We start from the raw sequence: 115,343 nt of genomic DNA, 5'->3' as shown, positions 1-115,343 counted from the left end.
CCGCTTGGCATGACACATACTTATTGGGCGGTGAATGAGTCAGAGACATCAACACCGAGGTACGTATTCGATGACGATTCACAGTCGGTATACGTTCCAGAATATCGCAATATCACCTATGCCGATGGTATGGCTGTATCAAGCAGCCATGATTTAGCTCGTTACCTCATTGCGCTCGGTAATTCGGGGAAAATTAATGGAGGCTCAAGCACTCAACCCTACCGTTGTCACCGCTTTGTTAACTCCGCAAACAATACTCCCCACACCGGAAGGTGACATTGGTTATTTCTGGCAACTCGATGGCGATATTGTTAGTCATGATGGTTCTGACCCTGGCGTTGCGACAAATGTGCTGCTAAATCGTCGTGAAAAATTCGGCTATGTCTTATTGAGCAACGCCGATGCCGACAATGAACAAGTTGCAGCCGCTTTTCAAGCCATCAACGGACTTGTACGTCAGTTTGCGGAACAGCAATAAAGTAAGAGCCTCAATGTCAGGTGAGTTTGTACCTGACATCCGATTGCCTAAGGTTGAACTCCAAATTTGATGTAATGGGAAAAATATAAGTAGGAAAGGTAAAAACGCAGCCGAACAACGCGTCGCGTTTTTACTTAATACGACACATTTTACGACCGATATGTGGGTACTACACCTGCCACTGAATTGCTGTTTTCCCCATGCTTGCAAGTAATTCATTGGTTTGAGCAAAATGCTGGCAACCTAAAAAACCACGATGAGCAGACAATGGCGAAGGATGGGGTGCTTGCAACACATGATGACGATTTCTATCAATCACTTTACCTTTCTTTTGCGCGTGTGAACCCCACAACAAGAAAATAATACCGTCTCGATGGGCGTTGAGTTTTTCAATCACCACATCCGTAAAGCGCTCCCAACCAAGATGCTTGTGTGAGTGCGCTTGCCCTTGCTCTACCGTCAATACAGTATTGAGCAGTAACACGCCCTGCTCTGCCCAAGGTAGCAAATAGCCATGAGGTGGCACTTGGAATCCCTCAATGCTTGCAGCGAGTTCCTTGTACATGTTTACCAATGATGGCGGTGGCTTGATACCGGGCAAAACAGAAAAACATAAACCATGGGCTTGATCAGGACCGTGATAAGGGTCTTGACCCAATATCACTACTTTTACGTCTTCAAAGGGCGTAACCTTGAATGCTTCAAATACTTTCTCTTGTGGCGGGTAAACAACCACACCTTCAGCACGACGCTTTGTCACATAATCTAACGTTTCTTGAAAGTAAGGCTGCTGCTTTTCATGCCCAAGTACATCGCTCCAAGTGGTCATGTTATTTCCTTTGTTGGTAAAACTCGCGAGAAGCATTCAGTTTATCACACATCTCTTCAACACCATCAAGTACTCGAGTGGTATAGCGATGCAATAAATCCGCGTCGACGTCGACCACTTGATCAAATTTACCTGCAGGTATTTCCGGCCAGCGAGACCAATCAATGAATTCGACCTGCTTTTTGGTTTTTTCATGCGGTACAATGATGACATCCGGTTTTGCATGTAACACGTTTTCAAGACTAATTTGCGGGTACTCGTTGCTCGCCTCCGCGAAGACGTTCTCAACATGGCACAAAGTCATCAGCTCATGGATCCAAGTTTTGCGATTGACGCTCATCATTGGATCTGGCCACAATTGATAAAACGCACGTAGGGATGAACTACTTTGGTAATGTGCTCTGAGCATCTTTAGTTTGGCATCAAATCTCATGGCCACACGGTTGGCGTTCTCCGTGAGTCCGGTAAGTTGCCCAAAGCGGCGAATTTCCTCTGATACCGCCTCGAGACTCGTCGCATTGCTATACATCACAGGAATGCCTAAAGACTCTATTTTTGCCAAATCGTCTTTTTTATTGCCCGTTTGCCACGCAATCACCAGATCCGGTTCTAACGCCAACAGTTTTTCAAGCTGAATACCGTGATAGCCTCCGATTCTGGGAATACCGAGCGCAGCCTCTGGATAATCGGCATAGTCGACTGTTCCAACGATGCGATCGCCTGCACCGATTACAAATAAGTTTTCAACAATGTGTGGGGCTAACGCCACTATTCGAGCCGCAGGTTTCTCTTCAACTTCTTTTTCAAAGGCATTCGCTGTGGTGAACACATTTATGCACCAAACCAACCCCAGCGTAATTATAAATCGATTTTTCATTGCCGCTCCTAAGGCTTAAAAATCAAAACCTTTACGCGCTTTTACTCCGGCTTCAAACGCATGTTTGATGTTTTGTACTTCACTTACGGTATCTGCTAAGTCTTTTAAACGACGATGCGCACCACGCCCGGTAATGATCACGGACTGCATTGCTGGACGACGTTCAAGTGCTTCTATCACCTCATCCAAATCAAGATAATCGTACGACACCATGTAAGTAAGCTCGTCTAACAACACGAGATCAATAGACTCATCTTTAAGCCACTCCTTAGCCACGGCCCATGTTTCTTGTGCCGCTAACGTGTCGGTTTCACGGTTTTGCGTTTCCCACGTAAATCCCGTTTTCATCACCGCGAATGGAACCCCTGCCTTTTCGAGTAAATTGCGTTCGCCGCATTCCCACATGCCTTTGATGAATTGCACGACCGCCGCATTCATACCATGTCCAACACAACGTGCAACCGTACCAAACCCAGAAGTTGATTTGCCTTTCCCATTACCCGTGATGACTTGCAAAATGCCTTTCTCTATTTGCGCAGCAGCAACTTTGGCATCGACTTGCTCTTTGACTTTTTGTTGACGCTCTTGATGCTTATCACTCATGTTTGTCCTCTTTGCTCGCCGCTTGCGAGAATAATGTCTCTAAATCCAAATACTGTTCACAAATGTCTGCTAAGCGATCCAATTGCGTTTCTCGATGCTCTGCTAAATCAAATGATTTACCATGCCAATTTCCCCCACTCGCCCAACGAAGGATCTCATCACACGCCTTTGGATTATCAAATAGGCCATGTAAGTAAGTCCCCGCTAACTGATTATCTTCAGAAATAAAGCCATCTGTTTGAAAGCCATCAGGATGATTGTCAAAACGTAAAAATGGCTTTCTTAAAGCGCGTCCATGAGAGCGACCACAGTGAATTTCATAGCCTTCAATCACCACTTCGTTATCGTTAAGCAAGCATCGCCCTGTCGCCTGAGTCAGCACCTTTTGAGGCAGAAGCTGCGTAACGAAATCAGCTAATTTCAAACCTTCGGTACTCGCAACTGGTGATTCTACGCCGTCCGGATCATTGACCTCATGCCCTAACATCTGTAAGCCACCGCAAATTCCTAGCACTTTGCCTCCGTAGCGTAAGTGCCGTCGAATTTCGGCTGGCCAGCGTTCATTTTTCATAAACGCCAAATCACCAGGCACATTCTTACTGCCAGGCAAAATAATTAAGTCTACTTCACCAATGGATTCGGTGTGGCGCACGTAACGTAAATCCACATCAGGGTTTAACCTTAAACTATCAAAGTCGGTATGGTTACTAATATGGGGGAATACAAGTACCGCAACGATGAGCTTTGCTGCATTTACGCGATTGTCGATATTGAGTGCATCTTCTGCATCCAAAGCTAAATCATGGAGATAAGGCAACACACCGAGTACAGGCTTGTTCGTATAAGCCTCTAACCAATCCAGCCCTCCCTGGAGTAATCCAATATCACCACGAAAACGATTGATCACAAAACCTTTAACAAGCGCTTGTTCTTGTTCAGACAATAGCGCTAATGTACCAACTAAATGCGCGAAGACCCCACCTTTGTCGATGTCTGCAATGATGATCACAGGAGCATCCACTTCGCATGCAAACCCCATGTTGGCAATGTCATTTTCACGTAAATTGATTTCCGCCGGACTTCCCGCCCCCTCAACAAGACACCATTGATATTGTTGTCCAAGCCTGTCATAGGAATCCAGTACGGCTCGCATGGCGACTTTTTTATAATCGTGGTACCTCGTAGCTTCCATATTGGATAACGCTTTGCCATGAACGATAACTTGCGCCCCTGTATCACTGTTAGGCTTCAGCAAGATGGGATTGAAATCTTTCGACATTGGCTGTTTTGCAGCAATGGCTTGTAACGCTTGTGCTCTGCCTATTTCACCACCGTCAGGCGTTACCGCGCTATTCAATGCCATATTTTGTGGTTTAAATGGCGCCACTTTTGCGCCTCGCCGAGCAAGAACACGGCAAAGACCTGCGACTAACGTGGATTTACCTGCGTCTGAAGTAGTCCCTTGTATCATTAACGTTTTCAATGCGTTATTCCTTACTCGATTTCATCGTGAGCGGTAAACCCGCAATAATAAAGTCAACGCGTGATGCCAACTGGGCAAGCAGTTGGTGCAATCGACCCGACTCGTCGACAAACTGACGACTTAATGCCCCCATGGGTACAATGCCATGACCTACTTCGTTGCTTACCAATAAAATGTGCGCGCGGCTTTGTGCCAATATGGCGAGTAATTTTGAACGTTCAACTAAATAAGCTTCTAGTCCTTTTTCGCACAGCCAATTTGTTAACCAAAGAGTGAGGCAATCCACCAAAACCACATCATATTCAGTAAAACGGCTCAGCGTTTGAGTTAACTCAAACGGTTCTTCCACAACCTCCCAACGACCATCCCGTTGGGCTTGATGCTGATTAATTCGCGCTTGCATCTCCTCATCGTTTGCCGTTGCGGTAGCGATATAGGTCAACCTGCGTTCCTGATTTTCCTCAAGTAATTGCAACGCGCGCTGTTCCGCTAATCGGCTTTTGCCGGAGCGAGCACCACCTAAAAGAAATTCGATACTCATGCCAATAAAGCCACCAAGTAAAAGTAGACGGTGAGTTCCAAACATTGCTGAGCTGCGCCCAAACAATCTCCTGTATAGCCTTGAAGCTGTGCTTTAAACCACTGTTTACATAGGCATTGCACACCCCAAAGGACCAAACATAGACCGCAAAGCCCATAGAAACTCAAAGGGGTCAACATCCAAGTTAACAGCAACACGACTGCACTCGTAAGCCACAATAATTGCGCACTCTCAGGATTTAAGTGTTTAGCAACCGGCTTTACTTTCGATTCGGCATCCGCCTGTACATAGGGCAATTGCCCAATCAGGGCTGTTGCAAATGCTCGACTCAACACATGGCCAAGAACAAGGGCGCTCACGACTTGCCAGAAACCAAATGCTAATAAATACAGGCTGATGTATTTTGACAACAATAGAATTACCAAAGCAGATGCGCCATAGGTACCAAGCCTACTGTCTTTCATAATCTCAAGCTTTTGACGTTGCGTCCAACCACCGCCAAACCCATCCCAGACATCGGCAAAGCCATCTTCATGGAATGCACCAGTGAGCATAAGCGATAGGGCTAAGAGCAGTAAGATTGTGAGTTCGGCAGGAAAGATAAACCCAATAACAAGATACGCCGCACTGAGCATCAACGCGATAACCAAACCAACCAACGCGAAATAACCCGAGGCTAGATTAATGGACTCTTCTTCCACCTCAGAGTGGATTTTTACTGGTAAGCGCGTTAAAAACACTAAGGCTAATTTAAATTGCAACCCATTCAGGTTCATCCATTCACCTCTGTGACATTCGCATCGGTAAAACTGGCCATATCGTTGTAAAAGGCTGCTGCACTTTGCAGCAAAGGCAGTGCAAGTGCGGCTCCAGTGCCTTCACCTAACCGCAGTCCTAAATTCAACAGCGGCGTTACCTCTAAGTATTCCAGCATTTTTTGATGGCCTTGTTCGCCAGAACAATGTGCAAAAACCATGTAATCCTTTGCGTTCGGTGCAAGTTGAGTTGCTATCAATGCTGCTGCCGTTGCAATAAAGCCGTCCACCACAATCACCTTTTGTGCTTTTGCAACGGTCAACATGCTTGCGACCATTTGCACAATTTCATATCCTCCGAGATGTTGTAGTACACCTATCGGTGTATCTAATTGCTTGTGATGAAGCGATAAGGCATCGGCAATGAGCGCCTGCTTTTTCATTACAATCTCGTCACTTACACCAGTTCCTTTACCGACCGTTTCTTTGGGAGAAAGCAAGGATATCGCGGAAAATATCGCTGACGCGGACGTCGTGTTACCAATCCCCATTTCACCAAAAGCGAAGATATTCGTCCCTTTCTCAAGCATGTTGTTGATGAGTGCATTGGCTAGGTCGAAACCACGCTCAAGCGTCGCACGCTCCATTGCAGGTTTACGATGAAATGCATTTGTTGACGTGCCTAAACGTTGAGAAATTACGTTTAGGTCAAGCTCGGGCTTCACCAAAATACCACAATCCACGACGCTGAGTTGCCAACCTAAGGTTTGGCACAACGCATTGATTGCGGCGCCACCGTTGGAAAAATTAGCAACCATTTGACCCGTTACTTCACTTGGTGCGATAGAGACCCCTTCTGCCGCGATGCCATGATCTCCCGCGAAAATAACCAGTTGCGGTATACCAAGTTCGATTTTATGGTTCTCTGAGCGCGTTAAAATAAGTGCTAACTGCAAAGCTAACGGTTCGAGCAATCCAAGCGCGCCTAACGGTTTGGTTTTGTTGTCGATCAGAGCCTGACACGCCGATTTAAGTTTTGTATTGAGTGGCGGGATATCAAAAAGTGTATTCAATGTCATAAAGCACGAGTCCGGCTGCGAAGCAGCAAAAGAATGAGGAAAAATAAACTGCCAATGGACGCGGTGATGACACCAACTGGAAGCTCCTGATTGTCCAGAAGTGAACGCGCGACGATGTCGACCCAAAGCATAAACAAACCACCGGTTAAGAACGTCGCGAGTAACCCCGACACTTTGGCTTGCGAAATAAAAAATCGCACGATGTGTGGGATCATCAAACCGACAAAACCAACACCTCCGCAACTTGCTACAAGTACCGCAGTAATCAATGAGCTGATCAATAACATCGCCACCCGCAGTCGACCCGCATTCACGCCAACCGTTGTGGCTGACTCATCGCCGAGTAACAATGCATTCAATGAACGGCGATAAAGCAACAAAATGGCGCACGCACTCAACACAACCGCAACGGGCAACCATAACCACTGCCAATCCGCTCGACTAAAGCTACCTAAATTCCAAAAGAGAATCGCGCTGATGGCTTCTGGATCAGTCCAATACAGCAATAGGCTGGTCAGCGCGCTGAATAAAAAGGACAATGCGACCCCCGCGAGCAGCAACACTTCTACTTGGGAGCTTCTCACGCTTAATGCCAGTGCTATCAACAAAGTGACCGCCAGCGTACTGCCTAAAAAGGCCGCTCCCGCAATTACCAATCCAGCTTGAATGCCCGTGAGTGAAAATAGCAAGACCACACCAAACGATGCGCCAGATGAAATACCAAACAAATACGGGTCAGCTAGTGGATTTCGAGTAACGGTTTGCAGTATTACTCCCGCCAGTGAAAGCCCTGCCCCCGCGGTAAACGCCAAAATGGCCCGAGGAAGTCTGAGACTCAATCACAATTTTTTGCATCAAATTGCTTGGCTCAGCGTTTATCAACGCGTGCAATACATCAGCCAACGATACCGTTACCGCACCTAACATCATCGATGCCATAAAACTGCCCAGCACCGCCAAGAACAAGATGCTCACGACCAAACTTTGCTTCACCACATTATTTGGCATCTCAAATATATCCATAGTGATAGCGAATATGAGGAATGGCTTTAGAACCGGAATGAAGCATATCGACCTCTGCACAGACGCCAAAAACAGCGCTTAGAAGTTCACTTGTCAGCACATCAATTGGACAACCATTAGCGACTAACTCACCTGATTTAAGCACCAAAATACGCTCACAGAGCGCTCCGGCGAGGTTTAAATCATGGAATGAGGCTATCACGGTGACGTTCATCGCCTTCGCAAGCTCCATAATTTGAATCTGATATTTAACGTCCAAGTGACTTGTTGGCTCGTCCATTATCAGTAGCTCAGGCTGCTGGACCATCGCCTTTGCAATCATCACTCGTTGCCGCTCACCTCCTGATAAACTGGAAAAGGACTGGGAGGCTTTGAGTGCCAAACCAACCGCGTTCAGTGATTGCATGACCTTCACTCGATCATCAGAGGTGTAGTTTGAAAAAAGCGGTTTATGCGGTGTTAGACCCATTAAAATGACATCAACAACGGGGAGATTAAAGTCATTTCCGACTTCTTGTAGAACGACAGCAACTTGCTTCGCATACTGCTTGAGAGACACCACTTCAATCGGTTTCCCTTGGAACAGCAAATTACCTGACGATGGTTGAAAATAACGATATAAACAACGCAATAGCGTCGACTTCCCAGCACCATTAGGGCCAATCAATCCAACAAACTCACCGCGAGAAATAGAAAACGAGACGTCGTTGATAAGGGATTTATTTCCTTTCTCGACGCAAAGATGATCAATCTGAATGAGCGTGTCTGAACAAGCTAAATTTGCCATAGTGCCTCTAAATTTTGGGCACCGCAAAGCCGCTCAATTGAGCGCTTTGACCTGAGTGCGCCCGCTCAAGTACTCGTATTAGCCTTGGTATCTGACTTTTTCGCAGTAATGTTTAGCGTCCTTTGCTACCTCCTTGCAATATCGACAAGGAAAGTTTGATTAAACGCAAAAACGTTTACCGCGTGAAGGCATGCCTTCAATTACAGTTGCGGGGACAGTGAAGGATTCGCACCTTCTTCCCAATATCTGCTAATACGCAATAATTTCGCTATTATGAAGTCTAGACGTCTAAAATACAACTTTTGGCCAGCGTACACCTTGCTCGTCAATATACACGTCTAGACTAAATCCTGTTAAATAATTAAATTCGATCGACGCCAACTGCGTCCCTGATGGCTTTTCAATTCCAAGCACATAAAAATAAACGAACTTCAATACGCCTGCATGACTAATTACCAGCACGTTTTCGTCGGCCTTGCACGTATTCAAAAGTCGTTTTAAAAATCCATGACAGCGTGTCGCAAAGCTTACCATCGTTTCGCCAGCTGGAGGGGTTACAGACCAAGGATCAGACCAAAATTGTCCAATCTGAGGCTGGTGCTTCCAAAGCCATTCGTATGTTATCCCATCCCAATGACCAAAATCACATTCAACAATAGTGCTATCGAACACCACATCACCAGAAACATTGAGCGCGTCCATCGTTTGCTGAGTGCGCTCTAAAGGTGAAACATAAATTGTGTCGAATCGACTCCCTATCAGGGATTTGGCATAGCGGCTAAATTCCACAGGGTACTGCAGGTGAGCGTTAGTCCGCCCTAATAGCACACCTTTTGTTGCAGGTTGCGCATGGCGAATAAAGTGCAATTTCATACTCGGTTCCTTTTGCCTGCATCGTCACAACGGCACTTAGATTGAAAAATTACGCGCATAAAAAATGCGAGCCTAGCCCGCATTTTTTATTCAATATTCGTATTACAAAATTTGGTTGTCTTTCCAAATTTGCTCTTTCGCTAAGCGCTTTTTGCGTTTATCACATGGGTCATCACAATCGCACACTTTATCAATACCCATTGAACCTAAACCACCGCAGCTGCTTGCCATCGACTTTTTCTGAACCAGAACACCGACTGCCATAGCGAGTACAATGAGAATTAATAAACCAAAAGTAAGAAGAATCAACGACATTGCTTTAACCCTTAAAATCGAAGCCTGACTACAAAGTCAGGCTGGCAACGGACCGCGCTATTATAGCGCGCTTAAACCTTGCTCACAAATATGGTTTAAAGGCAGTACTAGACCAAGTTTGAATACCACTTGATGTTTTACTCATAAGATAAACTGGCAAATGATGTTCTTCCGCGTAAGCTTGCGCTTTATCCATCCCCATTACCGTCAACGCTGTTGCGAGGCCGTCAGCGGTCATCGCTGAAGGGTGCAGCACCGTCACAGAAACGAGATCATGCTTGATAGGCATACCGGTTGCAGGGTCGATTAAATGTGTATAAATCTCGCCATCCATTTCGTAGAAAATACGGTAATCACCTGATGTTGCTATACCGCTGGTTCCCGGCTCTAACACACGATGCACTTGACGCTGTCCCATAGGTGCGTCAGGTTGTTCGATTGCTATTCGCCAAGGCTCACCTTCCGCCTTTGTCCCTGCGACGCGAAGTTCACCACCAATTTCAATCATGTAATTATGAATATTGTGCTTTTCAACAAGCTCAGCTACTTTATCGATGCCATAGCCCTTGGCCGTTGCAGAGAACGATAAGCGTAGGCCATTGATTGTTTTTTCCAAACCTTGGTCAGTCAGGACCAATTTATCAACGCCAATACGCGAAACCATCTCATCCAATTGAGTTTGACTTGGACGATTGGTCGGACGCTTATCAGGTCCAAATCCCCACAAGTCGATTAACGAGTCCATCGTTACATCGAGTGTTTTTGTAGATTCGCCCAAACGGATAGATTCAGCCACAACGCGACGAAAATCCTCGCTGATTGGCATTACTACGCCAGCATCAAGGGCATTGAACGTATTTATCTCTGAATCAGGGATGTAGGTCGACATTGATTGATTCACGGCAACAAGTTCAGCATCAATCTCAGCCTGCAGTGTATTTTGTTCGATGTCTATATTTCCGGGAAACACTTTAATGCTGTACGTAGTACCCATCGTTTTGCCATGCATTTCCAACATCCGTTCTTCGTTTGCAGGGCTACAAGCCGACAAAAAACCGGATACTAATAGGCCGAAAGCGAGGTTTTTTACCAAGCGGTATTCAGTCATTCCAATTCCTCTAAAAAAAGAACCCCTGTGTGTTTCACACAGGGGTTCAGATTATGCAAATTAACTTATATGCATCACGATGGTTTAGCCACCGAAGTCATCCAATAGGATGTTTTCGTCTTCAACACCTAATTCTTTAAGCATGTTGATTACCGCAGCGTTCATCATCGGAGGTCCACACATGTAGAACTCACAATCTTCTGGCGCTTCATGATCTCTCAAGTAGTTCTCAAACAGAACGTTGTGAATGAAGCCTGTGTAACCTTCCCAGTTGTCCTCAGGTTGAGGATCTGAAAGTGCTACGTGCCATTCGAAGTTATCGTTCTCAGCCGCTAAGCCATCGAAATCTTCTACATAGAACATTTCACGTTTAGAACGAGCACCGTACCAGAATGACATCTTACGCTTAGAGTTAAGACGCTTCAGTTGGTCGAAAATGTGCGAGCGCATTGGCGCCATACCAGCACCACCACCAACGAATACCATTTCTGCATCCGTGTCTTTCGCGAAGAACTCACCGAATGGACCAGAAATTGTGACCTTATCGCCTGGCTTAAGTGACCAGATGTAAGATGACATTTTACCGCATGGTAATGTTAGATTGTTCGGTGGCGGAGTCGCAATACGAACGTTAAGCATGATGATGCCAAACTCTTCTGGGTAGTTAGCCATTGAGTAAGCACGGATCGTTGGCTCGTCAACTTTCGATTCAAGTTTGAAGAAACCAAAACGTTCCCAGTCACCACGGTACTGTTCTGGAATATCGTAATCCGCGTATTTAACATGGTGCGCTGGCGCTTCAATCTGGATGTAGCCACCTGCACGGAACGGAACGATTTCACCATCAGGAATGCCAAGCTTAAGTTCTTTAATGAACGTTGCTTTGTTATCGTTAGAGATAACTGTACATTCCCACTTCTTAACACCGAAAATTGACTCTTCGAGTTCGATTTCCATGTCAGATTTAACGTTAACCTGACACGCTAGACGACAGCCTTCACGTGCTTCACCTTTAGAAATGTGGTCAAGCTCAGTTGGAAGAATGTCACCACCACCTGAATGAACGTGTACACGACATTGACCACATGAGCCACCGCCACCACACGCCGATGATACGAAGATACCTGAGTTAGCAAGTGCACCAAGCAACTTGCCACCAGCTGGGATCTTGATTGCTTTTTCAGCATCACCATTGATACCGATAGTCACATCACCTTCAGCAACAAGTTTAGACTTCGCTGCAATGATGATAAGCACTAGCATTACTACGATAGCAATGAAAATACCTACGCCTAAATAAACCTCTAGCATGATTTCTCCTAGCTACCTTACAGTGAAATACCAGAGAAAGACATGAAGCCAAGACCCATTAGACCTACAGTGATAAAGGTAATACCTAAACCACGAAGACCATCAGGTACGTCTGCGTACTTCATCTTCTCACGGATACCTGCTAGTAATACAATAGCAAGCGCCCAACCTACACCAGCACCAATACCGTAAACAACCGACTCACCGAAGTTATAGTTACGTTCAACCATGAACGAAACCGCACCGAAAATCGCACAGTTTACTGTGATTAGCGGAAGGAAAATACCTAACGCGTTATAAAGCGCTGGGAAGTATTTATCTAAAGCCATCTCTAGAATTTGTACTAGAGCAGCGATAACACCGATAAAGGTTAGGAATTTCAAGAAGCTCAGGTCAGCCTCTGGGAAACCTAGCCACTCAAGTGAGCCTGGCGCTAAGATAGCGTGGTAAACTAAGTTGTTTACAGGTACTGAAATACCGAGTACTGCAACTACCGCAATACCAAGACCAAGAGCTGTTGTTACTTTCTTAGACACAGCTAAGAATGTACACATACCTAGGAAGAATGATAATGCTAAGTTTTCAATGAAAACCGCTTTTACGAATAAGCTAATGTAATGTTCCATCTCGCTCCCCTTACGCCTTCGCTTCTACTTGATCTTTCTTATAAGTGCGTAGCGCCCAAATAATAAGACCAATGATGAAGAACGAGGCTCGGAGGTAGGATCAATAGACCCATTGGTTGATACCAACCGCCCTCAGAGATAAGTGGCATAATTTGTACACCAAATAATGAACCTGAGCCGCCTAATTCACGAACGAAAGCAACTGTCATTAGCATCGCTGAGTAGCCTAAACCATTACCGATACCATCAAGGAATGACATCATTGGAGGCGACTTCATTGCATAAGCTTCTGCACGACCCATTACGATACAGTTGGTAATGATTAGACCAACGAATACCGAAAGTTCTTTTGCTGTTGAGTAAACAAACGCTTGAAGCGCTTGGTCAACAACGATTACCAACGAAGCGATAATCGTCATCTGAACGATGATACGAACGCTCGATGGGATGTGATTGCGTAGCATTGAGATAAACAAGCTTGAAAACGCCGTAACCAATGTCAATGCGATTGACATGATTAACGCCTTTTCCATTTTTGATGTTACCGCCAGCGCAGAACAAATACCCAGTACTTGAAGTGCAATCGGGTTATTTGCTAGTACAGGGCCAAATAGAACCTGTTTTACGTCTTTTGCATTAGCCATTAGTTCAGCTCTCCTTTACGTACTTTCGCAAGGAACGGACCAAATGCTTTGTCGCTAGTCCAGAAATCAACTGTGTTATCAACACCGTGAGATGTCAATGTCGCACCTGATAGACCGTCAACTTTATGCTGGTTACCTTCAGCACCACTCTTAACAACGTCAAGTGGTAGAGCTTTTCCAGCCCAAAGCGCTGTCCATTTCGGGTTTTGAATCTCACCACCAAGACCTGGTGTCTCAGAGTGTTTGAAGAAGTTGATTGACTTAACCGTCACACCATCAGCTTCAAGCGCTAAGAAACCGTACATGATACCCCAAAGGCCGTAACCTTGGATTGGTAGCACGATAGTCTCGATTTTGCCTGCTTCGTTGCGAGCAAAGTAAACCGGTGAATTCGTCGTCATACGTTGAATGCCCGCTTTGTCATCCGCTTTTGCAAGCTTAACGCTACGCTTAGCATCGTACTTAGTGGCTTCAAAATCAAACGTCGACGGGTCTTCATCAACAAACTCACCTGAATCCATGTTGATGACGCGTGACTCGATGTTGTTCGCAAATGTGTTCGCAACATCAGTAACGTCTTTATAACCAGATACAAGTAGAATGTTACGCTGAATATCAGCAGATTTACTTGCTTTCTGTAGTGGACGTAGTTGCACAGATGCTGTTGCTACAACAATTGCACACACTAAACATAAGCTAACAACAACGCCTAACGTTCTGCCAACTGTTTCTTTCTTAGCCACGAGCTAATCTCCTCTTCACGTTAGCCTGCACTACGAAGTGGTCAAATAGCGGCGCAAATAAGTTAGCGAATAGAATTGCTAACATCATGCCTTCTGGGTATGCCGGGTTTACAACGCGGATCATCACAACCATGAAGCCAATAAGTGCACCGTATGCCCATTTACCTTTGTCCGTGAATGAAGCTGATACAGGGTCAGTAGCCATGAAGAACATACCAAATGCAAAACCACCTAATACTAGGTGCCAATGCCAAGGCATTGCGAATGCAGCGTTTGTTTCTGAACCTACCATGTTAAGAATCGTCGCAGTCACAACCATACCAAGGAAAGTACCTAGTACGATGCGCCATGAAGCAATACGCGTGTAGATCAAGAACAAGCCACCGATTAGGATAGCTAGTGTTGACGTTTCACCTACAGAACCTTGGATAAAGCCGTAGAATGAATTCCACCAAAGCGCCATGTTGCTGTAGTCAAGGCTACCTGCAACAGCTTGGCTTAAGTATGTTGCGCCCGAGAATGAATCAACGGCTGTCCATACTGTGTCACCAGAAATTTGCGCTGGGTATGCGAAGAACAGGAATGCACGGCCAGCAAGTGCTGGGTTTAAGAAGTTACGGCCTGTACCACCAAATACTTCTTTCGCAATAACCACACCGAATGTGATACCGAGTGCTACTTGCCACAATGGAATTGTTGCAGGCAGGATAAGTGCAAATAGTACAGATGTTACGAAGAAGCCTTCGTTCACTTCGTGCTTACGGATAGACGCGAATAACACTTCCCAAAAACCACCAACGATAAAGGTCGTTGCGTAGATAGGTAGGAAGAAACACGCGCCATAGAACATCTTAGCGCCCCAACCGGAAGTCGCTGAGAGGTCACCACCAAACATATGGAAAAGGGCTACTTGCCAGCTATTTGCAAGCTCGAAACCATTACCAAGAGCGATAGTCGCTTGATGACCGATATTAAACATACCAAAGAACATAGCTGGGAATGTCGCCAACCATACAAAAATCATGATACGTTTTAGGTCGATGTTGTCACGAACGTGTGTTGCGCCTTTGTTTACATAACCTGGCGTGTACAGAATCGTTGCAACTGCTTCATACAATGCATACCACTTTTCGTGCTTACCGCCCGGTTCAAAGTGGTGTTCAATGTCTTCTAAATATTTCTTTAAGGCCATTTCTTAACCTTCCTTCTCGATAGTCGTCAAGCAATCACGAAGGATTGAACCGTACTCGTATTTGCCTGGGCATACGAAAGTACAAAGTGCCAAATCTTCTTCATCTAGCTCTAATGCACCTAACGCAATTGCGCCATCTAAGTCACGTGAAATAAGGTCACGCAATAAGAGTGTTGGCAGAATATCAAGAGGCATTACGCGCTCGTAGCTACCGATTGGAACCATCGCACGGTCAGAACCACCTGTTGACGTAGTCATCTTGAATAGACGACTTGGCGCTAGGTGAGACAGGAACGAACGAGTAACAGAGAACTTGTCGCTGCCTGGTACAATCCAACCAAATAGTTCTTTTTCACGACCTTCAAGTAGTACAGACACTTGAACGTGGTAACGACCTAAGTAAGCATGAGGGCCTGTTGCTGTTTTACCAGCCAACACCGAACCAGAAATGATACGGTTGTCACCTTCTTCTAGCTCACCTGATACTAAATCAGTTAACGACGCACCGAGAGTAGTACGAACTAAACGAGGATTCTTAACTCGAGGACCAGCGAGTGAAATCACACGCTCTGCTGAAACTTCGCCAGTTAGGAAAAGCTTACCAAACGCTACTACGTCTTGGTAACCTAAGTGCCAAACTTGCTTGCTTGCAGAAACTGCATCGAGGAAATGGATGTGAGTGCCAACGTTACCAGCTGGGTGAACGCCCGCAAATTCATGTACTTCAACTTGTGAAATAGCAGAACTTGGGATTTTCGCGCCCGCTTTTTTACAAACGAACACTTTACCATCAGTTAAGCGAGACACGACAGCGAGACCCGCTTCAAACGCTTCCACGTTTTCAGCGATGATCACCGCAGGATCTGCAGCTAATGGGTTAGTGTCGATTGCCGTAACGAAGATTGAGCTTGGCGTTGCATCTAACGCTGCAACACGGCTAAACGGACGAGCACGTAATGCTGGCCACTGACCTGCATCAACTAGTACACGTTTAACAACTTCGCGATCTAAACCAGCTAGTTCAGAAGCAGCAAATTTATCAAACGCGATATGCTCATTGCCGCTCACTTCAATCACAACTGACTGAAGTACGCGCTTCGCACCACGGTTAATTTCTTTAACTACACCAGAAGCTGGCGCAGTGAACTTGACGCCTGGGTTCTTTTTATCTTCAAAAAGAACTTGGCCTTTTTTGACTTGGTCATCCACGCGGATATGCATGGTAGGACGCATACCAATAAACTCTTCACCTAACACAGCTACTCGTTTGACAGCAGGGCCGTCATGAATAACTTGTTGAGGTGCGCCCTCTATCGGTAAATCCAGACCTTTTTTTATGTTGATCATACGCACTTGCATTACATTAATGGAAAGAAACTGAATAATCTTTGTTCACCGCATGACGCTTTATTCAAGTTATTGGTTAGGATTTAAAGAGCAACCCCATCTCAACACTCTTTGAGCGATGCGATAATGTTCTTACATATTTCCCAGATTTTAACATCAATCATACCGACTATGCGAGTGGAAATATGAAATTAATACGCGAAACAAAGCCTTTTATGTGGCTCTGTTTAAGCGACAATTTTGCAACCTAGACTATTGTGGTATTGCATTTAGGTATTCGAGAAAATCAACAAAGCCCTCTCGATTCGTCCCTAAAAACGCAAAAAAGCCGCTTTGAAGCGGCTTTCCGATTTAAACCATGTGGTTTATCTCTACGACAGGGTCAACATCTGCGTCATAGTCTACAGACTCAAACCCAAATCCAAATAGACGAAGGAATTCATTGTTGTAACCAAAATAATCCGTTAATTCGTCGATTGTTTCTGTCGTCGTCGCGTCCCAAATCGTTTGAATACGCGCTTGAATATCGTCTTGAAGCTCTTTGTAGTTTTGGAATAAATGACCGCCATCGTCAAAACGAGGTGTCTCACCAAACAGGTTTTCCGTGAACAAACCATGGATCTGTTCAATCGTACCTTCGTAAATATCTTCTTCTTTGGTCACTTTGAAAAGCGCTGAAATATACAGAGGCATGATTGGAATCGCTGAACTCGCTTGAGTTACCACCGCATTTAACGATGCTACGTAAGCTTCACCTTTCAGCGCAGCTGTTTTCTCATTAAGCGCTTTTGCTGCTCTATCTAGATCTTCTTTCGCTTTACCAATCGTCGCGTGACCGTAGATTGGCCACGTTAACTCTTTACCAATGTAAGTGTACGCTGCGGTTTTAAATCCTTCAGCTAAAACGCCAGCGTCATGCATCGCGTCAATCCAAAGTTCCCAATCTTCGCCACCCATTACTTTAATGGTATTTGCAATTTCGTCTTCATTTGCTGCTTCAACAGTCACTTCATCGATAGCACGCTTAGACGTGTTTAGATTTTTAGTCGTAACTGTTTTACCAATTGGCTTTAATACAGAAGAATACGTTTCACCCGTTTTTGGATCAGTACGACGTGGTGAAGCCAACGAGTAAACCACTAAATCGATTTGACCCATCTCAGCTTTAATTGTTTCGATTGCTTTCGCTTTTATCTCGTCAGAAAACGCATCACCATTGATGTTTTTTGACCATAGGCCTTCTGCTTCTGCCGCACGTTGAAATGCAGCAGTGTTATACCAACCCGCAGTTCCCGTCTTTTTCTCAACGCCTTCTTTTTCAAAGAACACGCCAAGTGTCTTAGCACCGTAACCGAATGCTGCGGTAATACGAGATGCTAGACCGTAACCAGTTGATGCACCGATTACGAGTACATTTTTAGGGCCATTAGTTAATTTGCCTTGCGACTTCACGTATGCAATTTGTTCATTTACGTGCGCAGCACAGCCTACTGGGTGTGCATTAGTACAAATAAAACCACGAATTTTCGGCTGAATAACCATGTTGAGTCCTATTTTCGTCTTTTTGCTTTTAGAAAAACTGTCCTAGTTTACTGGTAGTTCGTGCAAGATCAGGTCTGATCAGCTACTAATCGAACTTTGAACCACCTAAACAAGAAGGTGAAGCTGGTGCTTCATTCTGACGCTCTGCGAATTCCTCTGGCGTATACGCGTGTATGGCCAACGCATGAATATGATTCGCCAGTTCATCGGCAAGGATAGCATTAATTGTACGATGGCGTTGCAATAAACGTTGACCCGAAAAGCTTTCACTGACTGCAACGACTTTAAAATGAGAGTCTTCACCTCGACTGTGCATGTGGCTTTCATTTACGACGTCTAAAAAAGAGCAAGAAATCGCCGCATTGATTTTGTCGAATAAAGTTTGTTGCATAGACATGTGAAATTCCTCTAGTTCTTTGCCCGCTACTATACTTGGGCGACTCGTGAATTGCTATTTATTCACTATGTTTCTAAACGTGAGATTAATCCGACCTTCACCCACTTTGCGCTGCTTTGGTAGGCTGTGCACGTAGAGCTGCTGACTCATTCCGGTCATTACTAACGCGCTACCGTGCTCTAGATATAATTGCCATTGTGAAGCCGTTTCACGGTCTTTAATGGCGAATTTGCGAGCCGCACCAAGTGACACTGACACTATCGTCGGATGGTCGCCTAATTCCGGCTCATCATCACTGTGCCATCCCATACAATCTAAGCCATTACGATAATAATTTAATAATACTGCGTTGAAGGGTTGTTTAAACGCTGTTTGTAAACGCTGCCGCATCGCGAATAAAGGTTCATTCCAAGCGTCTGGAAGTAAATTCAGTGCCGAGTATTGATAATTCAGCCCTGAGTCAGCGATGTAACACTGTAATCGAGGAATGGGATGAAATTTCCCGTACACTTGAATCGATGGTTGTTGCCAATTAATGTTCAACCGTAAAAAGTCAAAGAGTGACCACGCCTTTTGCGTGCTAATCACGGGCATTAAGTATTGAAAACCATTTGGCAAGTCTGGTTTTTGCGACAACTCAAACATGGTATGATTCAACTTCTCTTTAACGCGACAACGAACACTATGCTAACAGACGCTTTATTAGGTGGAGTAACTTATACTCTACACCGCTTTCCTCTGGACCAAAAGAACCGTAGCCTTCAAGCTTGGGATTCTGCCGATGAGCTATTGGTTGAGCATGTAGAGACGTTAGCGGACGCGCCAAAACATCTGTTAATAATTAATGATGGCTTTGGTGCGCTAGCGTGTGCGTTGAATGCACCTAAAATTACGTCCCTCTCAGATTCCTTCGTAAGCCATGAAGCAACAAAATACAATCTAGCAGCAAACAACTTAGTAGACAAAACGGTCGAGTTCGTTGGTAGCCTTGCACATTTTGCCGATACAATCGATCTCGTCGTTATTAAACTGCCGAAAAATAATGGATTTCTGGCCGCATTACTTTCACAACTCAGCACCCACCTCAAACCGGGTGTCCCTGTTGTGCTTGCAGGTAAAGCGAAGGACATTCACACGTCAACATTGAAACTGATTGGCAAATCGCTGAGTGAACCTACCACAAGCCTTGCTTGTAAAAAATCTCGACTTATCTTTGCTGCAACCAAAACACTCAGCGAAGGTAAAGCCATACGCGAACATTTGGTCTCGTGGCCATTGGAAAATACAGAGTTCACAGTGTTTAACCATGCGAACGTGTTTTCACGAGATTCTCTGGACATTGGTGCTCGGTTTTTTATGAACTACTTACCGCAGGGCAAGAAATCACTTCGTATCGTAGATTTAGGGTGTGGTAATGGCGTAATTGGTTTAACCGTGCTGTCAAAAATGCCCAACGCACAGGTGTCCTTCGTCGATGAGTCCGCCATGGCTGTTGCCTCTGCCAAACTGAACGTTCAGGAAAATTTGCCAGAACAAATGGCGCAGTGTGAGTTTATTCAAACTGACTGTTTGTCTGGCTTTTTGCCAGCAACTGCGGATTTAATTCTATGCAATCCTCCTTTTCATCAAGCTCAAGCCATCACGGATCATATTGCGTGGCAGATGTTTTTAGAAGCGAAACGGACGCTTCGTGTTGGTGGAGAACTGCGTATTATTGGTAATCGTCATTTAGGTTACGAAGAAAAACTTAATCGCCTATTTGATAACTGCAAGTTACTCGGAAGTAACAAGAAATTTGTCGTATTAAGCGCTCAAAAACGAGGTCAATCATGAAGATAGTTGCCAGTTTATTTTTCCTAATTTTTTGCTTGAGTGGATGCTCTTCCGCATTGCGTCCAGTTGTCCTATCACCTCAATATCAAGGTGGGTTTTACCATGCAATTCCAAAAACACTTCAACTGAGTGTCATTGACCACCGAGTGAGTAAATTTTCGATTAAAGTGGTTGATCAAGAGCCTCAAATCTACCTGCCACACGCTGAATTACCCACGTTGGTAGAACGGGCATTAACTGATGCGCTAGAAGCACAAAAGGCTCGAGTCGTTGTAAGTGCCAATACCCGAATGACACTGCTGATTAAATCACTTAACGCCAGAGTAAGTGAATCTTTAACGCAGCACACCAGTAATGCCGTTGCAGAATTCGAGTTGCAAATTAGCGATGGCCGCCGTCAATTCAATAAGACCTTCTCAGGAAAAGCGGAACTAACGGGACCACTATTACATGAACAATCAAAAGTCGAAAATCAACTCAATAACTTAATAATTCAGATCATTACCCGTATGATTAGTGACAAAGAAGTGATTGCATTCCTAGAGGAGTAGAAAATGAAAGCGTGGTTCGCCGCTTTACTGATTGGCTTATTCAGCCTCAATTGTTTTGCTGCTATTGACGGTAAATTCGTCCAAAAAGATAACTTGTTCCCCCATGTAAAAATCAACACAAGCAAAGGGGCCGTTGTAGTCGAACTTGATCGAATGCGCGCACCGATCACGGTGAACAATTTCCTTACTTACGTTGCAAATGGCGATTACAAGGGGTCCGTTTTCCACCGTGTCGAACGAGACGATGCCAACGAGAAAGACTTCGTCATTCAAGGTGGTGGGTATGACAAAGATTACGACGGGATGTTTGAACGAGCGCCAATTTTTAACGAAAGCGGAAACGGCTTACGAAACGATATGTACACAATAGCTATGGCGTATCAGGACAGCAAACCACATTCGGCTACGCGTCAGTTCTTTTTTAACATGAATGACAACGACCATTTAAACCCCGGTAAAGGTTGGGGATTTGCTGTTTTTGGTTATGCTGTGGAAGGCACCGACACGTTAGATGCCATTATGCGCGTTGAAACGGATTACAATAAAAAACTGGGTTACTCATTTATTCCGAAAGAACCTGTGATTATTTTCAACATGGAAGTGTTGGAAGAACAACAATAACAACGAAGAGTTCACTATGACACCGTCATTAATGCTAAATTATTTTAAAATGCTTTTTTCAGACAAACGGTTAGCGACGGTGTTTGGGTTTGGTATCGCAAGCGGATTTCCTTGGGTGTTGATTGGCTCAGTCATGTCAGCATGGCTCAAAGACGAAGGATTAAGCCGCAGTACCATTGGTTTATTTGGCCTCGTATTTGGGGCTTACACAGTAAATTTTTTATGGTCACCACTTCTCGACCGTATCAAGCTCCCCTACCTACATGCAGCTCTAGGCCAACGCCGAAGCTGGATCCTTGTATGTCAGCTTATCGCTGTGTGCGCAACCTTAAAAATGGCGACATTGGATATCCAAAACGAACTGTTTTTAGCCGCGTTATGTTGTTTCATCATCGCCCTTTCTTGTGCAACACAAGACATTGCGATTGATGGCTTCCGCATTGATTGCTTTGAAGAGCATGAAGGCGAGAAGATCACCGCAGCCGCGGCCATGGCAACCTCAGGTTGGTGGACAGGTTATGCGTTGCTTGGCGCAATTCCTTTCTTCTTAGCCGATTTACCGAGCATCGAATGGCCCCAAGTCTATTTCGTGTTGGCTGGCATCTTTGTTGTCTTAATCGTCATTACGCTTTTTGCCAATGAACCCAAAACGCATCGCGAACAAACACAAGCCGATCTCGAAGCTCGCTATCAAGCGCGTATTGGCAGTACTAGCGGCCTTGCTTCAAAGGTAGGAGCTTGGCTCGCGGTAACGGTTATTGAACCCTTTGCGAGCTTTTTTAAACGAAATGGATTTAAAACCGCGTTGTCACTCATCTTGTTCATCTTCTTATTCAAGATTGGCGAATCTTTCTTGGCTCGTATGTCGATTGTTTTTTATAAAGAAATAGGCTTTAGCAACTCGCAAATTGCGCAATACTCCAAATTAGGTAGCGGCCTCATTACCATCATATTTGCGTTACTAGGAAGTCTATTCAATCAACGATATGGGATTGTTAAAGGACTCTTTATCAGTGGTATCGCTATGGCAGCCTCGAACTTAATGTTTTCATGGATAGCGATAAGTGGTCCGAAGGAATACCTGTACCTAGCTGCAATTATCATTGATGGCTTTACTCAAGCGTGGTCATTGGTGGCACTTGTTGCCTTTATTAGTATGCTTTGTGATAGGGCGTTTAGTGCTACGCACTATGCGTTACTGGCCTCAATTGGCAGCTTAGGCAGAACCGTGTTATCAAGCTACAGCGGTGTGGTGATTGATGATTGGTTACATGGAAATTGGGCATTGTTCTTTGTGATAACAGCCTTGATGGTGTTGCCTTCATTGTTATTCTTGTACTTAATCAGAGACAAACTTTACGCTGTTGAAGCGAAATCTAAAGCGGCTTCGGCGCTGTCTTAAAGGTGGGTATCAGTGCCTCCTTGCACCTACGTCACTACCCTGAAACTAAAAGACGATTAAGCTTCGTCTTTTAATAGGTTTAGACCTTCATATGGGTCTACTTCTAGTGCTTCACAGTAACGTAGAAACTCAATGACGTCTAAACGACGTTCTTGGTTTTCGATTTTACCAATGAATGAGTGTGGTGTACCAAGTACTTGAGCTAGGCTACGCATTGTATGGCCTTTCTCTTGACGTTTAGTCTTCAACCACTTGGTCAATTTACCGTTTTCTTCTGAAGAAACCGTTTTACCCATCATAAAATACATCTCCTACTAGATGATTGGTTAGTAAAGTCTGAATGAAATATGCCCGTTTCATTCATCCCGTAATGTATACTAGAGCCACATTGACAGCAAATGAATACTTCAATGCTTAGACCCAATTTAGGTATAGACTATTATGTGGATGTTGCACAAAGATTTTTAATTTCTCTATTTTATCCGCATTATTTCTGTTCTAAATGTAAATAGTTCGATAACCAACTTAACTTTCGTTCTGATTTACATTGAATCGACTCAATACTTTAACAAATATTCTATGTAATGTACCAGTATTTGAAATAATTTATTTTCTCTTTATAAATCACAATATTATGCCATAGTAAGGACTAGCTTTTGCGAGGTAGGATAAAAAATGTTCAGACTTTTATTCTTGATGCCAATCATACTTTGTGTGATTTGGTATCTATTTTTGAGACATTACGGAGTGCCAATCCAAAAAGGAAGAAAGGGCTTTGTTTACATCCTTATCTTTTCTACTTTCGTACTCGGGTTCTTAATTTTGATGATGCATGTAACCAATGCGTCGGTATAACAACTGAGGCAGATTATCGCGCGTAAAAATAAAAAGGCTCATCGAGAGCCTTTTTAATAGAAGAACGAATTTATCTACTCTTTGTGAACTTTGCGTTTAACAGGTTCTGCGTACATCGCCAAAACTTGCTCTTTAAGCTCTTCAGGCACTTTAGCAAGACGAGCCAGAAAGTCTGCTTTCTCATTAGAGACTCACACGCTGTTCATCACCTGCGGCCAAATAATTCGTTGAATGTAAGTGATATTGAGACAAAATCTGCGCGTCGATTTCGTCCGCAAGAGCGTCTGGATTATCCACGGCTGTTTCGATAGGTTTCCCAAAAGCGACGTGGACATTTCCTTTGTCGGCGCTAAACCCTTCAAAAATACTCGCTATATCTTCCCCTTTCGCTTTGACATAACTGCCAAATTGTTTTTTATGAACAAGCTCTCTTGCTTTGGCAATTGCGCAAGGTTCGTATTGGTAGGAGATGGATACCGGTACGATATTTAATTGATTGATGTATTCAGAAAAGGAAAGCTTGAGCTTGCGACCTTGCAATTGCAGCATTTTTATAAGTGCAGGATCGGTGAAATCCACCCCGTCTTTCGCTCGACCTTCTTTTTGCGCAATCCAAATTGAATGACCACTTTGCAGCGAATCAAAAATGTATTCTGAAAGCTGACTCAATGCTCGGAGCATTTCTTTCGGTGCTTTTGCCGAGCGTTTAACGATAAAGCTTTTATTTAAACGCATTAATTCCGTGATGTACGGCACTTGCAGTAAATTGTCGCCAATCGCGATACGAACTGTGTCCATTCCATGGCGATGTAACCCCCAATTAAGCAATGCAGGGTCAAGCACAATGTCACGGTGATTTGAAATGAACAAATAGTGTTTGTTTGAGTCCAGATTTTCAAAACCAGAAAAAGACACTTTCTGAGTCGTTTTATCAATCAGTAAACTCAAATACTTGGCCACTTCAGCTTGCACTTGTGCAACTGTTGTATAATTTCCCCATTTATTTTTTAGCTTCCACCTGACTAAAAAACGAGAAACAGGACGCCAAGCCACTAAAAACGCGGGTAAAGTATATTTCGCAATGACATCTAAAAAATCATTGTCTGCCAACAAGCGCGCAAGCGCTGGAGCAACTTCTTCATCATTGTACGGTCTGATGTCTGCGTATTTATCCACTAAATTACTCTTTTTTTATTCTATTAAATGAAAAGCGGCGCTTATTTTATCGCGCCGCTTTCAATCTGGCTAAGATTATCTAGTCTGACCACTTTAGTTCAAAATCAAAAACTAAGCCGTCTTTTTTTGCCACCGTACCATTAATCTGACCATCAAACCAGCCAATAGCATTGCAGAACCGACACTTAACCACATCGGCAGCACCTCATGTTCCATTGCATTCACAGGGACGACTGAGAATCCAAACTCTGCAATGAGGTAATCGGTTAGAAAACCAAAACCAATGGCAACACCAATTACGCCAATTAAATACGCAAACACCGCTCGTTTACCGAGTTCATTGGCAACAACTCCGATAGTTGCCACATTGGTAGCCGGTCCGGCAAGCATAAATACTAGGACAGCACCTGGTGATACCCCTGCTAACAACAACCCTGCAGCTATCGGTGTAGAAGCTGTTGCACAGATGTACATCGGGATGCTGATTAAAATCACCACGACCATGGCTAAGATGCCATTGCCCCACTGTCCGAGAAACTCCGGTGGAATGAAAGTCTGAATTAAGGCCGCGAAAAATAGACCTACTAGCAACCAAGTCATCGTGTCGCTTAAGAGCTTACCTGAGCTATATTGTATGGCTTGCTTTAGCTTAGCACTAAGCGAAGCGTTAGGTTCAGCTTGGTCGTTCGTTCCACAGCAGCTACCTTCGCTGCTCTTTGCTGGACTCACTTTTTCTTTACCACTTGCGCAACAACTACTTTGGGACACGTCCTCTATTACCTTGCTGGCACTGCAACAACTCGATTTAGACTTCGCCATAACGTGTGGTTGTAACGCTTCAGACGAACAACACACCTTTGACTCTTCACTCATAGCTTCTGGCTTCATCTCACAACAAGCGGTATGTGCAGGGGTTTTAGCAGACGAAGTACCACTTTCGCTCTCGCTTACTTTATCAACATTTGATGTAGCACAAGTATTTTTTTTAGTGCTACAGCATGATGTATCTTTATTACTAGCATCGGCAGTGTCACTCATCGACGCTTTATCTGCAGTAGGCGTTAATTGCGACTCTTTTCCAACCAAGATCCCTGCCACAATTGCACTTGTAATTGCCGCTATTGGACGAATTACAGCCATAAATGGTCCCAATAGTGCATATGAAACAGAAATTGAGTCAACACCCGTTTCAGGTGTCGAAACTAAAAATGCCGTCGTCGCACTTTTTGATCCACCAGCGCGACGAAGTCCAATCGCCGCAGGGATGACACCGCATGAACAAAGCGGCATGGGCGCACCAATGAAAGCTGCTTTCACGGTTGTCCAAAAACCCTCTTTACCTAGATGCTTTGCCAAAAAATCTTTTGGAATAAAAACGTGAATAACACCGGCTATAAACAGACCGAGCAACAACCAAGGTGCCGAAAGGACAAATAAATGCCAAAAATTAAGAATGATGTCCATCTAACTCCTCCAACGTCGTTAAAATTGAGCAATGCTCGGCAGGTTCAGCACCTCCACAGCACCGTTCGGCAAGCACCGTTAAGCTACGTTCAAAACATTGCAGCTCGCGGATACGCTCTTGAACCAGCGTTAACTTAGCTAATGTAATCGTTTTCACTTCATCACATTGATATTGCTGTTTATCAATTCGAATTTTTAGTAATTCTTTTATTTCAGACAAGCTAAATCCAACTGCTTTTGCCCGCAGCACAAAACGTAATTGTTGTTCTTGAACTTCAGCGTAATCACGGTATCCTGAATCAGTTCTAGCGCTTGCTGAAATCAACCCATTGTTTTCATAATAACGTAACGTGTCCGTTGAAATATTCAAACGTTTTGCCAGTTCGCCTATTTTCATGTCCACTCCAGATTGTTTACCATATTGCTTAGTATAAACCTTGGAGTACACCCCAAGGTCAAGCCTCTAAGTCAACTTTGTTGGAAAACAGATGAAAATTGCAATTTTGGATACTCAAACGCTCGGGAATACTTCGCTTGAGGTGTTAACTCAACTTGGAGAACTCATGTGTTATCCAATGACGTTACCAGAGCAAACCTCTGAACGTATAAGGGATGTAGATGTAGTAATAACAAACAAAGTTATACTAGATAAAGAAATCCTTGAGGCTGCGAACAACCTTAAACTGGTTTGTATTGCCGCAACAGGAACCAACAATGTCGACTTAGCCGCGGCAAAATCGCTTGGCATCGCTGTGTGTAACGTCGCAGGCTATTCAACACCATCCGTCGTTCAACACACATTTACATTACTTGGCAATTTAATGACAAACATGCATCGCTACATCGCTGATTGCCAGCTTGGCCGTTGGCAACAAAGTGATATGTTTTGTCGATTGGACTATCCGATTTCGGAACTACAAGATAAAACTTTCGTGGTTGTCGGGTATGGTAGCTTAGGGCAAGCGGTTGCAAGTGTTGCTCAAGCATTTGGTGCAAACGTAATTATTGCAGAGCAAAAATCAGCAACGTCAGTTCGCGAAGGTCGAGTCGCGTTTAACGACGCGCTTGTTATGGCTGATGTAGTTTCGATTCATTGCCCACTCAATAGTCAAACTCAGAATTTAATATCAACGCCCGAATTCAACTTGATGAAACACTCTGCATTTATTGTAAACACTGCCCGCGGAGGAATTGTTGATGAAGCCGCATTGGTGTCAGCATTAGAAGCGGGACAAATCGCAGGCGCCGCACTGGACGTCTTGAGTAAGGAGCCTGCTCAGCAGGACAACCCTCTTTGCCACTATCAAGGTTCTAATTTATTGCTGACTCCTCACACCGCTTGGGCAAGCCAAGAGTCGATAACTCGGTTAGTGAATGAAATAGCTAAAAACATCATGGCGTATAATTATAATGAACCACGTAATAGAGTGGTTTAATTTCCAAAAAATTAAGATATTTCGCTAACTTTTCTGTTGATTTGGCTAATAGAAAAACGATAAAAACTATATCTCATTGATAAATAAAAACATAAAATATTGGCAAACAATTTGCGTTAGAACAACAAAGCAAAATGAATTCTAAAAAGGGATAAAAAATGAAAAAAGTACTTTTGAGCGCCTTGGTCGCATTACCATTATTGTCTGGTTGTGTTGTCGCGGTATCTGATGGCGAAGTAGAACACAGTTGGAGCAATCAAAAATCAGATTGGCAAGATACACAACGAAGCAATCGCGATAAAATCGCAAAGTTAGCGCTCGGAACAGAATACAACTCAGTCATTTCACAGTTCAGTACACCCGATTTTTCTGAGTCGCTTGAGAAAAATGAGGTTGTCTATCAAATTCTGTACTTTGCAACGCAAAGTAAACATTCAGATGGAAAAGTAACCAAAGACGAGTGTACTCCATTACTGTTCAAAAATGGAAAGTTAGCCGGTTTTGGTGAAACCGCGCTTAAACAATTGTTATAGAACACATAAAGCGAGAGGCTCAATGCTTTGAGCCTCTCGCTTTATTCAGGTGATACTTAAAACGGTTCGATATTCACTCTTCAAACAGTCATCTTTTACCGTACGACCAACTCAAATTTGCTTTGCACTTGCCCTGCCTTCAACAAAGCCGAATCTGCAAGTTCATAAACATCACTTGGCTTGTCACCAAAATGATCTTTCAAAAGCACGCCACCGATACTCAGACTAATAAATGCACTGATTGGCGATGCTTGATGCGGGATTTCAAGCTGTTCTACAGCCAAATGAAGAGCCGAAGTACATTGCATTAGTTGAGGTTCACTCTGTTTAGTTAACACAACGGCAAAGCGCACACCATCAAATCGGGCAACAAAGCCTCCAAACTCATTTACCGTATGTTCTAATTGATTCGCGACTTTGACTAAACACCCATCACCTTGAGCGTAGCCATGTTTGTCATTGTACGATTTAAAGTAATCGATACTGATTAATAGAAATGCCAATGCTTGCTGCGATTGCACAGCTTGCTGCCAAAGCACACTTAGGTTTTCTTCAAGCGCTCGACGATTTGGGATTTCAGTCAACCCATCAATATTGGCTAAACGACCGAGTAAGTCATTTTTCTTTTTAATCGTAAGATGGATTTTTACCCGCGCTTTGATAATTGCAGGGCTGTATGGTTTTGTAACGTAATCCACGGCGCCAAGCTCGAGCGCTTTTGCCTCATCTTGAAAGCTATGACTTTGCGATACAATGATGATTGGGATATTGTAAGAGTGAATACAGGTTTTGCATTTTTCTAAAAGTTCAAACCCGCTACCATTGCCCATTAAGATATCAAGTAGAATCAAATCCACGTTCTTTTTGCTTAGTACGGACTGCGCCTCTTCACAACTGCCACACACAACAATGTCGTAGTCATCATTTAGGGTGTTTTCCAACACCAAACGATTGAGAGGATCGTCATCAACGACTAATATCTGGGCGCTCTTGTTCATCACTTTCCTCGCGATGTTTTGAGATAAATTCACGGACTTGAACGAGTGCATTAACCAAATTCGTTATGTTTTCGTGTTCAAGAGTCTCTGACTTTCCCTGTTGCTCCACAATTCTAGCGGTCGCTGCCAAGCGCTTGAAACCAAGCCCCGCAGCCGTCCCTTTAATACTATGAGCAATCTGCCCTAACTGATTTATGTCTTGTGTTTCACATAAACTTTGTTTCTGTTCTTCTACAAGCTTAGCAAACTTTTTAAGCATTACACCGAGTAAATTACGATTCCCCATCATTTGAGATAACGCAAAAGCTTCATCATAAAAAGGCTCATGGGTTAACAACAATTTATCGATGGCTCTGAGTAGTCCCACTTTGTCGATAGGCTTCGTTACAACGCCATTCATCCCAGCTTGCTCAGCTTGATTCGTCTGCTGAATTTCGATGTCTGCGGTTAACGCTAGAATTGGCATTTGATTTTTTGGAATGACTTCTCTTATTTGTTTTGTCAATGTGAAGCCATCAATATGTGGCATATGTATATCCATCAAAACGGCATCCGGCTTGAGTCGTGTGATTAGCTCAAACGCATCTAGCGGTTCTTGGCATGTCACCACGGATGCGCCTAGAATTGACAGCATGTTCTGTGCAATTTTTAGGTTCAGCGGGTTATCATCAACCACGACGAGTAATGCACCGACGATTGACGAATTAACACTCAGTTCATTTTCCCGAGTTTCACCTTTGCAAATTCGTTCACACGCCGTTTGCCAAAATCCTTGTTCAGGTAGTTCAATAACTTGCACATCCAACCCAAGAGTACTTATTTCCTCAGCAATGGCGGACGTGGCATATACATGAGCAAGTCCATGTTCCTGCAAATTTTGGATCCAAGCTAACTCTGCGGTCGATGGTGAATGCTCAAGCAATAGCCAAAGACGCTCCAGCGTATGGTGCTGAGATAAAAATGTTTCTATTGAGGACATATCCATTAACCAAGGCGCTATGTAGTTTGGTCCTTGTTGTTCAAGCGCACTCAATAGTGGGATCTCTTGTTGGGGTGCTTTAAGCGGTGCTTCTAGATTCAACGAAAAAAAGAAACGACTCCCTTTCTTATAACTGCTCTCGAGTTCAATTTCTCCACCCATCAACATGACTTCATGCTTCACAATCGCGAGTCCCAAGTCCAATACCATCATACTGCCTTGCACTCGAATCATCGCCTTGAGTAAACGCGTCAAAAAGCTTTTCTTGCTCTTCAGCTTTTATGCCGATTCCAGTGTCTTCAACTGAAAACTCAATACGTTGATGTTCTTGTGATTGCCCAACAAGCTTAAGCTTAAGGGCGACATTCCCAGATTCAGTGAACTTCACTGCGTTACTCAGCAAATTCAAAAGCACTTGCTTTAACTTGCTAGGGTCGCCTTTCAAGGTCGGGTTGATTTCTCTGTCCACAACGTAGTCAAATTGTAAGCCCTTTCGCTGACATTGAACCTCAGTCAGCGTTTTGCAGGTGTCGACCAAATCCATCAACAAGAACGGTTCTTCGATTAGTCGTCCTTTTTGACTCTCTACTTTTGCAAAATCTAGAATACTATTTAGCATGCCTAGGAGTTGTTTAGCTGCATGGTCAATTTTGCTTGCGCTGTCACTGGTTTGCGCATCTTGAGTACGTGCACGAATAAGCTCAGAAAGTCCTAAAATTGCATTCAGCGGAGTGCGTATTTCATGGCTAATGTTGGCAATAAAACGACTTTTTGCCAGTGTTGCCCGTTCGGCGGCTAAGCGCGCATTCGTCAAAGCCGTAATATTTTGGACGTTAAGAACGAAATATTGTGGTTGATGTGCAGCATCCCAAACAAGCGAACCACTCAGTTGCAAATGACTGTAAGGCGCGGATTGCTCGACTGTAACGTGCAACACTTTCTTATGTTCTTGTAGCAATTCACTGAACATATCCGCAATTCGGGGATAATCTTTTTCCATAAATAATTGCGAGAGCGGCTTACCGAGTTCAGGATTCTGATTTGAGAAAAATCGTTTTGCAGCTTTGTTCAACTCGATAATCGTGCCATCAATCGCAATAAGTAAGACAGCATTGGCGGCAAATTCAATGGCTGCTCGGAACTTAGACTCCGATTGCTTGAGCGCATTCAGCATGTTGTCTATTTCTGTGATGTCGCGTAACACCGTCATTGAACCGAGAATTTTTTGTTCGTGATAAAATGGCGACAGGCGCACTTCGAAGACTTTTTCGGCGAACGTCAATTTGAGGCTCTTTTACTTCATTATGTACTAAGAAGTCTTTCTCCAAATCCAGTAACTCAAGATATTTATCCGTGACTTCGTCATGCGTTCGCCCGACCAAATCATTACGACTGAAACCAATAAACGATTCAAAGGCGCGATTACAACCAAGAAAAGAACTGTCGATGTTCTTAAAATAGATTAAATCGGGCACACTATCGAGCATAGTATTCAGCAGCGATGTTTGTCTGTCTTTCGCCTCTAAGCTACGTTCTAGTGCTCGTGTTTGCATACGAAGCATTTGATCAAGTTCAACGTTACTTTCTGAGATTCGAGTCAATAACGACTGCTTTTGTGCAACCACTCGTTTAATACGACGAAACCAAGGCAACCACGCGCGTGGGATACTGTAATTTGGATCGGTTGCAGCCACATCTTGACTCACCAAGTAGCTCACAAATTGCTCAACGGGCTTTATAAATAATCGTAAACTCAACCAAAAAAGCCCAAGCGCAGTTAATAATAAAAAGAGACTCAAAAAACCAAACTCAAGCAATTGTTCATAGCGAATAACTGACTTAAACATCGATTCTGGCTCAAAGTAAGCGACGTTGATAGGACGAGCTTTTGTGCGCGTTAAGAATATCCCGCCAAACCAAGAACCAGAATTGGCCTCTGTACTTGGCCAAACTAAAGGCTGTTCACTTGAAGGCCATGAACTTGCTAGTTGCTCGTTATATTGATTGTATAAACGAAGTTCACCTTCAACGACTGAGCGCTGCTCCATCCAATGACTTAGTTGGGTTAAATCATAGATAAGTAATAAATAACCTGATTCGTCGCTCAATCGCAGCTTGCCCAATGCAAAATAGGCATGTTTATTGATGTTAACGACGTGGCTTCCTGCGATAAGTCCCTGTGAAAAATCAGGACGTAACTCGTGATTGATCAGGCGAGTTAACAATTCACTGCTGCTTTTATCACGCCGTTTCACAAACGCCATGCCCTGTTCATTCACATAGGCAATCGCTTCTAAATTAGGACTTAATGACAATGCGCTGGTGAACACCGGTCCAAGTGTATAGAGTGAAAACCAATATTGACGAGACATAGGCGCAGCATTAAATGCCCCTGTGCCAACGACTTCACCAAGGTCATTATTTAATGATTGATAGTAATAGTTTTCAAATTGCGATACTGCTTCAAAATGGCTGTCTTTAAATGCATAACTCAGCGGTTTTGAAACGGTCGATTCGATACTGTCGAAAACATTCTTTGCTCGGTCTAGCTGAGCCTCAATAAGATTATCGACCACTAACATGGCATCAACGCGAGATTGATAAGCCCGTTCAAGTTTAAGCTGGTAAAGGTGTAAACAAAGGATGGCCGCCACAACGACAGGTAAAAGCACCGCCACGATGATTGCCCGCTTGTAATGTTTAAGAGGCGTGAAGTGCATCAACAGTCCTTAGTTGGCCAGAAGTTATTGATAAATAGACTATCTGGCCAACTAAATGAACGCAAGTTATAAGTTTTCTTCGGCAAACGATGCCAACCGGCTGCGTACCACGCCATTGAGATTGATCGTTGCGCTGCCTTCGAAATCTTTAAATCGTTCGACGATGTAGGTTAGACCGGAGGTAAGTGGTGTAAGGTAGTTACTGTCAATTTGCGCCAAGTTTCCTGTACAAATCAGTTTCGTTCCTTCACCGCATCGCGTAATGATGGTCTTCAACTGAGACGCGGTTAGATTTTGACTTTCATCCAAAATGACAACCGCATTTTGTATGCTTCGACCACGCATAAAATTCACGGATTTGAATTGAATGTTTGCCTTTTCCATAATGTAATTTCGGCTGGTTGCCGGACTTTCATCGTTTTTATGAAGTACTTCTAGCGTATCTGTTATTGCAGCAAGCCACGGTGCCATTTTCTCTTCTTCAGTACCTGGAAGAAAACCGATACTTTCGGCAATTTCAGGCGTATTACGCGTCACAATCACTTTGTCGTATATCCGTTTTTCAATGATCATTTCAAGTGCGCTTGCAAGTGCAAGTAAGGTTTTACCACAACCCGCAGGACCCGTTAAAACCACCAGCTCAATGTTTGGGTCAAGCAATGCATCCAACGCCATCCCCTGATATACGTTTTTGGGTTTTACACCCCATGCCATTTGATGTAGTAAACGCTCAACACCCAAATCTTTAATGGTGATGTGTTCTTCATCGTAACCAGTCACTCGCGCCGCAAAATGTTCTGTGTCATCCACTAAGTATTCATTACAAAATACATCCGGTAATAGTGACTTAGGAACGTGGTGATAGGTATCGCGGCCATTTTGTTCTGTTTGGCAATCGCCAACGCTTGCCCAAAAGTCTCCTTGAAAGCGTTTAAAGCCCGTGCTCAATAATTTGATGTCATCAATAAGTTGGTCGGTACGGTAATCTTCTACATAGCTAAGACCGGCACCTTTCGCCTTTAGGCGCATATTAATGTCTTTCGTTACTAAGACTACTTTGGTTGAGGTGTGCTGTTTTTGCATTCTCACCGCACAATTGATGATGCGATGATCATTTTCATTGCCCGGCAGACCGGAGATGCTGTCAGGATATAAATGGTCGTTTACTACAATAAGCTGGCCTACTTTCGACGGTTTCCCATCAACCCGTTTATGAGACGGTAGCCTTACCCCTTCTAACATTTGCTCGGGTGACGCGTCTTTTAACACTTCATCAAGCGCCCGTATTGCCACTCTCGCATCACGACTTACATCTCGCTTTCCATCTTTAATATGATCAAGCTCCTCAAGTACAGTCATCGGTATAACAACATCGTGTTCTTGGAAGGAGAGAAAGGCGAGAGGGTCGTGGAGTAGTACGTTGGTGTCGAGCACGTACATTTTATTGTCGTTATCGTTGGCTTTTCCCATAGCGCGCTCCTGTCGTTTATGAAAAAGTATGCTATACCCATTCACACTGCGTACGTCGTTAGTGAATAACCTTACACCAACCTCACAACGTAAGTGGCTATAGTTCAAGTTTAGTCTATTTGTCATAAAAGTCTGTTTGATGACAAAAAAATTTACGTACTTGAGTTTCAAACTTAGTCAAAATATCACTTAAGATTTAAAGAGTTACAGAGGCCCTGTTTTAGAAACCATTAAGAAATTAGGATTAGTTGGCCGAACGCACATTTCAAGTTAATTAGCAATATTGAACATGTAGAGCCTAATGGGTAACATAGCCGCCTTTTTTCTGCGAAGACATCTGCATAAGACGAGATAACGATGAATTTTTCTTTAGGTCAGCGCTGGATCAGCGATACAGAATCGGATTTAGGTCTAGGAACCGTAGTTGCTATTGAGGGCCGCCAAGTCACACTATTGTTCCCTGCTTGCGGTGAAAACCGCGTATATTCGATGCAAGAAGCACCCGTTACGCGTGTTATTTTTAATCCGGGCGATGTGATCCGCAGTGCAGATGAATGGGAATTAGTGGTTGAAAAAGTAGAACTTGAAGGTGCGTTATTGTGCTACCACGGTAAACGCGTCGACAATGAAGAAAACGCCACACTCAAAGAAGTTTTTTTAGACCACTTTATTAAATTCAATAAACCTCAAGACCGTTTGTTTGCGGGTCAGGTTGATCGATTCGAACACTACACATTGCGTTACCAAAGTTGGCAACATCGCTACAATGCCGAACGTTCGCCATTAAAAGGCTTGGTTGGTCAACGAGCAAGCTTGATCCCACACCAGCTTTATATTGCGGAAGAGGTTGGTAAACGTTTCGCACCTCGCGTCCTTTTGTCAGATGAAGTAGGTCTTGGTAAGACGATTGAAGCGGGTATGATCCTGCACCAACAAATTTTATCCGGTCGTGCAAACCGTGTCCTGATTGTTGTACCAGAAAACTTACAACATCAATGGTTGGTTGAAATGCTACGTCGCTTTAACCTTCGCTTCTCTATTTTCGATGAAGAGCGTTGTGATGAGGCGTTCGCGGACTCATCAAACGTGTTCGATACCGAACAACTTGTCTTAGTCAGCCTTGAATTTATTACTAAAAAACGTCGTTGGTTTGAACAAGCAACTCTGGCTGATTGGGACTTACTTATCGTCGATGAAGCACATCATCTTACGGTAGAAAAAGACAAGCCATCTGTTGAATACCAGCGCATTACAGAACTTAGTCAAGACATCGAAGGCCTGATCTTGTTGACTGCAACGCCTGACCAACTTGGCCATCAAAGCCACTTTGCTCGTCTACAACTTCTCGATCCAGATCGTTTTTATGATTACGAGCAGTTTGTTGAAGAAGAAAAGCATTACAAGGACGTCGCAGATGCTGCAAATCAATTGCTCCAAGGCGGGCAACTTGATGCTGCAGGTGAAGCAACGTTGACGACTTTGCTTAAAGAAAGTGACATTAAACCGCTACTCAGTGCAGTGAACGAGGGCGACGAAGAAGCAAAACAAGAATTGCTGAATATGTTGCTCGACCGTCATGGTACTGGCCGTATTTTGTTTAGAAACAGCCGTAGCGCTATCACGGGTTACCCAAGCCGCGCACTCAATAGCTACCCATTGGCGATGCCAAAACAATACCTAACTGCAATCAACGTGTTGGGTAACATGGGTGGTTTACAAAATGTGCAAGGCCGCGCTCGTCGCGCTCTATTCCCTGAGAAGATTTTTCAGGAATTTGAAGGCGAAAGCAGCAGCTGGGCCATGTTTGATCCACGCGTCGAATGGCTGATTGATACCCTAAAAGCGCTTAAGCATGAAAAAGTGCTCTTAATTTGTGCAGAAGCACAAACTGCGATAAGCCTAGAGCAAGTCCTTCGAGAGAAAGCAGGCATCAAAGCCGCGGTGTTCCATGAAGGTATGTCGATTATCGAACGTGACCGCGCTGCCGCATACTTTGCCGACGAATATGATAGCGCGCAGGTTCTACTGTGTTCTGAGATTGGTTCTGAAGGTCGTAACTTCCAGTTCTCACACCATTTGGTGTTGTTTGATTTACCACTCAACCCTGATTTACTTGAACAACGCATTGGGCGCTTGGACCGTATAGGCCAAAAGCACGATGTGCAAATTCACGTTCCTTACTTCGAAAGTACGGCACAGGAAGTGTTGCTTCGCTGGTACAACGAAGGTCTGGATGCGTTTGAAAAGACATCGACCACCGGACAACTGCTGTATGGTGAGTTCTCTGAGGAATTACTAGAGCTAATCGCGACACATAGCTGTGATGAAGACACGCTCGATCCATTACTTGAACAAGCTGCGAAGAAAAACGCAACGCTACGTAAACAAATGGAACAAGGCCGAGATCGCTTATTAGAGACTCCATTCATCGGGCCAAGGTCGTTCAGAAAAACTGGCTGAAGAGATTGCTGAGCTGGATGACCAAACCATTTTACCTGTTTACATGATCAAGGTTTTTGATTTATTTGGGGTCGCACAAGAAGATAAAGGCGAAAATACCATTATTTTAAAACCGACTGAGCACATGATTAATCCGTCTTTCCCATGCTTAAAGGACGACGGCATTACCGTAACATTTGATAGAGCCACGGCGTTGTCTCAAGAAGATGCTCACTTCATTAGCTGGGATCACCCAATGGTTAGCGGTACATTTGAGATGATCTGCAACGATGATTTCGGTACCGCCTCGGTTGCGCTTTTACGAAATAAAAAGCTACCAGCTGGAACATTCTTTGTTGAGTTGATTTATATTGCTGAAGCTTCAGCACCTAAGTCTTTGCAGATTGGTCGCTTTTTGCCGCCAACTCCCGTCAGACTCTTGATGGATAAGTCCGGCAATGACCTTGCGCAAAATGTGCCTTTTGATGGTTTTAACCAACAATTGTCAGCCGTAGGTCGTCAAACGGCCAGTAAACTTGTAAATGCATTGCAAACGGTTATCCATCCATTGTTGGTTAAGGGTAATGAAGTTGCACACGCACAGATGGCAGACATTCAAGCGAATGCTCGTGAACATATGGAAACCGAATTAAGCGAAGAACAAGCTCGTTTGGTCGCGTTAAAAGCCATCAATCCGAACATTCGTGATGAAGAGATACAATTCTACGATAGACAAAGAACGCAATTACTTGCGCACATTGAAAAAGCACAAATGAAACTCGATGCTATCCGTGTCATTGTCGTGACACACGAATAATTTCACACATTGAAAGGGAACTTAGGTTCCCTTTTTGTTTTCGCAGCTAAATCCCGACGTCGGTAATTTCGTCGTACCAAATACCATATTTGTCTCCTTGCCATTTTAACAACGAGTACAAATATCCCGATGCCAATAGTAACAATCCGCCAACGAGCGCGGCTTCACTAAAAAGGCCAAGAATGCAAAAAACAAAACCAAATAGATGGCAAACCACCTCGACTCTTACCGCGGTAACACGACGTGGCCGAAACTGGAGATAATTCCAAGCAAACCAGAGCTTAAGTAGCAGCGGTAATGCTTTCCACGTATCTGATTTTCTGTCCAGTAAAAGCGACTCCTGAGTCAGGGTGTCAACACTTACATCCAGCGCCGCTGCGAGGCATTTTAATGATTCAACACTGGCATTGGCGCCATTTTCAATACGTTGGAAGGTTCTTACGTTCAACCCTGATATTTCTGCCAACTGTTCTTGTGACAAATGACGACTGATCCTCAATTGTTTTAAGATCATATCCATAACTCCTTGCTAGTTATCAAATCGCTCATGGCTAACACGTTATCTGATTTTAATCTAAATAACCCCGACATTTACCCGACATCAATCGAAAAGGGATAAACATCTTGGGCAGTCTGAGTAAATTGCGATCAATGATCGCCAAGAGCGTCTTAACGGTAATCTTTTAAATTTAACAACGTAAATTCCTCATCCGTATTCAGCTCACCAACACGTTTCACCATAAGATACCATTACTATTACATTGAATATTACTACTAATCATAGAGTTACAAACAATTGACATTGAGTTCATATTCGGTACTAATACGCATCTAGAAGTGCTTTAGGCTTCTCAACTAAGGAATTATTGTTTTTTCCACTTCATTTTTTAAAAGGATATAAAATGAAACTACGTTCATGGTTAGCTGCTACAGCTTTTTCGATAACCTCATTTACCATTTCAGCATATGATCACTCAACAATTGATCCCGTCGCCGCTGAAAGGGCTGGATTCAATCTACAAGGCCTACAGTGGCTAAATGGCTATAGTGCTCAAAATGAGTTCTCTTTTAACGACCAGAATCAATGGGCTGGAGTTCGTTGGGCCACAGCAATTGAAGTTGAAGCACTTTTAGCAAACGCCAATTTAGATGATTTAGATAGCGTATTTTTCAATACTGACAATAATGAAGTCGTTGAGATACATTACGGTGGAATTGGTTGGGTGAACGCAAGTGGGTATAATTGCCTTTCAAATGAAGTACTCAGAACGTTTGAGACAGTATGTAAGACAACTAAAGAATTCAACTTTTCACTTACACATGCAGACGAATATCGTTTTGGCTACGCCGATTGGAGTAAAAAAACATTAAATCTATTAGTAAAAATTCCAAACTATACGCCGCCAAAATCAGCGAATGAATGGGATGGATTATTAAGCGTATCAGCCTCTGATGGACCTCAACTCGATTTAAGTGGTTTAACCTGGATGCGTTACCCGATGCTCCAAGGCATGTCATCCCTTGATATTCGCCAAGCACTGCAACCCGGTGGAAGTTTAAGTGACTGGCGCTTTGCGACAACAGAAGAAATGATAGCATTATTTCGCTCGGACAAAACAGGTGAAGTCAATCGAGTTTTCTTAGGCAGTAAAGGCGATCACATGTACATGGCCTACCATGGATTCAACGTCAGTAAGTCAGATTGCTCTCCGCTATCTATGGAAAAGACTCCTTTGGGAGAAGATCAGGTATGTACGGTGCTAGTTCCTAGTAGCGGCGCACCTGCTTACGATCAAGACCTTAGTCGAGACATATACTATTCATTTACTAAATCTTTTATATTTTTACCTGAAGACAAACAAATAGCGTTAATGGCTGGACTCCTTCCTATGCTAGTGAAAGAATAACACATTGGAGTAAAGAGAGACCTGTCTTTCTTTACTCCTCCCTCGCTCGAAATGTCAGACGCTCTTGCTCTTATGTAACAATCAAGATAAATCATTCGCCCCTTTCCCTGTTTTTTGCCTCTCGGTCCGTGCTTTTATTCCAATCAACTTGCCATTACAATAACGCTCGCTGAATTTCAGGAGAAGCACTGTGTTACTGCACTATCACCCACCATTGGATCCTTACTTATCTTTCTTATACCAAGATGACGACATCTTGATCATTGATAAGCCCAATGGACTTCTGACGGTGCCGGGGAAAGATCCTGCACACTCGGATAGTGCGATTACTCGCGTAAACCGCGTTTTTCCATCCGCAAGAATTGTTCACCGCTTAGATATGGCAACCTCTGGGATTTTATGTATTGCAATGAACAAGGCCGCACATCGTGATTTAAGCATACAATTCCAAGACCGAAAAACCGCCAAGCGATACGTTGCTCGAGTGCTTGGTCACATCAAAGATGAGCAAGGTTCTGTTGAAGAACCTTTGATTTGCGATTGGCCAAATCGACCGAAGCAAAAAATTTGTTATGAAACGGGAAAACCTTCACTGACTCATTGGCAAGTAATTGAGCGCGAAGAAAATGCTACCCGAGTCGCTTTGACTCCGATTACTGGTCGGTCACACCAACTTCGCGTGCACATGCAATCGATTGGGCACCCTATTTTGGGCGATAAATTTTATGCAACGCCCGAAGGATTAGCTCAGGCTCCAAGGCTGCAACTTCATGCTGAAATGTTGCAAATCGCTCACCCAGTTACTAAGGAACTTTTGACCTTTACTTGTTGTGCTCCATTCTAGCTCTTAGTGACCATGTCTTGATGTTGCGTGTACTACGCTCTATTTATCGTTAAATACGTCATCCAAGTACGTTCACCACAACCGAATAAAATTTAAACATATGACAGTTGTCATCTTCAATTGGTGACAACTGACACTCATTTTTTCTCTTATTTTCGACGACACTTTGCTCACTTACTCTTTTGGTACATAAGGAAGCATGTGATGAGCAACCCCATAATTCAGGTTCAAGACCTCTGTTTTAGCCGAGGAAATAAGCCAATTTTGAGCTATTTAAATCTATCGGTCTCACGTGGTGAATGTATCGCCATACTCGGACCTAATGGTGCAGGGAAATCAACGTTTATCGACTTGTTACTCGGGCGTCTCGCTCCAAGCTCTGGTAATATTCAGGTACTTGGTGCAGCTCCCTCTCATCGGAAAAACAAAGACAAGCTGGGTGTTATGCTGCAAACCGCGACCTTACCAGGGAACACTCTGGTGAAGGAGTTCATCCAACTTTTCCGATCCTATTACCAGAATCCAATTAGTCACGCTCAAGCATTGCAATACAGCGGATTGCAAGAGGCCCAACACCAACGCTTTAGTGAGCTTTCCGGAGGCCAAAAACAACGCTTACTGTTTACCTTAGCTGTACTTGGCAATCCTGAACTCATTTTTCTCGACGAGCCTAGTCTCGCTATGGATGCATTGATGCGACGAGAAATGTGGTCACTGATACACGCGCTAAAACAAGCCGGTAAAACCATTATTCTCACCACGCATTATTTGGAGGAAGCCGATGCACTCGCCGATAAACTCGTGATCTTGAAACAAGGACAATTTATCGCAACAGGAAGCCCTCAAGAGCTTAAACACCAAAACCATAGCGTAGCGGTGCAATTCACAACCACGACGCCAGCTAACATAGTTGCCAGTATTCTCGACAATGTCGATTTCAATATCCACGAACATCAGGTGCAATTCCAACACGAATCACCTGAAGCTCATTCTGAAAAAGCTGTTTTTAGCGGGTATCGACATCCAGTCATTGCAAGTCACCCAAAAATCACTCGAAGAAACCTTTTTGCAATTAACCGAGGAGCGCGCAGCATGAACATTACTCAATTCAACACATTGATGCCTTTTTGGCTCGAAGCAAAATTCGACTTTTTGAGCGTATTACGTGCGCCTGGGTTTGTGCTCCCCTCGTTGTTGTTTCCCTGCGTCTTTTATATTTTTTTTGGGATTATTTTTAATCATGGAAGTGCCAGCAGTTACCTAATGGTGAACTACTGTGTATTTGGCATTATGGAGTCCTGCGCTATTTAACTTTGGGGTCAACGTAGCTCAAGATAAAGAAAACGGCTGTCTTGCTCTTAAAAAACTTTCGCCTATGCCATCGATTGCTTACGTACTGGCAAAAAGCTCAACGGCACTTTGCTTTTCCGCCGTCATAACACTTTTGCTATTTTCATTAGGTTTGTTATTTGCCGAGGTATCTTTATCACTTTCGCAATGGTTGCAGTTATTCTGTATCGCACTTTTAGGAACTTTACCCTTCTGTTTGCTTGGCTTGTTTCTTGGTTTGTCCGTCCCCTCCAAAGGTGCTCCGGCAACGGTAAACCTTGTCTACCTGCCGATGAGCTTGTGCTCTGGACTATGGATGCCAATAAATCTATTTCCAGAGTTTCTGCAACATTTTGCGTGGATCTTTCCAAGCTTTCATTTATCTCAATTAGGACTTGAGGTTATCGACGCAAGTCAAGGGTATCCCGCTCCTTGGCACATTGGCTATCTCGTTGTTTTTAGCTTGCTCTTTGTTTTTCTGACGTCCAAACAAATGCAAAAACAGTAGTAAACTTTTACCAAATTCGGCCGATACCTAATCAAGTTTGAATATCGGCCGAGGTAAACATGCACCGCAAAGTCTCCAAAATAGTCGCTCCCAAATATCAACCCAGTTTTGGTGTGATTCTAGGATTGATGATGACTTTGTTACTCGCGGCAAGTTTACCGAGTTGGGCAGAAGTTCCTGCACACATTATGCCTGTGCCTTGGACTGAACAGCTCGAGCAGGATATTGCAACAAAGCTACCTGCGGAAGAGCGAAAATCCTATACCACAGAGGAAGATGAAACCTTTTCGGTACTTTATCTTCCCTACATGGCTGCGGTTAAACGGGGCATTGTTATTTTACTTCCTGACTGGCGACAAAGTCCTACATCGATGAGTGGTTTTAGTTATTTGCGTAATGCCTTAACTGATGATGGCTTTGATACCTATGCGGTTGTGGTACCTGAAATCAATTGGCAAGCTGACTTAGCAAAACTCGATGAGGCCGAAGCTGATAAGTCCAAACAGGATAAGCCTGTCGAATTGATTTCAGAAGCCGTCATTGATGACTACAAAAAACGTCTCTTTGCACGCTTTAGTAAAGTATATGAAAACTTAGCAATGCGCTCAGATGAACAACTCATTGTCATCGCCCAAGGCACGAGCGCGGGTGTGTTGGCGGAATATTTTGCTAAAATGCCCTCTCTACGCGTCAATGCGTTCGTTTCTGTCAGCGCAATGATCCCAAATTCAGGTCGCAACAAACATCTTCCCGCAACATTGTCTTTGGTCGGCCCTGCGTTGCTTGATGTGTTTTATTCTACGGACACACCACTTGTGACACAGACCGTTCAAGACCGGAATCGTTGGGACTCGTCGCAATGCTAAATACGATTATCGACAACGCGAGCTATTTGGTCTGTCGCATGAACCAAGCCAACATGAGCGACTAAGAAAAGAGCTTGATGGCTTTTTAAGACAGCTCTAACCGCCTTTTTTTAGGTATTCGTAGGCAGCTTGGATCTCTTGACTCTTCTTTTTCGCTAATTCCATCATGTGTGGCGGCAAACCTTGTGAGACCAGTTTGTCTGGGTGGTGTTGCGACATCAATTTTCGGTACGCTTTTTTGATTTCTTTTTCGTTCGCCGTGCTTTCAAGGCCTAAAACCGCTAATGCACTGGTTCGAGAAACGGCTTGGGTATGCTCAGACGAATTGGCGCGAGAATGTGACTGCTGATGACGATGTTGGCTTGATTGTTGTTGTCTTCTCGAGTGTTCCGATTGGCGTTGCTGACGGAACTGAAATTCGGCCTGATAGCGTTTAATGATAAACAAATAATGCGTTTGTGAGATACCTAAGTGCTTACTTACTTGTTGTAATAACACTTGTTCATGTTCGGCCAAATGCCCATCGCTGTAGGCCATCTGAATTTGAATTTCAAGAAAAAGCTGCAATAAATCAAACCGACGACCAAAGGCTTCGCGAACATCACGAACCGATTCTTTAAGTGAAAAATCAGACTCTTTTCCCGCAGTGAAGGCGCGCTGCGCTTCTTTGCGGTCTTCGCCAAATAACTGCATTTCGTCCATAAACGCTGTTGCCGCTTGAATATGCACTTCACTGACGCGGCCATTAGATTTAGCAATATGCCCCATTACAGCAAAACAACTGGAGAAAAAAAGTGCCTGACGTTCATGCAACTCTTCGCCTTTTGAAAACCCCTGAAAACCACCAACTTTATCAAAGTCTTGTTTGAGGCTTTTGTCGAACATATGGCCGAGATAAAATCCAAGTGCAGCGCCAATAAAGCGGCCAAACATAAAACCAAAACACGTGCCTAATAGTTTTCCCCACATGCTACTGCCCTATTTCCTCATTAATTTTTGCCAAGCGCTCTGGCGTACCTACATCTTCCCAACACCCTAAATACAATTCGGTCGAAATCGACCCCTGTGTGAACTGCGCTCGTAAAATAGGACCTAAAGGAACAAAGCCTGGTTCCACGTTTTTAAAAAAATCAACGTGATAACGGGCTATCCCTGAAAAAGTGTATTTACTTTCATTGAATGGTTGATTGGCAAGCCGAAAATCGCCTTCAGGATGATGTAATGGATTCTCGACTAAAACAAGGTGCGCTTCGCCTGCCATCAACTCCAACTGAGTCATGGCGTGTAAATCATAGTCAGTAAAAATATCGCCATTCAACACGATAAAGCTATTAGAAGCGTTCGCAAGTAGTGGTAAAGCATGCACAATACCGCCAGCGGTTTCCAATCCTTGCTCAGGCTCTTGACTGTAAATGATAGACACGCCGAACGCTGAACCATCACCAAAATACGTCTGAATTTTATCACCTTGCCACGCAAGATTAATCACGATGTCTGTCACACCCGCTTTTTTACATCGCTCAATGTGATACTGTAAAAGTGGGATCCCTGCTACCTGCAACATCGGTTTTGGCATGGTTTCAGTTAACGGCATCATCCGTTTTCCGCGCCCTGCGGCCAAGATCATTGCCTTCATCGAATTTCACCCAACTTGTTTACCATTGCCGGAATTATGTCATGCTCAAGCCAAGATTCAAGCCACTGGCTGTGCTGGAATTTTTTGGAAATATCGAGAATGTATTGGAGTGTAGGAATGATATTCGCGAGATAGCCTGCTTTGCCGTCGCGTAAATAAAGACGACAGAAAATTCCTGCTGCTTTCAGATGCCGTTGCATTCCAGTGATGTCGAACGCACGTGAAAACGCATCAAAGGTTAACGTGCCTGCCACGTTTGCTTTTTGCAGTGTCTCGAACCCGTAATTGAGTAAGGTACCGAGACTCGTTGTCAGGCAGTTTCACGTAACAATCTCTAAGGAGCGAGACTAAGTCATAGCAAAGAGGGCCTTGTACAGCATCCTGATAGTCGATGATTGCCCATTCATTATTAATGCTCATGACGTTACGACTGTGGAAATCACGATGCATCGTCACTTTAGGTTGTGCATTAAACTCCTGAACTATCCAGTTAACTAGTTGATTCCAAGCCGTTTGTTGACTTGCAGACATCTCAACTCCCAACATTTTTTCTACAAGCCACTCTTTGAAAATCCCCATTTCCATTGCAACAAATTCGTCGTTGTATGGTCTCATAGCAGGGTGATTTGGGGTTTTCGCAACCAATGGCAATAAATCAATCAGTGCTTTGTAGTGTTCAATACGATTCGGCTCATTCAATCTGTTCGCCAGGTGAACATTGCCCAAATCTTCTAAAAGTACATACCCGAGTGACAGGTCTTTCGCTACAATGTTTGGAACACGTAAACCTGATAATTGAAATGCCTGATTCAATTCAATAAAAGGGGTTGGATCGACTAGCGCAGGATTGCTAACCATTAAAACGTATTGACTCGATGGCGTTGAGACTCGCCAATATTGTCGAAAACTAGCGTCACCAGTAATAGGCTCACAATCAAAATCGTTAAGCGCGGCGCGATGTAATAAAAAATGTTGTATTGTGCAATCTAAGTCTGTCATGGTTATTCGCGTTTTTGATTGTGGTTGTTACTGTATTTAACCCCAAATTCATTTATTATGTGGGGCTTTAGTTAATACGCATGGATATAGAAGGTTCGCGATGCAAAAAGTTTGGAGTATGTTGATTTTAAGTTCTGCCTCGATTGTGGCAAGCACAACCGCTTATGCCCAAACTCAGAATCAAACAACAACACCAATCACATCTTCCCTTCCTGCAATAAAACTATGCCAAGCTGCAACCCACTCAGTGTGGCAACCTTTACCTAATTTATTGCCTAATGCCATCGACATTCAAGCTGATGACGTTGAATTACAAGGCACTCAGAGCGCTGAGTTTAATGGTAATGTTGACATAAACACCAGTAAAATGACATTGCAAGCCTATTCAGCATTGATTGATAAGCAGCAAGGTTTGCTTCATGCGTCTGGTCCATTGGAATATCAAGATAAATTTACCCAAGTGTACAGTGCTGGACTTTTCGCTAACCTGAACGAAAACGCCATCCAGCTACTTGGCGCAGATTATCAGTTAAGCAACCAAATGGGTCACGGTGGTGCTGAAAAGCTGTCAATCAATGAAAATGGCCTGTCTCTCGAAAATTCAACGTTTACAACATGTCCAGGCGAAACCCCCTTTTGGCAAATAGAAGCGGACAGCATCGAACTATCGGCGGACAATGGCTGGGGAGAAACCAAAAACACGGTGTTGAAAATCATGGATGTACCTGTGGTGTACATTCCATACTTCACTTTTCCTATTGATGACCGCAGAAAATCAGGGCTATTACCGCCCACAATTTCCCCTTCAAGCAAATACGGTCTTGAGCTTGTTGCCCCATTTTACTGGAACATCGCGCCAAATTACGATGCGACCATCACGCCGCGATACATGTCTAACAAAGGGCTGCAGTTAATTAGCGAATTTCGCTACCTTACTGAGCAACATCAGGGTCTACTTGCGTTTGAATATTTGGGCAATGATAAGTCTGAAGATAATTTAGACGAACGTTACTTGGTGCACTTCCGTCAATCAAGCGACCTCGACCCGAAATGGCGCGCCAGTTTCGATATGACAAACATCAGTGATGATAACTATCTCACGGATCTTGAAAGTAACTACGCCAACACAACCGATACCCAGTTACAACGTACCGCGCTATTGAGCTATTTAGGCGATGATTGGCGAGTTAACCTCAAGCTACAAAACTTTGAAGTACTCGGCGATCATAAAGAAGCGTATGCCGCGATTCCTCAGCTGAGCTTTACCCGTAAGGTCAATGTAGCACAAGGACTACAGTGGGATTTGAGTGGCGAATTTGCGCATTTCCAAAACGATACTCTGGTGATTGATTCAGCTTCTCGTGTCCACCTTGAACCGAAACTAGCCTATCGTATAGACGACTATGCTTGGACTTTCCTTGCAGAGACGAGCTTATTACACACCTACTACGAACAAAATGGCGACCTCACGGGCACACAATTCGACGAAGAAGTTACGCGTACTGTGCCCAAGGTACGTCTTTATTCAAAGCTCAATTTCGAACGTGATACGAATCTGTTTGTTGAAAATGGCACTCAAACGTTAGAACCGCAACTGCAGTACCTTTACACGCCAAAGCGTGACCAATCAAACATTGGAACTCTACGATACCACGCGTCTGCAAGATGACTTTTTTGGTTTGTTTCGCGATAAACGTTTCTCAAGCGTAGACCGTATTGCTGAGGCGAATCAGTTTACACTTGGTGCGACAACTCGTGTATTCAACACAAAAAATGATGAAGTGTTTAATTTCAGCTTTGGCCAGATTTTTTATCTCAATGAATCGGTGAAACCAAGTCAATTAAGCTACTCCGATACACTCGATGAAACAAACTATAACGCCCTGCTTGCCGCAGAAACCATGTGGCACTGGCATCGCCGCTGGTATTTAGGTGCTGGAGTGCAATACGATACTGACGGGCAAAGTGTAGTGCAATCTCACGTTACGCTCGATTATAAAGGTGACAGTAATCAGCTTGTTCAATTGAACCATCGTTATGTAAATGATGTCTCAGGCTATACCATCGACCAAGTTGGCGTCTTCGCGAGTATGCCGATTAGTGATTCATGGCAAGTTGTCGCGAGTTATCATCGTGACTTAGAAGCGCGTCGAAGCATCGAAAGTTTCTTTGGATTGCAATATGAATCATGTTGTTTTGCGATACAAATTACTGGTCGACGTCAAATTGAAACTGACTTAAACAGTTCAATTGGCCAAGAGGATGCCATATTTAATTCAAGCATCGGCTTTAATTTTGTCTTGAAAGGACTTGGCAGTAACACGCGAAGTGATGTACAAAACCTCTTAAAACGCGGTATCTTTGCTTATAGAAGACCCTATTTCTTAAATAATTAGAATCAGAAGTTTATGAATTTAAAAAAGATAATTTTAGGTGTTTGCCTAAGTTTAAGCGTAAGCCAAGCGGCCATCGCACAACGAGTTGAACTCGATAGAGTCGTGGCAACCGTAAACAACGGCGTGATATTGAAAAGCGAAGTAGATGTTCTTGTTGCTCGAGTTAAGAAAAACGCGGAAGAACAAGGCACAGAGCTGCCTTCAGAAGAAACATTACGCGTTCAGGCTATCGACCGGTTAGTTGATAAAGAAATAATGATGCAGTTGGCAGGCCGCATGGGTCTTGAGATTTCTGATGCTCAGCTTGATCAAACGCTCACCAACATTGCTCAAGAGCAAGGTGGTACGCTTGCTGACCTGCGTAAGACTATTGAATCGTCTGGTGAAAGCTATGCGTCTTACCGCGAAGACATCCGTCGCGAAATTACCACAGGCCAAGTTATGCGTGCAAACGTAGATCGTCGTATTTACGTGAAGTCCACAAGAAATTGATAACCTTATCAAAATCATGGAAACGCAAGGTGGTAACAACGAAGAATATGACATCGGCCACATTTTGATTAAAGTACCAGCAAAAGCAACTGCTGACGAAATTCAAGCTGAACGAGACCGAGCTGATAACGTATTAAAATTACTAAACAAAGGTGAAGATTTCCGCCGTATTGCTATCGCATCTTCGAGTGGTGCTAAAGCACTTGACGGTGGTCAATTGGGTTGGATGGGCATCAACGACATGCCAACACTGTTTGCTGAAGCGGTGAAAGGCAAAAAGAAAGGTGAAGTGATTGGCCCGCTTCGCTCTGGAGCTGGTTTCCACATCATCAAAATTCAAGACATTCGTGGTCAACAACTCGTAGAAACAACTGAAGTACGCTCGCGACATATCTTAATCAAGCCATCGATTATTTTGAGCGAAGAAAAAGCCAAGACGATGTTGGAAGGTTTTTTGAAAGATTTGCGTGAAGGTAAAGCTGATTTTGCCGAGCTTGCGAAGAAACATTCTGAAGACCCAGGTTCTGCACTTAAAGGTGGCGAATACGATTGGACGGACCCAAATACTTACGTTCCAGCTTTCCGAGACACATTGGCGTCACTTGAAAAAGGGCAAATTTCAGAGCCATTCAGAACAACTTATGGCTGGCACATTGTTCAACTTCTAGATAAACGTACGGCAGACAAAACAGAAATCGCTAAACGCAACCGCGCACACGGTATTCTGTTTAACCGTAAGTTTAAAGAAGAGAGCTTTAAGTGGCAGAATGAAATGCGTGAACAAGCGCACGTTGAAGTTTTACCGGCAGATAAATAATGACGTTACGGATTGCGATTACACCCGGTGAACCTGCTGGTATCGGACCTGATTTAGTAGTTAAATTAGCGCAAAAAGCGTGGCCAGCTCAGCTGGTCACGGTGGCTGACAGTCAACTGCTCATCGACCGTGCTAAGATGCTTGGGCTTGCGCTTAACGTCATTCCCTTTGACCCAACAAAACCTGCAGAACCTACGCCTGCAGGGTCAGTATATTGCCTTCAAGTTGATTTAGGTGCTGAAGTAGAACCTGGAAAACTCAATGAAAGTAATGGTCAGTATGTTTTAGACACACTTCGCATTGCCTCTGAGAAAAACATGGACGATACCTTTGCTGCAGTCGTTACCGGTCCTGTACACAAAGGCATAATCAATCGAGCTGGTATCTCGTTTAGCGGGCACACTGAATACTTTGCCCAACAATCGAATACATCCCATGTCGTGATGATGCTGGCAACTGAAGGTCTGCGTGTAGCATTGGTAACCACGCACATTCCTCTCGAATATGTTTCTCGTGCGATTACCGCTGAGCGCCTCAGTAAAGTTGCTCGTATTCTTCATGGCGACTTGAAAACAAAATTTGGCATTGAAAACCCACGTATTCTTGTTTGTGAGATCAATCCACACGCAGGTGAAGATGGCCATTTAGGCCGTGAAGAAATCGACACAATCCGTCCTGCACTTGAGTTGCTCAATCAGGAAGGTATGAATTTCATCGGTCCATTGCCTGCAGACACGCTTTTCCAAGCGAAATATTTAGATAATGCGGACGCGGTACTCGCAATGTATCACGATCAGGGATTACCTGTGTTAAAATATAAGGGATTTGGAAATTCCGTAAATATTACGCTCGGGCTACCTTTTATCCGCACCTCTGTTGATCACGGCACTGCATTGGATTTAGCAGGAACAGGTGACGTTGAAGTCGGTAGTTTTGATTTAGCTATCCGTGAAGCAATTAAACTTGCTACAGAGAAAACACAAAATTCATGAACGATAATGTACACTTAGGTCACCGCGCTCGTAAGCGTTTTGGCCAAAACTTTCTAAACGATGACATGATCATCGACAAAATTGTGACTGCCATAGATCCAAAGCCTGGCGATAATCTCGTTGAGATCGGTCCTGGTCTTGGTGCCATCACAGAGCCTGTTGCAGAGTTATCGGGTCATCTGACTGTTGTTGAATTGGATAAAGATCTTGCTGAGCGTTTGATCCATCATCCTTTTTTAGGCCCTAAATTGACCGTCAATCAAGGCGACGCGATGAAGTTTGATTTTTCATCGCTTATTAAAGACGACAAGAAACTAAAAATATTTGGTAACCTACCCTACAACGTGTCGACTCCTCTGCTGTTCCATTTGTTTGAATTCGTGGACAATGTCGAACATATGCACTTCATGCTACAAAAAGAAGTGGTTAACCGTATGGTGGCAAGTCCAGGTAGCAAAGCATTTGGTCGTTTAAGCGTGATGACGCAATACTATTGCCACGCAATGCCTGTTATTGAAGTACCACCAACGTGTTTTAAACCAGCACCTAAAGTGGACTCAGCCGTCGTGCGTTTGATCCCGAAAGATCCAAGTGCAAGAACGGCGAAAAGTACAAAAATGCTCAACACGGTGTGTTTGGAAGCGTTCAATCAACGCCGCAAAACACTACGAAACAGCTTGTCTAATCTACTCACTGAAGCAGAACTGGCAGAACTTGGTGTTGATGCAACACTCCGTGCAGAAAACATATCTTTAACTCAGTTCATCGCGATTGCTAACTATCTCCATGACAGACAACCGTAATTTAAATTCACCGATAAAGGTTTCTGTCGAAACCTTTTACGTTGAAGCTCAATCCGAGCTCGAACAAGACAAATATGTCTTTGCGTACACCATTACCATCAAAAACCACAGTTTGTGTAACGCAACACTAGAAAGTCGTTATTGGCTTATCACTGATGCAAATGGTAAAGAATCGGAAGTAGAAGGCGAAGGTGTGGTTGGTGAAACGCCCACGATTCGTCCGGGTGAAAGCTACAAGTATACGAGTGGTGCCGTACTCGAAACGCCGGTCGGTACAATGCAAGGCTACTATGTGATGCGTAATGAATTTGGTCATGAATTCCAAGCCCCTATCACGGTCTTTCGTTTAAGCACGCCAAACATTTTGCACTAATCCATGGCAAATTACGTTGTAGGTGACTTACAGGGTTGTTTTGAACCTTTACAGACGTTGTTGGATATCGTCGACTTCAATCCAAGCCAAGACCACTTATATTGTGTCGGCGACATTGTAGCTAGAGGGCCAGATTCACTGGCGTGTCTTACTTTTTTAGAAAAACACGCAGCCAGTGTTTCTATCACCCTTGGCAACCATGATTTGCATTTACTTGCTTGCCAAGCACTCGGAAAAGCACCAAACCCGAAAGATAAGTTAGCAACTCTGTTTGCATATCCCGATAAAGAAAAGCTGCTGTGCTTTTTATCCTCACAGCCACTTGCTCTTTTTCATCATGCATCAAACACGTTGATAAGCCATGCTGGCATTTACCCAACTTGGACAAAAGCACAAGCACTCGCCTTTTCGCAAGAAGCAGCGAGGTGTTACCAAGGCAATAACGCTAAAAATTTTTTTAAAACGATGTATGGTGAAGCTTCAGTAAAGGACGTAGTTTCAAGTGACGAATTTATTCGATTTAGAGCAATCGTTAACATCTTCACTCGCATGCGCTTTTTAGAACCAAATGGAGAACTAAACCTTTCAAATAAAGAAGGTATAGACAGTGATGGATCATTGATCCCTTGGTTTAAACACCCCGCCCTTAAAACGCCACCATGCAACCTCGTCTTTGGCCATTGGGCTGCTTTAGAAGGAAAAACGGAACGTTCTAATATTATAGCATTAGATACCGGTTACGTTTGGGGAGGTGCCATGACATTACTGAATTTAGACACACAAGAATTTATAAAAGTAGATGCAAACATTTAACCTATTTAACTGAAATTATTGCTGACATCTGCTATAAAAGACTTAACTTATCCTACATAATTCCGATAAGTATTCAATTCGATTAGTAAATTTGGAATATTCTATGAATCTAACCGTCAGCCAGCGTATTTGGGGTGGGTTTATCTTCATCACGTTGCTATTACTTATGATCGGGGGTAACTCCTTGATGAGAATAGCAAATATTGACAGCTCCACTCAGTTAGTTAATACCCTGTCTCTACCCGCTTTGGATAAAAGTTCCGAGTTGCAGGTAGAATTCTCATTGATGAGTAAAGTGGCGCAAGGTAGCTTTTACGCCAAATCAGAAGATAAACTTTCAACGTTAAAGGGTGCATTTGCAAAACGTAAAGAAACGTTTGATAGCACTTATCAAGAGTTGAAGACGGTTGTAAGCCATAACAATAATGCGAAGTTAACAAAAAGCGCGAATGAAGTTGGTGAAACCTATCAGGCATTTTTAAAGTCTGTTGACAATCTAATGAAAGACAAAGCGCTTGAATTGTCGCTTAAAAAGTCTACTCGTACACAACTTGAAGCTCTTGAAACGGCTGCTGAAGATGCAAACACGGTCGTGCTCGATATTATCGATTTAGATGGCTTTGCCGATACGGACAAGCGTGCGGTTCAAGCTGCGAATAACATGGAAACGAATTTCACTTCGTTGGTTTCTAAAAGCACGGATATTTTAACGGTTGATAATTTAAACACGCTTGAAATCGTAAAGCGCGAGCAAGCTTATTTCATCACTGAGCTTGAAAAAAGCATGGCGTTACTCACGCCTATCGTTCAAAAACTTGATGCGGATATGTTGAATGACCTCAACAACTATTTCGACGCTGTACAAAAAAATGTGTCGGGATCAAACGGCTTAGTTGAAAATCAACGTCGCCTAATCAATGCGATTGAGATGACGCAAAAAGAATTAGAAGACGCAGAAAAAGCGACAAATGCGGCCTTAACGCAACTTGATGAACTGTTACTTGAAGCCAGTGAAGTTGCTTTCAAATTGCAAAAAGGAGTTCGTGAAGACGTCGACTCTGCGAATTTATGGACGTGGATGGGTATGATCATCGCGACGTTGATCGCAATTGGTGTGGCCTATGCGACGATCAGCAAAATTACAACTCCACTTGCAGAAGTTAACCGCATTCTCGACATTGTTGCTCGTGGTGATATGACCCAACGACTGGATGACAAAGCAAAAGATGAGTTTGGTGAACTTGCTCGCTCATGTAATAGCCTAATCGATAATCTACGTGAGCTTATCACGGGTATCGTATCACGCTCTACACAGCTTGCTGCAGCTTCTGAAGAAACATCTGCGATTACAACAGAATCAAGCCAAGCGATTCGCAACCAGCAGGCACAAGTTGAGCAAGCTGCAACTGCGACGACAGAAATGAGCAGTACATCGCACGGGGTGAGCAACAGTGCACACCAAGCGTTATTAGAAATTAAAAACGCTGATAAAGAAGCTGAGCGTGTTAAAGGTATTTCTAACGAGAACAAACACACTATCGAGCAACTTGCTCGCGAAGTCGATGAAGCTTCTCGCGTTATTAATAAACTTCACCAAGACAGCGCATCTATTGGCAGCATTTTGGATGTTATTCGCGGTATTGCGGAACAAACTAACCTTCTTGCACTTAATGCTGCGATTGAAGCTGCTCGCGCGGGTGAACAAGGTCGAGGCTTTGCGGTTGTAGCGGATGAAGTTCGTTCGCTTGCGAGTAAAACGCAAGAGTCAACGCAAGAAATTCAAACGATGATTGAGTCGCTGCAAAGTGGAGCTCAGGAAGCTGTACATGCAATGTCGAAAGGCAAACATCAAGCAGAGTCGTGTGTTGAGCAAAGTGATTTAGCTGCACAAGCACTTAATTCAATTACTCAAGCCGTTTCTCAAGCTCACGATGTAAGTGAAGAAATTGCGACCGCGGCGCAAGAGCAACAACAAGTGGCACAAGAAATCAGTGAACGTTTAGAGTCAATTGTTGCCATTGCTGAACAAACGGCTGAAGGTGCAAACCAAACTTCCATCTCGAGTTCTGAAGTAGCAAAACTCGCTGAAGAACTTCGTTTGTCGGTTTCACAATTTAAAGTATAAGAGGCGCAGTCCTCTTCACTTTCATCACAATTGGTGATGTTATTGTACTAATCGAAAAAAACCCGCTCATTGAGCGGGTTTTTTATATCTTGACTAATGAGATTAGAATAATGCTTCCGCTTTTTCTACCACATTGTCAACCGTAAATCCGAACAGCTTGAATAGCTCACCAGCAGGTGCAGACTCACCAAAAGTCGTCATCCCTACAATCGCGCCATTTAAGCCGACGTACTTGTACCAGAAGTCGCTAATACCCGCTTCAATTGCTACTCGACGGGTAACTGAACGCGGCAATACACTTTCTTGGTATTCAGCCGACTGTGCGTCAAATGCATCTGTAGAAGGCATTGAAACAACACGAACGCTCTTACCTTTGCCACGCAACACGTCAGCTGCATCAACCGCTAGCTGTACTTCAGAACCTGTTGCAATAAGGATGATTTCAGGTGAGCCATCACAGCTTAGCACGTAACCACCACGCTTAATAGCAGCAACTTGTTCGTCAGTACGAACCTGTTGCTCAAGGTTTTGACGAGAGAAAATGAGCGATGTAGGACCATCTTTACGTTCAATTGCCTGTTGCCATGCAACTGCTGACTCAACTTGGTCACATGGACGCCAGTTAATTAAATTTGGCGTCATACGCATGCTTGCGATTTGCTCAACAGGTTGGTGCGTTGGACCATCTTCACCTAAACCGATTGAATCGTGCGTATAAACGAAGATGCTCGGTTGTTTCATTAACGCAGCCATACGAACGGCATTACGCGCATACTCCATGAACATTAGGAACGTAGCGCCGTATGGGATAAAACCTTTGTGCAGTGCAATACCATTCATGATGGCTGACATACCAAATTCACGTACGCCGTAGAATACGTAGTTGCCTGAGGCATCATCAGCTGTAAGGCCTTTAGAGCCATCCCATAAGGTAAGGTTTGAGCCAGCCAAGTCTGCAGAACCACCCATAAACTCTGGCAATAATGGACCAAACGCATTTAGTGCATTTTGTGACGCTTTACGCGTTGCAGGGTTTGCAGGGTTTGCTTGTAATGACGCAATGTATGCATCCGACTTTTCTTTCCAGTCCGCAGGAAGTTCATTCTTCATACGGCGTTCAAATTCAGCGGCAAGTTCAGGGTACTCAAGTTGATATTGAGTAAATTTAATTAACCAGTGACTTTGCGCTTGCTGTCCGCGAGACGTTGCATCCCATTTCGCATACACGTCTTCTGGAATTTCAAATGCAGGATGCTTCCAACCTAAGAACTCACGCGCAGCTGCAATTTCTTCATCGCCAAGCGGTGCACCATGACAATCGTGGCTGCCTGACTTATTTGGCGAGCCGTAGCCAATTACCGTTTTACAACAGATTAGTGTAGGTCTCTCAGTTTCTGCGCGAGCTGCTTCAATAGCTGCTTTAATAGCATCACTGTCATGCCCATCAACACCACCGATAACATGCCAACCGTAAGACTCAAAACGCTTTACTGTGTCATCAGTAAACCAACCTTCCACGTGACCATCTATTGAAATGCCATTGTCATCCCAAAACGCGATAAGTTTACCAAGACCTAATGTTCCCGCGAGTGAACACGCTTCGTGAGAGATGCCTTCCATCAAACAGCCATCACCTAAGAATGCATAAGTGTGGTGATCAACAATGTTATATTCGCCGCGGTTGAATTGGGCTGCAAGCGCTTTTTCAGCGATAGCCATACCAACAGCATTGGTGATGCCTTGACCTAGAGGACCAGTCGTTGTTTCAATCCCTGGCGCGTAACCATACTCTGGGTGACCTGGTGTTTTTGAGTGAAGTTGACGAAAATTCTTCAAGTCATCAATCGATAAATCGTAACCTGCAAGGTGTAGCAAAGAATAAATCAGCATTGAGCCATGGCCATTTGACAGCACAAAGCGGTCACGGTCATACCAATCAGGGTTATTTGGATTGTGCTTTAGATAATCGCGCCAAAGGACTTCGGCGATATCCGCCATGCCCATAGGGGCGCCTGGGTGACCTGATTTAGCTTTTTGTACTGCGTCCATCGACAAAACGCGGATCGCATTCGCGAGTTCTTTGCGAGATGGCATGAATTCTCCTAGATTAATAGTTCTGCGCGGGTAAATTGAACCCCCATTTTTACTTATTGGGGCCAGTCCTGCAACGCTTAATAATAAGAAAAAATCGGTACAACCTGTAAATTTGTAACCGATTTTAGTTACTTGAAAAAAATTAATGCAGCGCGGACGTCTAGGCGTAAAAAAACTAGGCAACCGCTATCCTTTTCGATAAAATGATGCCCTTAATTTTCGTTGGTGCGCTGTTAACGTAGTTTGTGAGCGCAAAAATAATTGTGAGCTTAAATACAATGGCAAGACATTTATTCACTTCTGAATCAGTTTCTGAGGGACATCCAGATAAAATCGCAGATCAAATTTCTGATGCGGTTTTGGATGCGATTATTGCACAAGACAAACACGCGCGCGTAGCCTGTGAAACAATGGTAAAAACAGGTGTTGCTATCATCTCTGGTGAAGTTACAACAAACGCATGGGTTGATCTTGAGTCAATTACGCGTAAAGTAATCACCGACATCGGTTACACATCTTCGTTCGTAGGTTTTGATGGCGATACATGCGGTATCATGAACCTAATCGGTCAACAATCACCTGAAATCGCGCAAGGTGTTGACCGTTCTAAGCCAGAAGAGCAAGGTGCAGGTGACCAAGGTCTAATGTTCGGTTACGCGACAAACGAAACACCGACTCTTATGCCAGCGCCAATCTACTACTCACACCGTCTAGTAGAGCGTCAAGCTGAAGCTCGTAAGTCAGGTATTCTTCCTTGGTTACGTCCAGATGCGAAATCTCAAGTAACGTTTATCTATGAAGATGGTAAACCGGTTGCAATTGATGCCGTGGTGCTTTCAACTCAACACAACCCAGATATCAAGCAAGAAGACTTAGTAAATGCGGTAATGGAAAACATTATCAAGCACACGCTTCCTGCTGAGCTGTTAACTGAAAACACGAAATATTTCATTAACCCAACTGGCCGTTTTGTTATCGGCGGTCCAGTAGGTGACTGTGGTTTGACTGGTCGTAAAATTATCGTAGATACTTACGGTGGTATGGCTCGTCACGGTGGTGGTGCATTCTCAGGTAAAGATCCATCTAAAGTTGACCGTTCTGCAGCATACGCTGGCCGTTACGTTGCTAAAAACATCGTCGCTGCAGGCCTTGCAGACAAATGTGAAATCCAAGTGTCTTACGCAATCGGTGTTGCAGAGCCAACATCAATCTCTATTGAAACATTCGGAACAGGTAAAGTGTCTGAAGATAAATTAGTAGAGCTAGTTCGTGAACACTTCGATTTACGCCCATATGGTATTACGAAGATGCTTGACCTTCTTCACCCAATGTACCAAATGACTGCTGCATACGGCCACTTCGGTCGTGAACCGTTTGAAATGACGGTGGGCGATGATACTTTCACCGCGTTCAGCTGGGAAAAAACAGACAAAGCAGACGCGTTACGCGCAGCAGCTGGTCTGTAAGTCGAATTAAGTAGAAAAGCGCCTTCTGGCGCTTTTTTTATATCGATTAACACATCCAAAAAATACGACGGTTTAATGCGTCTAGTCTTAGCTGCGTCGTACAATTGTCATGAAGTATTTCGATAAAAAAATCCGATGCATGGATACATCGGATTGAAGTGTTTTTAGACAGCTAAACCTTTCTTATTGACTTATTTTCGCTGTAACGTGTCTCTGAACTGGTAGTGTTACTGGACCAATTTATATGCTGTAAAGGCATGGCCATAACGCTGGTCAAGCCCGGTCATTACGTTGGGTTGAATATCTGTAATAGTAAATACCCACGAACAATCCGTGCGATTTAAGCCTTCAAGGAATGGTGTACAAAATGACAATTCCCCTTGCTCTGTCATCATTACTTTAACGATGCGATATGTTCGATTATCACTTGAAGTCATTATCCCCCCATCCGCTGTAAAGTCTAAAAACTTAACACCTTTATCATTCGCGTATTCTAAACGCCAGCGACTATCTGGAAGTGTATCAAGGGATGCTTTTGCATCATTGTTCCGTAGCTTATATTTGACGCTACCCTCTGAGGTAACCCACACTAAGTCTTTACGATTATCAGCGTTAATATCAACGATATGAAGTGTTTTAACATCTTCATTTACGAGCAGGCTTTGCGTTTCGCCATATTCGTTCGCAACGTCTGCAAAAGCAAGATTTGTCAGTCCTAATGCGCAAAGCGCAAGAAGTGTTTTTTTCATTTTTATTCCCTAAAAAATGTTAGCGCTCCCAAAATTGAGCCAAGATATTTAACAATAAAAACACATAAATTGCGAATACTTAGGGTAATCTAGGTACAAAAATTATAAGAACAAAATAAACTGCATAGCTTATTCATGGAAAACAATACATTAAAAGTGTAAGGCTGTGTAACTAGAATGCAGTCCAATTATTAACTATATTAACAAGTAGGTTACTCACGCTTGTTCAATTACCGCGAGTCACGGCTGACGTAAAATTCTTTTAGTCATTCAGCTTATGAAGATAAAAGAGTAACACATAAACTTTAGATCATTGATTAATAGAGAATAAACAGCATACGCATCTAAATTCACCGCAAAAAAGGAATGATTATGGCAACATCCGACCAAACGGTACCGCTGAAGCCAGCAGTAAAAAATCCAAATAACATTGAAGCAAAAAAATATTATATCTTTAATGAAACGGGCAACATCATGATGGCCAGTACCATTGATGCCAACACCCCGCTGTCTGAGTCAGTACAAAAAGTATTTGCCGAAGTATCCGTTTTTTTCGCAGGTATGTCCCGAGCGATCACAACGACGAAAAATCCAGCGACGAATAAGGCTTACTCACTTTACAACTATGAAGCGCTGCAAAATATTATCAGTGGTTCTGGTCTTTTCGTGCACGTCACTGAAGAAGATGTTAAGTACGAGACCAAAAGCTTTGGAGCAGACTTCAGTAAAGAACTGATTGAATCCTTATTAGGCCTTGCAACAGGTGCAGGTGAAATGAGCTTCGCGTCAGCCATGGTCTCTTCGATAGGCAAAGAAGGCTTGAACATCTCAGGTTCTTCAAGTCAAACCAATAGCAAAGTCGGTAACATTGTGTTTGTCTGCGAGTATTTGATGGGCATGCCAATTGTCAGCGCGATCGTTGTGTACGCCGATTGTCAGCAAAATAAGCAGCAACTAAAACTGGGTCCATGCTTTAGCGAGTCCTCAATCTCAACATCTTGGACACTTCACAAAGATACGTACATGTTTGTAACGCCCTCTTTTATCCGCTCGTATGCGGGTGACCTCGATTCGATTAACTCGGATCCGGATTATCTGCAATTGATCAATTGGCTAAGTGGCTTACTTACACAAACTCCGACTATTAATGATATTGTAGATGCCAAAACGTTTGCCGCAGTTCCGTCAGGAAGTGCGCTCGCAACCGGAACTACCTACCGAATTCAAGGTCAATTCTTACCAGTAGAAGCAGGAAAAGTGCAATTTGCAGAAGGGGACGGCGTAATCACTGCGGCAAACTGGGGCACCGATGCCATCGATTTTACCGTGTCAGGAACACAAACTACCGCGTCGACACTTCAGGTACTCGACAAGTCTGGTAACGTTGTCGCAGAGTCTGCCGAAACGTATACGATTGGTTAATTGCGAGTCATTGAATATGCGCCCTGCCAAGGGCGCACAATATCTGATTATTAATTATCTTGAAACTTGGAGTGAAGCGTTTGACTTGGTTTCGTCCTCTTATAAATTTGTTTACGCGGTCAAAACCAACTCAACGCAACGAACTTCCCGTTCATTATTTTTTTAATGCCACTGGACATATTTTGTTCTCCACGTGCCATACTTTAGATCAACCCGTACCACAATCCGTCGCGGACCAATTCTCACAAGTCAGCGCATTACTTGGGGGAATGATGAAAGTGGTGACGACAACACTTAACCCACATACAGGACAGTATTATTCCCCGTTTAACTACCACGCCTTAAATCAACTGATTGAGCGCAGTGGACGCTTTATAAAAACCTCTCATGAAGTACTTACGGTGCCCAACTCAACACTCGCTTCTCCGCAATATCTAGGACTTACCGAAGTATTACTCGGCTTTACCCTACCCGATGTCCATCTTCCACCTATTCGCTCCATTGTTTCAAGCTTTGCGAATGAAGCAAAGCGAATGGCTCTCGCTGACAACGAAAACGACATACGTGCAGCACATATTCTCTTTATCTGCGAGTATATTGGCGGGATCCCACTCGTCTCAGTACAACTTTTCTCTATTGATAATCGGCTTCATAAGGCTTTACTGGTAGATAAGGCTAAGTCGACATCACAAGTTTGGCAAATAGAGAAAGATTCGTATTTGTTTACTTAGCCTAAAGTGTAGATATGTCAGTTCGGTACAAACTGTTCACTGCATAGTCTAATTAACCAATTTGGCATGGGGTATTTGGTATACACACTATCTAAATATCGCTCCCAAGCCAATTTCCTCAATTTCCTTATTTCTGTGTCATTAATAATACCGGCGTACATCGTTGCAAAGTCTCGTAAATATTGAACGTCGCGTCGTCAGCTATTTTTCGCATAGCCTTTTCCTGCGTAATGAATAAAATCAGCTTGGTGATAACCCTGTTTTCCAAACATATCCATACGATTGAAACGTGAAGGAAGCGCTTCATGTTCTAAATTATGTTTAAACAACAGGTAATTGAAATAAGTTTGCTCATAAAATCGAATTCGATTGCAAACCAATTGCAAGCCTTGTAGATCTGCAAAATCAAAAAGCTTACACGGCTTAGAGGCTAAAATAACCCCGACGTTATAATAAATCGGCTTCCCATTTTGCAAAGGCCAATCCACTTTTCCCAAACATGATTCTATCAATGCTCTTTCAGCACTGCGGTCTTGGCTTTCCCCTTCGTTCAACATATAAATCACGTCTGGATTTTTGAATTGCTCAAAGATGTCTGCAGCATGAGGGGAAATAAGAATATCCGCATCTAGGTAAAGCACACGGTCATATTCACTGAGTAACTCCCCAATTCTCAGCTTTTCAGCCCAAGCAGGACTTGCATGAAATTGAGGATTAGTGACATCAATCTTATAGCTCAACGTATCAGATATGATGAGGTCAGCACCAACTCGCTTAGCGTAATATTGAAAACTCAGTATCGCGGCCTGATACATAGGATTATCGCCAATAGCTAACGTAAAAATTGCCTTTTTCATAGACACATCAACACCATTAGAAAACCCACAAAAGGTACAAATGTATCATATCAGAAACAAGATGAACGATTTATTACCTAGCAACAATCGGTAATAGAAATAAATTTGTCAGGGTTTCAAAGATAGGAATTAAACGGCTTGTAGAGTAAACGATGATTTTTGATAATCTTAATTTTTATAGGTGTCTTTTTAGCGTAGTCGTTTAAGTTTTCTTAACTAACACGTAATGTTAAATGTTGAAATTAAAAACAGTAAAATTGAACCAAAGTAAAAAATAGATTCTCAATATGACATAAAGCTAACCTCTATCGTCAGTTATTTTTTTCGAATAAAATAGTGTGTAATATGTGTTAAAGAAAGGCAAGCAGGCTGTAAGCCTCCTAGTTTTTGGTTATTTACTGCAGTTACCTTTTAACGCCATTTTTAGTTTTGCAACAATACGTTTTCCTTCGTCTTCTGAAACAGACTCTAGTCCAGCACCACCGACAAATACGCCTAATTTAATATACTGACGAACAAAATAACTATTACCGGCTTCCGTCTTTAATGTCATCTCATTTGGCGAAAATTCAGACTCTGTTGAAATAATGTGTTGAGGTTTGTTTTCAAGTTCTTCATAGAAAAAGATATTTGGCGCAGTCTCACCCAAACATTTACCATCCACCCATACATCTTTTTTAAGAGCTGGCCTAACGCGGAGTCTCTAAACACATAGAGACCTACTTTTCCTTCGCTCGGAGCTGAAAATTGTTTTGCTTGATCCGATACATCTTTGTTCGCCATAGGTACCGACGTACAGCCTGAAAAAATGTAACTAGAGCTACTGCTAGACTTATTTTAGCTTTCATTATTATCCTTATTATTTATTCACATTTATTTAGAGTTAATCTATTAATTGATGCAATTCAATTTTCATGGAGTTTTGTTTTTACCAATACCAACCAACTTCCACGCCAGCCACATTCTCATTAATTTCCTTCTGATAGCGGTAGTTAAATCGCAGATCCGTAGCATCGTTTATTTTATGTCTAAACGTTGCTTTAAGAGTTGTTGCTTGTTGGACAAAGCCAAATTTTCGTTCTAGTTGAATATTCCAAGCCTGAAGGTCATTCAAATAACCATTGAGCATCAAATTAGTGCTCAAAAAAAGTCCTGAACTGTCGAGTTTAGTATCGTGAAATCCGGCACCAAAGAAACCGGCCAATGAAACAGAATCTTTAATAAAAGAACCAGCATAGCCGTAACCTGCATGTGCAAGCCCAGCTAAGGGGGAATTGTTGCTATGAAGCTTTCTTTGCAGCCCTACTTGTAAAAACCATGAGTGACTCTGGTCACCTGGTAGCATAGTGTAGTTTTGCCTCACATTCAGAATATTCACTAAATTCAAAGATTCTATTGTTGTCGCTTCGTTTTGGGAAATTCGAATCTTGATATCTCCCATAGATAGACCTGAATGCCTGACGTGTCCGTAACTTGAATCAAGCGGGTCATAATAGGCTGGTCTAAGTGAAAGTATTCCCCAAGAACCGGATTCTGTATGAAATAAACCGATCGATGTTCTGCTTAAAGGACGACCTAAGTCAGGTACATTTGATGAATTAAATAGAACGTGCCCACTACCCGAAGGCAATTGATATCTAAGTGATAAAACTTTTGAATACTGAAGATTATTGGGGTCTTGCTCTTTCAATTCAGGTTGTCGTAGAAATTGATAATAATCAATTAAAGTGTCCAACACATTGTGCTGAGATGTAATAGATTCGTTTTCAAGAGCCTGGATTGACAGTTGATCAGGGTTTTCAGCGAAATAAGTCACTAATGCTATTTCTGACTCAGATAGTTTTGCATATCGCTGATAAAGACGACTCTGTCTAGACGGATGGTATTTCCGCTTTTTTATTTTTTCAGGCTGAAATTGCACTAGCTGTTGCACGACAGTTTGAGGTGCAACCCAAGGTTTCCAGCTTTGTGAAGCAGGGATGTTTAATACAAGATTAAGTACATTAGCCATGAAAAAAGCACAGTTTTTATTTAAAAAATAGTAAGTAAATTTCCTGTTTTGCAGCTCCCATAAGTGGGCCAGAAGAAAAATACGTTCTTCATCCGTAAGGTCTAATTGATACTCCCAAAGGTCACGAAACTCATTCTCACCGTAGTTTTGTAAGTGGTAGAAAAAGCCTTGAGTAGTGAAAGAAGAGTTATAGCCACCTACCAATCCTTTTACTATGTAAATCAGCATATTTTCATTTGGTGGAACATCAGCACCAAAGTTAATAGCAGGATCGTATAGTCTACCTAATGAAGAAGTGTTCAGTTTTAGGAGTAAATGGCCGTAATAAGATGCTGGATTTCCTAAATACCCCGTTGCAAAAACCAAGCTAATCGAATCAATTTGAGTATAATTCTTGAATTCCTCAAAGTGAGGGCATTTAATATTCTTATTTTTTTTATTGAATAAAGGTATTTGACTGTCTAGCCAAATTTTACGTGCTTTGTATTTACACAGCGCATGATTATTAGGATTGTCCCCAACCGGTTCATTAAATGCTAAAAGCGTATTTCTTAGCTCTTTCTCCGGTGAAAAGTCCTGATATTGGGATAGATAAAAGCCATCATTAAAAACGGTTGGTTCACCTTGCTCATTCAAAAAAAGGAGCTGATGCCACTTTTTTTCATTCGCTAGCTGACGAATGAGAGCCGAATCAATAGGTTGACTAACGGCAATTTTTGGTGAAAGCAGTGTTGCTAAAAGTAACACTGCATATAAGTAATATCTCATTGTAAAATGGCTTCACCCTGCAAGTGAAACCTCAATACATTAGATAGCTGCAACTAGTGCATTGTAGAAAGCGATTGATTTTGCCTTTTTATCCGCAGAATTAAACTCTGTAGATGCCAAGTTTAACGACATCTCTGAGCGAATACCGCTGATTACTTCCATATGACGAGTTGAGTTAACTTCCATGATGTTTAATAGAGCAACAAGGTGTTCACCTTGGCCACGCGCAGCTTCTTCAGATAAGTTATCATAGCTTTCAAGGATAAATTTCGCCGCAGTTACCGTTTTACCATTACACGTTTCAGGACTTGCTGTCGCAGAAGTTACCGCTGTTGTACCAATATCCCAAATAATGTTTGACGTTACCGCTAGCACTTTATTGTTTTGGAAAAGGGCAGCACCAATACCACAGTCAGAAAATGGGTTTGGACCTGTACCAACTTTTTTATCTTCAGCATGTACATTCACAGACATGACAGCAAGCAATGCTAAACCAGTAAACATTTTTGATTTCATTTTCGCAGTTCCTTTTTTGCGTTTTTGTAAATATTTCAGGCCGGGTTTGTACACAAAAAAGGAATTGCTTGCAACACGTTATTGTAACTTTTGTAATTTAATGAACATTTTATGTGATTTTAGTTTAATAATTAAACTATTTTGCAGGCATTTTTATTTTGTGACGACATTTCATTTCGGCGAATAAAGAACGAAGAAAAACATGTGAGGTGGCTTTCTCGAGTTAGCTGATGAATAGATGGATTCTAATAAATGTATAAATGACTAGCCGGATCAACCTTTTCACATAATTTAAAAAAAGTAAAAGCGAGTAAATTAAGAATGAATTAGGTGAAACCTAAAATAGTTGATGACGAGATGAAGCAGGCTCGAATCGATAATCATTTTCATAGAAAATGGGGACTTTGTCCCCATTTTATTTTTAACACTTAAAAAAATTAAAGCTTAGCAAACGCGCGTTCAGCAGCATCAATTGTTGCCTGAATGTCGGCATCACTGTGCATTGTGCTAACAAAGCCTGCTTCAAACGCAGAAGGGGCAAGGTATACACCCTCTTCTATCATGAGATGGAAGAAGCGTTTAAAACGTTCCACGTCACATTCAGTTGCTTGTTGATAACTTGTCACTTTCTCTGCTGTCGTGAAGAAGAAACCATACATGCCACCAGCGAAGTTGGTGGTCAAAGGAATGCCCGCTTTGTCAGCCGCGGCTTGGAAACCTTCGCATAGCATTTTGCTTTTCGCTTCTAGCGATGTGTGCAGCTCTGGCGTGTCAAGCAGTTCAAGTGCTTTCAAGCCTGCCGCCATTGCAATTGGGTTACCTGACAACGTACCCGCTTGGTACACAGGACCTACCGGTGCAATGTAATCCATGATTTCACGCTTTCCACCGAATGCGCCCACAGGCATGCCTCCACCAATGACTTTACCTAAACAGGTTAAGTCTGGCTTGATGTCGTAGTAGGCCTGAGCACCACCTAGCGCAACACGAAACCCCGTCATAACTTCATCAAAAATAAGAACACTTTTGTATTCATCACAAACGGTGCGTAAACCTTCTAAGAAACCATCAACCGGTGGAATGCAGTTCATATTACCCGCAACTGGTTCGACAATAATACATGCGATCTCTTCCGGATACTTTGCAAAAATAGCACGAACTTCTTCGAGGTTATTGAATGATACCGTTAGCGTGTGCTTCGCAAAATCAGCAGGGATCCCTGGTGAATTAGGTACCCCCATAGTTAAGGCACCAGAACCCGCTTTTACCAACAATGAATCCGCATGACCATGATAACATCCTTCAAATTTGAGAATTTTATCACGACCCGTGTAGCCACGAGCCAAACGGATAGCGCTCATTGTAGCTTCCGTACCGGAGGCTCACCATGCGTACTTTTTCGATAGATGGAACCAGTGATTTTACTTTTTCCGCCATCAAAATTTCGGTTTCTGTTGGCGCACCATAACTCAGGCCATTTTCAACCGCGTTTAACACAGCGGCTTTAATCTCTGGGTGATTGTGGCCTAAGATCATCGGCCCCCAAGAGCCAACATAATCAATGTATTTGTTATTGTCTGCATCAAAGGTATATGCACCTTCTGCACGAGTAATAAACAGAGGCGTGCCACCAACGCCGTTGAAGGCACGAACTGGCGAGTTTACCCCACCAGGAATAGATTCTTGCGCTCGGGCAAAAAGTTCTTGGCTGATAGTCATGCTTTATCCTATTAGCTGTTGCGTTTACGGCTAAACCAAGGCACCTCGGCCTCGTATTTTTCCACTACATTATCGACACCTAGCGTTAACGCAAAAAGCGCCATTCGAATTAAAACGCCATTTTGAACCTGGCGGAAAATTGCTAAGTTGTCGTTGCTATTCAAATCATTATCAAGTTCATTTGCATCTAAACGACTGTCTCGAGGCAATGGATGCATCAATACAGATTCTGGCTTACAGTGAGCGTTGTATATCGCTTGACTGATTTTAAAACCACCACGGTATTTATTTGCTTCTTCTTGTGACGGGAATCGTTCTTCCTGAATACGTGTCTGATACACGATGTCCGCAGCCAAATTGCCTTCCATTTTTGACACCAACTCTATTTGGTGCCCAGCATTTGTTACTGTATCTAAAATGTAATCTGGCATTTGCAATCCATCAGGCGCCACCATAGTGAATTTTACGTTTTTATAATGACATAGAAGTTTTGACAAAGAATGGACCGTACGACCGTATTTTAAGTCACCAACCATAGCTATGTGAAAGCCATCAACGTTTTTACCATAGCGTTCAAGTTCACGCTCAATGGTCAGCAAATCCAGTAAAGCTTGAGTTGGGTGTTCATTTGGACCGTCCCCCCCATTTATGACAGGTACATCAGAACCAGTCGCAAATTCAGCAACAGAGCCTGCATCAGGATGGCGCATTGCAACCGCATCCGCATACGCTGAAATTACGCGAGCGGTGTCATAGAGCGATTCACCTTTGGCAAGCGCTGAACTTTGCATACCGGTTGTTTCACGGACCAAACCACCTAATAAATTGAACGCCGTACCAAAACTGACACGAGTACGCGTACTTGGTTCAAAAAACAGATTTGCTAAAATTGCTCCTTCCAACACTCGCGTACGCTTGTGTTTTTTCGCGTATGGCTCCATACGTTTGGCCACCGCAAAGATCATCTCAATAGCGTCTCGATTGAGCTGATTTACAGAAAGAATATGTTCACCTTGGAAACTTAACATGGAGGCAATTCCTAAATCACAATTTGATATCGGGTATGCATTACGCTCACCCATCCCAACGCTTTGTTCTGTATAGCCGAATAAGACCACACATTCACCAAACCATTTGGCCGGCGATTTTAACAGAATTTGTCTTAATTTTAGAGTGCTGGTTTCACAATCGCTAAAAATACGATGGCAAGCAAAACCAACACTGGGAACTCATTGAAAATTCGATAAAAACGGTCACTTCTGCGATTTCTATCATGCTTAAAATCCGCTAACAGTTTAAAACAATAACCATGGTAGATATAAAGCGCGATCACCAGCACTAATTTATAGTGCAGCCACATACTCATTCTGAACCACTCTCGACCGTATTCCATGATCATGAGCAATCCAAATACGGCGGTTAAGATGGCAAAGGGCGTAACGAAATACAGAAGACGACGCTCCATGATTTTCAGCATCGCGCTGGCATTTCGGTCTTCTGTCATGGCGTGATAAACAAACAATCGCGGTAAGTAAAAGATCCCCGCGAACCAAGCCACCATAAAAAAGACATGCAAAAATTTATAAATTAGTACGGCGCTCATCTTGCCCTCTAGTTTAAAGTAAAGTTTGTCGGTGAGTAATAATATTACGCAGTTGATCCCAGCGTAATATTCCCATAATTTGCTGTTTATCTTTACGGTTATAGACGTAAACCGCTCCACTGCGCTTATCTTTTAAAATGTCGAACGCGTCCGCGAGTGTAGCTTGATTGGACAGTCCTTGTAGGGGTATATACGAAATAGACACACTGCCCTCGCCGGTTAAACTCAAATCATATTCCGCCAAGCGATAGCCATTTAGCTCATCATAAACGATGAGCGGCGTTTGACTGTTTACCGCGCCTAGCGTGTCCTTTATCTGTTCTTTATCATCGGAATACAGCAGTTTAAAGTCTTCTTCCATTTCGGCCATGATCCCAACTTTTTGCAACGCTTCCGTGGCCGGTGATACTTGGTACGGCAGTCCTTGAAAATCAAGCTGCTGTAAGAAAATTGAACGATTCCCAAACACTTGCAGTGCAGTCACGTAAGCTGTCGAAATCACTAACATAGCCGGAACGATGATTTGTGGGCTAGAGGTCAATTCCATAACAGCCGTGAGCGCTGCCAGCGGCGCATGTAGTGTAGCTGCCAAAAGCCCCGCCATTCCTAATACGCCGTAGGTACCGCTGACATCAACACCAGGACTAATCCATTGGCCAAAAAACGACATTAAGGTGCCCATAACAACCCCGAGTCCAATCACCGGGCCTATTAATCCTCCAGGAATACCAAGTCCAATGGCGAACAAGGTGGCCAATAATTTTGCTATCAAAATGGTGGTGAGTAATTGAATGTCGTCAGGTGATTGCAACGCTTGTGTAATCGCACTCATTCCAGAGCCCATCGCCTCGGGCACCAAATAGCCAATACCACCAGCAATCAACCCTGCCAATAACAGCCGAGGGAACATATTGATGGATTTGAACGTACGAATGATGAGCATTAAATTTTGGTTGAACGCAAATGCAACTGCACCAAGTGCGGCTCCACAAAGTACTAAAAATGGATAGTGCCATCCAGAAAGCGGATTAATCGTAATTAGGGCTAATTCTGAATCAGTTCCAAAAACGTTTTGCGTTAACAGCGCCCCCGTTACCGCGACGAGCATTATGGGCACGAAGATGTGAACTTTATATTCCCGTAGCACGACCTCCATTACAAATATCACCGCGGCAAGTGGCGTATTAAACGATGCGGCAATACCCGCCGCGACACCGCATCCTCCCAGAGTTCTCGCAGCATTCAAAGGTAAATGCATACGCTCAGCTAAAATGCTCGCACCAGTCGCTCCTAAATGAACAGATGGACCTTCACGCCCTACCGAAAAGCCACAGATTAAAGCAACTGCCCCGCCGAAAAACTGGTTTGCCGTATTCCAGATTGGCATTTGACCGTAGTGATGCTTAATACGATGGATGACGAAGGGGATCCCAAGACGATAATGTTTAAACCCTGTCATATCGGCAAACACGGCGATGAACAATGCAGCCATAACAGGTAGCACGACACGGTCTGCTTCGGAGAGTGAACTAAAATTATCTGCAGCCGTCAAATAGAGGCCTTGAAAGAAGTGAATAGATAGTCTGAAAAGAATAATTAACACCGCAGCAATCAGTCCGGCCGCGATGCCTAGCAAGCACAATTGAATAGATGTTTTTGGTATTGCTAATCGACGCCTCAACGTATCCAGCGACATTGACGTATTCCTACTTTCAGTATGTGGCAAGTTTACCAAACAATGAGGAATAAGTCTTTGTGCAAGCGCAAGGTTTTAGAAATATCTGAACGCTTTAAAGCGGTCTAGGTATTGGCACCCAGCCAAGACCCATTTTTCCGACGTTTCACGCCACAACAATTTGTTTTTGCGATATAAACCCGAGTTAACAAACCTTAAAGACCTTATCGCGTGCCGTTTCGTATTTGCTTTGCGACTTTGAGCTATACTTGATTAAAATACTCAGGTATTAGATAATTCGCCTATTCAAGTTTTGGGGCTTTTAGTGACATGTCAGAACAGATTCCAATTAAATTTACAGATGCTGCGGCAAACCGCGTAAAAGAGCTTATCGATGAGGAAGAAAATCCGAATCTGAAATTGCGCGTTTATGTAACCGGTGGCGGTTGTTCAGGTTTCCAATACGGTTTTACATTTGATGAGAAAGCCAATCCTGGCGACCTTGAAATCGTCAAAAATGGCGTGACAATGGTTGTTGATCCAATGAGTATTCAATACTTGGTGGATGGCGAAGTTGACTATACGGAAGGTTTGGAAGGCGCACGCTTTTTCGTAAACAACCCGAACGCAACAACAACGTGTGGCTGTGGCGCAAGTTTCAGCGTTTAAAGGTTGTTATCACTAAAGGTGCTGCTCGCGCCTTTAGTGAATGAAAATTTCTTCGGCGTCCTCTTTAATATCGACATATTCATCATCATGAATATCCAAATACAGCATTACACTGTCCTTAAAAACATACCAATCAGCAGAACTTCTAAAACGTTTTCCTTCGTTAACCAGGTTTTCCGCCAGTTTTAATGCGGCAAAAGTCAATTTGTCTTCTTGATTCACGCCTGAATCATTTAAAAACTCAGGATCGTGATGGCGTAAAATCATCTGGCAAATATTCTTTGGTAAATGCCAAGACGACGCCAAATAGTAACCAACGACAGTGTGAGTCGTTACAAATTGCTGACGTTCATAATGTTCTAACGTTTGCTCAGGACGCTCTGCCGCTCGTGTTAGTACTTCATGATAATTCTTATATCGCATCGACATGGCCGGGATCCCAGCATCGTGAAACAGTCCAAGCAGCTGTAAATTCTCAACGGGGACTCGTGTTTTTAATCGCTCACCAATCAACACGGCAACCTGCGAAATATCAGCTGCGGTATCCCAAAAGCGTTCAAGTGAAATACAGCAGGCATTTTGGTCAAACGCCTTTTTCAATAAATAGCCAGTCACAACTTGAGTGATGCAATTAACACCGAGAAACATCACGGCTTGTTTAATATCAGTAATCGTCCGAGATAAGCCGTATGCAGGAGAGTTAATGATTTTTAACACGGCAGCAGAGGTGGCAACATCGGAGGAGATAATGTTCGCAATACGCGTTAGCTCAGGCTCTGGTTGACTCAATTCATTTTGAAGTGCTTGGAGGATTTCAGGTTTAGGCGGAAAGCTAAAACCAGAACGTAAATCTTCCAGCACTTTGTCATCAATTTCAATCATAGCAACGTACAAAGAATGCGGGTCTTTAAAGTGTAGTCGATGAACCTGTACGCTGGTAAATCGATTTTACGTTTATTTTGCTATGATGGACCAGAAAGCGAGTATGTGCCGTTATTCAAGGTTCGCGAATGTGCTGCAATCACCGGGTTCGAAACCATGCGCATAATGTTGATATTTCGGCTTCAGCATCAGTGAAGCCAAAGCCTGGAACGCCGTTTTTGTGCTGGCTAATGTATTGCGATTGACAAGCCACAATGGCACGCGCCCGTTTGGGTGAGCCAGCGCATTGTATTCAATCACTAACCCATCTACCGTCTCGTAAAAACGCCATTGTGCTCGCATCGGTGTAACGGTGACGATGTCGTCAGGTAACGAGCTATTGGCGATGTCATGGACTTGCATTTGATAAACCAATCTGGAATCAACGGACTCAATCGACAGGCAAGAACGTGTAAATAACTGACGCTTTGCCAACGGAAACGGCGCATCAAACAGGGCATAAACAATACTCTGGGCAGGTGTCGGACGACTGACTAACGTCACTTGTTCAACATGGGGCAACCAGCTTTTGGCATTGTCGACATCCGCAAGGACACTGAGTAAATTATCCTTTTTGGCCGCATCTACCTGCATCCAGACTTTTACTTCAACGACACCTGTTTGTGCGAGGCGCTTTTGGATAGTGAGATTATCTGATTGGTACCAAGTAGACCAATCTATCGCTTTACTAGACCAACTAATAAGGCAAAGTAAAGCGATAAACAGATGGCGCATAATTATCGCCAGTATGGCGTGTTATCGAGCGACGCGACGCGACTTTGCTCCATCGCCGTTACCAAAAAATTGGCTTTTTGTTCAAGCCACTTCTGAATTTCCTCAAGTTGCTCATCACCGTGACCAACACACAATTGCTTTAAATAAGACAGCGTTTGAAGTTCATAAACCCCATAAAGAATATCGAGCCATGGTGTTCGGAAAATACGTCTGTCTTCTTTATCAAAAAGCGACCCTAAACAGTTGCCATTCAACATCGTGTTTTCGAGATGTGGTTTTAGCTGCAAATAATCATTTGAATTAAACGATTTGTCTTCTAAAACCATTTGCTTTAACTGTTGCCAGTCACGCTCAAACAGTTGAGCGGCTACCTCTACAATCGGCTTCTCTGCCGCAATAACTGCTTTTTGGTTCCACGTTTTGCGCCATGTACGCTCAAGCAAAAAGCGCGTTAATGCCAGTAGCAACCTGTTATAGCGAGCACAGTGAAATAAGTCCTGCATATCGGTTTCACTTGGCTGCACATCCTGCAGATCGGTGATCACTTGCGCGAGTTCAGGCGCATTATTGATCTTTTTATAGTAGGCGTGACGCTTTGAAGTGTATGTTTTAAGTTGCATTGCGTTTTCAACCCAACTTAGTTCTCCAAGCAACCACTTTAACTCTTTACGAAGGTGTTCCGTTGCCTCTTTTTCGACAATTTCGTCAAACAACCAAAAGATGTGGCGGATAAGTGAAATACCATCCAGCATGCGTTTAAGTGTTTTGAGTTTCGGTTCGTCGAAGTAACATTGTTCATGCTTCTGTACGAAACGAATTGCATAACCAAGTGACTCTTCAAGCGCTTGTTCTTGCGTGTCACGTTTAGAAAGCGGCACAAAACTCAGCGCTTTGTTGGCAATCAACGGCTTATTATCGGCCATACGGTAGCCACGGGCCGCTTTCGAATACAGCCCTAAACGAACACCTAATTGGCTGATAAGATGTTCAGCAAACGCAAAAACGTCACTACGGTCACCTTCAATAAGCTCCACTTCCAACTCTGAAATTGGTTCACTTTGGTTGCCCGCCGTTACTTCACCTTTATCTAGAACGACTTCTAACTGGCTGCCATTTTCAGTTTCAATTAGCCATTTACGGCGTGTGAAATTGGTACTGAAAATAGGTTGTAAGTTTGCTGAAATAAACGCCATATCCATGCCTGTAGGCCAAATGCTGGCGTCAAATAACGCGATGTTAGGTTTACCACCTTCTATGGGGAGATTGTATTCTGGACGTTGATGTAAACCACCGACGACTTCACCTGCTAACTTGATGGTTTGCTCACATTCGTCATTGCAGCAACGAGTACGTAAACCAATATCAAGCTTTCTGAGGTGTCTCTCAGGCGTATCAAAATAAGCATTTTGGAGTTGTTTCGTTGGTTTGTTATTAACGGTTTTCGCAAATTGCATCAACAAACCAGGGACGAGGGGTACTTCATTGTCTGAAAGTAAAAACTTCAGTTCTATCTCAGTATCCATGTAGTGGGTGTAAACCTAAAAAATTATCGAACGCTCAAAATATACAAACTAGCCTTTCAATGCAAATAAATTATCGTTTCCGTGAGCGCCAAGCCCGTTTAAAACCGCCTACTTCAAGGTTTTAGGGGAACAATAATTTAACGGAGAAAATTCTCATTCCATCCGCCTAAATGCTTGCACTTGTCATGTTTAATTCATACTATCTGTGCAAGAATTGGCAGAATTTCATATACGATAAAGGCTTAGAAATGAATACACGGACCTTGCTGTTGTCTTGCATGCTTGCGCTACCAACACTCTCTTTTGCACAAACAGAGCTTACTGAAGCGCCAGCAACGACTGAGCAAGCAGAACAACCCCCTTCCGAATCGACGTCGATTGTTCCCAATGCCTATATCACCGATAACCTCTATATTTTTGTGCACAGCGGTGCTGGTAAAAACTATCGTATTCTAGGGTCTATCAATGCTGGAACCGCGGTTCAAGTCGTCGGCGATGAAAGAAATGGCTTTGTGAATGTCATTGATGATAAAGGCCGTGAGGGTTGGGTAGAGGCCGAATTCGTCACGACCGAAGCCGGCTTACAGATCACCAACCAAAATTTGCAAGCACAACTTGATGCGCTGAATGTAGAACTACAAGACAGTCAAAACGAAGTGCCTACACTGCAAGCAAAACTGAATTCTCTTGAATCCGAAAACGCAGAACTTAGACAAGCAGTGAAAGATGCAGAAACGCAAAAAGTGCAAATACAAAAAGAAGCAATGAACAAAAAACAAGAACAACAGCATCTATTGTTAAGTTACGGTGCGGCAATTGCTTTTTCAGGTCTTATCCTAGGCGTTCTTTTGACACTGTTTTTATCGCGCAGAAAACGTTACGACGGTTGGGCATAATTCGTATTATCAAAAAATAGGCGGTCAATACCGCCTATTTTTTTGGCATTAAGACTTGGACGCCAACATCTGGTTTGACGTGTTCTATCACCATATACGTATGATTCGTCGCAACGCCCGGAATTTCCACAATAATTCCTAGTACTTCTCGGTACTCACTCATGTCCCGCACACGAATTTTAATGAGATAATCAAATCCACCAGCAACCATGTCACATCCTGCCACTTGCGGCACCCGCAGAATATGCTGCTTGAATGTCTCGAACACAGCTTCGGTCGAACGATTTAAAGTTACTTCAACATGCGCAACTAAGTTTTGCCCCAGCCTCGTTGGGTTCAATCTCGCCGTGTAACCTTCTATGTACCCTTCCGCTTCCAACTTTTTGACCCTATCCAGACAGGGACTTGGGCTTAAGTTAACCTGTTTAGCGAGATTTACATTCGAAATCCGACCATTTTTCTGTAAGGCGTCTAAAATTGCTAAATCAATTCGATCAAGCACACGTGTTTTGATTGAAGTAGTCATACAGAATTTTATGCTGAGTTACGTGAAAATTTAGCCGTAAATTACCGTAATTAGTAAAATTAAACCAGCATATTCTGCTGAGTTTTATATAGAATGCACGGAAAATCGTCCCAATTAATTCTTTGAGGGTTTACCTATGCTATTTCATGGCGACTTAACGACGCAGTGCCCGATCCGTCAAAAGATCCGTGAGTTTTACCGCATCGATGAAGAGCAAGTTATCGATCACATTTTGCCATTGGCAGAAGTGGGTATCTCAGCTCGTACACGTGCTTGGGAACGCGCTCGCCAGATGGTTTTGAACATCCGTAGAGATCAAAAAGGTCAAGGCGGTGTTGACGCACTTTTAAATGAATACTCACTTTCTTCTGAAGAAGGTGTTGTACTGATGTGTCTTGCTGAAGCACTACTACGTGTACCAGACAAGGAAACTCAAGAAGAACTGATCCGTGACAAGCTAACTAAAGGTGATTGGTTCTCTCACTTAGGTAACAGTGACTCGCTTTTCGTAAACGCATCGGCGTGGGGCCTGCTTGTCACAGGCAAAATGGTGAACTACGCTGACCGCTCTAAAGAAGAACAATTTGGCGTTTTAAAACGTTTAATTGGCCGCGTTGGTGAACCAACAATCCGTAAATCTGTGCAAACAGCCATGAAGATCATGGGTAAGCAGTTTGTCATGGGTACAACCATCCAATCAGCGGTTGAGCGTGCAAAAGAAAAAGAAGCAAAAGGCTATGCTTATTCTTACGATATGCTAGGTGAAGGCGCGCGCACAATGGCAGACGCTGAGCGCTACTTCGACAGCTACATGAAGGCAATTCATGTCATTGGTAAAGCAGCGGCTGGTCGTGGTCCAATTAAGAGCTCTGGTATTTCCGTTAAACTTTCTGCTATCCATCCTCGTTACGAGTTTTCACACCGTGACCGCGTAATGGAAGAGCTTGTTCCGAAACTGAAAGAATTAGCACTTGCAGCTAAACAGTACGACATCGGTTTTACCGTGGATGCTGAAGAAGCAAACCGTTTAGATATTTCTTTAGACATCATTGAAGCGGTATTCTCTGATGATGCACTTGGTAACTGGAATGGGTTTGGTCTGGCAGTACAAGCGTATCAAAAACGTGCAACATTCGTGATTGACTGGCTTGAAACGCTTGCTCGCCGTGTTGGCCGTAAATTGATGGTGCGTCTAGTTAAAGGCGCGTATTGGGATACTGAAGTTAAGACGACACAAGCTGACGGCCTAGAAGACTTCCCGGTATTCACACGTAAAGCAACGACTGACGTATCGTACAAAGCGTGTGCTATCAAACTAATGAAAGCCCGCGATGTTATTTTCCCTCAATTTGCGACGCACAACGCATACTCTGCGGCGACTATTCTTGAGCTGGCTGATGGCCAATTCTCTAACTTCGAGTTCCAACGTCTTCACGGCATGGGCGAGTCATTGTATGACCAAGTGGTAACCAATGACAAAGTGCAATGTCGCGTATACGCGCCGGTCGGCCACCATGAAGATTTGCTAGCATATCTAGTTCGTCGTCTACTTGAAAACGGTGCGAACTCATCGTTCGTTAATGCAATTGTTGATGAAAACAAACCGGTTGAAGACTTACTTGTCGATCCGGTTGAAAAACTACAACGTCTGCGTAACCGCCGTAATAAACAAATCACAATGCCACTGAACGTATACGGTGAAGAACGTAATAACTCAAAAGGCATGGATTTAACAAACATCAACCTTATTACCCCGCTACGAGATCATTTATCAACGTGGGTAAAAGAAAATCTAAAAACCGTTGATGATGTGCCAGAAGGCCATGAAGCTGTGGTAAACCCTGCACGTCTGTCTGAAGTGATTGGTAGTATTCGCCACCACAGCGCTGAAGAAATGAAGCAGCTAGTGGCAAATTCAGAAGCGGCGTTCCAAACGTGGACTAAAACACCAGTTCAAGAACGTGCTGATATTCTTCGTCGCACCGCAGATGCGTTAGAGCGTCACCGCGATGAGCTAATCGCCATGTGTATTAAAGAAGCCGGTAAGGTGACTCAAGACGCGATTGACGAAGTGCGTGAAGCAGTTGACTTCTGTCGTTACTACGCCGCTCGTGCAGAAGAGTCTCTGTGCAGATGACCGTTTTGAAGCGCGTGGTGTGATGCTATGTATCAGCCCATGGAACTTCCCTCTAGCGATTTTCCTAGGTCAAGTTGCTGCCGCTATCGTTACTGGTAATACGGTTATCGCGAAGCCAGCTGAGCAAACGTCACTGATTGCCCTTCGTACCATTGACCTTATGCGCGAAGTTGGTTTACCTGAATTTATCGTACAACCGGTATTAGCTCGCGGTAGTGAAGTTGGCGAACACATTGTTCCTGACAACCGCGTACAAGCTGTTATGTTTACGGGTTCAACAGAAACGGGAACTCGTATTTCTCAAACGTTGGCAACACGCGGTGGCGAACAAGTTCCACTTATCGCTGAAACGGGTGGCCAAAACTGTATGATCGTTGACTCAACGGCACTACCTGAACAAGTTGTTGACGACGTCATTTCATCAGGCTTCCAAAGTGCTGGCCAACGCTGTTCTGCGCTTCGCGTTTTATTCGTGCAATCAGAAATCGCGGATAAAGTGATCCGAATGATCAAAGGCGCGATGCAAGAACTTCACATTGGCGATCCTGCTTTGCTTGAAACGGATGTGGGTCCAGTTATCGATGAAAAAGCACTTAACGCCCTAAATGCGCACGTTGAGTACTTAAAAGGCAATGCAACGCTTCATTACGAATGTGAATTAACGGAAGAACACAAAGCGGGCTACTTCTTCGCTCCACGCTTATATGAAATCGCCGATCTATCTGTACTGAAAAAAGAAGTCTTTGGTCCATGTGTTCACGTCATCCGCTTTAAAGCAGGTGAAATTGACAAAGTAATCGACCAAGTCAATGCGACAGGTTTTGGCTTAACCATGGGTGTGCATACGCGCATCGAAGAGCGTGCACAGTACTTAGCGAAGCAATCGCGTGCAGGTAACGTGTACATCAACCGTAACATGATCGGTGCTGTCGTTGGAGTACAACCGTTTGGTGGTCGTGGCCTTTCTGGTACGGGTCCAAAAGCAGGTGGCCCAAACTATTTGACACGCCTTGTGAAAGAAACGTCGGTTGCGGATCGCTTTGATCAGGCGGATTTCAGTAAAGCAGGTGAAGAACTTCAAGTACTTCCAGGTGCACAAGAACAAGTTAATCGCATGATGAGCAACGCGCAACGTGACGAGAAACTTTGGCGCTTCATGCCTGTTGCAAATCGTGTATCGATAATGCGTCAGTTACTCGCTAAATTAGCGACAGTTAACAGTATGGACGCGTTGGCAGATGATTTAGCAAGAACACTTCTAGATGCGCGTGAGCAACTTGTCCGTGTTGAAAAACGCTTGTCAAAAGGCGTTGTGATGCCTGGCCCAACAGGTGAATCGAACATCATGTACTACGAGCCGCGCGGTACAGTGTTGTGCTACGCAGATAAAGACACCTCATTTAACTTCTGGGTTATGTCTGTGGTTACAGCACTTGCTGCAGGTAACTCAGTGATCACCGTAGTGTCTGATCTTTTCCACGATGAAGCGGTAGCGTTTCGTGAAAAGTTAGTGGCATGTGGAGTCTCTGAAGGGATCTTGCAAGTTGCGAAGCTAAACCAGCTTCCTGCATTACTTGCACATCCAACACTTACATCCGCAGTGGTAAGCACAAATTGTGACCGTACGTCGTACATCACAGCTCAGCTTGCAGCACGTCACGGTGCGATTTTGCCAGTGATCAGTGCGCTTCACTACGACAACCTTCTGACACGTTTAGTGACAGAAAAGACCGTGAGTATCGACACCACAGCTTCAGGTGGTAACACGTCACTCATGACATTGGTTGAAGATGACGAGTAAGTCTTAGTTGAACGAAAAAGGGCATGATTTTCATGCCCTTTTTTATTTTGTGAATTGAATATTCACACCATCAGACTGAAAACTCGCCCAATCTAAAATTCATCATTTAGGATGACAATATTCATCGACAATTTGGTGATCATCCACAGATCCTTTGCTACGCTTAAATGACCGAAGTCTAGTCTGGTAATATCGTGTCAGCCTTGAAAATAATCAATGTCAATGAACTTGAGCCTGGAATGTTTGTTGCGCGAGTAACAAGACAAACAGGTCGTGTCAAAGTTAAAAACCAAGGTTGGGTTAAGACGCAAAAAGCGATTTCAGCGCTCGTCGCGGCAGGGATTGTTGAAGTTGAAATTGATCCAAGTAAAACACTTCAAACTGAGCAACCCGTTGATGCCACTCCTATTGTTGAAGCGTCCTCAACGCCCGTTATTGAAACTCCAACATTAGAAGAAAAACCTAAAGCCTGGCACAAAGTAACGAAAATAGACAAAGAGTTAGATGTCGCCGTTGAACTCTACAATGAGGCAAAACAACTTCAGCAGAAGGCATTTGATGACATCCGAGATGGGCGCAATATCGATGTCGAACCGTTCAAAGCCGCAGCAAATGGCATTATCGACTCAATCTTCCGAAATCAAGATGCCCTGTCGTGTATTGCTCGAATTCGAGAAAAAGACAGCTACTTACTCGAGCATTCACTTAACGTCTCAATATTAATCAGTATATTCGCGAAGCATTTAGGTCTTGAACGCGACATCATTGAGCAACTCGCAACCGGTGCCCTCCTTCATGACATCGGTAAGATCCAAGTACCAGATGCCATTTTGCATAAACCCGGCAAGTTAACGGATGAAGAATTTGCGATAATGCAACAACACGCCAATTACAGTCGCGATATTGTGGAAACTGCGGGCCTAGGTGAAATTGCCTCACAAATTGCAGGGTTTCACCATGAGCGACTGGATGGCACTGGCTATCCGTATCGCTTGAAAGGTGATGACCTCAGTTTGTACGTTCGAATGGCGAGTATTGTCGATGTTTATGACGCACTCACTGCTGAACGTGTCTATAAGGTTGGCATGACGCCCATCAAAGCGTTCAAGTATCTAAAAGACAACTGTCCAAATCACTTTGATGAATCGCTGGTAACGCAATTTATTCAATGTATTGGATTATATCCGGTGGGAACATTAGTTAAGTTGCGCAGTTTTAAAGTTGGAGTGATTGCTGAAAGCAATCATGAAGCGCCTTTAAAACCCGTTGTGAAAGTGTTTTACAGCGCCAAACACATGCATTATGTACCTGTGCAAGATATTGATTTGAGCTCTAAAAAGATTGATGACGAATTGGACGCCGCGATTAAACCGGAAGAGTTCAGTATCGATCTTATTCGTTTTTTTAGACAATCAATGTTGCCGTAATGCAGGCGCTTTATGCCACAGACCTTGAACATTCGGTCATTAAAAAGGCAGCGATAAGCTGCCTTTTTAATAATTTTATTGGGACTTTGGCCAGTCTTCCATCGCTTCGACAGAGAATTCGACGCCATCAAAATTGAACACGGTAAGGTCAGGTGTTATTTCAACAACACGTAGTGCGCCGATACTGTCACCTTCATAAAGCTCTCGACCATTTATTTTGATAAAACGCATAGAGGGTTCTGTCGAATAAATGTGTGTCAGATATTTAATGGGCGGGATACTTGCCTGAAATCCACTTGGCAATTTTTCGATTGGGGTAACACGAGCTGAATTATTTGAACCGGTGATGACTTCTTGGGATGGATTGTCTTTAGTTGCAGCCACGGCATCATTGAATGCCGCTTGTAACTCAGGTGAAACACCTTGAAAGTCCATTTTAGCCGTTTCTGTATTACTCGACTCCAAAGGCTTACCGACGATGCGAAATCCCTGTTTGGCTAATTCATCCAAGTCTTGTGATTCCGTTTGCTCTTCCTTCGCACGATGAGTGGGCGCAGTTAAGACTTGAGGATTGTTAACAGTGACCATGCCATTTTGCGATACTGGGACTAATTGTTGTTGATAAATGGCCTGTCCAAACTGGTCAACACCGACTTGGACTGAGACCCATTGAAAATGTTGAGCTGTAGAATTCTGCGCGGCGTCCGTAACTACCTTCTGTACAACGGGAGTCATTGCGTGTTGCGTCACCTCTTGTCCGCTTGCCGCTTCCCTGACAACAGGTTGTGGTGGTGGATTTGATTTTTCAGAAGGCGTGTTGTCCTGTTCTTTTTTGACCTGTTCTACACTTAAATTTGAACGTGTTAAATCAGCTGTTGGCTTTACCCACGTCCCCGTCGCAAAACCAGCGCCTACAGAAAGTAACGCGGCAAATAACCATAGACCTTGACGTAAACGCGTCTGGTAAAGCTCAAGACGCGCTTCCATCATCGCATTCATTGGGTTATTTGCAGCACTCCCCTGCTGTTCCATATTTTTCGTTGCTTGAGATACAAAACTCATCGCGCTTTAACTCCAATACGCGGCGGCAAAACCGACCAAAAACAAACAAGGAAAGGCAACGTAAGGTAACCAATTTATCGAAGAACTTATCGCGGATGATTGGCTCGATAACACGGCCTTTGGTAGCGCCTCTTCCGCGGCTTGTTTCACGATGGCCTTTGACACCACCATTTGATGCTGCGAAAAAGCACCTAATAAACAGCGATCAGCCAAGAGGTTGATCAAGCGAGGAATACCGGCGGTTAATTCATACATTAATTCAACGGCCGTTGGCTCGAAAAGCGCCTTATTGCAGCCTGCTTTATGTAAACGATGTTGAATATAATCAAATACCTGCACCTGAGTTAGCGGCAATAAATGGTAACGAGCAGTGATCCTTTGTGCCAGCTGACGAAGTTCCGTCCGTTGCAGCAATTGCTGCAATTCAGGCTGACCCACCAGCACGATTTGCAGTAATTTTTTGTGATCCGTTTCAAGATTCGTCAGTAATCTGAGCTGCTCAAGGACCTCTGGCGCTAAGTGTTGTGCCTCATCAATGATAAGCATTGTGTGGCCACCTGCGGCATGATTTGCGAGCAGCTTGGCTTTGATGCTATCGGTCAACTGTTTGAGCGAGGCCCCTTTTTCAACGGGTATCGTCAATTCATCACAGATACTTTCTAACAATTCATGCGCAGACAACGTCGGATTTAGGATAAACGCTACTTCCGTGTTTTCTGGAAGCGAACTTAATAATGTTCGCGTGATTGTTGTTTTACCCGTGCCAACTTCCCCAGTAAGCAGCACAAAACCACCAGCATCACCCAAACCATATTGAAGATGAGCCAGTGCTTCTTTGTGACGTTCACTTAAAAACAAATACTCAGGATTGGGCGCAATGGAGAAGGGTTTTTCCGATAAACCAAAATAACCTAAATACACTGCAATTCTCTTTCTTGTTATGATGTGCCCTATGATGGCAAAAAACCGCAATAAGTTAAAACCTTGTTTGCTAATTTTTGGAACAGACCCATGCAAGTTTATTTAGTTGGCGGAGCTGTCCGCGACGAATTGCTCGGCCGAAAGGTCACTGAGCACGATTACGTGGTGGTTGGCAGTACACCCGAACACATGCTTAAAACAGGCTTCACCCAAGTTGGTAGAGATTTTCCTGTCTTTTTGCACCCAAAAACCAAAGAAGAATACGCACTTGCACGCACCGAGCGCAAGCAAGGGCAAGGATATACCGGTTTTATCTGTGACTTTTCGCCCGATATAACGCTTGAAGAAGATCTTGGGCGGCGCGACCTCACAATCAATGCTATAGCAAAAGCAGAAGATGGCTCATTAATTGATCCCTATGGTGGTCAAGCTGACTTAAACCAGCGATTAATTCGACATGTCAGTGAGGCTTTCAGCGAAGATCCATTACGAATTCTCCGTGTCGCGAGATTTACCGCTCGCTACCGAGCTCTCGGATTCGTTATCGCAGACGATACCCGCAAACTCATCACATCGATGGTTCAAGCAGGTGAACTCAACACATTAACGATTGAACGTGTTTGGCTTGAATGTGAGAAGTCGATAAAAGATGGCGAATTTGCGACGTTTCTAGCGTTACTAAACTCGTTTGGTGCATTAGGTTATATCTGTTCGGCGATAGCATCGAAATGGAGCGACACGGTATTCGAAAAAATTGAAAAACAGCAACATTTCGCGCATCAACACCATTATGATAGCGAAGTCAGCTTCGCCGTTCTTGCACACTGGTTGTCATCGGAAGAGATTGAGGAACTTGCTGCGCATTTAAAACTGCCCAATCAGCAAACGCTGGCTCTGAATATCTACCATGAGTCTCAACTGCGATGGGATTGCACAATTACATCCTGAAGCCGTCGCGTCGGTGTTTAATACGTTTGACCTATACCGCAGGCCTGAGCGCTTTTCTTTATTAATGCAGCTGTACGATACGCTTCATATAGGACATAACTCCGTCGATACGTTAAGTAAGGCATTTGAACTAGCAAAGGGCGTCACGGCAAAGGCGTTCATCGATGCTGGACTAAAAGGGCCACAAATTAAGGAAGCTATCGATACTCGACGAGCAGAACTTGTCGCAAGAGCACTGAAAAGCGAAAGCGAATAAAAAATGGAGCCAAGTGCTCCATTTTTTGTTCCATTAGGCGGTAACGATTAAGCCCACATCAGGAAAATAAATAAACCGACACCAAGCAACAGTCGATAAACAACAAATGGGAACATTCCCATACGCTCAATGACTTTTAAGAAAAAATGAATACACGTAAACGCTGAAACGAATGACAGTACACTACCTGTTAACAACATCCCCCAATTGACCGTAGCCTCTGAAGAAATCAGTTTATACGTATAATAAGAACCGGCAGCGAGGATCACTGGGATAGACATCAAAAATGAAAAGCGCGCAGCCGCTTTGTTTGTTTAGACCAAGTAACAACCCTGTCGTCATCGTGATCCCAGAACGAGATGTACCCGGAAACAACGCGGCAATGACTTGAGAAAACCCTATCAGAAGCGCACTTTTCCAATTCAGTTGATAAATAGTTTTAGTTTGTTGGGCTTTAACATCTGCATACCAAAGTAATAAACCAAATAGGATGGTCGTTGTCGCAATCACCCACGCATTACGAGCGTAAACTTCAACAAAATCTTTGGTTAAATAGCCAATAACAACGGCAGGAATGGTTGCTAGGATAATGTACCAGCCCAAGCGACTATCGTCCGTTTGCCCTTGTTTTCCAAATGAAGCAAACCAAGCCATTAATATTTCAGCGACTTCTTTGCGAAAATAAATCAACACCGCAAGCAAACTACCCATATGCACAGCGACATCGAACGCTTCACCTTGGTCCTGCCAACCCAGTACTTGTGATGGAAGAATAAGGTGTGCAGAACTTGAAATAGGTAAAAACTCAGTAAAGCCTTGGATCAGTGCAAGGACAATAATTTCAATTAAACTCATTACGTTGGAAACTCCACTTTCCATAGTTTCTGTTGGGTCTTATCGTATTGTTGCCACATCTCAGCAAGCGTAACACCTGTTACGGGATGCACTAAATCAGGGGCGATCTCAGCCATCGGCTGAAGTACAAACGCATTCTTTTCGATTTCATGGCGTGGTAATTGTGCAGGTACATCGCACACAATATCGTCGTAGAGCAATATATCAAGGTCAAGTGTACGGGGACTGAACTTTTTATCACTTGGCTTTCGACCATGATCACGCTCGATTTGTTTCAAAAGCGCACACAATTCTTCAAGCGGTAACGACGTTTCCATCGCAAACACAGAGTTGTAAAAAGGATTACCACTAAAACCAACCGCTTCGCTTTCGTATACGTTTGAATGTAAATAGTCAGGAAAATGCTGCCTTAACGTATCCAAACCACGGCGGAAATTTGTTTCTCTATCGACATTACTGCCAATACTTATAAAGACTCTTGCCATACTGCGGATCTACCCCTAACGCGAGCGCGTAATTTCGACCCCAACGGTTGATGCTTTCGCAACCGCTTGAGGTTTGCTCACTCGAAGCGTTACCTGTGCCACTGAGAACTCGGATAAGATCATTGCCGCTAACATTTCAATTAACGTTTCAAGCAACTCGACAGTGACTTGTTGGCAAACCTGTTCAATCCGTTCACTTACTTTTGCATAATCGACGGCAAGTTGGATGTCATCCGTCTTCGCGGCTTCACGAATGTCGGTAAGCATTTCAACATCGAAGTACAAGCTTTGTTTACTTTCTTTCTCAAAGTCGTACACTCCTATTATTGTCTCAACATGTAACTGTGAGATATAAACCTTATCCATGCTTACTCCAAATTGGTTAGGGTTATGGCTTCCCGCTGTCTGTAGTTCACAGATATTCATGAACCGTTCAAGACGAACGCAGCCAAATAGGCGGAAGTGGCGATAATAGCCTAAAACCAATGATTAAAAAATAAGGAAACGTGTGTTAATCGGTGTAATGTGTCTGGTTGCCTACTTAATGGGTTCTATCTCGTCAGCTATTCTGGTTTGTCGAATATTTCGCTTGCCTGATCCTCGCTTTGCTGGCTCAAATAATCCCGGCGCGACGAACGTGTTACGTTTGGGTGGGAAGCTACCCGCTCTATTGGTGTTGGTCAGTGACGTGCTAAAAGGTACGATCCCAGTTTGGGGTGCATACTTTTTGCAAATTGAACCAATTTGGCTTGGCACTATCGCGGTATGCGCGTGCCTTGGTCACATCTACCCTGTTTTTTTTCATTTCAACGGCGGGAAAGCGGTAGCGACAGCCTTTGGTGCATTGCTACCGATTGGTTTATCGTTAGCAGGGCTGCTCGTTGCAACTTGGATTTTGATTTTGTGGATAACACGCTACTCGTCGTTAGCGGCGATTATTACCGTGGGGTTGGCTCCACTTTATACCTTCCTCATTAAACCGCTTTATACCTTGCCAGTTACGTTTTTAACGGTGCTTATCATTTTCCGTCATCGTGCAAACATCAAACGCTTATGGCAAGGTAAGGAACCCAAAGTCGGTAAAAAATCAGAGCGGGAGTAAACTATCTAAAGGCCAACGAGCCTTTGTTTTCATATCCAACTCAGCGAATTGACCCGCTTTCAAACGTTGCATACCTGCATAGGCTATCATCGCGCCGTTATCTGTGCAGAATTCAGTGCGAGGGTAATAAACTTTGCCTTTCATGCCTATCATCACTCGCTCAAGTTTTTCTCTAAGCGCTTTGTTTGCACTTACGCCACCGGCGATAACGAGACGATTGATGCCCGTTTCTTTAAGCGCTCGTTTACATTTTATCGCGAGTGTATCTATCACTGCACTTTGAAAAGCGTGGGCAATATCGGCTTTCGTTTGCGCGTCATCACCTTCACTGCGTATGGTGTTTGCCGTCGCGGTTTTTAATCCGCTAAAACTAAAATCAAGGCCTGGTCTATCGGTCATTGGTCGAGGGAATTGGAATCGTCCATCTACACCTTGCTCTGCCATTTTAGCGAGTAAAGGTCCGCCTGGATAATCTAACCCCAATAGTTTTGCAGTTTTATCAAACGCTTCACCAGCCGCGTCGTCAACGGACTCACCGAGCACTTCATATTCGCCAATGCCTGCTACTTTCACCATCATGGTGTGACCACCGGAAACCAACAGAGCAACAAATGGAAATTCAGGCGCTTCAGGTTCAAGCATCGGCGCAAGCAAATGCCCTTCCATGTGATGGACGGCAACGGCGGGGAGTCCCCAACCATATGCTAAAGAGCGGCCAATAGAAGTACCAACAAGCAGCGCGCCAACAAGTCCAGGACCTGCCGTATATGCCACTCCGTCAAGGGACTCAGGTCCACACCCTGCTTGTTCAAATGCAGCTTGGATTAAAGGCAATGTTTTACGTACGTGATCGCGCGACGCGAGCTCAGGCACAACGCCACCGTAATCGGCATGCACCTTTACTTGACTGTATAGTTGATGCGCAAGAAGTCCAAGCTCATCATCATAAATCGCAATACCCGTTTCATCACACGAGGATTCAATGCCTAAAATGCGCAACGCATTTCTCCTTACTCAACTCTATTTCTTTACTTAAACCGAAAAGCTCGATACTGGATTAATTCAGTTCTAACCCAATATTAGTTTGGCCGTCAGCAACGGCTAACGCCTTCAATTCACGAACCGATTCCGGCGTGACACGACCGTTTTGTTCAACGAAGTCGATTAGCTCACCCAACACCTCAATTTCGTATTGCATAAGAGGGTGTTCACGGACCAATTTGTTGTCAGGCTCAACACCTTCACTTTCCAATAAAAACTCGATGTAGCGCGCGACTGTCGCTTGAGAAATTTTGGCTATACTCACAAACTCTTGGTCATCTTTTGCCATCATTCCGTGCATAAATCCCAAAAGCGCCGTGGCAGTATCGATGGCTAAATAAGTTCCAAACATATCAAAATCAGTGAGTTCAGGTACAAGCGGTTCAACTTTCTCAACCTGCTTTTCTAAACTGATTTTGCTTTTTGGCAGCATTAGCTTTTCCCAGCACACATTTAATGCGCTACGCAATACCGTTTCATCGCCAAATCCAGTCGCTTCGGTAAAAAGACCGTAATTCGGCAACATACGTTCAAGGACAGCGCCAGCAAGCGCTGCCTTCTGCACATAACTCAACTCTCTAATACGCTGAAAATTATTTGCTTTATTCATATTCTTTGCGTCTCACAAGACCAGCAATAGTCAAATGCAGGTCCATTTTCTTCATGGCAAACAGGACACTGCCAATGGGTTTTTTGTTGTTGTTGATAGTTTACCAAGATTTGTTGCGCTCGGGCTAATTTTATCGCGTAGACCATAACTTGAACGCGAGTTTGTTCAAACGGGATTTCACCCAACGCGCCTTGAAGAAATTCTCCTTTTAGATGCGTTTGAATACCAGCCTGAGTCAACAGTCCACGAACAATATGCGCTTCTAGTTGGTGTTCGGCCATGTACACACATTGCCAAATAAAAGGATCGTCAACCTCTTGAGTTGTCATCCATTTCCCCCTATGTTTAACACTACCCTTTGAGTCTATACCAATTTGTGAAACTATGACGTTAACAACGCCCGCTTTACTCTTTCCTGCTATTTCTTTATTGCTTTTAGCATACACCAACCGATTTTTAGTATTGGCTCAGCTGATCCGAGAACTCAATGCCCGTGAAGGCGACTCCATTCGCCCACTTGTTGTTGCGCAAATTGAAAATTTACGTAAACGCATCAATTTAATTCGCCGAATGCAAGTGTGGGGAGTCGTTGCCTTCATTTTGTGTACACTCTCAATGTTTGCGATTTTTATTGAAATGACGCATTTGGGTATATGGCTGTTTGGAATTAGTTTATGTGGCCTGACCCTGTCTTTATTGTTATCACTCTACGAAATCCACATTTCTTGCGATGCAATTTCAATTGAACTCAGCAATATAGAGAAAAAAAAATCCGCTGAATAACTCGCTTTTCACATCACCGACTATACTAAAAAATACAAAATCCTTTTTTAGCAGGTGACTATGAGCGACTTTTTGTTTTCTGAAGAGCCGGTGACCGCCAGCATTGATGCGCCGCTCAAAGACGACAAATGGCATGTCCTGATCATTGATGATGAGCAGGACATACATCAAGTTACTAAGCTCGTACTTAGCGATTTTCGCTTTTCAGACAAACGCCTCGAATTTCATCATGCTTACTCAGCAAAAGAAGCTATCGAATTTTTTGAAAGTGGGCAATTTAGTATTGCTGTTGCGTTGGTCGATGTAGTGATGGAAACTAATCATGCTGAACTCGAACTCATCAAATACATCCGAGAATCGCTAGGCAACGCTGAAATTCGTCTCATTCTCAGAACAGGACAACCCGGCGAAGCCCCCGAAGAGGCTGTCATTCGTGATTATGATATCAACGATTACAAAAACAAAACCGAACTGACTTCCGTTAAACTAAAAACGTTACTTTACTCCGCACTACGCTCTTACCGTGACATCCTAACGATCAACAAAGCCAAAAAAGGGCTTGAACGCATCATTGAAGCATCTTCAAGCTTTTTGCAATGCAACAGCATAAATGAGTTTGCCTCGACTATTTTAGGTCATGTGACAGATATTATGGGCATTTCAGATACAGAGATTTACTGCGTGGCCGCAGTAAATAATGACGCCAATCCTCCTCAAGACTTCACCTTGCTTGCAGCATCAGGCGAAAACCGCGTAGCAACCTGTAATCACATTCCTGAACCAGTGGTCAAAAGCATTGTATCAGCTCGCGCGAAACACTCTTCAAGCTGTGACGAGAAAACCTACGTAGGTTATTTCCATACCCAAGGCGGGTTGGAAACAATGTTGTATGTAAATAAAGAGTCGCACTTGCAGGAAACTGATTATCACTTGCTTGAATTTTTCGCAAATAACATTGCAATGGCATATGACAATCTACGATTGCGCGAGAGCATTAAAGAATCTCAAAAAGAATTATCCTATATTTTGGGAGAAGCGGTTGAAAAACGTTCAAAAGAAACCGGCTCTCACGTGAAAAGGGTCGCGCATTACAGTCAACTTCTTGCGCAATTGTGCGGATTAAATGCTTACCGTTCCGAAATAATAAAACTGGCTTCGCCCCTTCATGACGTGGGTAAAATCAGCATTCCAGACCGAATATTGAATAAAGCTGACAAGCTCGACCCAGAAGAATGGGCTGTCATGCAAACTCATGCTGAAATGGGCTACCAGATATTGAAAAATTCTCAAAATGAGATTCTACGATGCGGCGCAATAATCGCAAGAGAGCATCATGAGAAATGGGATGGTTCAGGATACCCTCAAGGTCTTGCAGGAAAAGACATTAATATTGTTGGTCGAATTACTGCCCTTGCTGACGTATTTGATGCATTAGGCAGCGATAGATGCTATAAACCAGCTTGGCCTATGGAAAAAGTCATTGAATTGATTAAGGCCGAAAAAGGGAAACATTTTGATCCAAATTTAGTCGAGCTATTTGTTGCAAATTTGGATAAATTCATCGCGATAAGAGACAGTTATCCCGACTAAAAATGTAACTTTATTGTAAAAGAATTCACTTTTCTAAAAAACGCACTTGTAGTAGAATCAGAGACAATACACTACAAAGTGTAAAAAACAGGAATTAAAAGGAATTTCTTATGAGATTTGATCAACTCGAGCAGTTTTTGGCGCTTGGTAGTTTGCGTCATTTTCGCCAAGCTGCTGAGCAAACCAATATTAGTACATCTGCTTTAACTCGTAGCATTCAAACCCTCGAAGAGGAAATTGGATGTGAACTTGTAAAACGTTCAACTCGTTCAGTCAAATTAACTGAACAAGGCGAATTGTTCTTAGCGTATTGCAAAAATACCCTAACTGAACTTGAACACACCAAAAAACAAATTCATCAAAGTTTGTTTGGTCGTGATCAACAGCGTTTGGTGATTGGCTATACCAATCAAGCCAGCAAAATTGTTCCTCTTTCATGCGGCCAGTTTTTAGCTGACTTCCCGAATGTGAAGATTGAGATGCAACTTCAAGATGAGCAGGAGCTTAGTCGTAAGTTACAACTCGGTGAAATTGACATCAGCGTCTTTTTACAAAAAGCGTGTCAGATTGAAAGTGATGTGCACTTGCCTGACCAGCTTGTTATGTTTGTTGCGAAGCACCACCCGCTTGCCTCAAAAGACATCATTCGTCGTGAAGAGTTGCTTCAGTACTCTATGTTTGGCTGTTTCTCGCAGTCGAAACAAGTACAAACAATGCTAAACGAAGTCATCGATGGCTTAAATAAAGCGACTAGCGTAAAAATTGGCAACATCGAGCAAGTTATTCAAGGTTTGAAAACGAGACTCAAGTTTCGCTATCGCAAGTATTGAGCATGCCAAAATAGTGGCGCAAGATGCTGATTTGGTGATGTTGAAAACAAACAAGGCGCTAGAACAAGAGCAGTTAGTAGTACAGACAAACCACAATTTAGGTGCGTCCAACTACATTACTCATTTGTTATCTTTGATTGAAAAAACAGCTCAAGATGGACAGTATGTAAGCTAAATACTTACATACTGCAAAACGATACCAACAAAAACAAACATTCCCACGTAGTGGTTGTTTAAAAAGGCTTTAAAACACGCTTCCCTTTCTCTTTGGTGGATGAGTTTTTGTTGGTAGAGCAATAATGCGGTGGCAATACTTAGTGCCACCCAATAGCTAATCCCAAAATTCAGCGTCAAACCAACGCCAACCAAAATGGCAACAAATATGGCATTTAATGCAAAGATAATTTGCCTGTCTGCTTTGCCAAATAGAATCGCCGTGGATTTAACCCCTATTTGCAGATCATCATCTCTATCCACCATTGCATACATCGTATCGTAAGCAACTGTCCATAAACAATTTGCTGTAAACAATGCCCACGCCAAAAGCGGTGTATTTTCGTTTGAAGCCATAAACACCATTGGTATAGCAAAACTGAAGGCCGCACCCAAAACGAATTGAGGTAAGTGAGTAAATCGTTTCATGAAGGGGTAAAGCGTTGCCAATGCCAACGCACCAAAAGACAATGCAATTGTCTGCCAATTTAAAAACAACACCAATACAAATGCGCATAGAAGAAGCACCGCAAATAAGGTCAACGCTTCTCGCGAGGTCACTTTTCCACTGGCAAGAGGTCGTTGCGATGTGCGCTTTACAGCCCCATCTACACGTCTATCGGCGTAATCATTAATAACGCAACCCGCACTTCGCATAATAAAAACACCAGCTGTGAACACAAACAATAATAACCAAGGTGGAAAACCTTCATTCGCGATCCACAATGCCCACATCGTTGGCCAAAGCAGCAGGAATGTCCCTATCGGTTTATCGGTACGCATAAGCTGTTGATAATAAGGCCAGTGCTGACGTTTTAATGAAAAGGTCATGTTTTCTTTGGTTCCAATAAAAAGGCTTCACACACTAACATACTAAACTCACCTTGTGTAAAAACACTACGTCGAGCACTTTTAGTCTCATGTTTGAGGTTTAGTTTATCGAGCAATTCGTATAAAGGTTCATCGATGAGCGTTATTTCAACTTCACCTCTAGTCCACTTTGGTGTTTGAAATAACACTTCACCAAGAGGGGTTGTACCTAGCTTGGTCATAGCTTGCAAAGATTCTGGTATCCAACTTTGAGCGTAGACAACGGGTTGATTATCACACCAAAGCAACACTTCTCGGCACCACATTTGTATTTCGTCGTCAGGGAAAAGGCGAGATAATTCATCAGGTACAGGTTGACGAGATTCACTGAGCACTTCAACAAAAAATTCTTCACAGGTTGCTTTCAGCCGCGCAGTTAATGAACCTTCTTCGAGCAACCAAGATTGAAGGTAACGAGAAATCATGCGAAGTTCAGGCGTATCAAAGGAACCTGAATACCACTTACAAGGTAATGAGATTGGAAAAGAAAGCAAATCAATTCACTTGAAATGTAAAACACTCACGCATCATATCATCCTCACAGCCCATCCAAAAGCCTACTCGGAAAATCACAAGACACCTGTCTTTTAAGATTAAATGCGTATACACTTACTGCATAAATGTACTAGTTAGTAGGAATATCAAGTCATTATGAAGCATCTGCTAGCCCTTTTATTTTCATTGGTGCTGTTTTTACCAACCGCAAAAGCGGACTCAAACGTTGGTTATTTTGGTTTTGAACCAGACATCATCACCAATTACATTGGGCAAAACAGTAAAAAGCTTGGGTACGTGCGCGTAACGGTCGACCTGATGCTGAAAGATGTTTCGAGTATTCCGGTTGTCGAACACCACACCCCATTATTGCGTGACGCAATTGTTCAGATTTTAAGTAAAGAACCAGAAGAATCAATTAAGTCACTCACAGGACGAGAAGAAATTCGCAAGCGTTGTGCGGAAAAATTAAAAGCGCTTCTCAAAGAAGAAACGGGTGATGAGATTATTCGCGAAGTGTTGTTTACTAAGTACTTGTACCACTAGGCTTTCCCCAACCCCAGCCTAGTAGGCCACCAACGATAAGGCCAAATAAGTGTGCCCAATTGGCCATGCTGACATAGAGTATGTCTGCAAACCCGACGAGCATCCATACTAACATTAATCCAATCATAGCCTTAGGAAGTAGCATCGGACCGTGAGGATAACGGCTATGATTCAGCCACAAAAACCCACACAGCGCATACACCACCCCACTCATCCCACCAAAATTTGCATCAACTATCAGATATTGCATCCAATTGCTGGCTAATGCACTACAGGCAAAAAGAGTAATTAAGGTTAGCTGACTAAATTGCTTTGCAATTTTATCGCCCAAATAAATCCACCACATTAAGTTAAACACAAGATGCAGAACATCAAAATGCAGAAACACAGGCGAAAACCAATGAAATACATTACTTTTTTCAAATTGAAAGGTGTGAAAGGTAGCTTCTGGAGCAACAAGATGTAGGCTGAAAAACGTCACGAAACATATCAAAGCCGTCAAGAATACAAACGGATCTAACGCTTTTGCTCGAGACATTAAATTGAGTGAACTGCTGGGGTAAGTAAACAGCGGTGACGTTTGGTTAAGTGCCCACGCCGCGTCTTGAAACTGCTGAGCGTGTGGATCTCGAATAAACTGCTGCCAAATCGGAAGTGCTTTTTCTAGATGCGTGTCTTGCACCCAAAGCTCAGCCGTTTGACCATCAAGCACGCGGATCGTGACGTCGATATGTTGAGTTTTTAGGTAGTCAACCACCCCTTGTAGTAAGCGAGGGCGGTTGTATTCACCTAGCCGAACTAGCGTTCCACGCAATCAGCACACTCCGATGCCCATTGTGTAAATCCGCCATCCATACTGAACACGTTTTCAAACCCCTGCTCAGACAGATAGTTAGCCGCGCCTTGCGAGCTGATACCGTGGTAGCACACAACCACAATCGCATCATCAAACTCTTTATCCTGCATAAACTGCGCGAGGTTTGCGTTAGATAGGTTCTCTGCACCTGGGATACGACCGCTTGCAAAGGAGTCCGCATCACGAATATCCGCGATGACTAATTCGCCAGAATCTAAACGATTGCGCACTTCAGCAACAGAAATGTGTTTAAAAGACATATATCCTCAATTTAACTCATTGATTGTGCTTCGTGATTTTGAATGGTAAGAAACCCAATTCATTGAATTTTAAAAGCACTGTAACACGGCGTGAAAAGGTAGTTTGCACCACCTTTAATAACGTGGTTAGTCCCAGTTTAAGATGACTTTACCTGATTGGCCAGAAATCATCGTGTCGAAGCCTTCTTGGAAATCATCGATATGGAAACGATGTGTGATAATCGGGTCCAGATTTAAACCAGACTGGATCAAGCTTGCCATTTTGTACCACGTTTCAAACATTTCACGACCGTAGATACCTTTAATGACAAGACCTTTAAAGATCACTTGGTTCCAATCAATTGCCATGTCTGATGGCGGAATACCCAACATTGCGATTTTACCACCGTGATTCATGCTGTTAAGCATTGCATTGAATGCACTTGGAACGCCTGACATTTCAAGACCAATATCGAACCCTTCGGTCATGCCAAGGTCTTTCATGACGTCTTTAAGGTTCTCTTTCGCCACATTGACTGCGCGCGTCGCGCCCATTTGCTTAGCAAGGCTTAAACGGTATTCATTCACATCCGTAATGACGACATGACGAGCACCCACATGCTTAGCCACCGCCGCTGCCATAATCCCGATTGGACCCGCACCAGTGATAAGCACATCTTCACCAACTAAATCAAAAGACAACGCCGTATGCACAGCGTTACCAAATGGGTCAAAAATTGACGCTAAATCATCGGAAATGTTGTCTGGAATTTTAAAGGCGTTATAAGCTGGAATAACAAGGTATTCAGCGAATGAACCTTCGCGATTTACCCCTACCCCAATTGTATTACGACATAAATGCACTCGACCCGCACGGCAGTTGCGGCAATATCCACACGTGATGTGACCTTCACCAGATACACGGTCACCCACTTTAAAACCGCGAACTTCTTGACCCATGTCCACGACTTCACCGACGTATTCATGGCCGACAACCATTGGGGTAGGAATCGTCTTTTGCGCCCAATCATCCCACTTGTAAATATGTACGTCCGTACCGCAAATCGCTGTCTTACGGATTTTGATTAATAGATCATTGTGGCCTACTTCCGGCTTAGGCGCATCGGTCATCCAAATCCCTGGTTCCGCTTTCAATTTAGACAATGCTTTCATGATTTTACTCTTTAAAAAAATGGTGGGATTGCCCACCATTAAGTTTAGATAACGCCTAACTCTTTACCAATACGCGTGAATGCTTCAATCGCTATATCCAATTGCGCTTTGGTATGAGCTGCAGAAATTTGTGTACGAATACGAGCTTGACCCTTCGGGACGACAGGGAATGAGAAACCTGTTACATAGATGCCTTCTGCGAGCAACTTTTCAGCCATGTTTGCAGCAACTTTAGCGTCACCCAACATGACAGGGATGATTGCGTGATCTTTACCTGCGCAAGTAAAGCCAGCCGCTTCCATCTTGGTACGGAAATACGTCGCGTTATCCCAAAGAGTATCGCGAAGCGCCTTACCTTGTTCCATCATGTCGATGACTTTAATCGATGCTGTTACAATCGATGGAGCAAGTGAGTTAGAGAATAAATATGGACGTGAGCGCTGACGTAACCACTCAACAATTTCTTTACGACCTGATGTATAACCACCAGATGCACCACCGAGCGCTTTACCTAACGTACCAGTGATAATATCTACACGACCCAAAACACCGCAATATTCTGGTGTACCACGACCGTTTTCACCTACAAACCCAACCGCGTGTGAATCATCCACCATCACTAATGCATCGTATTTGTCCGCAAGATCACAAACCGCTTGCAAGTTACAGATCACGCCATCCATAGAGAAAACGCCATCCGTCGCGATAAGCTTCACTTTTGCACCAGCTTCGTTTGCTGCAATAAGTTGCTGCTCTAGGTCAGCCATATCATTGTTTGAATAACGGAAGCGTTTTGCTTTACAAAGACGGACACCATCAATGATTGAAGCATGGTTTAACGCATCACTAATGATAGCGTCATCTGGACCTAAGATCGTTTCGAACAAACCTGCGTTGGCATCAAAACAAGAAGAGTACAGAATGGTGTCTTCCGTTTGTAAAAAATGGCTGATTTTTGATTCAAGTGTTTTGTGGATATCTTGCGTACCACAGATAAAGCGTACTGAAGCTACACCAAAACCATGATCGTTGAGCCCTTGTTGAGCAGCTGCAATAAGCTCAGGATTATTAGCAAGACCTAAGTAGTTGTTGGCACAAAAGTTAATTACTTTTTCGCCTGTCGATACTTCGATTTCTGCCTGTTGTGAAGACGTAATAATACGCTCGTTTTTGTACAGACCTTCCGCTTTCACTTCTTCAAGTTGCTGCTGAATTTGGCTATAAAATGCCGCTGCTCGCATGTGTTCTCTCCATATTTTGCACGGCTAATCTTGTCATCATACAAGATTAGAAATTATGGTTATTGTAAAAGGTAAATGCTGCTAATGCACGGGTACAGCATAAAATCTCAATGGTATTGATTACTTCAAACCAAGCGTTGTTGGTACTTCCGCAAGGCTATCAACAACATGAGTCGCCAATGCTTGACACGACTCACTAATTTTTTGACCAGAGCGCACTAAGACTCGGTTAGGTACGCCAGCTGCGTGAGCAGCTTCCATATCAGACGATTTATCACCGACCATAACGCTACTGGCTAAATCTAAGACATGTTCGTTCGCAGCTTGCAGTAACATCCCGGGATAAGGTTTACGGCAATCACACTCACGTAGGTACTCACCCTGCGCATTTTTAGGGTGATGGGGGCAAAAGTACACGCCGGTGATTTCAACGCCATGGCGTTGAAATTCCTCACACATCCAGTTCGTTAGTTCATGAAATTGAGCTTCGCTGTAGTAGCCTCGGCCAATACCGGATTGATTCGTTACAATAACGAGTGCGTAACCATTTGCTTGGAATAGTTTGCAGGCTTCAAACACACCTTCAATGAACTGAAAATCGTCCGCTTTATGAACGTATGCGTGATCTACATTCACCACACCGTCACGGTCTAAAAAAATCGCTTTTTGCATTATAAGCTCTCTTTTTCAACAACTTGGTCAAACATGGCAAGAACGGTTTCGGTCTTAATTTGCGCCATTAAGTCATGTCCTTTAACACGCGTTCCCCAAGGTAACTGCTCTACATCTTTGCCTTTTTGTTGTTTTAAGTTAGCGTGATACACCTCAACCACGTAATCTTGGTAGAGATATGGACCAGTCCGTTTCGGATTCGAATGAGCATATAGCCCTATCACAGGAGTCCCCATCGTCACAGCCATGTGAGCGGGTCCCGTATCTGGTGCAACAACCAAACTTGCTTGTTCTAACACGCACAGCAGTTGTTTTAAGGACGTTTTACCGATTAAATCAACTATTGGCGCATGACTCTTCGCCTGTATCTGTGCACCGAGCGTCCGTTCAAGCTCCGTTGGACCACCACTTAACACAACTGAGAAACCCTTTTTATGGGCGTAGTCGGCAAGCGCCGCATAGCGTTCTGGTAACCAATTACGCTCCGCTTTGCTTGCGGCTGGTGCAATGACCAAAATACGGTCTAATCCCTCGAGTAACTTTGAAGCCACATCTCTGTCTTGCTGCGTTACCGGCATTTCCCAAGTAGGCGTAGTAAACTCCACTCCTATTGTTCGAGCGAACTCAGCAAACCCCTCTAGTACATGAGGTTCAGATTGAGGCGCTATACGCTTGTTAATGAACAAACTGTGGAGTTCTTTTGAGCGACCTTTATCAAAGCCGATTTTTTGCTTTGCGGGGATACAACGTGCTGCCATATTGGCACGAAAAGCAACTTGCATGTGTAATAACACATCAAACTGACGACCTTTAAAAGTCTGTTTTAACTGTGAATAAGCCTGCTTACCAAGTTTTTTATCAAAAACGACCAGTTCAACACCCGGTAAGTCTTTGAGCATCATGGCTTCTATTTTGCCAATCACCCATGTAATAGACGCCTTAGGATGGGCGCGTTGGATGGCTTGAACCGCGGCGACAGCATGACAGACGTCTCCTATGGCTGAAAGGCGAAGAATACAGATAGACTGGAAGGCTTGGCTCACAACAAACTCTATACACAATAAAATTGAGCGGTGATCTTAAATTAATCAGCATGCTTTGCAAGTTTCAGACGACGAAAAAACACGATACACTAACGTTTTGAAGTTAAAAATTGCGATACATGAACGTTAAACAGCAAGGCCATACCTATTTCATTCATGCCGATGATTATTCTGCGTTGAACTCGGAGTCATTTGATCCAAACTATTGGCGAGAACAAAATGCCATCGTGAATGAAAAAAAGGCCGTGCTACCGCGTATTTTGTGAAATTATCCCACTCAACCATCGCTGTACTCCGACACTACTGGCGTGGTGGCCTAATTGGTAAAATATTGAGTGATCAATATTTGTTTATAGGTCTAGAAAAAACAAGAGTATATCAGGAGTTTTCACTGCTCTGTGCTTTGCATTCACAAGGGCTAGCCGTACCACAACCGATCGCGGCACAAGTAAAACGCTCTGGCTTAATTTATCGTGGCGATATTTTGACTAAAGCAATAGCAAATGCGGAATCGTTGTGTGAACGCATGCAAAAACAGCGCATTAGTGACAGCTCATGGGAAGCTATCGCTACGACAATAGCCAAATTCCACAAAGCTGGCGTATATCATGCCGATCTCAACATCAACAATATCTTGTTTTCGACCAATAACTGTATTTATCTAATCGATTTTGACCGAGGTGAACTCAGAACGCCCGCACTTCAATGGCAAAAAGAGAATATGGCGCGATTAAAACGGTCGTTTTACAAAGAAGCGCATAGGCAAGAGACTTTTTATTTCAGTGAAACAAATTGGCAAACACTGGAACAATACTATGAAGACGAGATGAAAAAAGCCGTCGTGTGACGGCTTTTTAGAGTGACATTTAAAATTGCTTACGCCTTAATTTTTTTAATCACGTTTGATGTTGAACAACCATCCAGAAATGTGAGTACTTCGACTTCACCACCTTGACTTAATACAAAGTCAGCACCCGCAATTTGCTCAACCGTGTAATCCCCGCCTTTCACTAGAACATGAGGATTCACTTTCTCAATTAGCGCCGCAGGAGTATCGTTTTCCTCCACGCTACCAAATGGAATAACCCAATCCACTGACGCCAACGCCGAAAGTACCATGGCTCGCTCATTTAAAGGATTGATCGGTCTATCCGCACCTTTAAGTCGCTTAATCGACTCATCGTTATTCAAACCAACGACTAATCGGTCACCGCGCGCTTTGGCTTGAGCAAGATAACGTACATGACCCGCATGAAGAATGTCGAAACACCCATTGGTGAACACTATTTTCTCTCCATTTTGTTTCGCAAATTCGATGTGTTTTAGCACATCGTCAAATGGGGTTTGATAGTGCTCACCCGTCGCTCTTAAATACTGGCCTAACTTACGGCTCAACTCTTCTGGCGATACGGTCGTCGCGCCCAGTTTACCAACGGCTATACCGGCTGCTAAATTCGCCATTTCTACCGCGTCTTTTGCAGGCATACCTGCACCCAACATAACGGCTAGTGTTGCAATTACCGTGTCACCAGCGCCTGTTACATCACTAACTTCAAGCACTTGAGCGGCAAAGTCGTATTTTTCTGTCGCCGTAATCAGCGACATCCCTTGCTCTGAACGCGTCAGCAGCATGGCCTCAATGCCTGCTGATGTAATCAAATCGCGGGCACTTTGAGTAAGTAACTCTTCGCTGTCGACCAAGCCTCCCGCTAACTTAAATTCGTTTAAGTTAGGCGTGACAATATTCGCGCCGCGATAGCGGGCTAAATCGTGCGACTTAGGATCGATAAGCACAAACTTGCCTGCCGCTTTCGCAACGTCAATCATTGCTTCAATCGACGCGAGAGCGCCTTTGTTGTAATCCGAGAACAACACGATGTCATAATCGTCAACAACCGTTTTCAAACGTTCAAGCAAGCTTTCACTGTGTGCTTGGGTAAACGTTTCTTCCATATCTAGCCGAACAACTTGCTGATGACGCGAAATCACGCGCATTTTGGCGATAGTTGGATAGCCTTCAACTTTAACAAGCTGCGAAGCGATATGGTCTTGTTCTAAGGTTTTTTCAAGCGCGATACCGTCCGTATCATGGCCAATAAGACCTAGCAAGCCGACTTGACCATCCAAATGTGCAATATTTTTTGCCACATTCGCTGCGCCACCGGCTTTGTCTTCAACTTTACTGACCTTTACAACCGGCACTGGTGCTTCTGGCGAAATACGCCCAGTGTCACCATGCCAATAGCGATCCAACATGACATCGCCGACCACCAGCACTTTAGCTTCTGTAAGGTGTTGTAGACGTGATAATTCCATGAATTACTCCGCTACCAGCATATCAACAGCTTCACACAGCCAATGACCAATAAACATGTGTGCTTCTTGAATTCTCGCCGTTTCATCATTACGAATGATAATGGACAATTTCGCGATGTCTTTCACTTTTCCACCTTCACGTCCTGTGAATGCAACCGTATATGCGCCAATCTCATTTGCAGCGGCAAGTGCTAAATTAATGTTTGCACTGGTGCCAGAAGTGGTTAAGCCAATAACAAGATCCTCTGGCTTACATAACGCTTGAACTTGACGTTCAAAAACCGTATCAAAATGATAGTCGTTACTGTGTGCGGTTAAAATTGACGTGTCTGTCGTCAACGCTATTGATGCCAAAGGGCCACGTTCTTTTTTATAACGTACTACGAACTCGGCAGCTAAATGCTGTGAATCTGCGGCGCTACCACCATTACCGAACCAAATAACCTTACCACCGCTATTCAATGTTTTTTCGCAGGCAGCTAAAAGAGCCATACATTCTGCGTGATAATTTGCCATTGTGGCGAATAAGGTATTGTGGCGAGCTAGGCTTGCCTCATAACTTGCCGATATTGCGTCTAGCTTTGACATAATGAATCCTATTTAAAACCCGTGTTCTAACACAATCTAAATGAAGGCTATGCTATTTAGACTGGTATTATCCTACCAATATACGTTTAAAGAAAGCCAAGCGTAATTCTCACCGAAAACGTCTTTACCAACAGCAAGCTTGGCCTCTGCCTGTTTATTTTGCCAACGTTCTGAGCGCACAATTTCAAGTTCTTGAGAACGATGTTTATATTCGAATTCCATTCTAGGAAACTCTGTTTCAAAGTCGTTTTCGGTTTGAGTTGTCGTGTATTTCACACGCCAGTTGGATTGACTATCAGTTTGAACAACCCACTCTAATATGTGTGCATTTACTGGGTTGTCATCACCAAACAATCTGTTATCTGCAGCAAAGTTACCAACGACAAAACCATTGACGGTATTTCCATTTTTAAAATACAAATCGTTGATATACCAACGTGTATTCATTTGAGAGAATTCGTAACGAAGCGTTGATTTTTCAGTTAACTTAGGTAAGTAAACTCCGTAATTCATAACTAAGTTACCAAACTGGTAATTTTTATGACCACTGGTGTCTTCTCCACCATACTCAAAATACACTTCGGCATTAAACCAATCCGTAAATTGGTGATGAGAGGTTAATGATGCCCATTGATCACCCAATTCACTATCAAAGGTATTGCCTGACAAATCACGATTATCTTGTCCTGCGGGATCGAAAAACGCCTTCATCACGTCTCCGAACGAAACCGGACGGGGTCCACCACCGAATTGCATCATTCGGTTAAAGCCGATTGTCCAGCCATCCATCGGTTCAATGCTAAAACGTGAGCCTGCTAATTGAGGCGTGCCACTAACCAGTTTGCCATCATAGTAAAAACCGTCCTCAACATAATCGAGTCTCAGAGTAAAAAACCTCAGCATCGAAATTCCACCAATTATTTAATGGCGACACTAAGCTGATTGAGAGTGAAGGCGATGATTTGGCGTTATTTGAAAAGATTTGCCCGAAATGTTTAAAGGGGGAAAGCCAGTGTTCGCGATAACCTGCGTCAACTTGAATGTTGCCAAGTGAATAAGCAACAAACGTATTGTAAGGCACTAGTTCGCTTTGTTTTACGCGGTATTCGAGGCCTACTTGCATTAACGTATTTTCAGTGCCACGCCAAATGCCTTCGAATGCCAACTGCAAATACTCTTTCGATGTATTACCGCGCTCATTTGCCAATTTGTCTTCTTCACCTGAGCTGATCGTGGCTTTCACACCTTGCCGGGTTATCCCATCTTTACTCTGATAAACCTTCAATTTGCTCGAAATCGAGCGATACAAATCAGGATCAGAGACGCGAACATAGCGAAGCGCTTGATATACATCATTGATTCGATATGGCTTTCGTGACGGAGTTCCGGTCGTTAATGAAAACAATTGATCAATCTGGTATTCCAACAACGGATCACTACCAAGTGGAAGATAAGCAGTCGGGGCTGCAAAAGTCGGTGTACTAACTAACATACCTAAGCACGTTAGAATGGCGGTTTTCAATTTCATCACAGTGTAAATTCAACAGACATGTTGACCCATATTAACAAATTTAATGACGAGAAACAGAACATTCCCTGTTTAAAAGTGTAACTAATTCAATTGTCAGTTTGCGTACCAAACGTAGACCGTTACAATAGGCACTCCATCGATTCAGGTGCATTATGGCTAGATTTATTTATTCATTCATTTTGCTGCTATTAGCTCCCGTGTTGATTACCTACTTATGGGTTTTCAGAGGGAAAAAACAAGCTGCATACCGCATTCATTTTAACGAGCGATTCGCATACGGTATAAGTTCTCTGCCTAAACACGCTCTCCTGTTTCACTGCGCATCTGTCGGTGAAGTACTCGCGGCTGCACCATTAATAAAAAAATATAAGCAACAACACCCCAACGATAAAATTATTGTAAGCACGAACACCCCCACAGGCCGTGCTCAAATTGAAGCGATTTTTCAAGAATCAGTAAACTGTGTTTATCTTCCCTTAGATTTTTATTTCACAGCACGACGATTTATCAATACGCTTCGTCCTAAAGCACTTTGTGTACTGGAAACAGAGCTTTGGCCAAATCTTTTCGCTCATGCGAAAGCAAATGACTGTCCTGTACTTGTGCTCAATGCCCGCTTGTCTGAAAAATCAATGAAAGGTTATCAACGTGTTCAACCTCTCACCAATGTATTAATGCGCGCCGTGACCTATTTGGCGAGTCATAATGAGCAAGATGCAAGCCGTTTCATGAAGCTTGGGCTGCGAGAAGATAAAATTAGGGCTACGGGTTCGATTAAATTCGACATTCAGCTATCTGAACCAGAACAGATTAAAGCTAGACAACTAAAGTCTTTGTTATCTGGCCGCTATGTATGGGTTGCTGGGTCAACTCATCCCTTAGAGCATGAGCAAGTGCTCGCTGCGCATAAACTGTTGTTGAAGCAATACCCAACTGCACTACTAATTATTGCCCCAAGGCATCCAGAACAGTTTGAACCCGTTGCATCTTTACTTGCGACTCAGCAATTCAGAATGACACGACGCAGCAATATGCAATCACTAGAAGAATCACAAGTTTTACTTGCAGACACTCTAGGTGAATTAAAATGTCTGTATGGCGCTTCAGACGTTGCCTATGTCGGCGGTAGTTTAATTGAGCGAGGTGGGCACAACCCACTGGAAGCTGCTGCATTCTCCGTTGGTGTCCTGTCCGGACCCCATACCTATAATTTTGCTCATATCTACCCTGAGACTCATAAATGCATCGGCAGCTATCACCGTGTTTGATAGCGAATCGCTGTTTGAACAGCTCCATACGCTTTTTAACGACAACGATGCGCGTATGCAACTGGGCCGCAATGCCCATCAAGTATTAATGAATAATCAGGGTGCGATTAATAAAACGTTAGCTTTAATCGATAAGTCTTTAGGACGCAATATATGAATTCAGATGCTATTAGTGCAATGAAGAACTGGGTAAGTTCCGTCATCGTAAAATACAATTTTTGCCCATTTGCACGCAAAGAAGTTGAAAACAACACGATCCATTATGAACTTTCGGACGCTTTGACAATTGAAGATGCCGTGCTCGCCATGATAGAAAGTTGTATCGCACTTGATAGTCACCCGGAACGCGAAACTACACTGTTGATTTTTAATAATGGTTTTCACGATTTTGATGCGTTTCTGGATCTGGTCGATTTAGCAAACGCTTTACTGGCCGCACAAGGCTATGAAGGGAAATACCAAATCGCAAACTTTCATCCAGATTATGTCTTTGCAGACAGTGATGAAAACGATCCGGCCAATTACACAAACCGCGCGCCTTACCCTACGCTGCATTTGATCCGTGAAGACAGCATGGCGCAAGCTCTTGCAACGTATGATGATTCTGAGCAAATTCCTGAAAATAACATTCGCCTAGCTAGACGCAAAGGTGAAGCTTTTTGGCAACAACTTCTATCGAGCTGTAAGTCTCACTAGATACCCCTTACAGGGAAAATCGAATTCATTCTTTAGGCAATCTGGTCATTAAAAAACAAAAAAGGCGCTCTAAGAGCGCCTTTTAACTGTTTGATGTTAACTTAGCCTACGTATTTACGAGCGTTACGGAACATTCGCATCCACGGGCTATCTTCTTTCCATTCATCTGGATGCCATGAGTTAGAAACTGCACGGAAAACGCGTTCAGGGTGAGGCATCATTACGGTTGCACGGCCATCATTTGACGTAATCCCTGTAATACCCGCAGGAGAGCTATTCGGGTTCGCTGGGTAAGTTTCAGTTGGATTGCCGAAGTTATCAACGAATTTAACCGCGACAGTACCAGTTGTAAGGGCATGTTCAACCGTCGCGCTATTACGGAATTCAGCATGACCTTCACCATGTGATACAGCAATTGGCATACGCGAGCCTGCCATACCTTGGAAGAACACCGACGGACTGTCTTGTACTTCAACCAAACTGAAGCGAGCTTCAAATCGCGCTGATTTGTTCTGTACAAAACGAGGCCAATGCTCAGTACCCGGGATAAGTTCACGTAACGTTGACATCATTTGACAACCATTACATACCCCTAAGCTGAACGTATCTTGACGCTCAAAGAACGACTGGAATTGGTCACGAGCCATGTCGTTAAACAGAATTGATTTTGCCCAACCTTCGCCAGCGCCCAGTACGTCACCGTAGGAGAAACCACCACAGGCGACTAAACCTTTAAATTGATCCAGTGTGATACGACCTTCTAGAATATCACTCATGTGAACATCGATTGCCGCAAAACCTGCACGATTGAACGCGACGGCCATTTCTAGATGTGAGTTAACACCCTGCTCACGTAAGATTGCCATACGCGGTTTGGCACCCGTTGCAATGTATGGAGCCGCAATATCTTCATTAAGATCAAAGCTCAGTTTGACGTTTAGACCTGGGTCTTTTGCATCAAATTTTGCTTCGAACTCTTGCTTCGCGCATTCCGGATTATCGCGCATTGCTTGCATTTGGTAAGTGGTTTCTGCCCAAATAGTGCGTAACGCTGTACGTGTATCGGCAAGAATAGTATCGCCATTACGTGCAAAGGTGACGTTGTCTTCGTTATTTAGTGTACCAATAACGTGAGACACATTCGCAAGGCCATTTGCCGCTAAGATTGCTTTAACAGCATCCAAGTCGCTTTGTCGAACTTGAACTACCGCACCGAGTTCTTCATTAAACAGCACCTCGATATCTGAACCTGTCAATGCATCCAGCTCTACGCTCACACCGGTATGGCCAGCAAACGCCATTTCCGCAACAGTAGTAAATAAACCACCGTCTGAACGGTCGTGGTAAGCCAGTAGCTTGTCTTCTGATACAAGCGTTTGCATTGCGTTGTAGAAACCTTTCAATAACTCAGGGCTATCCACATCTGGCGTCTTATCACCTAACTGCTTATAAACCTGCGCGAGACACGATGCACCTAAACGGTTTTGGCCCGCACCTAAATCCACAAGCAGCAGACTCGTCTCGCCTTTATCGGTACGAAGTTGTGGCGTCACTGTCTTGCGCACATCGTCTACACGACCAAACGCTGTAATGATGAGTGAAAGCGGCGCGGTAACGGCTTTCTCTTCACCGTTTTCGTCCCACTTCGTCTTCATCGACATCGAGTCTTTTCCAACTGGGATCGTAAGACCTAGTGCAGGACATAATTCTTCGCCAACGGCTTTTACTGCCTCATAAAGACCCGCATCTTCACCTGGGTGACCTGCAGCCGCCATCCAGTTTGCTGATAGCTTGATGTTTTCCAAACCACCAATATTCGCACAAGCGATGTTGGTTAACGCTTCACCGACCGCTAGACGCGCTGATGCACCGTAATTTAACAGTGCTGCGGGAGTACGTTCGCCCATAGACATAGCTTCGCCATGATAGGTATCAAACGAGGCTGCGGTTACGGCACAGTTTGCTACTGGCACCTGCCAAGGACCCACCATTTGATCGCGAGCCACAAGACCGGTTACCGTGCGGTCACCGATAGTGATAAGGAAAGTTTTTTCTGCAATCGTCGGTAGACGAAGTAAACGTTCAGCAGCGTCTTTCAATTCAATCGCTGACGTGTTTAACGCCTGACCTGTTGCTTGTTGTGATTTTACATCACGGTGCATTTTCGGTGGCTTACCCAAAAGCACGTCTAGTGGTAAATCCACAGGATTGTTGTCGAAGTGACTGTCTGAAACCGTCAAATGACGTTCTTCTGTTGCTTCACCAATGACGGCATATTGAGCACGTTCACGTTTACAAATCGCTTCAAAACGAGCGAAATCTTCCGCAGCAACCGCCAATACATAACGCTCTTGTGATTCGTTACACCAAATTTCATGTGGTGCCATGCCTGGCTCGTCATTTGGAACGTTACGAAGTTCAAACTTACCACCTCGGCCACCATCATTCACCAATTCAGGGAATGCATTTGAAATGCCGCCCGCGCCCACGTCGTGAATAAACGCGATTGGGTTTGCATCACCAAGCTGCCAACATTTGTCGATCACTTCCTGACAACGACGTTCCATTTCTGGGTTTTCACGTTGTACTGACGCAAAATCTAAATCTTCGTTGGACTGACCTGACGCCATCGATGATGCCGCACCGCCGCCCAGACCGATGTTCATGGCAGGTCCACCAAGCACGATAAGCTTTGCACCAACCGGGATTGAGCCTTTTTGTACGTGATCTTCACGAATGTTACCTAGGCCACCTGCAATCATGATTGGCTTGTGGTAGCCACGTACTTCTTCACCGTTGTGGCTATTTACTTTTTCTTCGTACGTACGGAAGTAGCCTAATAAGTTAGGACGTCCAAATTCGTTGTTAAACGCAGCGCCACCAAGTGGACCTTCAACCATAATATCTAATGCGCTAACGATACGACCAGGCTTGCCAAAATCGCTTTCCCATGGTTGCTCAAAACCCGGAATACGTAAGTTAGAAACAGTGAAACCGACAAGACCTGCTTTTGGTTTTGAACCACGACCAGTCGCACCTTCATCACGGATCTCACCACCAGACCCCGTTGAAGCACCTGAGAATGGTGCAATCGCTGTTGGGTGGTTGTGGGTTTCCACTTTCATTAGGATGTGAATATCTTCGTGATGATAATCGTACTCGCCTTGCGCATTCGGGAAGAAACGACCCGCTTTTGAGCCAGTCATTACAGCAGCATTGTCTTTGTAGGCCGACAACACATTTTCACTGTGGGTTTCGTACGTATTTTTGATCATTTTGAACAGCGACTTCGACTGTTCAACACCATCGATTGTCCAATCGGCATTGAAGATTTTATGACGACAATGTTCAGAGTTAGCTTGTGCGAACATAAACAGTTCAATGTCGTTTGGGTTACGACCTAATTTTTGGAAGCTCTCAACAAGGTAATCAATTTCGTCGTCAGCTAAGGCAAAACCTTGCTCTACGTTCGCCTTTGCAAGTGCATCACGACCACCACTAAGAATATCCACTGATGACATTGGACGTGGCGTTTCAACACGGAATAACTGACCTGCCGCTTCTAATGTTGCATGCGTCGATTCGGTCATGCGATCGTGTACCAGTTTCGCCACATCGCTTAATTGCGCTTCATTCAGCGCACCTTCAACGTAATACGCAATACCACGTTCAACGCGGTGTACTTTAGTTAGGCCACAGTTTATTGCAATGTCAGTTGCTTTTGATGCCCAAGGAGAAATAGTACCTAAACGTGGAGTCACCAGGATCAACGCACCAGTTGGCTCGTGCTCAGGAATGGTTGGTCCGTACTTTAACAGCTTTTGTAGCTTGTCTAATTCGGCCTCTGTCAATGATTCGGTGAGATCGGCAAAATGCATAAACTCAGCGTACACACCTGTTACTGGTAAATTAGCTGCTTGACATTTTTCGAGGATCTTTTGAACTTTAAACTCAGAAAGTGCTGGCGCACCACGTAAGATTAACATAGGTATTTTCATCCGGGGTTAGGGATTGAACGATATTTAGGGTCGCTATTATAGTCGAATTGGCGTCTGGATTTAACACAAAAATGTCAATTCCGAGAAAAATTGAAGGACAAAATGCCGCTGTTCTCAATATCAACCGAAAATTATAGATTAAGCAATTGAATTTCAAATCAACTCTGTCTTTTCAATAACCAAATGAAAAAGGGGTTTTGTCTTCATTTTCGAGGACTGTAAAAGGTGACAGCTTGAAATTTCATCCATTCACTACAATATTTAGAACAGATAGGGATTAATCCAAATTCGGCGTTTATACGTTCAAAAATGCTAGGCGTTAGGTGAAAAAACGGCTAGTATCGAGGAAAATTTGAGGTTTTGTTCGTTGTGATAAAACGCGCGCGAGCCTTTAACTTTGAACTGCAAACCCGCTTTTCAATCCTATTTACATGTTACTAGAAATCAAGTTTCAACCCGCCTTGTCAAACTAATGCAACATTATGCGGTCTAATCTCTAGGAATAGTTACTCTCACAAAAGGAGGTTCTGATGTTAAATAGACGTCGAACTACACGTTTTAAACGAAATATTCGTAATGCTTCGCCAAATCGTCGCCGTATTACGCTTAAAAACATCCACAAGAAAATTTTACACCGTCGTAGTCAGTACGCGATGATGTTACTAGACAGCTGCGCGGCTCAATCTTGAGCCGCCTGTTTTAGGGCCTTTTTCTCTGCTCTTCTCGCTTTAAAAAACGCAGATATTTTTTCAGAGCAAGCCTCCGCCAACACCCCTCTTGTAATATCGACTTGATGATTCAATCGAGGTTCTTGTAATAAATTCATAATAGAACCAGCGGACCCTGTTTTAGCGTCGCAGGCGCCGTAGACAACACGTTGTATCCGACTATGCACCAACAATCCCGCACACATTGAACACGGTTCAAGGGTGACATAGAGCGTACAGTCAACTAATCGATAGTTCTCCAATACCTTGCCGGCTTCGCGAATTGCCATCATTTCGGCATGCGCGGAAGGATCATGCAAACTAATGGACTGATTCCAACCCGCGGCAACAAACTCGTTGTCTTTTACAAGGACCGCTCCGACTGGAATTTCACCTTGCTGCCAAGCTTTGTCTGCAAATTCGAGTGCCATGCGCATCCAATGCTCATCAGAGGGTGTCATCATGCTATTTTTTCCTGATATTTTTACTCGCAATTATAACAAGTTCCGCCTGATATGTGGATTATTGCTAAAATTAGACAAAATGGCGTGGCTTCGCTTTTATGCTTTGGGCTATAATTCGCCGCTTTTTTTATTCTTGGCACACACTACACACGGGCATAAGATGAAATTTCCTGGCCGCCGCAGGCATAAACACTATTTTCCAGTGGAAGACAAAGATCCACTTATTAGCCAGTTTCACTCGAGCGATCGATTAACTCACAACTACATCTGTGGTATCGACCAGATCGTCGTGGATATAGAAGCTAAAGTTGACCAAGCCTTTTTGGACGAGTTTCAATTAAAACGAGGCATGTCTCAAGTTATCGACAGCACTATCACCAACGCGCTCTACGATCGCTTAAAGCGTGATAAGTTAGTTGAATACGAATTTGCCGGTGGCACGATTGGTAACACCTTACATAACTACTCCGTACTCGCGGACGATCGTTCTGTGTTACTCGGTGTAATGAGTGAAAACATCAATATCGGTAGTTACGCTTATCGTTTTCTTTGTAACACTTCAAGTCGTGTTGATTTGAACTATCTCCAACCTGTTGATGGCCCTATTGGCCGTTGTTTTACCTTAATCGATGACACTGGAGAACGTACGTTTGCCATAAGCGCTGGCTTAATGAATTACTTGCGCCCTGAATCGATTGATAAGGCACTAGTTCAAAATTCATCAGCGCTACTCATCAGTGCGTATTTAATGCGTACACAAGGTGATGAGACAATGACTGAAGCAACAATGCAAGCCGTTCAATACGCCAATGAAGCTGGTGTTCCCGTGGTTTTGACGCTGGGTACTAAGTTTTTGATTGAACAAGACCCAACTTGGTGGGCTGAGTTTGTAGAAAAGTACGTTGATATTTTAGCGATGAACGAAGAAGAAGGTGAAGCAATCACCGGATTTAGTGATCCACTTCTTGCCGCAGATAAAGCTCTCGATTGGGTTGATCTTGTCATTTGTACAGCGGGTGCTCGCGGTATGTTTATGGCAGGTTACGTTGAAGAATCGTTTAAACGAGAAACAGAGCATCCATTACTTCCTGGTGCAATCTCTGAATTCAACCGCTATGAATATTCTCGTGCTATGCGTAAATCAGAATGTGAAAATCCCATCCGTATGTACACGCATTCGGCTCCATACATGGGTGGGCCTGACGCGATTAAAAACACCAACGGTGCCGGTGACTGCGCCCTTGCTGCCGTGTTACACGACTTATCAGCAAATGTATATCACAAGTTAAATGTACCAAACTCGGCTAAGCATGAGCAAAATGCCTTTACGTATTCGTCTCTGGCGCAGATCAGCAAATACGCAAACCGTGCCAGCTATGAAGTCCTTGTACAACACTCTCCTCGTTTGTCGCGCGGACTTCCTGAGCGGGAAGACTCGCTAGAACAAGCGTATTGGGACTAATAGAAAAGGCGCATCTTGCGCCTTTTTGCTTCTCGCTAAAAAATCACCCGAACATTAGAACGCATTAAACTCTATCATCTCTGAAAGCTTAGCTAATGCCTCAATTCCCGCGACAGAATTACCCACTTTGTCCAATCCCGGCGAATAGACCGCAACGGTAAACTTCCCAGGCACAACCGCAATGATTGTGCCGGAAACTCCTGATTTTCCAGGCATCCCCACTCTATAGGCGAAATCCCCAGCTGCGTCATATAGCCCACTTGTAAAAAGTAGTGAATTCAATTGTTTGGTTTGTCGAGCAGTCAAGAGTTGCTGATTGGAAAACTGGCAATAACCCGCATTTGATAAATAGCTATACGCCTTGGCAAGCTCCACAACGTTTAATTCAATTGCGCAGTAGTGAAAGTACGCTTTGAGTACATCATCGACCTGATTATCAAAGTTACCAAATGACTTCATAAGATGCGCCATAGCGGCATTACGATGCCGATGTTCATACTCAGAATTGGCCACTTTCTTGTCGATGATAACGCGAGGGTTGTCACTTTGAGCACGAAATGCTTCCAACATACTATGGATGGGCGCAGATAAGCGCGAGTAGAGCGCATCACAGGTTACTATCGCGCCGGCATTAATAAATGGATTACGCGGTATACCTTTTTCAAATTCAAGCTGAGTCAATGAATTGAACGCCGTGCCTGACGGTTCTTTGCCAACTCGTCGCCAAAGCGCTTCTTCATACCGTTGCAACGCTAAAGTTAAGGTCATGACTTTGGAAACAGACTGAATCGTGAAGCGAGATTCGCAGTTACCGGCAGTATAAATTTGACCATCCGTTGTAACGACCGCTATTGCAAACTGCAGCGGGTTAACTTCAGCTAAAGCTGGAATGTAATCTGCCACCTTTCCCTTTCCGACGAAGGGACGGCTATGTTGTTCAACTTGATTTAATAGGGCTTGAAAATCGTGCAAGGCTCGTTTTCCGACTTTTCTGGATTTGTTGCAGTCTACCGCATACTCCCTAAACGAAAAAAGAGCCTCGAAGGCTCTTAACATAAACAATTTAACTTTTAGGGTTAGCCCGTAATTTTTTCGTGTTTGTTAGCCTTAATTTGGCCTTTACGGTGGCGTAGCGCCGCATCTAATTTTTTCGCCGCGTTGGCGATAGACGGGTACATCACTTCATCTTCTCCTTTCACTGAAAGATGTACACCAATGTAATTCGCATTTATTTCGGTATAAAAATGATTGTGATCTTTACTGACGATCACGTCCAACGTCAGTAACGAAGGATAATGACTCGCTATCTTTGCAAACTTCTCATCGAAATGTTTTCTAATTGCGTCTGTGATATCTACATGATGACCAGAAACATTAATTTTCATAGCGACTCCCTTTTTTTGCTGTTTTCAATATTAGTATTGAGGGCATTTCTGCAAACCTCAAGGGAGAAATAAGATATTTTTTTGTCGATTTGATGAATCTTTGATTTTGGCCATAAAATCTCTAATTCTATTTTTCGCTAATGACTATTTGCTCTCGACGATGGAACAAGGACGGAAGATAAAGTGAATTGGCTCATTAAGTTTAAAGACCATTAAGCAGAAAGTAAGTGGTCATTTATTAAAAAATAAAAAACCCGCTCAAAGCGGGTTTTCAGTAATTCGTTAGCCTACGGCTTAAAGGCCTGCACGCTCTTTGATAACAGCGATAAGCGCTGAACCACCGTGGCCATTGCCTTCTGCCCAAGCGATATCTGCACCGTCCTCTAGCGCGCTTTTTGGTAGATTCTTAACTACAAATTCACCAGCATCCGTTGCATTGCTTGCGATAGCATGACGAACGAGGTTGTTACCATTACAAACAACTGCGTCGTACACTGCACGTAATTTTACCTTTGCATCTTTCAACGTGTCTCTCAAACGGCCTTTGTCGTTTGCTGCAACATATTCACACAAAGACAATGCTAATTGATCATTTGCTTTCGCTTGGTGAGAAAATGTAACAGACGCTAGGCATAAAGACGCTGATACAAGCACGGTAGATAATTTCATAGAGGACCCTTTTAATACTTTGTTCGTATAGAAGTACTCCAAATATTATAGCTTTCAATGCAAATGTTAGCAACAACTCATAGTTTTTTATGTAACGTTACGAATTGATAATTATACGGGTTTTTATCATCTGACTGATAATTTTCGGTACACACTTGTTGCCATTTCGCGACAGATTCGTAATCAGGGAACTGTGTATCCCCCTCTACATCAAGGTCGATAAAGGTGAGATAAAGCTTTTCCGCACTAGGTAAAAAGGTTTGGTATATATGACCGCCACCAATAATCATGACTTCTTCTGCCTCTTTAACCAGTTCGATTGCTGCGTCAGGTGACGTCACAACATCAATTCCCAAGGCGCTGTAATTCTCGTCACGCGTAATCACAATATTCTGACGACCGGGCAAAGGACGACCTATTGATTCGAATGTTTTGCGTCCCATGATCACAGGCTTACTCATCGTAACACGCTTAAAATGCGCGAGATCCGCAGGAAGATGCCAAGGCATTTGGTTATCTAACCCAATCACTCGATTGTTTGCCATCGCTGCAATCATTGAAATTATCACGTAAACCTCTTTATCGTTCTAAATTTTGAAAATAAAAAAGGGCCAATTAGGCCCTATTCTCTTAGCGTTCGTAGATGACTTCAACGTCGTAATCGTCGTCGTCCCAATCATCCCAATCGTCGTCATTATCATTATGACGAGTCGCCTCTTTGTGGTATGTATCCCACTTGAACTCAACTTCCTCAGATTTTTCTTCTTCGGCAAATTTGTCTCTAGGCATAGAATCTAGCAGAGCCATAATATCGTAACACAACTGTTGCGTATTCAATTTATTCGCGGCAGAAATTCGGTAAACGTTAGTTTCTTCACCAAGCTCTTCGGCAATACGCCCACAAATTTCGTCTTGCTCTTCTTCAAGTAACAAATCGATTTTGTTAAGTACCAACCAGCGAGGCTTTTCAGCTAGTTTAGGGCTGTATTGATGTAATTCATTGATAATCGCAAATGCGTTTTCAACAGGATCGCTGCCATCCACAGGCATAACGTCAACTATGTGAAGTAGTACACGGCAACGCTCAAGGTGTCTTAAGAAACGAATACCAAGACCAGCACCATCCGACGCGCCTTCAATTAGGCCTGGAATATCCGCAACGACAAATGACTTGTTAGCATCTGCACGAACAACGCCTAAATTTGGCACTAGTGTTGTAAACGGATAATCGGCTACTTTTGGTTTTGCTGCTGACACACTACGGATAAACGTTGATTTACCCGCATTTGGCAAACCAAGTAAACCTACGTCGGCAAGCAATAATAGCTCTAGACGAAGTCCACGTACTTCACCTTTTGTACCCATTGTTTTTTGACGAGGCGCACGGTTTGTACTCGATTTAAAACGAGTGTTTCCTAAACCATGCCAACCGCCT

Annotated in this window: 104 protein-coding genes, 13 pseudogenes and 1 riboswitch (2 of these 118 cut by a window edge); of the genes and pseudogenes, 41 read left to right on the top strand and 76 right to left on the bottom strand. The window is 43.6% G+C overall.

Annotated elements, in window-relative coordinates; all coding sequences use genetic code 11:
- Positions 1-276 carry the 3' portion of a serine hydrolase gene (locus J5O05_RS13380; RefSeq protein ID WP_208842469.1) on the top strand. Its footprint begins 2,100 nt before the window's first position, so the window shows 276 of its 2,376 coding nt (coding positions 2,101-2,376); its start codon lies beyond the left edge, outside the window; its stop codon occupies positions 274-276.
- Positions 197-478, top strand: coding sequence for a serine hydrolase domain-containing protein (locus J5O05_RS13375; RefSeq protein WP_208842468.1), 282 nt, complete (start codon positions 197-199; stop codon positions 476-478). Before J5O05_RS13380 ends, J5O05_RS13375 begins: the two co-directional genes overlap by 80 nt.
- Before the next feature lie 169 nt (positions 479-647).
- Here J5O05_RS13375 and ung read toward each other — a convergent pair whose 3' ends face one another.
- The 21 genes and pseudogenes from ung to J5O05_RS13270 all read right to left on the bottom strand — a co-directional run bounded on the left by ung (position 648) and on the right by J5O05_RS13270 (position 19,198).
- The gene (gene ung, locus J5O05_RS13370) at positions 648-1,307 is read right to left on the bottom strand and encodes a uracil-DNA glycosylase (protein WP_208842466.1); all 660 of its coding nucleotides are present in this window, start codon (positions 1,305-1,307) and stop codon (positions 648-650) included.
- Between the two features lies 1 nt (position 1,308).
- Positions 1,309-2,184 carry a cobalamin-binding protein gene (locus J5O05_RS13365; RefSeq protein ID WP_208842465.1) on the bottom strand — a complete coding sequence of 292 codons (876 nt, stop codon included), beginning with the start codon at positions 2,182-2,184 and terminating at the stop codon, positions 1,309-1,311.
- Positions 2,185-2,199: 15 nt separating this feature from the next.
- Complete coding sequence (cobO, locus tag J5O05_RS13360; protein WP_208842463.1) at positions 2,200-2,787, bottom strand: cob(I)yrinic acid a,c-diamide adenosyltransferase; 588 nt, start codon at positions 2,785-2,787, stop codon at positions 2,200-2,202.
- Complete coding sequence (locus J5O05_RS13355) at positions 2,780-4,270, bottom strand: cobyric acid synthase (protein ID WP_208842462.1); 1,491 nt, start codon at positions 4,268-4,270, stop codon at positions 2,780-2,782. Before J5O05_RS13355 ends, cobO begins: the two co-directional genes overlap by 8 nt.
- 4 nt (positions 4,271-4,274) lie before the next feature.
- The gene (cobU, locus tag J5O05_RS13350; protein ID WP_208842460.1) at positions 4,275-4,811 is read right to left on the bottom strand and encodes a bifunctional adenosylcobinamide kinase/adenosylcobinamide-phosphate guanylyltransferase; all 537 of its coding nucleotides are present in this window, start codon (positions 4,809-4,811) and stop codon (positions 4,275-4,277) included.
- On the bottom strand, positions 4,808-5,587 hold the full coding sequence (cobS, locus tag J5O05_RS13345; protein WP_208842458.1) for an adenosylcobinamide-GDP ribazoletransferase: 780 nt from the start codon (positions 5,585-5,587) through the stop codon (positions 4,808-4,810). The genes cobU and cobS overlap by 4 nt, the downstream gene beginning before the upstream one ends.
- Positions 5,584-6,645: a nicotinate-nucleotide--dimethylbenzimidazole phosphoribosyltransferase gene (cobT, locus tag J5O05_RS13340; RefSeq protein WP_208842457.1), complete on the bottom strand. Its 1,062-nt coding sequence runs from the start codon at positions 6,643-6,645 to the stop codon at positions 5,584-5,586. The genes cobS and cobT overlap by 4 nt, the downstream gene beginning before the upstream one ends.
- A pseudogene (locus J5O05_RS13335) lies at positions 6,642-7,653 on the bottom strand (FecCD family ABC transporter permease). Before J5O05_RS13335 ends, cobT begins: the two are co-directional and overlap by 4 nt.
- 1 nt (position 7,654) lies before the next feature.
- A complete protein-coding gene (locus tag J5O05_RS13330; protein ID WP_208842456.1) occupies positions 7,655-8,455 on the bottom strand; it encodes an ABC transporter ATP-binding protein in 801 nt (266 codons plus the stop codon).
- Between the two features lie 67 nt (positions 8,456-8,522).
- Positions 8,523-8,720: riboswitch (cobalamin riboswitch) on the bottom strand.
- A 23-nt stretch (positions 8,721-8,743) separates the two neighbouring features.
- Complete coding sequence (locus J5O05_RS13325) at positions 8,744-9,328, bottom strand: histidine phosphatase family protein (protein WP_208842454.1); 585 nt, start codon at positions 9,326-9,328, stop codon at positions 8,744-8,746.
- Between the two features lie 102 nt (positions 9,329-9,430).
- Positions 9,431-9,643 (bottom strand): (Na+)-NQR maturation NqrM, encoded by a 213-nt coding sequence (nqrM, locus tag J5O05_RS13320; RefSeq protein WP_208842452.1) that lies wholly within the window; start codon positions 9,641-9,643, stop codon positions 9,431-9,433.
- Between the two features lie 82 nt (positions 9,644-9,725).
- Entirely contained in the window at positions 9,726-10,751 is a 1,026-nt protein-coding gene (locus J5O05_RS13315) for an FAD:protein FMN transferase (protein ID WP_208842451.1), read from the bottom strand.
- An 84-nt stretch (positions 10,752-10,835) separates the two neighbouring features.
- Positions 10,836-12,062, bottom strand: a complete 1,227-nt coding sequence (gene nqrF / locus J5O05_RS13310; protein WP_208842450.1) for an NADH:ubiquinone reductase (Na(+)-transporting) subunit F — start codon at positions 12,060-12,062, stop codon at positions 10,836-10,838.
- Positions 12,063-12,079: 17 nt separating this feature from the next.
- Positions 12,080-12,688, bottom strand: a complete 609-nt coding sequence (nqrE, locus tag J5O05_RS13305) for an NADH:ubiquinone reductase (Na(+)-transporting) subunit E (protein WP_208842449.1) — start codon at positions 12,686-12,688, stop codon at positions 12,080-12,082.
- Between the two features lie 10 nt (positions 12,689-12,698).
- A pseudogene (locus tag J5O05_RS13300) lies at positions 12,699-13,332 on the bottom strand (NADH:ubiquinone reductase (Na(+)-transporting) subunit D).
- On the bottom strand, positions 13,332-14,075 hold the full coding sequence (locus tag J5O05_RS13295; RefSeq protein WP_208842447.1) for a Na(+)-translocating NADH-quinone reductase subunit C: 744 nt from the start codon (positions 14,073-14,075) through the stop codon (positions 13,332-13,334). Before J5O05_RS13295 ends, J5O05_RS13300 begins: the two are co-directional and overlap by 1 nt.
- Positions 14,068-15,267, bottom strand: coding sequence for an NADH:ubiquinone reductase (Na(+)-transporting) subunit B (locus J5O05_RS13290; protein ID WP_208842446.1), 1,200 nt, complete (start codon positions 15,265-15,267; stop codon positions 14,068-14,070). Before J5O05_RS13290 ends, J5O05_RS13295 begins: the two co-directional genes overlap by 8 nt.
- Positions 15,268-15,270: 3 nt before the next feature.
- The gene (locus J5O05_RS13285; protein ID WP_208842445.1) at positions 15,271-16,614 is read right to left on the bottom strand and encodes a Na(+)-translocating NADH-quinone reductase subunit A; all 1,344 of its coding nucleotides are present in this window, start codon (positions 16,612-16,614) and stop codon (positions 15,271-15,273) included.
- Positions 16,615-16,965: 351 nt separating this feature from the next.
- Positions 16,966-18,156 carry an enoyl-ACP reductase FabV gene (gene fabV, locus J5O05_RS13280; protein ID WP_208842444.1) on the bottom strand — a complete coding sequence of 397 codons (1,191 nt, stop codon included), beginning with the start codon at positions 18,154-18,156 and terminating at the stop codon, positions 16,966-16,968.
- A gap of 85 nt (positions 18,157-18,241) precedes the next feature.
- On the bottom strand, positions 18,242-18,553 hold the full coding sequence (locus J5O05_RS13275; RefSeq protein ID WP_208842442.1) for a BolA family protein: 312 nt from the start codon (positions 18,551-18,553) through the stop codon (positions 18,242-18,244).
- Positions 18,554-18,607: 54 nt separating this feature from the next.
- Positions 18,608-19,198, bottom strand: coding sequence for an alpha-ketoglutarate-dependent dioxygenase AlkB family protein (locus J5O05_RS13270; RefSeq protein ID WP_208842441.1), 591 nt, complete (start codon positions 19,196-19,198; stop codon positions 18,608-18,610).
- 39 nt (positions 19,199-19,237) lie between these two features.
- Between J5O05_RS13270 and J5O05_RS13265 the strand changes: the two genes are divergently transcribed.
- Genes J5O05_RS13265 through J5O05_RS13250 form a run of 4 tightly spaced genes read left to right on the top strand, consistent with a single transcriptional unit; the run spans position 19,238 to position 22,960 of the window.
- On the top strand, positions 19,238-20,386 hold the full coding sequence (locus J5O05_RS13265) for a methyltransferase (protein ID WP_208842439.1): 1,149 nt from the start codon (positions 19,238-19,240) through the stop codon (positions 20,384-20,386).
- Positions 20,383-20,937: a YajG family lipoprotein gene (locus tag J5O05_RS13260; RefSeq protein WP_208842438.1), complete on the top strand. Its 555-nt coding sequence runs from the start codon at positions 20,383-20,385 to the stop codon at positions 20,935-20,937. The genes J5O05_RS13265 and J5O05_RS13260 overlap by 4 nt, the downstream gene beginning before the upstream one ends.
- A gap of 3 nt (positions 20,938-20,940) precedes the next feature.
- The gene (locus tag J5O05_RS13255; protein WP_208842436.1) at positions 20,941-21,558 is read left to right on the top strand and encodes a peptidylprolyl isomerase; all 618 of its coding nucleotides are present in this window, start codon (positions 20,941-20,943) and stop codon (positions 21,556-21,558) included.
- A 16-nt stretch (positions 21,559-21,574) separates the two neighbouring features.
- Positions 21,575-22,960: an AmpG family muropeptide MFS transporter gene (locus J5O05_RS13250; RefSeq protein WP_208842435.1), complete on the top strand. Its 1,386-nt coding sequence runs from the start codon at positions 21,575-21,577 to the stop codon at positions 22,958-22,960.
- Positions 22,961-23,016: 56 nt separating this feature from the next.
- Here the strand turns inward: J5O05_RS13250 and J5O05_RS13245 are convergent, their stop codons facing one another.
- A complete protein-coding gene (locus J5O05_RS13245) occupies positions 23,017-23,259 on the bottom strand; it encodes a helix-turn-helix domain-containing protein (RefSeq protein WP_005490895.1) in 243 nt (80 codons plus the stop codon).
- A 376-nt stretch (positions 23,260-23,635) separates the two neighbouring features.
- Here J5O05_RS13245 and J5O05_RS21940 point away from each other — a divergent pair, with 376 nt between their 5' ends.
- On the top strand, positions 23,636-23,815 hold the full coding sequence (locus tag J5O05_RS21940; protein WP_244369621.1) for a hypothetical protein: 180 nt from the start codon (positions 23,636-23,638) through the stop codon (positions 23,813-23,815).
- Positions 23,816-23,889: 74 nt separating this feature from the next.
- Here the strand turns inward: J5O05_RS21940 and J5O05_RS13240 are convergent.
- From J5O05_RS13240 to zntR, 3 genes and pseudogenes are all read right to left on the bottom strand, one after another.
- A pseudogene (locus tag J5O05_RS13240) lies at positions 23,890-24,991 on the bottom strand (lysophospholipid acyltransferase family protein).
- Positions 24,992-25,102: 111 nt separating this feature from the next.
- The gene (locus tag J5O05_RS13235; RefSeq protein ID WP_208842434.1) at positions 25,103-26,455 is read right to left on the bottom strand and encodes an SO_0444 family Cu/Zn efflux transporter; all 1,353 of its coding nucleotides are present in this window, start codon (positions 26,453-26,455) and stop codon (positions 25,103-25,105) included.
- Positions 26,439-26,852 carry a Zn(2+)-responsive transcriptional regulator gene (gene zntR / locus J5O05_RS13230; RefSeq protein WP_208842432.1) on the bottom strand — a complete coding sequence of 138 codons (414 nt, stop codon included), beginning with the start codon at positions 26,850-26,852 and terminating at the stop codon, positions 26,439-26,441. The genes J5O05_RS13235 and zntR overlap by 17 nt, the downstream gene beginning before the upstream one ends.
- Positions 26,853-26,943: 91 nt before the next feature.
- Between zntR and J5O05_RS13225 the strand changes: the two genes are divergently transcribed.
- Both J5O05_RS13225 and J5O05_RS13220 read left to right on the top strand, forming a co-directional pair.
- Entirely contained in the window at positions 26,944-27,891 is a 948-nt protein-coding gene (locus J5O05_RS13225) for a D-2-hydroxyacid dehydrogenase (protein ID WP_208842430.1), read from the top strand.
- A gap of 158 nt (positions 27,892-28,049) precedes the next feature.
- Entirely contained in the window at positions 28,050-28,424 is a 375-nt protein-coding gene (locus tag J5O05_RS13220; protein WP_208842429.1) for a DUF3192 domain-containing protein, read from the top strand.
- Between the two features lie 95 nt (positions 28,425-28,519).
- On the opposite strand, the gene J5O05_RS13215 is transcribed toward J5O05_RS13220, so the two are convergent.
- The 5 genes from J5O05_RS13215 to J5O05_RS13195 all read right to left on the bottom strand — a co-directional run bounded on the left by J5O05_RS13215 (position 28,520) and on the right by J5O05_RS13195 (position 34,591).
- Entirely contained in the window at positions 28,520-29,422 is a 903-nt protein-coding gene (locus J5O05_RS13215) for a diguanylate cyclase domain-containing protein (protein WP_208842428.1), read from the bottom strand.
- Positions 29,391-30,656: a response regulator gene (locus J5O05_RS13210; RefSeq protein WP_208842427.1), complete on the bottom strand. Its 1,266-nt coding sequence runs from the start codon at positions 30,654-30,656 to the stop codon at positions 29,391-29,393. Before J5O05_RS13210 ends, J5O05_RS13215 begins: the two co-directional genes overlap by 32 nt.
- Positions 30,574-31,611 (bottom strand): PAS domain-containing sensor histidine kinase, encoded by a 1,038-nt coding sequence (locus J5O05_RS13205; RefSeq protein WP_208842426.1) that lies wholly within the window; start codon positions 31,609-31,611, stop codon positions 30,574-30,576. The genes J5O05_RS13210 and J5O05_RS13205 overlap by 83 nt, the downstream gene beginning before the upstream one ends.
- Positions 31,544-33,121 (bottom strand): PAS domain S-box protein, encoded by a 1,578-nt coding sequence (locus tag J5O05_RS13200; protein WP_208842425.1) that lies wholly within the window; start codon positions 33,119-33,121, stop codon positions 31,544-31,546. The genes J5O05_RS13205 and J5O05_RS13200 overlap by 68 nt, the downstream gene beginning before the upstream one ends.
- Positions 33,122-33,187: 66 nt before the next feature.
- Positions 33,188-34,591, bottom strand: a complete 1,404-nt coding sequence (locus J5O05_RS13195; protein ID WP_208842424.1) for a PhoH family protein — start codon at positions 34,589-34,591, stop codon at positions 33,188-33,190.
- Positions 34,592-34,948: 357 nt separating this feature from the next.
- On the opposite strand from J5O05_RS13195, the pseudogene rapA reads away from it, so the two are divergent.
- Positions 34,949-37,847, top strand: a pseudogene (gene rapA, locus J5O05_RS13190) (RNA polymerase-associated protein RapA).
- Between the two features lie 46 nt (positions 37,848-37,893).
- On the opposite strand, the gene J5O05_RS13185 reads toward rapA, so the two are convergent.
- Positions 37,894-38,361 (bottom strand): helix-turn-helix domain-containing protein, encoded by a 468-nt coding sequence (locus J5O05_RS13185; RefSeq protein ID WP_208842423.1) that lies wholly within the window; start codon positions 38,359-38,361, stop codon positions 37,894-37,896.
- Positions 38,362-38,749: 388 nt separating this feature from the next.
- Here J5O05_RS13185 and J5O05_RS13180 point away from each other — a divergent pair, with 388 nt between their 5' ends.
- The 5 genes from J5O05_RS13180 (at position 38,750) to J5O05_RS13160 (ending at position 43,301) form a co-directional block, all read left to right on the top strand.
- The gene (locus J5O05_RS13180; protein WP_208842422.1) at positions 38,750-39,754 is read left to right on the top strand and encodes a hypothetical protein; all 1,005 of its coding nucleotides are present in this window, start codon (positions 38,750-38,752) and stop codon (positions 39,752-39,754) included.
- A 190-nt stretch (positions 39,755-39,944) separates the two neighbouring features.
- Positions 39,945-40,598, top strand: a complete 654-nt coding sequence (rluA, locus tag J5O05_RS13175) for a bifunctional tRNA pseudouridine(32) synthase/23S rRNA pseudouridine(746) synthase RluA (protein ID WP_208842421.1) — start codon at positions 39,945-39,947, stop codon at positions 40,596-40,598.
- 204 nt (positions 40,599-40,802) lie between these two features.
- Entirely contained in the window at positions 40,803-41,909 is a 1,107-nt protein-coding gene (locus J5O05_RS13170; RefSeq protein ID WP_208842420.1) for an ABC transporter ATP-binding protein, read from the top strand.
- Entirely contained in the window at positions 41,875-42,435 is a 561-nt protein-coding gene (locus tag J5O05_RS13165; protein ID WP_208842419.1) for an ABC transporter permease, read from the top strand. The genes J5O05_RS13170 and J5O05_RS13165 overlap by 35 nt, the downstream gene beginning before the upstream one ends.
- Positions 42,436-42,494: 59 nt before the next feature.
- A complete protein-coding gene (locus J5O05_RS13160) occupies positions 42,495-43,301 on the top strand; it encodes a DUF3530 family protein (RefSeq protein WP_208842418.1) in 807 nt (268 codons plus the stop codon).
- A gap of 96 nt (positions 43,302-43,397) precedes the next feature.
- On the opposite strand, the gene djlA is transcribed toward J5O05_RS13160, so the two are convergent.
- Genes djlA through J5O05_RS13145 form a run of 4 tightly spaced genes read right to left on the bottom strand, consistent with a single transcriptional unit; the run spans position 43,398 to position 45,936 of the window.
- Positions 43,398-44,270 (bottom strand): co-chaperone DjlA, encoded by an 873-nt coding sequence (gene djlA / locus J5O05_RS13155; RefSeq protein WP_208842417.1) that lies wholly within the window; start codon positions 44,268-44,270, stop codon positions 43,398-43,400.
- A gap of 1 nt (position 44,271) precedes the next feature.
- On the bottom strand, positions 44,272-44,937 hold the full coding sequence (murU, locus tag J5O05_RS13150) for an N-acetylmuramate alpha-1-phosphate uridylyltransferase MurU (protein ID WP_208842416.1): 666 nt from the start codon (positions 44,935-44,937) through the stop codon (positions 44,272-44,274).
- On the bottom strand, positions 44,934-45,191 hold the full coding sequence (locus J5O05_RS21935; RefSeq protein WP_244369619.1) for a hypothetical protein: 258 nt from the start codon (positions 45,189-45,191) through the stop codon (positions 44,934-44,936). The genes murU and J5O05_RS21935 overlap by 4 nt, the downstream gene beginning before the upstream one ends.
- Positions 45,169-45,936: an aminoglycoside phosphotransferase family protein gene (locus J5O05_RS13145; RefSeq protein ID WP_244369617.1), complete on the bottom strand. Its 768-nt coding sequence runs from the start codon at positions 45,934-45,936 to the stop codon at positions 45,169-45,171. Before J5O05_RS13145 ends, J5O05_RS21935 begins: the two co-directional genes overlap by 23 nt.
- A gap of 100 nt (positions 45,937-46,036) precedes the next feature.
- Here J5O05_RS13145 and lptD point away from each other — a divergent pair.
- The 7 genes and pseudogenes from lptD to J5O05_RS13110 all read left to right on the top strand — a co-directional run bounded on the left by lptD (position 46,037) and on the right by J5O05_RS13110 (position 54,747).
- Positions 46,037-48,332 (top strand): annotated as a pseudogene (gene lptD, locus J5O05_RS13140) (LPS assembly protein LptD).
- A gap of 12 nt (positions 48,333-48,344) precedes the next feature.
- A pseudogene (gene surA / locus J5O05_RS13135) lies at positions 48,345-49,641 on the top strand (peptidylprolyl isomerase SurA).
- Positions 49,641-50,633: a 4-hydroxythreonine-4-phosphate dehydrogenase PdxA gene (gene pdxA, locus J5O05_RS13130; protein WP_208842415.1), complete on the top strand. Its 993-nt coding sequence runs from the start codon at positions 49,641-49,643 to the stop codon at positions 50,631-50,633. Before surA ends, pdxA begins: the two are co-directional and overlap by 1 nt.
- Positions 50,630-51,436 carry a 16S rRNA (adenine(1518)-N(6)/adenine(1519)-N(6))-dimethyltransferase RsmA gene (gene rsmA / locus J5O05_RS13125; RefSeq protein WP_208842414.1) on the top strand — a complete coding sequence of 269 codons (807 nt, stop codon included), beginning with the start codon at positions 50,630-50,632 and terminating at the stop codon, positions 51,434-51,436. The genes pdxA and rsmA overlap by 4 nt, the downstream gene beginning before the upstream one ends.
- The gene (gene apaG, locus J5O05_RS13120) at positions 51,420-51,809 is read left to right on the top strand and encodes a Co2+/Mg2+ efflux protein ApaG (RefSeq protein WP_208842413.1); all 390 of its coding nucleotides are present in this window, start codon (positions 51,420-51,422) and stop codon (positions 51,807-51,809) included. The genes rsmA and apaG overlap by 17 nt, the downstream gene beginning before the upstream one ends.
- A 3-nt stretch (positions 51,810-51,812) precedes the next feature.
- Positions 51,813-52,622, top strand: a complete 810-nt coding sequence (locus J5O05_RS13115; RefSeq protein WP_208842412.1) for a symmetrical bis(5'-nucleosyl)-tetraphosphatase — start codon at positions 51,813-51,815, stop codon at positions 52,620-52,622.
- A 103-nt stretch (positions 52,623-52,725) separates the two neighbouring features.
- The gene (locus tag J5O05_RS13110; RefSeq protein WP_208842411.1) at positions 52,726-54,747 is read left to right on the top strand and encodes a methyl-accepting chemotaxis protein; all 2,022 of its coding nucleotides are present in this window, start codon (positions 52,726-52,728) and stop codon (positions 54,745-54,747) included.
- Positions 54,748-54,849: 102 nt separating this feature from the next.
- On the opposite strand, the gene tkt is transcribed toward J5O05_RS13110, so the two are convergent.
- Entirely contained in the window at positions 54,850-56,841 is a 1,992-nt protein-coding gene (gene tkt, locus J5O05_RS13105; protein WP_208842410.1) for a transketolase, read from the bottom strand.
- 278 nt (positions 56,842-57,119) lie between these two features.
- On the opposite strand from tkt, the gene metK reads away from it, so the two are divergent.
- On the top strand, positions 57,120-58,307 hold the full coding sequence (metK, locus tag J5O05_RS13100) for a methionine adenosyltransferase (protein WP_208842409.1): 1,188 nt from the start codon (positions 57,120-57,122) through the stop codon (positions 58,305-58,307).
- 227 nt (positions 58,308-58,534) lie between these two features.
- On the opposite strand, the gene J5O05_RS13095 is transcribed toward metK, so the two are convergent.
- Positions 58,535-59,056, bottom strand: a complete 522-nt coding sequence (locus tag J5O05_RS13095) for a hypothetical protein (protein WP_208842408.1) — start codon at positions 59,054-59,056, stop codon at positions 58,535-58,537.
- 372 nt (positions 59,057-59,428) lie between these two features.
- On the opposite strand from J5O05_RS13095, the gene J5O05_RS13090 reads away from it, so the two are divergent.
- Both J5O05_RS13090 and J5O05_RS13085 read left to right on the top strand, forming a co-directional pair.
- Positions 59,429-60,478: a hypothetical protein gene (locus J5O05_RS13090; RefSeq protein WP_208842407.1), complete on the top strand. Its 1,050-nt coding sequence runs from the start codon at positions 59,429-59,431 to the stop codon at positions 60,476-60,478.
- A gap of 80 nt (positions 60,479-60,558) precedes the next feature.
- Positions 60,559-61,209: a hypothetical protein gene (locus J5O05_RS13085; protein WP_208842406.1), complete on the top strand. Its 651-nt coding sequence runs from the start codon at positions 60,559-60,561 to the stop codon at positions 61,207-61,209.
- A 197-nt stretch (positions 61,210-61,406) separates the two neighbouring features.
- On the opposite strand, the gene J5O05_RS13080 is transcribed toward J5O05_RS13085, so the two are convergent.
- The 8 genes and pseudogenes from J5O05_RS13080 to J5O05_RS13045 form a co-directional block, all read right to left on the bottom strand.
- The gene (locus tag J5O05_RS13080) at positions 61,407-62,066 is read right to left on the bottom strand and encodes a glycosyltransferase family protein (RefSeq protein ID WP_208842405.1); all 660 of its coding nucleotides are present in this window, start codon (positions 62,064-62,066) and stop codon (positions 61,407-61,409) included.
- 391 nt (positions 62,067-62,457) lie between these two features.
- Positions 62,458-62,730 (bottom strand): DUF2846 domain-containing protein, encoded by a 273-nt coding sequence (locus tag J5O05_RS13075; RefSeq protein ID WP_244369615.1) that lies wholly within the window; start codon positions 62,728-62,730, stop codon positions 62,458-62,460.
- Between the two features lie 264 nt (positions 62,731-62,994).
- Positions 62,995-64,845 carry an Lnb N-terminal periplasmic domain-containing protein gene (locus J5O05_RS13070; protein ID WP_208842404.1) on the bottom strand — a complete coding sequence of 617 codons (1,851 nt, stop codon included), beginning with the start codon at positions 64,843-64,845 and terminating at the stop codon, positions 62,995-62,997.
- Between the two features lie 39 nt (positions 64,846-64,884).
- A complete protein-coding gene (locus J5O05_RS13065; protein WP_208842403.1) occupies positions 64,885-65,361 on the bottom strand; it encodes a DUF3015 family protein in 477 nt (158 codons plus the stop codon).
- A 437-nt stretch (positions 65,362-65,798) separates the two neighbouring features.
- Positions 65,799-67,080, bottom strand: a pseudogene (gene hemL / locus J5O05_RS13060) (glutamate-1-semialdehyde 2,1-aminomutase).
- An 11-nt stretch (positions 67,081-67,091) separates the two neighbouring features.
- Positions 67,092-68,108, bottom strand: coding sequence for an aspartate carbamoyltransferase (locus tag J5O05_RS13055; protein WP_208844529.1), 1,017 nt, complete (start codon positions 68,106-68,108; stop codon positions 67,092-67,094).
- 140 nt (positions 68,109-68,248) lie between these two features.
- Complete coding sequence (locus J5O05_RS13050) at positions 68,249-68,683, bottom strand: CopD family protein (RefSeq protein ID WP_208842402.1); 435 nt, start codon at positions 68,681-68,683, stop codon at positions 68,249-68,251.
- 13 nt (positions 68,684-68,696) lie between these two features.
- Complete coding sequence (locus J5O05_RS13045; RefSeq protein WP_208842401.1) at positions 68,697-70,379, bottom strand: chloride channel protein; 1,683 nt, start codon at positions 70,377-70,379, stop codon at positions 68,697-68,699.
- A 309-nt stretch (positions 70,380-70,688) separates the two neighbouring features.
- Between J5O05_RS13045 and erpA the strand changes: the two genes are divergently transcribed.
- On the top strand, positions 70,689-71,027 hold the full coding sequence (erpA, locus tag J5O05_RS13040; protein ID WP_208842400.1) for an iron-sulfur cluster insertion protein ErpA: 339 nt from the start codon (positions 70,689-70,691) through the stop codon (positions 71,025-71,027).
- 33 nt (positions 71,028-71,060) lie between these two features.
- On the opposite strand, the gene J5O05_RS13035 is transcribed toward erpA, so the two are convergent.
- The 3 genes from J5O05_RS13035 to J5O05_RS13025 form a co-directional block, all read right to left on the bottom strand.
- On the bottom strand, positions 71,061-71,909 hold the full coding sequence (locus J5O05_RS13035; protein WP_208842399.1) for an HDOD domain-containing protein: 849 nt from the start codon (positions 71,907-71,909) through the stop codon (positions 71,061-71,063).
- 111 nt (positions 71,910-72,020) lie between these two features.
- Positions 72,021-72,683 carry an SRPBCC family protein gene (locus J5O05_RS13030; protein ID WP_208842398.1) on the bottom strand — a complete coding sequence of 221 codons (663 nt, stop codon included), beginning with the start codon at positions 72,681-72,683 and terminating at the stop codon, positions 72,021-72,023.
- A 2-nt stretch (positions 72,684-72,685) separates the two neighbouring features.
- Positions 72,686-74,206 (bottom strand): CYTH domain-containing protein, encoded by a 1,521-nt coding sequence (locus J5O05_RS13025; RefSeq protein WP_208842397.1) that lies wholly within the window; start codon positions 74,204-74,206, stop codon positions 72,686-72,688.
- 248 nt (positions 74,207-74,454) lie between these two features.
- On the opposite strand from J5O05_RS13025, the gene J5O05_RS13020 reads away from it, so the two are divergent.
- Positions 74,455-75,102 carry a TIGR04211 family SH3 domain-containing protein gene (locus J5O05_RS13020; protein WP_208842396.1) on the top strand — a complete coding sequence of 216 codons (648 nt, stop codon included), beginning with the start codon at positions 74,455-74,457 and terminating at the stop codon, positions 75,100-75,102.
- A gap of 34 nt (positions 75,103-75,136) precedes the next feature.
- Here J5O05_RS13020 and J5O05_RS13015 read toward each other — a convergent pair whose 3' ends face one another.
- On the bottom strand, positions 75,137-75,628 hold the full coding sequence (locus J5O05_RS13015) for a winged helix-turn-helix transcriptional regulator (protein WP_208842395.1): 492 nt from the start codon (positions 75,626-75,628) through the stop codon (positions 75,137-75,139).
- A 136-nt stretch (positions 75,629-75,764) separates the two neighbouring features.
- On the opposite strand from J5O05_RS13015, the pseudogene putA reads away from it, so the two are divergent.
- Positions 75,765-79,566 (top strand): annotated as a pseudogene (putA, locus tag J5O05_RS13010) (bifunctional proline dehydrogenase/L-glutamate gamma-semialdehyde dehydrogenase PutA).
- Between the two features lie 203 nt (positions 79,567-79,769).
- A complete protein-coding gene (locus tag J5O05_RS13005; protein ID WP_208844528.1) occupies positions 79,770-80,993 on the top strand; it encodes an HD-GYP domain-containing protein in 1,224 nt (407 codons plus the stop codon).
- A gap of 75 nt (positions 80,994-81,068) precedes the next feature.
- On the opposite strand, the gene J5O05_RS13000 is transcribed toward J5O05_RS13005, so the two are convergent.
- Together J5O05_RS13000 and J5O05_RS12995 are read right to left on the bottom strand one after the other, a co-directional pair.
- Positions 81,069-82,055, bottom strand: a complete 987-nt coding sequence (locus J5O05_RS13000) for a general secretion pathway protein GspB (protein WP_208842394.1) — start codon at positions 82,053-82,055, stop codon at positions 81,069-81,071.
- A gap of 6 nt (positions 82,056-82,061) precedes the next feature.
- A complete protein-coding gene (locus tag J5O05_RS12995; protein ID WP_208842393.1) occupies positions 82,062-82,976 on the bottom strand; it encodes an ExeA family protein in 915 nt (304 codons plus the stop codon).
- A gap of 90 nt (positions 82,977-83,066) precedes the next feature.
- On the opposite strand from J5O05_RS12995, the pseudogene J5O05_RS12990 reads away from it, so the two are divergent.
- Together J5O05_RS12990 and J5O05_RS12985 are read left to right on the top strand one after the other, a co-directional pair.
- Positions 83,067-83,631 (top strand): annotated as a pseudogene (locus J5O05_RS12990) (tRNA nucleotidyltransferase); the annotation flags it as partial.
- 252 nt (positions 83,632-83,883) lie between these two features.
- Entirely contained in the window at positions 83,884-84,180 is a 297-nt protein-coding gene (locus tag J5O05_RS12985; protein ID WP_208842391.1) for a hypothetical protein, read from the top strand.
- A gap of 47 nt (positions 84,181-84,227) precedes the next feature.
- Here J5O05_RS12985 and J5O05_RS12980 read toward each other — a convergent pair.
- The 3 genes and pseudogenes from J5O05_RS12980 to folB form a co-directional block, all read right to left on the bottom strand.
- Positions 84,228-85,035, bottom strand: a pseudogene (locus tag J5O05_RS12980) (undecaprenyl-diphosphate phosphatase).
- Entirely contained in the window at positions 85,035-85,520 is a 486-nt protein-coding gene (gene folK, locus J5O05_RS12975; protein WP_208842390.1) for a 2-amino-4-hydroxy-6-hydroxymethyldihydropteridine diphosphokinase, read from the bottom strand. The pseudogene J5O05_RS12980 and the gene folK overlap by 1 nt, the downstream one beginning before the upstream one ends.
- Before the next feature lie 15 nt (positions 85,521-85,535).
- Complete coding sequence (gene folB, locus J5O05_RS12970) at positions 85,536-85,886, bottom strand: dihydroneopterin aldolase (protein ID WP_208842389.1); 351 nt, start codon at positions 85,884-85,886, stop codon at positions 85,536-85,538.
- A gap of 157 nt (positions 85,887-86,043) precedes the next feature.
- Between folB and plsY the strand changes: the two genes are divergently transcribed.
- Positions 86,044-86,622, top strand: coding sequence for a glycerol-3-phosphate 1-O-acyltransferase PlsY (gene plsY / locus J5O05_RS12965; protein ID WP_377101788.1), 579 nt, complete (start codon positions 86,044-86,046; stop codon positions 86,620-86,622).
- On the opposite strand, the gene tsaD is transcribed toward plsY, so the two are convergent.
- The 3 genes from tsaD to J5O05_RS12950 are packed head-to-tail and all read right to left on the bottom strand — an operon-like array spanning position 86,608 to position 88,602.
- Positions 86,608-87,621 carry a tRNA (adenosine(37)-N6)-threonylcarbamoyltransferase complex transferase subunit TsaD gene (gene tsaD / locus J5O05_RS12960; protein ID WP_208842387.1) on the bottom strand — a complete coding sequence of 338 codons (1,014 nt, stop codon included), beginning with the start codon at positions 87,619-87,621 and terminating at the stop codon, positions 86,608-86,610. The genes plsY and tsaD overlap by 15 nt on opposite strands.
- A 58-nt stretch (positions 87,622-87,679) precedes the next feature.
- Positions 87,680-88,273 carry a YjaG family protein gene (locus J5O05_RS12955; protein WP_208842386.1) on the bottom strand — a complete coding sequence of 198 codons (594 nt, stop codon included), beginning with the start codon at positions 88,271-88,273 and terminating at the stop codon, positions 87,680-87,682.
- Complete coding sequence (locus J5O05_RS12950) at positions 88,270-88,602, bottom strand: putative signal transducing protein (RefSeq protein WP_208842385.1); 333 nt, start codon at positions 88,600-88,602, stop codon at positions 88,270-88,272. The genes J5O05_RS12955 and J5O05_RS12950 overlap by 4 nt, the downstream gene beginning before the upstream one ends.
- A gap of 55 nt (positions 88,603-88,657) precedes the next feature.
- On the opposite strand from J5O05_RS12950, the gene J5O05_RS12945 reads away from it, so the two are divergent.
- The 3 genes and pseudogenes from J5O05_RS12945 (at position 88,658) to J5O05_RS12935 (ending at position 91,651) form a co-directional block, all read left to right on the top strand.
- The gene (locus J5O05_RS12945) at positions 88,658-89,056 is read left to right on the top strand and encodes a DUF2721 domain-containing protein (protein WP_208842384.1); all 399 of its coding nucleotides are present in this window, start codon (positions 88,658-88,660) and stop codon (positions 89,054-89,056) included.
- A gap of 60 nt (positions 89,057-89,116) precedes the next feature.
- Complete coding sequence (locus tag J5O05_RS12940) at positions 89,117-90,646, top strand: response regulator (RefSeq protein ID WP_208842383.1); 1,530 nt, start codon at positions 89,117-89,119, stop codon at positions 90,644-90,646.
- 110 nt (positions 90,647-90,756) lie between these two features.
- Positions 90,757-91,651: pseudogene (locus J5O05_RS12935) on the top strand (LysR family transcriptional regulator).
- Here the strand turns inward: J5O05_RS12935 and ubiA are convergent.
- Positions 91,648-92,520, bottom strand: coding sequence for a 4-hydroxybenzoate octaprenyltransferase (gene ubiA, locus J5O05_RS12930; RefSeq protein ID WP_208842382.1), 873 nt, complete (start codon positions 92,518-92,520; stop codon positions 91,648-91,650). The pseudogene J5O05_RS12935 and the gene ubiA overlap by 4 nt on opposite strands.
- Positions 92,517-93,053 carry a chorismate--pyruvate lyase family protein gene (locus J5O05_RS12925; RefSeq protein WP_208842381.1) on the bottom strand — a complete coding sequence of 179 codons (537 nt, stop codon included), beginning with the start codon at positions 93,051-93,053 and terminating at the stop codon, positions 92,517-92,519. Before J5O05_RS12925 ends, ubiA begins: the two co-directional genes overlap by 4 nt.
- Before the next feature lie 157 nt (positions 93,054-93,210).
- Here J5O05_RS12925 and J5O05_RS12920 point away from each other — a divergent pair, with 157 nt between their 5' ends.
- Positions 93,211-93,600: a flagellar basal body-associated protein FliL gene (locus J5O05_RS12920; RefSeq protein ID WP_208842380.1), complete on the top strand. Its 390-nt coding sequence runs from the start codon at positions 93,211-93,213 to the stop codon at positions 93,598-93,600.
- On the opposite strand, the gene J5O05_RS12915 is transcribed toward J5O05_RS12920, so the two are convergent.
- The 6 genes from J5O05_RS12915 to J5O05_RS12890 all read right to left on the bottom strand — a co-directional run bounded on the left by J5O05_RS12915 (position 93,581) and on the right by J5O05_RS12890 (position 98,824).
- Positions 93,581-94,414, bottom strand: a complete 834-nt coding sequence (locus J5O05_RS12915) for a rhomboid family intramembrane serine protease (RefSeq protein ID WP_208842379.1) — start codon at positions 94,412-94,414, stop codon at positions 93,581-93,583. The two genes, J5O05_RS12920 and J5O05_RS12915, sit on opposite strands and share 20 nt — an antisense overlap.
- On the bottom strand, positions 94,399-94,716 hold the full coding sequence (gene glpE, locus J5O05_RS12910; RefSeq protein WP_208842378.1) for a thiosulfate sulfurtransferase GlpE: 318 nt from the start codon (positions 94,714-94,716) through the stop codon (positions 94,399-94,401). Before glpE ends, J5O05_RS12915 begins: the two co-directional genes overlap by 16 nt.
- A gap of 126 nt (positions 94,717-94,842) precedes the next feature.
- On the bottom strand, positions 94,843-95,868 hold the full coding sequence (gene tdh, locus J5O05_RS12905; RefSeq protein WP_208842377.1) for an L-threonine 3-dehydrogenase: 1,026 nt from the start codon (positions 95,866-95,868) through the stop codon (positions 94,843-94,845).
- 44 nt (positions 95,869-95,912) lie between these two features.
- Positions 95,913-97,109: a glycine C-acetyltransferase gene (locus J5O05_RS12900; RefSeq protein WP_208842376.1), complete on the bottom strand. Its 1,197-nt coding sequence runs from the start codon at positions 97,107-97,109 to the stop codon at positions 95,913-95,915.
- 120 nt (positions 97,110-97,229) lie between these two features.
- Positions 97,230-97,781, bottom strand: a complete 552-nt coding sequence (gene gmhB, locus J5O05_RS12895) for a D-glycero-beta-D-manno-heptose 1,7-bisphosphate 7-phosphatase (RefSeq protein WP_208842375.1) — start codon at positions 97,779-97,781, stop codon at positions 97,230-97,232.
- Positions 97,781-98,824: a glycosyltransferase family 9 protein gene (locus J5O05_RS12890; protein ID WP_208842374.1), complete on the bottom strand. Its 1,044-nt coding sequence runs from the start codon at positions 98,822-98,824 to the stop codon at positions 97,781-97,783. The genes gmhB and J5O05_RS12890 overlap by 1 nt, the downstream gene beginning before the upstream one ends.
- A gap of 119 nt (positions 98,825-98,943) precedes the next feature.
- Between J5O05_RS12890 and J5O05_RS12885 the strand changes: the two are divergent.
- Positions 98,944-99,671, top strand: a pseudogene (locus tag J5O05_RS12885) (3-deoxy-D-manno-octulosonic acid kinase).
- 29 nt (positions 99,672-99,700) lie between these two features.
- Here the strand turns inward: J5O05_RS12885 and hldE are convergent.
- The 4 genes from hldE to J5O05_RS22505 all read right to left on the bottom strand — a co-directional run bounded on the left by hldE (position 99,701) and on the right by J5O05_RS22505 (position 103,259).
- Positions 99,701-101,140, bottom strand: coding sequence for a bifunctional D-glycero-beta-D-manno-heptose-7-phosphate kinase/D-glycero-beta-D-manno-heptose 1-phosphate adenylyltransferase HldE (gene hldE, locus J5O05_RS12880; protein ID WP_208842373.1), 1,440 nt, complete (start codon positions 101,138-101,140; stop codon positions 99,701-99,703).
- 3 nt (positions 101,141-101,143) lie between these two features.
- Positions 101,144-101,728, bottom strand: coding sequence for an SIS domain-containing protein (locus J5O05_RS12875; protein ID WP_208842372.1), 585 nt, complete (start codon positions 101,726-101,728; stop codon positions 101,144-101,146).
- Between the two features lie 72 nt (positions 101,729-101,800).
- Positions 101,801-102,631, bottom strand: a complete 831-nt coding sequence (locus J5O05_RS12870) for a capsule assembly Wzi family protein (protein ID WP_280117649.1) — start codon at positions 102,629-102,631, stop codon at positions 101,801-101,803.
- On the bottom strand, positions 102,594-103,259 hold the full coding sequence (locus J5O05_RS22505) for a hypothetical protein (RefSeq protein WP_482817157.1): 666 nt from the start codon (positions 103,257-103,259) through the stop codon (positions 102,594-102,596). Before J5O05_RS22505 ends, J5O05_RS12870 begins: the two co-directional genes overlap by 38 nt.
- Positions 103,260-103,411: 152 nt before the next feature.
- Between J5O05_RS22505 and waaA the strand changes: the two are divergent.
- Positions 103,412-104,684: pseudogene (gene waaA / locus J5O05_RS12865) on the top strand (lipid IV(A) 3-deoxy-D-manno-octulosonic acid transferase).
- Positions 104,681-105,223, top strand: coding sequence for a DUF1415 domain-containing protein (locus tag J5O05_RS12860; RefSeq protein ID WP_208842371.1), 543 nt, complete (start codon positions 104,681-104,683; stop codon positions 105,221-105,223). The pseudogene waaA and the gene J5O05_RS12860 overlap by 4 nt, the downstream one beginning before the upstream one ends.
- Before the next feature lie 101 nt (positions 105,224-105,324).
- Here the strand turns inward: J5O05_RS12860 and purL are convergent, their stop codons facing one another.
- Positions 105,325-109,209, bottom strand: coding sequence for a phosphoribosylformylglycinamidine synthase (gene purL, locus J5O05_RS12855; protein WP_208842370.1), 3,885 nt, complete (start codon positions 109,207-109,209; stop codon positions 105,325-105,327).
- A gap of 542 nt (positions 109,210-109,751) precedes the next feature.
- Between purL and J5O05_RS12850 the strand changes: the two genes are divergently transcribed.
- On the top strand, positions 109,752-109,910 hold the full coding sequence (locus J5O05_RS12850) for a hypothetical protein (RefSeq protein WP_208842369.1): 159 nt from the start codon (positions 109,752-109,754) through the stop codon (positions 109,908-109,910).
- On the opposite strand, the gene tadA is transcribed toward J5O05_RS12850, so the two are convergent.
- A complete protein-coding gene (gene tadA, locus J5O05_RS12845; protein ID WP_377101543.1) occupies positions 109,901-110,392 on the bottom strand; it encodes a tRNA adenosine(34) deaminase TadA in 492 nt (163 codons plus the stop codon). The genes J5O05_RS12850 and tadA overlap by 10 nt on opposite strands.
- Positions 110,393-110,552: 160 nt before the next feature.
- Between tadA and J5O05_RS12840 the strand changes: the two genes are divergently transcribed.
- Entirely contained in the window at positions 110,553-111,854 is a 1,302-nt protein-coding gene (locus J5O05_RS12840) for an inosine/guanosine kinase (RefSeq protein ID WP_208842368.1), read from the top strand.
- Positions 111,855-111,908: 54 nt separating this feature from the next.
- Here J5O05_RS12840 and glsB read toward each other — a convergent pair whose 3' ends face one another.
- From glsB to cgtA, 5 genes are all read right to left on the bottom strand, one after another.
- Positions 111,909-112,826, bottom strand: a complete 918-nt coding sequence (glsB, locus tag J5O05_RS12835; protein WP_244369605.1) for a glutaminase B — start codon at positions 112,824-112,826, stop codon at positions 111,909-111,911.
- 104 nt (positions 112,827-112,930) lie between these two features.
- Positions 112,931-113,239, bottom strand: coding sequence for a ribosome hibernation-promoting factor, HPF/YfiA family (hpf, locus tag J5O05_RS12830; protein WP_208842366.1), 309 nt, complete (start codon positions 113,237-113,239; stop codon positions 112,931-112,933).
- Between the two features lie 294 nt (positions 113,240-113,533).
- The gene (locus J5O05_RS12825; RefSeq protein ID WP_208842365.1) at positions 113,534-113,908 is read right to left on the bottom strand and encodes a DUF3718 domain-containing protein; all 375 of its coding nucleotides are present in this window, start codon (positions 113,906-113,908) and stop codon (positions 113,534-113,536) included.
- A gap of 77 nt (positions 113,909-113,985) precedes the next feature.
- Positions 113,986-114,477, bottom strand: a complete 492-nt coding sequence (folA, locus tag J5O05_RS12820) for a type 3 dihydrofolate reductase (RefSeq protein WP_208842364.1) — start codon at positions 114,475-114,477, stop codon at positions 113,986-113,988.
- Positions 114,478-114,538: 61 nt separating this feature from the next.
- Positions 114,539-115,343, bottom strand: partial view of an Obg family GTPase CgtA gene (cgtA, locus tag J5O05_RS12815; protein ID WP_208842363.1) — the 3' portion only. Its footprint extends 356 nt past the window's final position; 805 of the gene's 1,161 nt are visible here — the last part of the coding sequence; its start codon lies beyond the right edge, outside the window — the gene reads right to left on this strand; it ends in the stop codon at positions 114,539-114,541.

Source organism: Pseudoalteromonas xiamenensis, assembly GCF_017638925.1.
Classification (GTDB): Bacteria; Pseudomonadota; Gammaproteobacteria; order Enterobacterales; family Alteromonadaceae; genus Pseudoalteromonas; species Pseudoalteromonas xiamenensis.
The sequence above is the reverse complement of the archived record's forward strand: the minus strand, read 5'-3'. Positions and strand labels throughout refer to the sequence as shown.

What these genes read in the sequence shown, in the direction of transcription:
- J5O05_RS13375 (WP_208842468.1), top strand. Translation starts at nt 197, where the DNA reads ATGGAGGCTCAAGCACTCAACCCTACCGTTGTCACCGCTTTGTTAACT.
- ung (WP_208842466.1), bottom strand. Translation starts at nt 1,307, where the DNA reads ATGACCACTTGGAGCGATGTACTTGGGCATGAAAAGCAGCAGCCTTAC.
- J5O05_RS13365 (WP_208842465.1), bottom strand. Translation starts at nt 2,184, where the DNA reads ATGAAAAATCGATTTATAATTACGCTGGGGTTGGTTTGGTGCATAAAT.
- cobO (WP_208842463.1), bottom strand. Translation starts at nt 2,787, where the DNA reads ATGAGTGATAAGCATCAAGAGCGTCAACAAAAAGTCAAAGAGCAAGTC.
- cobU (WP_208842460.1), bottom strand. Translation starts at nt 4,811, where the DNA reads ATGAGTATCGAATTTCTTTTAGGTGGTGCTCGCTCCGGCAAAAGCCGA.
- cobS (WP_208842458.1), bottom strand. Translation starts at nt 5,587, where the DNA reads ATGAACCTGAATGGGTTGCAATTTAAATTAGCCTTAGTGTTTTTAACG.
- cobT (WP_208842457.1), bottom strand. Translation starts at nt 6,645, where the DNA reads ATGACATTGAATACACTTTTTGATATCCCGCCACTCAATACAAAACTT.
- J5O05_RS13330 (WP_208842456.1), bottom strand. Translation starts at nt 8,455, where the DNA reads ATGGCAAATTTAGCTTGTTCAGACACGCTCATTCAGATTGATCATCTT.
- J5O05_RS13325 (WP_208842454.1), bottom strand. Translation starts at nt 9,328, where the DNA reads ATGAAATTGCACTTTATTCGCCATGCGCAACCTGCAACAAAAGGTGTG.
- nqrM (WP_208842452.1), bottom strand. Translation starts at nt 9,643, where the DNA reads ATGTCGTTGATTCTTCTTACTTTTGGTTTATTAATTCTCATTGTACTC.
- J5O05_RS13315 (WP_208842451.1), bottom strand. Translation starts at nt 10,751, where the DNA reads ATGACTGAATACCGCTTGGTAAAAAACCTCGCTTTCGGCCTATTAGTA.
- nqrF (WP_208842450.1), bottom strand. Translation starts at nt 12,062, where the DNA reads ATGCTAGAGGTTTATTTAGGCGTAGGTATTTTCATTGCTATCGTAGTA.
- nqrE (WP_208842449.1), bottom strand. Translation starts at nt 12,688, where the DNA reads ATGGAACATTACATTAGCTTATTCGTAAAAGCGGTTTTCATTGAAAAC.
- J5O05_RS13290 (WP_208842446.1), bottom strand. Translation starts at nt 15,267, where the DNA reads ATGGCCTTAAAGAAATATTTAGAAGACATTGAACACCACTTTGAACCG.
- J5O05_RS13285 (WP_208842445.1), bottom strand. Translation starts at nt 16,614, where the DNA reads ATGATCAACATAAAAAAAGGTCTGGATTTACCGATAGAGGGCGCACCT.
- fabV (WP_208842444.1), bottom strand. Translation starts at nt 18,156, where the DNA reads ATGGTTATTCAGCCGAAAATTCGTGGTTTTATTTGTACTAATGCACAC.
- J5O05_RS13275 (WP_208842442.1), bottom strand. Translation starts at nt 18,553, where the DNA reads ATGTCTATGCAACAAACTTTATTCGACAAAATCAATGCGGCGATTTCT.
- J5O05_RS13270 (WP_208842441.1), bottom strand. Translation starts at nt 19,198, where the DNA reads ATGTTTGAGTTGTCGCAAAAACCAGACTTGCCAAATGGTTTTCAATAC.
- J5O05_RS13265 (WP_208842439.1), top strand. Translation starts at nt 19,238, where the DNA reads ATGCTAACAGACGCTTTATTAGGTGGAGTAACTTATACTCTACACCGC.
- J5O05_RS13260 (WP_208842438.1), top strand. Translation starts at nt 20,383, where the DNA reads ATGAAGATAGTTGCCAGTTTATTTTTCCTAATTTTTTGCTTGAGTGGA.
- J5O05_RS13255 (WP_208842436.1), top strand. Translation starts at nt 20,941, where the DNA reads ATGAAAGCGTGGTTCGCCGCTTTACTGATTGGCTTATTCAGCCTCAAT.
- J5O05_RS13250 (WP_208842435.1), top strand. Translation starts at nt 21,575, where the DNA reads ATGACACCGTCATTAATGCTAAATTATTTTAAAATGCTTTTTTCAGAC.
- J5O05_RS13245 (WP_005490895.1), bottom strand. Translation starts at nt 23,259, where the DNA reads ATGATGGGTAAAACGGTTTCTTCAGAAGAAAACGGTAAATTGACCAAG.
- J5O05_RS21940 (WP_244369621.1), top strand. Translation starts at nt 23,636, where the DNA reads ATGTTCAGACTTTTATTCTTGATGCCAATCATACTTTGTGTGATTTGG.
- J5O05_RS13235 (WP_208842434.1), bottom strand. Translation starts at nt 26,455, where the DNA reads ATGGACATCATTCTTAATTTTTGGCATTTATTTGTCCTTTCGGCACCT.
- zntR (WP_208842432.1), bottom strand. Translation starts at nt 26,852, where the DNA reads ATGAAAATAGGCGAACTGGCAAAACGTTTGAATATTTCAACGGACACG.
- J5O05_RS13225 (WP_208842430.1), top strand. Translation starts at nt 26,944, where the DNA reads ATGAAAATTGCAATTTTGGATACTCAAACGCTCGGGAATACTTCGCTT.
- J5O05_RS13220 (WP_208842429.1), top strand. Translation starts at nt 28,050, where the DNA reads ATGAAAAAAGTACTTTTGAGCGCCTTGGTCGCATTACCATTATTGTCT.
- J5O05_RS13215 (WP_208842428.1), bottom strand. Translation starts at nt 29,422, where the DNA reads ATGAACAAGAGCGCCCAGATATTAGTCGTTGATGACGATCCTCTCAAT.
- J5O05_RS13205 (WP_208842426.1), bottom strand. Translation starts at nt 31,611, where the DNA reads ATGACGGTGTTACGCGACATCACAGAAATAGACAACATGCTGAATGCG.
- J5O05_RS13200 (WP_208842425.1), bottom strand. Translation starts at nt 33,121, where the DNA reads ATGCACTTCACGCCTCTTAAACATTACAAGCGGGCAATCATCGTGGCG.
- J5O05_RS13195 (WP_208842424.1), bottom strand. Translation starts at nt 34,591, where the DNA reads ATGGGAAAAGCCAACGATAACGACAATAAAATGTACGTGCTCGACACC.
- J5O05_RS13185 (WP_208842423.1), bottom strand. Translation starts at nt 38,361, where the DNA reads ATGATCTTAAAACAATTGAGGATCAGTCGTCATTTGTCACAAGAACAG.
- J5O05_RS13180 (WP_208842422.1), top strand. Translation starts at nt 38,750, where the DNA reads ATGAAACTACGTTCATGGTTAGCTGCTACAGCTTTTTCGATAACCTCA.
- J5O05_RS13170 (WP_208842420.1), top strand. Translation starts at nt 40,803, where the DNA reads ATGAGCAACCCCATAATTCAGGTTCAAGACCTCTGTTTTAGCCGAGGA.
- J5O05_RS13160 (WP_208842418.1), top strand. Translation starts at nt 42,495, where the DNA reads ATGCACCGCAAAGTCTCCAAAATAGTCGCTCCCAAATATCAACCCAGT.
- djlA (WP_208842417.1), bottom strand. Translation starts at nt 44,270, where the DNA reads ATGTGGGGAAAACTATTAGGCACGTGTTTTGGTTTTATGTTTGGCCGC.
- murU (WP_208842416.1), bottom strand. Translation starts at nt 44,937, where the DNA reads ATGAAGGCAATGATCTTGGCCGCAGGGCGCGGAAAACGGATGATGCCG.
- J5O05_RS13145 (WP_244369617.1), bottom strand. Translation starts at nt 45,936, where the DNA reads ATGACAGACTTAGATTGCACAATACAACATTTTTTATTACATCGCGCC.
- pdxA (WP_208842415.1), top strand. Translation starts at nt 49,641, where the DNA reads ATGACGTTACGGATTGCGATTACACCCGGTGAACCTGCTGGTATCGGA.
- rsmA (WP_208842414.1), top strand. Translation starts at nt 50,630, where the DNA reads ATGAACGATAATGTACACTTAGGTCACCGCGCTCGTAAGCGTTTTGGC.
- apaG (WP_208842413.1), top strand. Translation starts at nt 51,420, where the DNA reads ATGACAGACAACCGTAATTTAAATTCACCGATAAAGGTTTCTGTCGAA.
- J5O05_RS13115 (WP_208842412.1), top strand. Translation starts at nt 51,813, where the DNA reads ATGGCAAATTACGTTGTAGGTGACTTACAGGGTTGTTTTGAACCTTTA.
- J5O05_RS13110 (WP_208842411.1), top strand. Translation starts at nt 52,726, where the DNA reads ATGAATCTAACCGTCAGCCAGCGTATTTGGGGTGGGTTTATCTTCATC.
- tkt (WP_208842410.1), bottom strand. Translation starts at nt 56,841, where the DNA reads ATGCCATCTCGCAAAGAACTCGCGAATGCGATCCGCGTTTTGTCGATG.
- metK (WP_208842409.1), top strand. Translation starts at nt 57,120, where the DNA reads ATGGCAAGACATTTATTCACTTCTGAATCAGTTTCTGAGGGACATCCA.
- J5O05_RS13095 (WP_208842408.1), bottom strand. Translation starts at nt 59,056, where the DNA reads ATGAAAAAAACACTTCTTGCGCTTTGCGCATTAGGACTGACAAATCTT.
- J5O05_RS13090 (WP_208842407.1), top strand. Translation starts at nt 59,429, where the DNA reads ATGGCAACATCCGACCAAACGGTACCGCTGAAGCCAGCAGTAAAAAAT.
- J5O05_RS13080 (WP_208842405.1), bottom strand. Translation starts at nt 62,066, where the DNA reads ATGAAAAAGGCAATTTTTACGTTAGCTATTGGCGATAATCCTATGTAT.
- J5O05_RS13070 (WP_208842404.1), bottom strand. Translation starts at nt 64,845, where the DNA reads ATGAGATATTACTTATATGCAGTGTTACTTTTAGCAACACTGCTTTCA.
- J5O05_RS13065 (WP_208842403.1), bottom strand. Translation starts at nt 65,361, where the DNA reads ATGAAATCAAAAATGTTTACTGGTTTAGCATTGCTTGCTGTCATGTCT.
- J5O05_RS13055 (WP_208844529.1), bottom strand. Translation starts at nt 68,108, where the DNA reads ATGTTAAGTTTCCAAGGTGAACATATTCTTTCTGTAAATCAGCTCAAT.
- J5O05_RS13050 (WP_208842402.1), bottom strand. Translation starts at nt 68,683, where the DNA reads ATGAGCGCCGTACTAATTTATAAATTTTTGCATGTCTTTTTTATGGTG.
- J5O05_RS13045 (WP_208842401.1), bottom strand. Translation starts at nt 70,379, where the DNA reads ATGTCGCTGGATACGTTGAGGCGTCGATTAGCAATACCAAAAACATCT.
- erpA (WP_208842400.1), top strand. Translation starts at nt 70,689, where the DNA reads ATGTCAGAACAGATTCCAATTAAATTTACAGATGCTGCGGCAAACCGC.
- J5O05_RS13035 (WP_208842399.1), bottom strand. Translation starts at nt 71,909, where the DNA reads ATGATTGAAATTGATGACAAAGTGCTGGAAGATTTACGTTCTGGTTTT.
- J5O05_RS13030 (WP_208842398.1), bottom strand. Translation starts at nt 72,683, where the DNA reads ATGCGCCATCTGTTTATCGCTTTACTTTGCCTTATTAGTTGGTCTAGT.
- J5O05_RS13025 (WP_208842397.1), bottom strand. Translation starts at nt 74,206, where the DNA reads ATGGATACTGAGATAGAACTGAAGTTTTTACTTTCAGACAATGAAGTA.
- J5O05_RS13020 (WP_208842396.1), top strand. Translation starts at nt 74,455, where the DNA reads ATGAATACACGGACCTTGCTGTTGTCTTGCATGCTTGCGCTACCAACA.
- J5O05_RS13015 (WP_208842395.1), bottom strand. Translation starts at nt 75,628, where the DNA reads ATGACTACTTCAATCAAAACACGTGTGCTTGATCGAATTGATTTAGCA.
- J5O05_RS13000 (WP_208842394.1), bottom strand. Translation starts at nt 82,055, where the DNA reads ATGAGTTTTGTATCTCAAGCAACGAAAAATATGGAACAGCAGGGGAGT.
- J5O05_RS12985 (WP_208842391.1), top strand. Translation starts at nt 83,884, where the DNA reads ATGAGTCTCAACTGCGATGGGATTGCACAATTACATCCTGAAGCCGTC.
- folK (WP_208842390.1), bottom strand. Translation starts at nt 85,520, where the DNA reads ATGGCAAGAGTCTTTATAAGTATTGGCAGTAATGTCGATAGAGAAACA.
- folB (WP_208842389.1), bottom strand. Translation starts at nt 85,886, where the DNA reads ATGGATAAGGTTTATATCTCACAGTTACATGTTGAGACAATAATAGGA.
- plsY (WP_377101788.1), top strand. Translation starts at nt 86,044, where the DNA reads ATGTGTCTGGTTGCCTACTTAATGGGTTCTATCTCGTCAGCTATTCTG.
- J5O05_RS12955 (WP_208842386.1), bottom strand. Translation starts at nt 88,273, where the DNA reads ATGAATAAAGCAAATAATTTTCAGCGTATTAGAGAGTTGAGTTATGTG.
- J5O05_RS12950 (WP_208842385.1), bottom strand. Translation starts at nt 88,602, where the DNA reads ATGACAACTCAAGAGGTTGACGATCCTTTTATTTGGCAATGTGTGTAC.
- J5O05_RS12945 (WP_208842384.1), top strand. Translation starts at nt 88,658, where the DNA reads ATGACGTTAACAACGCCCGCTTTACTCTTTCCTGCTATTTCTTTATTG.
- J5O05_RS12940 (WP_208842383.1), top strand. Translation starts at nt 89,117, where the DNA reads ATGAGCGACTTTTTGTTTTCTGAAGAGCCGGTGACCGCCAGCATTGAT.
- ubiA (WP_208842382.1), bottom strand. Translation starts at nt 92,520, where the DNA reads ATGACCTTTTCATTAAAACGTCAGCACTGGCCTTATTATCAACAGCTT.
- J5O05_RS12920 (WP_208842380.1), top strand. Translation starts at nt 93,211, where the DNA reads ATGAAGCATCTGCTAGCCCTTTTATTTTCATTGGTGCTGTTTTTACCA.
- glpE (WP_208842378.1), bottom strand. Translation starts at nt 94,716, where the DNA reads ATGTCTTTTAAACACATTTCTGTTGCTGAAGTGCGCAATCGTTTAGAT.
- tdh (WP_208842377.1), bottom strand. Translation starts at nt 95,868, where the DNA reads ATGAAAGCATTGTCTAAATTGAAAGCGGAACCAGGGATTTGGATGACC.
- J5O05_RS12900 (WP_208842376.1), bottom strand. Translation starts at nt 97,109, where the DNA reads ATGCGAGCAGCGGCATTTTATAGCCAAATTCAGCAGCAACTTGAAGAA.
- gmhB (WP_208842375.1), bottom strand. Translation starts at nt 97,781, where the DNA reads ATGCAAAAAGCGATTTTTTTAGACCGTGACGGTGTGGTGAATGTAGAT.
- hldE (WP_208842373.1), bottom strand. Translation starts at nt 101,140, where the DNA reads ATGGAATTATCACGTCTACAACACCTTACAGAAGCTAAAGTGCTGGTG.
- J5O05_RS12875 (WP_208842372.1), bottom strand. Translation starts at nt 101,728, where the DNA reads ATGTCAAAGCTAGACGCAATATCGGCAAGTTATGAGGCAAGCCTAGCT.
- J5O05_RS12870 (WP_280117649.1), bottom strand. Translation starts at nt 102,631, where the DNA reads ATGCTGAGGTTTTTTACTCTGAGACTCGATTATGTTGAGGACGGTTTT.
- J5O05_RS12860 (WP_208842371.1), top strand. Translation starts at nt 104,681, where the DNA reads ATGAATTCAGATGCTATTAGTGCAATGAAGAACTGGGTAAGTTCCGTC.
- purL (WP_208842370.1), bottom strand. Translation starts at nt 109,209, where the DNA reads ATGTTAATCTTACGTGGTGCGCCAGCACTTTCTGAGTTTAAAGTTCAA.
- J5O05_RS12850 (WP_208842369.1), top strand. Translation starts at nt 109,752, where the DNA reads ATGTTAAATAGACGTCGAACTACACGTTTTAAACGAAATATTCGTAAT.
- tadA (WP_377101543.1), bottom strand. Translation starts at nt 110,392, where the DNA reads ATGATGACACCCTCTGATGAGCATTGGATGCGCATGGCACTCGAATTT.
- J5O05_RS12840 (WP_208842368.1), top strand. Translation starts at nt 110,553, where the DNA reads ATGAAATTTCCTGGCCGCCGCAGGCATAAACACTATTTTCCAGTGGAA.
- hpf (WP_208842366.1), bottom strand. Translation starts at nt 113,239, where the DNA reads ATGAAAATTAATGTTTCTGGTCATCATGTAGATATCACAGACGCAATT.
- J5O05_RS12825 (WP_208842365.1), bottom strand. Translation starts at nt 113,908, where the DNA reads ATGAAATTATCTACCGTGCTTGTATCAGCGTCTTTATGCCTAGCGTCT.